This window comes from Paraburkholderia phytofirmans PsJN (assembly GCF_000020125.1).
In the GTDB taxonomy this organism is placed as follows: Bacteria; Pseudomonadota; Gammaproteobacteria; order Burkholderiales; family Burkholderiaceae; genus Paraburkholderia; species Paraburkholderia phytofirmans.
In genome coordinates, this window is sequence record NC_010679.1 from 1 (window position 1) to 110,215 (window position 110,215).

Sequence of the window (110,215 nt, forward strand, 5' to 3'; positions counted from 1 at the left end):
AGAATGATATCATTTTTACGAAGATATCATTTTAAAACTGATATCATTCGCCTGTAGTCGGAGGCGGGCCGTCCCGTGCTCAAACGTCAACTCAAAAAGGGATGCAATGAGGAAGCTACTTTTCGCGCTTTTGCTGGCACCGCTCGCCTGTAATGCCGAACTCGTCATCGAGGGCGGTGCGCCCACGCCAGCACAACCAGTTGCGGCGTCCACCGCCGCCGCAGCGCCGGCAGTTCCCCCAGCATCGCCGTCGCTGGCCGCCGTCGCTTCCCCGTCCATCCCCGCCGCTGCTGCGCCGGCCGTGCCGCACCTGGACATCAAGCCTGTGTGGCGTGTTGAGCTGGCCGACAGCACGTTCCAACGGTTGTTTGCCCGCTGGTCGACGCTGGCCGGTTGGACACTCGTATGGGATGTGCCGCAGGACATCCCCGTGATCGGCCAATACTCTTTCTCGGGCTCGTTCACCGATGCCGTGCTAACCGTCACGGACTCAACGGACGGAACCGACATGCCGGTTCATCCGTGCTTCTACAGCAATAGCCTCGTGCGGATCGTTCCAGTAAGTGTCGTCTGCAATCCTGACAATAACTAACCAAGGCCGGTCATGAAAGCTATCCGTCTTGCCCTGATTCCCGCCCTCGCAGCGGCTTCCCTCACCGGCTGTATCGACCCGCAACTTTCGAAAGGCATTCCAAAGGCCGCGAATGAACAGACCGACGCGGCCAAACAGTTGTCCGATCGCGTAGTCCAGCAAATCGACAACGCGCGTGAAGTGCGCCGCCGTAACGCGTTCGTGGATCATCCCTATCTCGCGGGAAAAAGCGTTGCACTATCGCCCACCGCGAACCTTCCGCTGGCTCTGCGCAAGGACGTGAAAACCGCCCTGATGTTTCCGGGCAAGCGCGTCAAGCTCGCCGTCGCGGCCGAACAGATCAATCTCGCGACCGGCATTAACGTCGTGATTTCGCCCGACGTCTATCTGCCGCAAGCAGCCCTGCTCCCGCGCGCGCAAAAGCTCGATGACGCAGGTAGCAGCGGTGCCGCCGCGCCGGGCGCAATCCCGTCTGCCGCTCCGGTCGGAGGCGGTCGCATTGCGGCCGGCCCTCTGCCCCCGCTCGATAGTGCTGTCGGCAGTGGTGGTGGTCTGGTCTCGGCCAGCTATACCGCTACGCCGTCCCTCGATACACCCGACGACGTGGATATCCAGCGGGACGAAATGCCGCTCTCTCAATCGCTCGACCTGATTTCAAGCCGGCTCGGCGTCAACTGGTCCTACGACTCGAAGAAGGGCGTCATCCGTATTTACCGGATGCAGACAAAAACCTGGGCATTGCCGGTCAAGCCGGGCTCTATGTCGTACAACACGCAGTTCGACACCAGTACGGCGCAGTCCAACAACCCGAACGCCCTGAACGGCGTCAACGAAAAGAACGCGAACAAGTCGGAAGCAACCAACGTCAACGAAATGACAGCGATGCTCAACGATATCCAGACGGTCATGACCCGCTCCGGCTCCGTGTCGGGCAACGTCGCGGATGGCACTATCACGCTCACCGACACCAAAGACGCTGTTGACCGCGCAGAGGGAATCATCAATTTCCATCGCGCACTGCTGAACAAGCTCGTTTCCTACCATATCCGCGTCGTGCAAATCACGCGCAGCAATGCAGGGCAGCTCGGCGTCGACTGGCAAGCGCTGCTGACGAAAGCACTAAACAACGTGCCGGGCTTCATCATTTCGAGCACGTCTCCCCTGACGTTGACCACGGCCGCCGCCGGTTCACTTACCACGAAAATCACTTCCGGCCAGTTCAGCGGAACGCAGGCTGTTGTCAATGCCATCGCGCAGCTTGGCTACACCGTGAGCACGGATGACATTCCGATGCAGGTACAGAATCGCCACTCCGGCTATTACGACAACGTAAACCAGTTCTCCTATGTTTCGCAGACGACGCCGGCCGCGTCCACTGTCGGCGGAACTGGCGGCACGCCGGGCATTACGACCTCGATGGACTCCGTTGGTCTGAAGTTCCTGATCTACGGAACCGTGACGGACGACAACAACATTTCGATTAGCGTCTCGATGGACAACTCGGCGCTGAACGGCCCTATCCAGACTTTCACATCGGGGCAAGGCGCGAATCAGCAGTCCGTTCAGGAAGTCGACAAGAACAAGTACGGTGCGTCGACCGATGGCATCGTGCGCAACGGCGGCATCATCGTTCTTGCCGCTCACGACCGCACTCAATTGCAGTCGCAGCGTAGCGCGCTCGGGTACAAGATTCCGATGCTTGCGGGGGGCTCCGTCAACGATAGCGACTCGCGTACCACTACGCTTTTCGTCATCAGCGCGTCGATCCGCGACATGGGTGCCGGCCAGTCCGATAACCGGGGACTCTGATCGTGAAGATTGTCGAGAAAAACGGCAAAAAACTGGTTTTCGGGCTTGAGTGGCGATTGCTGGTCAACAGCAATTCGCCGTCGTCGGCCGCGACCCAGCAGGCGCTCACGGCCAAGGCTCCCCTCATGTGGCACGACGGGAAAAGTCCGTTCGCCGGCTTGATGCCACCCGCAACAGGTAGTCGAACTCCAGGAAACGGAGCGGCCGTGTACGCGGCAGCAATCGCTTTCAAGCGCCTGCCTGGGCTTCCGTCAAACGCGCTGCTTGTACTGAAGACGCCGGACGACAGTTTCGCAATGGTCGGTATCAGCGGCGGCCGGCCGCGCCGGGGTTTCGATCATGACAAGCTCAGTGCCGATGAGGTTCGCCAATATTACGAGCAGTTCGGCAACCTCTGCGGCGACGAAGGTTTCGCCCTTGTAGGCGACGCTGACCTTCCGTTCACCGAGCGCATTACGGCCTTCACGCTCGATGAGTTGGCGACGCTTGCCGACTCGTCTTGCGTCCTGAAAGTACCTAGCAGGAAGGGTCTTTACAAAGCGCTCGCATACGTCGCAGTGACCGGCGTAGTCGCTGCTGTGTTTGTGCCGTGGTGGTTGCACGCTTTCTTTCCGAAGCCCGCTCAGGAGCAACAGAAAGACCCGGCCCAGCAATACCAGGAGTTCATCCAGAGCCGCGTCAACGATCCTATCGTCCCGGCACAGGATTACGTCAATTGGTATGGCTGGGTTCGGTCGCTGTCTCCGTCCTATGGCGGCTGGACGTTCCAGGCAGTCGATTGCTTGTTCCACAACAAGCAATCGATACCTACCGCCTCGTACATCCCGTGGGACGGCAAGACGCAATGCAAGCTCACCTATGCGCGCACCGCGCGCGCGGTCGCCACGAACGAATCTTTCATGAAAAGCATACCGGCCGACTGGCGTAGCAGGGCCGTCTATGACCCGACGAAAGATACGTATGTCGTTTCTCTTGAGCCGACGCTTTTCCGACCAATGCTGCTACGAACAATGCTGCACGACGCGGGGCTTGCTTCGGATCGGGACGTGCATTTCATGTCGCAGCTTCAGCGGGCCGGCGCACTGACCACGCCGACCGGGAACGGAGCCGGCGGGAACGTGACTATGGGAGCGCCTGCGGCCTTTCTGACGGCTCCGGGCATGGTCGGGGTAGTGCCATGCGGGCAACAGACATGGACTTGGGCAAGCTGGCACATCGCATCACAACTGCGCTACGCCGAGCTGCTTTCGACCTTCCCCGCGTACACGACCATCACTGCGGCTGCCGTGACTGTCGATCAATCGCCTGCGCCGGGCGAGACGCCGTTCAAGGTAGACCTGACCGGTGAAGTCATCACCCGTAATCAAGTTGTTGCTTGCCTTAAAAAGTGAGACGCGTAATGAAAACCCATTCCTTTGTGACTGCCACGCTGATTCTGTTCGGGACGCTGCCCGCCGTGCGCGCGGCAACACCGTCCTCTCCCCCCGGTCTCATGTCGCCCTCGCTCACGACGCCCGTCACGACGCCCGCCACGACTCCCGTCACTGCGCCTACTCCCGCAGCTCCGCGTGCGCAAGTCGACGTGCCGCACGTTACCAGCGTCAGTCAGGCGGCGTCGGTGCCAGCCGCCACCACAGCCACTAAAGCCACTGCGGCCACCGCATTGATGCCGCGTATCGCTACGGATGGACGGCCCACGCTCGGCGATTGGGAAGACCTCGCAAACCGACAGGCGTTCAAGGACCAGTCCGCCAAGCTCAACGGCGATAACGGTCAACAGACCCAGCAGCCGCTGCAAGCTGCCCTGCCGCCCCCGCCGCGCATGCAACAGTCGCAGGAAGCTGACGCGCCGAAGAAGCCCCGCCGCGCAAGTGATTCTTGCGGCGATGGCGATGCTGCCTGCTTCTATGCCGTGTATGGCATGCACGTCGACGGCGGCCCGGACAACTATCACGGCCTGTTGGCTATCGACGGGCTCGTGCAGGCTGTCTACAAGGGTAAGCGGTTCGTCACGTCGCACGGCCGCTACACCGTCAAAGAAATTTCGACGCACGAGCTTTCGTACATCGACCCGCACGGTCGCGTCCGCACTGTCCCCTTCTCCGGTGAGGCTGACGTACAGGCTGACCCGACCGAACTGAAGGCCGAGCAAAAGCCGGGGCTGGGCCAGCCGCCATTCTTCGGTTTCCAGCAAAGGTAAGTCGCCATGAAGCAACTGATCCAACGTTTGAAGCACCGCTTCGGCCAGCTTGGCCGCAAGGTTCCCGGTGCGCAACAGCCGGCACAGGTAGCGCCGATCACACTGCCGCAAAAGCAGTTTGATCGCGTCGTCGTGCGTTCATCTGACGTGCGTGAGGGCGAAATCTTCAATGGTGTTGTTGTTGCTCAAAGCGAAGTCATCGCCGTTAGCGACCTGCCCAAGTTCACGCGGACTCTTCAGAAAGAATTCGTGCTGCCAGAACACCTTGACCACATCTGTCCAATCCAGATAGCCGGCGAAGCCACGGACGGCAAGCGAACGTTCGCTGTCGTGGTCGTTGAGCACATGTTGAAGTCGGACATGATGGAGGCGGTCATCCAGGCACTCTCGCGCGAGTACCGGGCGGCGTCCCCTTGCGTGTATGTTGCGACGCAGAACGTCCTTTCGGAGCTGGCCCTTCGCTCGCGCGACCCGCAAGGCGTCAAGACGAACGAAACCGAGCGCGAGAGCACGCTCTGGAATCACTTCGTCAACTTCGTTATGTTCGCCGTCGAAAACGAAGTGTCCGACTTCCATATCCGCCTTCGAACTAGCCAGGAATATTCGCAAGTCAGCTTCCGTATGGACGGTAGCGTTGCGAGGCCACGACGTTTTCGTGTATTGACATCGCAGCTCTCGAACATCATGGGCTATCTGTACAGCTTCCACGGTAATTCGAATACGGCCAACTACTTTAGTCTGTCCTTGCCGCTTGAGTGTCAGCTTGAAGAGACTATAGCCGGGATGCGTATGTCCTTTCGCTGGGGGCAGTTGCCGGTCAGTGACGGACTGAAAATCGTGCTGCGGATGCAGCGGCTCGATGCGGAAGCAGCGTTCACGTCGCTCGGTCGCGAGAAAGGCGGTGCAGGTTTCACCGCACACCAGGTTCCCATTTGGGAGCGGAACCTGTACTCCGCAGGCGGCGCTATTGTCATGTCCGGCGTGGTCAACTCAGGTAAGAGTAAGACCGTCTACACGCTGGTTAGCATGCTGCCCGACGACGTGGAAATCAATACGGCTGAAGACCCTGTTGAAAATCCACTTCGTCACCCCGGCGCTAATCAGCACTCTACGGCGAGTCGTCTTGGCGAAGATTCCAACAAGGATACGTTCACTGCGTTCAAGCTCATGAACAAGCGGATGGACCCGGACGTGACGTGGATCGGCGAATTGCGTGACCGCAATACGGCGAGCGCCTTCCGCGATTCTGTGCTGTCCGGTCAGCGTGTCCTCACGACAATCCACGCTCCCAACGCCCTCATGATTCCCGAACGCCTGGTATCCGAGGAATTCGGGCTCACGCGTGAGCTTATATCGCTGCCGGAATTCCTGAAGCTGCTCGTCTATCAGGCGCTCGTGCCGAAGAACTGTGCGAAGTGCTCGCTCGATCCTACTGCACCAGAGACGGTGAAACTGCTGGACGACATCCTCTCTGCCGGAGCTGTGCATGACCCCGTAGTGACGCGGCTCGCTCGCAAGGCGAGGCGCATCGCCGACCCTGCAATGCTCCATCGCGTCGAACGCCTGTTCCACTTCGACGTGAAGAGCATGCGTGTGCGCAATCCTCTCGGTTGCCCCCATTGCGCTCGCGAAGGCGTGCCGGACCTCAACGGCCTGCGTGGTCGCCAACTCGTCGCGCAAATGGTTGAGCCGAACTACGACATGCTCGACACCATTCGCGCCGCAGACAACATCGGCCTTTACCGGCTCTATCGGAGCATGCGAATCGCTGGCTTCGATAGCGATAACTCGGACGGAAAGACCCCGATGGAAATCGCTATGTTCAACGTCACACAGGGCGAACTCTGCTTCTCAGAAGTCGAACGCCGCTTCCAGACAATCGACGCTTACGAACACCAGCTCAAGCAGATGGTGTCGCAGGCCGAACGATTCTCCGCTCCGCGCCACGTCAACGGTAGCAGTAACGGAGCAGCGGAAATACGCATGCCTTCTGCCGTTGAAGAAACGGCCGCAGCCATCCAGTGACCCATTGACGCGAGCAAGTCCATATGTTCAGCCTGATACCCCGCCTTATAGCCCCGTTCACCGATCCGCTGCATCGGCAAAAACGTGCTTTCAAGAAGGAGCGTGCGACTTTCTACAACGACTTGGCCGAGAGCATGCAGGCCGAGCCTGGCACGCGGATCACAACGTTCATCACTCGCTATGCAGAACGCTATCCGAAAGAGCCCGTTGGGAAGCTCGCCGGGCACTGGCTTAACGCTTTCCGCGAGGAAGGATCGTTTGCGGAAGCCGTGCGCGGCACCGTGCCGGACGACGATATCGGCACTATCGCCATTTCCGAGAAGGCGGGCGATTTGAAGGCCGGACTGTTCGCGCTCTCGGAAGTCATTGCCGGCCTCGACAAGACGAAAGAAGCCATGATGACCGTGTTCGCGTCCAGCATTCTCGTGTTCATAGTGTTGCAGTTCTACGTCGGCTTCTACTCGTTCTCGATCATTCCAAAAATCGAATCCGGCCTTCCTCACGATATGTCGATCTACGACGTAGGACCGGTCGCATCCTTCATGCACACACTCAGCTACAGCGTCCGTACTTTCTGGCCGCTATGGTTCGCCTCGATCTTTCTCTTCATCGGCCTTTCCATATGGGCCGTACCGAATTACATCGGCCCGTTTCGGCCGTGGCTGGATAGGCACATCCTGCACTTCCAGCTCTATCGGGAGTTTCGTGCGGCACAGTTCCTCACTTCGCTGTCGACCATCACACAGAACATCAACAACACTGTTCTGCCGGTTCCGCAGGCGTTGCAGCGCATGGAGGTTGAGGCTACGCCGTGGGTGCGTTGGCACATCAACCGCATTCTCGCCAACATGGAAAACAACACCGAGGGTAAGGGCGAGAACTTCGCGACCGGTATGGTCAGCAAGAAGATGGAGTACCGAATGATCGACATCGCGCAGTACGCCGACATGTCGGACATGCTTGACCAGGTGGGCAAGACGATCCTGAAACGAACTCCGAAGGAGATGGAGCAACGCGCACAAAGAATCCAGTTTATCTCTCGCGTCATCATGGTCGGAATCGTGTTCGCGATTTCCGCCGGTTTTTACTACCTGTCCTTTGAGTTTCAGGACGCCGTTACCCTCAATGCTTACATGCGCTAAGGAGAATTACGCCATGCAACACCGCATCAACGAAGCACAAACAGTCAACCACGAAGACATCGCTGCGAATGGTCAATCGCTCAGTCCCGCGCTGCGGCCGGCGAGTGCCTTTGATCGCAGTCTTTCGATCAACCATCCTTTGAAGCGCCGGCAGGCCGGCGCAACGACCGGCGAATATCTGTTCTGGTCGCTGCTGGCCGCCGCGGTTCTGATTATCTCTGTCGCAGCGTATCTGCGCGGTAACAGTCAGGGCAACGCACAAGCGCTTATCAAGGATTTCACGTCGATGTCGGCCGATGCCGGGCAGACGTTTCAGGGTAATTGGGCCAGCTTCACGACCGCCAACGCCGACCAGGCAGGTATCTTCAAGAACTACACGTCCTGGACGGACGGCGGCGGCGGCAACATCACGCTCGCAACTGGCGGCACTATGACCGTCGCGCCCGGCACGCTCGTTAGCGCCAACGACTCGGGGCAATACACGTTGACCGGCCAGGATCAGGCGACGTGCAAGAACTTTGTGACGGCTGTCCAGAAGGCGGCCGGGGCCGTCACCGTAAACGGCACGACCGTCAAAGCATACGGCGGCACGTTCAGCCCGCAACAAATGCAATGCACCGACACGAATAACACCATCGTCGTCACCCGTTCGTCGTAAACTGCGAACACCGGGGTATGGCAGGCATCGGTCCTCGATGCCTGCCTTTTGCTTTCACGAGGAGGGCCAATAATGTCGTTGATTATCGACGCAACGCTTGCGATGGCTATCGGAGCTATCGCGATTTCCCAGGCCGACATGCAGGCGGTTCGCACGGCGCAGGTCAACAACGCTGTTCAGACCGGCCAATATATGTACGGCCTTCAGCAAGCGGTCAACAAGTACGTCGCTGTGAATGGTGATGTCATTTCTGGCCGTACCACCGGTTCGCTGACCAATCCGACTGGCACTGCGATTACCATCGCGAATCCGACAGCGCCGACGCTCGCGGAATTGCAGACGAACGGCTTCCTGCCGGCAGGTTACACGACTACGAACCCGTCTCAACTGTCCTTTGCGGTCAATATCACGCCGACTAACTGCCCAGGCGTTGGTTGCCAGCTTCCGGCAACAATCACATCCAGTCAGTACAAGGTCAACGGCGCGGTTCGGAATGATCTTCTTTCATACGCAGTCACCGCAGCGGGACTCGACGGCGGCCAATCGCTCGCAGGTAGTCCGGGACAGTACACGTCCTACGGGCGCACCTGGACGATGCCGAATTCAACCAACGCAGCCGGACAACTGATGATGCGAGCCGGCATGCTCACAACTGGTTACGTCGACACCCTGCCCTACTACAAACTCGATGGGTCACGGGCGCTCACCGGGCAGATGAACGCCAATGGGCAAAATATCGCTAACGTCGGCACCATGACCGCTAACCTCGCACAAGCGAACACGGTCAACGCCGGCACGGCGAACGTGAGCGGCACTGCGACCATCAACGGCAATGCGAACGTCGGCGGCACGGTGTCAGCCAATCAGGTTGTCGCCAACTACGCGCAGTCCAACGGCAATGCCTACGTTGCCGGCACGACGACAACCGGTGCGGTGAATACCAACTCCGCGACGGTCAACGGCGACGAGTATGTGGCGGGAAACCACACGGTCAACGGCGTTCTTACAGCGCACAACCTCGTGCAGCTTCCGGCGCTCGCCTGGGCCGGCTACGGCTGTAGTGGCAACGGCGTTACGACCGATCCGAACGGCCAACTACTTTCTTGCCAATCCGGTGTGTGGACAGCGGCCGGATCAGTCAGCACTATCGCTGTCGATTCAGGTGGATGGCAGTCGTCGGCGATTGCAGCCTGTCCTGCCCCGTATACGCTGACGGGGGGAAGTTGTGACATGTATCGCGGCAGTGATGGTCGGGAAATTAGCCCCCGTACGTGCGCGCCGTCCGGCAACGCCTATTACTGCAATGAAGGGAACGGCGGCTCGTGCATCGCGCATGCCATTTGCGCGCAATAGTGCCCGTTAGAGACTGGAGCGTCGGTTTGCCAATCCGGTGTGTGGAAAGCGCCTGGAAACTACGGTGGTCAGTACGTGATTCGCCACTACTTGGGCAGTGCGACCGTGGTGGCCGGTTCAACAGGCTGTCAGTCGAACCCACTCACTGGAAATTGCTCCTGCCCGAGCGGATTTGGTGACTACGCGTACGATACGGGACAGTCCTACGCCAATAACGCGTGGGACTCGATGTACACCACGCATTTTTGCCTGCCATAGCTGGGCGTCGCCCTTGCCAATCCGGTGTGTGGACGGCAGCGGGGCAAACGTCCGCCGGCACGATGTGCGGGATGTCGGATTTTGGAGCGGGAAATGGTGTCGAGCAAAATTCGACTTTGTGCCAGGGATTCGATCCCTATTACAACGGGTGCCCGGCCGGATACTGGCGCGCGAACGTCGGCGCAATCTCTACGCACTGGCTGTACTCGTGCATCAAGTCGTAGGTCACTGGACCCCTGCTGGACTCGAACTGATGATCGCTGAGTCCAGCAGGATCGGATAGACTAAATCTTCATGCAGGCGGCCCAAACCTGTACTGATCCGCCGTTACATCGAGCGTACCAGCCGCCATCATTTCCCCAAAAGCTCGATTCCAAATTGCCGCCTTGGCAAGCACCACCGCCCGCTACGACTTGCTGACCGGCGGGGCAGTATGCCTCTGCGCTATTCGACGCTCCCAGCACGGTTGTGCCGCCAACGGTGATGGTTGGGGTAGGTGATTTCCACAGACCGGATTGACGAAGCGATCGCCGTCATCAGGCGCGATATTGAGCGCCAGAGTGGCGCGCTGACACGTCGTCTTGCCAGGAACCTGCCGCTGATACTGGGCGACCGTGTGCAGCTCCAGCAGGTACTCATCAACTTTATCATCAACGCTTTGCAGTCGATGGCGAGCGTCGACGGCAGGCGCGAACTCACTGTCCAGTCCCGCATGGACCCGGATGGCAACGTTGTAGTAGCAGTCAGGGACACGGGCACCGGCATCCAGGAAGCCAATCTTCCACAACTCTTCGAACCATTCTTTACGACACGCAGTTCCGGCATGGGAATGGGGCTGGCCATTTCCAGTTCTATTGTCGAGGCCCATCGTGGCGAAATCTGGGCCTCCAACAACCCTGAAGGTGGGGCGACGTTCTCGTTCAGCCTCCCGCCAGCGGTAAAGGAGGAGGTGGGGATGTGACGCGCGGCGACAGCGTGCGCATGGTTAGGTTCACCTATACATTCGTACGATGTCACCGAACGCCGTTGTGAAGTAATCTGCGAATCAGAAGAGACAGGCGGCATCGACCACACGTCATGCCGGGAGAGAATAGTCGAGGGGGCATTTTGCAAATTACGCCAATCGTTTCCATTGTCGACGACGATTCAGCCGTCCGTGTCGCGTTAGGCAGCCTTATCCGGTCGCTTGGCTGGCAGGTACGCATGTATGAATCGGCAGAGGCATTTCTTGCATCCGGACAGGTCGCCCAGACCTCCTGCCTGATTTCCGACATCCGCATGCCCGGAATGTCGGGTATTGAAATGCATGAGCGCCTTCGTGCCCAGGGACATGCCCCGGTCACCATCTTTATCAGTGCCTACCCGACGCCGGCATTGCAGGCAAAAGCCGCGAGTAACGGCGCACTTGTGCTGCTGCAGAAGCCTTACCAGGCCACGGCAATGACTCACTGGCTCTCGGTCGCTCTGGGCAATCCCTAGCGAATCAGCGAGGCCGTGCAGGCACCCTGCTCGTCGGCCGCTCGCCGCGCATCTTCAATGCCGCGGAGAAATAAAGCTTCAAAGACGACAGACGGTAAAAAGTTATACCCATCGAAATAGATGCACTGCGCGGTCTCGGGACAGGTCCAATCTGGATAAAAACTATGGGTCGGAAATCGGTGGATTTTAACAGTCCGACATTCACCCACAGCTCGACCTGATGATTAACGGTTCAATCGCAATTGCTTTTGCGGCAAGAAGCACGGATACTCGTTGTCGAGCTTGGCTAAGTGGCCCTGCTGGAACACGAATCCTTTGCTGAGAGCGCAAACTGCGGCACGGAGATAGAATGCGTGAACCGAAGTGGGCGAAGCACACGTCCCGTTTCCCGACGAAAGAATGGCAGAATCGCATCATCGTAGACACGCTGACTTGCTTTGTTTAGGGTAGTCTTGAAACAATCATATTATTAATCCATTCAGACCTAAGACCGGTTTGTTGAAAAATATTCAATCAATCCAATGAAGAGCGAAGACGAAAATTTACCGCATAGCGAATTTCGACTGAAAGATTGGCGCAACGCAAGATTCGTTTTTTTGGGAAATAAGCTGACCCTGGCACTCGCGGAGATGTACGAAGCAGAATTTGATCTCTCACAAACAGAGTGGAGAATTATTGCTGCCGTGGCTGAGCATGCCCCCATGTCCGCCAAGGATCTTGCTGAATTTATTGTTATTGATATTTTTTCGATTACTCGGGCCACATCCGCTTTGGTAAAAAGAGGGCTTTTGACCCGGCGGGTAAACCAGCAAGATCGGCGAAAGATTGAGTTAAGGCTTTCCGCACGAGGGCGCAAAGTTTATGACCAGATAGTGCCCGTAGCGCTCGCAGTTGAGCGGGCTGTGTTCAGTGTCTTGTCGAAGAACGAATCAAATCAACTCGACCATATTCTTTTAAAACTAGAGGAGCATATCGGCCAGTTGCTCACACCTGATCGCTCATGGAAGTCGTTTGTGGCTGATCCGAAGTCTTAACGGACACAGCGTGCCGATATTTTCAGTAACGGTGACTATTGGCATATATGTCCCCGAATCAGGCTACTGATGATATCAAGATGATTGCATTCAGCCCTATCTTTGGGATAGGGCATGCAGACCGCAGCGCTACATATCAAGTAAGTTGGCCCCCGCCGAGCCCATGAGGTGTTGCTGCGGCCTGCTGGTTTTCTGGCTTGCGACTACATGTCTAAAGTAATTTCTTCAGATGCACTCCAGGAGACGCATGTACACATGTATTTTTGTGACTTCTTTTCCTCTTCCGATAAAAACATGTCGCGATGAAGCGGCGCGCCACTCATAACCGACACTGCACATATGCCACACTCGCCACGCTTGCACCCGTAAAGCGGATCGAGCCCATTGCGCACCATTGCATCGACTATAGTTTCTGGCTGCTCTACCACAATGGTCTTATTTCTCTTTGCAAAATGTACGGTCAACTTTGGGTTGGGAGCGCCTCGAATACCACCAAAGTTTTCAGATCGCACTGTGCCGCGATTCCATTGCTGCCGCTCACAGATTCGGGAAATAGCCCGGATGAAGGGCTCCGGACCGCACACGTAAATACGTTGCGCGTCCACCGGGTCGCGTAGCAGATTCTCGAAATCGTAATAGCGCTGCATCTGTCCGTTATCCGCGTGACACTCGACCTCGGCGAAGGCACTTTGCTTCAACCGCTCGAGAAGCGGAGCATCTTCCATATCGCGTACACAATAAATAACACGATGCCTGATTTTCAATCTGGACAGTTGCGACGACAGCGAGTAAATCGGAGTAATGCCGATCCCGCCTGCTATGAGCAGGTGGCTGGTAGCGCTTGCGTCCAGTGAGAAACCGTTGACTGGCCTGCGCGCCTCCAATATTCCCCCCTCGGATACCGCGTCATGCAAATAGCGCGACCCGCCCCGCCCTGTCTCTTCCCGCTTGATCGCAATCTCAAACACCGAACGATCAGCTGGATTTCCAATCAGTGAATAGGCATTCCAGGCTTGCCGGCCATCGGGGAGTGTGACTTTGACCTCAATGTGTGCGCCCGCTTCATGCCGCGGAAGAATTCGACCATCCGTACTGCGCAGCCGCAATAGCTTCGTGTTGCAAGTCAACGAGACAACTTCGCTAACCGTAAGGTGCATCGTATCCGCGTCGACCTTGCTTTCGAATCCATTCATTGTTGATAGTGACATGTTCTTTCCTCTTTCAACTTGCCTGTTTTTCAGTTCTCGTTTGAATACCGATGGTCTCGAGTACCCCAGGAACATGGTCAAAATCTGTCGGATCTTCATGCAAGCCCGAATAGCTCTGCACCTTATATATATCGCCGCCCGCACTCGTGCGCGGCAACACGCCGTTCACCACTTCCCTGGCGGCGCGAAGCATGAGATTACGCATTGCCACAATCGAGGTGTCACTGGAGGCCAGGTGTTCGCGCGACCGATCCACAATAGGACCGCAACTTTCAGTTACCACCGCATCTTGCCCACGGACACCATGAATGCCTGTGAACGAAACCTCACGCTGGACGTTGCGGTCCAGCAGATAATCATTGCTCTTGTTCTCTACCGGTGTGGTCGTTCCTGGAATGACGCTACGATGGGCAACAACACCGTCTTTCCATAGGCCAAGTTCAGCGGCATCAGGTGGCCCATCTTTACGGTAGGTCACACATATCGACCAAAGGCTTTCATTGTCACGTGGAATCCACACGCGCCACACCCGTGAATTCTGATCGTCACTGGGTGCGATCATGGTGTAAAAAGGCATCAAGAACAGATCTACACGCCAGAAAAATGGTTGGTCATTCTTTACGTGACGGCGTGCCCCGCAAGCAAGGCCAAAGTCGGTTTCCAGAATTTTCCAGCGCGGCGCCTGGCCCTCCTGGAAATATGAGCCGAACAGAGATTCCTTCGGTACTTGAGGATTGTCCAGGCGACGATGCAAAAAGGCGACGTGCGCTTCGTCGACTTCTCCCTCAAGCGCTTGCAGGAAGTTGCAGTCTTGCTGCCAACGCGACATATGTCGATGCGATGCCGGATATTCCATCCACTCGAATCGCGGCAATTCAGGGGCAGGTGTTTCGCTGCCCATATATACCCACGCCAGGCCTGCAAATTCGCGTACTGGATAAGACTTGATCTTCATGCATTCCCGGATAGTGCTTGAGGCCGGCTCAGACGGCATATCCACACAACTTCCATTGACGTCAAATTTCCAGCCGTGATAGATGCACCGTATGCCATTTTCCTCATTGCGACCGTAAAACAGACTCGCGGCCCGATGCGGACAGAACTCGTCAATCATGCCCAGCTTGCCGTTACTGTCTCTGAACACAATCAAGTCTTCTCCCAGCAACTTGATACGCTGCGGTGGAGCGTCAGCCGCGGGGAGTTCGTGTTCGCAGAGAAATGGAATCCAATGGCTTCTGATCATCTCTCCCATCGGACTATCCGCGTCCGTATTCGTAAGCAATGCATTCTCTTGTTGTGTAATCACGGGAGTTACTCCTTACCTTGTTTGATGAGCCCACCATCGTGGGAGATCGGATTTGATATTCCGGCGTCGGCAGACCGCCGGGACTCGTTCGTTTGAATCAGTCGGGAGAACTTCATCCTCGATTTCTCCGGGTTGACCAGATAGAGGCCAATCAGTCCGGATAACACGAGCAGCGCTCCCAATAGCTCAAATCCATGCTCGAAACCCTTGGCAGGGTTGAGCGTGTCATTGATAACGAAACCCATTACTGCGGGGGCCACCAGGCCGGCCACGGTGCCGATCGAGTTGTGTATCCCGAGCAGCGCCCCGCGTTGTCGCACGGATACGATCTCGCCCAGCATCAGCGGACCCAGCCACCCAATGAACTGAATCATCGCGCTGCCAGCAGCAAGGCACGCGACCTTCGCTCCCGGGCTCGCGATTGAGCCAATACCCCAGAAGATTGCCCCAGCCATGACAATCGCACCGCTAGCCAGTGCGCCTCTTGCCATCCTGGATGACATACCATTGGCCAGCAGCTTTTCGGAAACCCACGACAGCGCAATCGCGACCGGAATCTGCGCCACCATGATCATCGAAAACAACCATCCCGCAGATGTCGCCGAATAGCCCAGGCCCATGCGCAGATAGGCTGGAATCCACGTGAAGCAAAGCGCCACCACAGCGAATGCAGCGAACCACAAAATGAAATTGCCGATGACCGTGGGGTCGGTCAACAGCGTTCCGTAAGGCACGACCTCTCGATCGTCCTGCTCCTGTGTTGCTCCCTTGACGTCGACCGTTCCTTCAGCACCCAGAAGCAACCACAGCACGACCCAGACGATGCCTATCACCCCAAGCGCGAGGAATGCCGAATGCCAACCGTAACGCACGATGAAGTACGTCAAGATCGGTCCGGCCAGCATCATGCCGGTAAAGGGTCCTTGAGCAATGATCGCGTTCGGAACACTACGCTCATGGTTATCGAACCATTTGTAGCAGGCATGTAACGCAACCGGATAGGCCGGCCCCTCCCCCACGCCAAGCAAGATCCGGCACGCAATCAACATGGGCAGGCTTACGTTGCCGATCATGGGAAATTGCACGATGGCCCACGTAGTGGCCAGAAAGGCCAGGATCCAGCGTGTCTTCACGCGATTGGCGACGAATCCGAATACGATCCCGGAAACGGAATACAACAGGAAGAAACTGCTGCCGATCAACCCAAACTGCCTGGGCGTCAGTGACATATCGTGCATGAGGGACACGGCAACTAATCCGATGACTGCTTTGTCGGCATAGTTAATGACCATGAACAGGAACAACAGGGCCACGACGATCCAGGCCCGCCATTTACCGTGAAATGAAAACATGTCTCCGCCTATTATTTATATGAATACGACAATTCAATCGCTCGAAATCACGTAGCTTTTTTATTATTTAGACCAATAGCCCAAGCGGTACGCTCTACCTCGTCAGGCTGCATTGCTAATAAAGCGAAATGCCAATTCCGTCGAACACCGACAGGCCACGGCGCGGCCCACGTATGGACCAAACTCACAAGCCATCAGACAAAATTTCGTTCTCTGAAAAGTTCCATCCCGTCTCGTTCCCAGCGCGAGCAACGAGCCGATTGATCAGCACCCGTCTCCAGGGCACGTGATCACCATCATATGAGCAAATTTCAATTATTGCAAATTGCAAATTGCAATTAATTGACGTCGATGGCGCGCTCGCGACATGGAGGCGACCCGCAGCACGGGCGTGGCGCCGCGCCGCCTGATCAGACCGGGTGCATCAATGAATAAGGAGGGAGGGCGCTACGCGCCCGACATGACGTATTCGCAAGCCTTTGCCGGACGCCCCTCGGGGTTAGGGGACAACTTTCCAGATAGAAGTTTGCGCTTGAAAAACCGGGCAGATCTGCACGGGTTGTGCCACTGAAAGTGATCGACCTACGCGCTCAATACCCGGTTCGCCGGAGTAATCGAATCAGGTTCAGGAAACCCGGCAGACTCGAATTTTGCTCATTCTTCCGGTACACGCAGTACACGCTGCTAGTGGGCTTCGGCTTGAGTGCTTTCACGAAGGCGACCCCCGGTAGATGAATACTCATAGCCGAAATTGGTACGAGTGCCAGACCAATCCCGGCGGAGACAAGGGTCAGACAGGCCATCAAATCTTCGGTTTCCTTGACAACATTGGGGGTAAAGCCTGCCTCTTCGCAAAACCGTAGCACCTCGTCTGCGAAGCTCGGTCGTGACATACCAGGGAAAACCACCATGGGTTCATCGCGCAATGCAGCGATTGGCAAGCTGCTTCGTCTGGCAAGCGGATGCGATGACGCAACGGCGAGGACGACCGGTTCGCGAACCACTTCTTCGCACTCGATGTCCGGTTCGTTGCGGTATTGCCTGGCGAAACCAATGTCGAGCCACCCGTCACGGAGTGTGAGCGTGAGCACGTAAATCGATGGGGCAATGAGCAACATAAATGATGTTCGAGGGACGAAGTAAAACGGGAGCGATGAAGCTCCCGTTGTCGTTTCAGAATGGCTCGTCAATGCTCTGGTGTGGCGGCTGTGTCGGACCGCGGTACCAGGGCTCGCGATAGCGGCGGATCTGGGTGGCGTAGGCGCGGCTGAACCACAGATAGAGGTCTTCGATGAAGAACTGCATCATGTAGGCTGCCTCGTCGGAGAGCTCGGGCAATGGCAAGCTCCGGGAGGCGTTGGGTTTGTGAGGTGATGCTTTACGGGACATGTCATCGGGCTCCGTTGGGTTGACGCGCTGGCGTGCGGCGCGAGGACTGTGTTGATGGTGCAAAGACCTCGAAGTACAGCTTCTCGTCGAGTTCGGACAGTTCCCGCTGCGCGGCGGTGGTGAGCAGTTCGTTGGCGAGCGTGGTGAGCACGCGGTAGTTGCCCAGCGCGTGTTCGCACAGCGTGTGGCGCAGCGGCGGTGTCATCAGCTGCGGGGCGCCGGCGCTGGCGAGCAGATGTTCGAGGCAGGCCAGCAGGTCGTCGGCCGAAGCCTTCTCGGTCCCCAGGCGGGAACGGATACGGCTGCCCAGTGGCAGCAGTTCGTCGCGCCGCAGCTTGTCGGTCAGGCGCGTGTCGCCGGCGAGCACCACGCACAGCAGGGGCTGCGAATCGAAGCGGGCGCTGGCCATGAGCCGCAGTTCGTTGAGCACGCCGGGACTCATTTCCTGCGCTTCGTCGATCAGCAGGATTGGGCGCCGGCGCGTGCTTTGCAGGTGCGACATCCACCGGTCGCGCAGCGACCTGAAGCCGCCCCAGCGGTTGTGCGGCCGGAGTTCCAGACCGAAGATGTCGCCCATCTCGCGATAGAAGTCGGCAAGGTTGCTCTGCGGATGATTGATCGAGACGACTGTCAGATCGGTCAGTCGCTCGAGCTTCTCGGCCAGCACGCGCATGACCACGCTCTTGCCGGTCCCCGGCTCGCCGTGGATCATCGCGAAGCCGCCTTCGCGCACGAGCGCGTTCTCGATGCGCCAGCAGAAGTTCTCGACGCGCGGCGGCACGTACAGCGCTTCGAGGGGAAGCTCCGGCGAGAACGGGTTCCACTTCAGGCCGTAGAGGGCTTGCAGACGCTGGCTCATGCCTCCTCCTGCCAGTTGGCGGGAATCCAGGCTGGCGGCAACCCGGTTGCGGCGTGGTCGGCCAGCATCTGGCGTAGCAGCGGCGCGATGCCGGGCGCACTGGCCGGTGGCGGCTCGACATTGACGGCATCGAGTCGCCTGCGCTGGCCATCAGCATTGGCGGCCTTGTCCAGCGGCCGCAGCGGGCACAGCACGGCGCCGCTGCCGGCGTCGACGAGATCGACGCCGCTCAGGTCCCAGCGCGCATAGCGCAGGTGCACGCGCTGCAGGTGCCGGTAGGCCGAGGGAATCTCGAAGCGCGTGCCGGCCAGACTCACGGTGCCATCCGAGCGCCGCTGGGCGCGCGTCACGTCGATACGGAATGCGGCGCGCAGCGCGTCACTCGACGGGCATTCGCGGCCCACATCGGGGCCGGCCAGATAGCGTTTGAGCGGCGTGCCACCGATCTCAGAATGATGCGCGTGGTGGTACTCGCGCTCGATCCACGCGTGGGTGGCCTGATTGAGCAGTTCGAGCGTGAGATTGGGCTCGCCTTCGAGCATGGCCATCACGCGCCCTTCGATGCGGGCCCAGAACGTTTCCTGCTTCGCGTTCTGGTACGGCGAATATGGCAAGGTCGTCTGGTGCAGCACGCCGAGCGCGAGCAAGCCGGCGGTCGTCTCCTCGGCAAGCATTGCTGCGCCGTTGTCGGTCATCAGTGCGCGAGGCCGGCCACGACGCTGGAGCGCCTGGGTGAGCCCATGGATCAGACTACGTGCGGTCTCATCGAGAAACCATTGCGCGTGACAGACGACGCGCGAACGGTCATCGAGCACGCACAGCAGCATCGGCGTGATCCACTGGCCATCATGCGTGAGCAGCTTGCGCGAGCCGTGATGGAAATCGAGATGCCAGAGCGCGTTGACGTGCTCGACCTCGAAGCTGCGGACCTCGAGCTTCTCGAGGCGATCGCGTGCGAGCATCGCGCCGGCGCTGGTATGACGCGGCTTGCGTTCACGGGACAGGCCCTGCGCACGCAGATAACGACGCACCGTCGTGTACGACGGCAGGTTCGCCGGGCCGAGCGTGACCTTGAGATTGTCGACGTGCAACTGGCAGGTCCAGCCGGGATGTTCCCGGTACTGCGCGCGAATCGCCTGTACCGCCTGAGGCGACAGGCTTGCGCCGGCGCCGCTGGGGCGCTTGCGGTCGCGCAGGCTCGCCACCGGATCGTGGGCCGCCTTGCGGGCCCGGTAGAACCACCGCTCAACGGTGGAGCGGCCGAACTGGACATCGTCGCCAGTGACGGGATGACGCCAGCGTTTGGCGGCCAGCGCGGTGATGAGTTCGCGCACCTGCCCGGGTTCAGGCGGTGCTGCCAGCAAGGGGCCCACAACCGCAAAGCGCAGGCGCGCCCAACGATCCCGCAGGGGTAAATCGTGAAGTTCAGTCATGCTCTCTCCAGGGATGCGGCGCACCGCGCCGCGATTCGGGGGAGAGGCGAGACTACCGGCGCAGTCCGAGGGGGGCGAGCGACAAGTTCTGCGGGCGGTTACCGTCCCTCACGCAGGGTGCTCACGGCGCTGCCGCTGGTGAGCGGTGAGAGCCAGCGCAGCAGGCATGGCAATGGCTCGGCAGGCTGCGTGGTAGCGAAGCGCTCGAGCAGGCTTGCCGGCACCTGTGCGGTCTCGACGGGCGGCACGAACGCCGCCCGTCCGAGCGCCCAGAACGGTGTGCCGACAAACCCGGTCATCCACCAGTGCCGCCATCGCGCGATCGTCGAGGGTGGCACGCCCAGCGCATCGAGCTGGCGCATTGCCGCGGCCGTACCGGCGCTCGCACGCGTGGCGCTGACGACAATCATGATTGCGGCGGTGTAGACGCGCCGGCCGAGAAAGCGCACCGAGAATGGCGTGGTACGACGGCGACAGTCGGCGCAGCAGAAGCTGTAGCGGAACTCGCAGTGGCAGCGGGCTTCGTATGAAATTCCGCGCGGCTTGCGCGGGTAGCGGGCGCTATGGAGTACGCCACCGCAGCGACAACGCTGCGCGCGGGTCTGTTCGGCGAAGTCCTGATCGATACGTAACAGCAGGTGATAGAAGTTGGGATCGCGGGCACTCACGTGGCACACTCTGGAAGTCTCGGTTCTTGGCAGACACGAGACTCTCCCTTGGGCGTCGTTTGTGCAAGATGCCTGAGGGAGACCCCCACCGCTACATCACGCAAGCTGCTCAAAACGCCCCGAATTCCCATCGATTTACGTGCTCACGCTCAGAATATGCACTTGCGTGATCAAGCCGAGCCCGGACTCACGCTGCCCGCCGACCGATGAGAGCGCCGCAATCCGCGCCGGCTGTGCCCGGGTCAGTGCCTCTTTCAACACCGCTACCGCAGCGTGCGCATTCGGATAACCCGGGGACGGCGCGAAGTTCGGCGCCACCATGACAAAGACACCCGCCGTACCGCTGAACGCTGCGGCAAGGGCGTCCGCGTCGTCGAACGACGCGATCGCCACTTCGGCGCCCCGCTTCGTCCATTCCGCCGCCTTGCTTTCGTCGCGTAAAACAGCGCGCACGGCATGCCCGGCTTTCAATAATGCGCGTGCCGCCGCGCCACCCACCTGCCCTGTCACACCGGTAATTGCATACATGCTGGTTGCTCCGAGAATACGGCCATCGCCGCGTTAAGCGACATTCTCGGCGCGGCGAAGTAATTTCACGAGAGCATGGATGTCATTAAATTAATGACCTTTAAGCATTTATAATTTTGACACGTTTATACCTCCGTATAAGCCGCTTACGCTAACGCGGCATCGGTATATCCCACCGTAGAGTAGATTCGCGCTTCGGCAAAACCTACTCTTGTCTCATTCCGGCAGAAGCAGCGAGCAGGTTGTTGCCCGGAACAAAGCGAGACCCGGCTATCGCGCAAACCCGGTTGCGGCAGGAGAACCCCATGACCCTCGAATTTCTAAGCCAGCAAGTCATTTTTGACAAGGCGGCCCAGCATCTTTTCCGGCAGCTCGGGGCATCGCTCCTGCCGCGCGGTGGCGGCGCATATCGCGGTTACTGCGGCGGGTGCCCTGTCGGCAATTTCATCAAGCCACGTGACTACCTGAGCGCAATGGAAGGGGTTCCCATTCGCTATATCAGCAAGCAGACGAATGAAGTGCCGGCCTATATGGATGTGGGTGTCGCCGCGCTGAGAAGAGCGCTATTGCGTGCGAAGATCAACGTCTACGACCCGCAGACGGTCAATCTGCTGAGCTGCCTGCAAAATGTACACGACGTCTTCGGCGTCGCGGAATGGGGCGACAGGCTGCAATCGATTGCGCGCGAATTCGGCCTCAACGCCGACATCCTGACGGAAACTGCATGAGGCGGCTATACCGATGAGGTCGGCGAGCGCCAGCGCTGGCGGATAAAGGCGACCTGCTGCGGGTCTCCTGCAGCGGTCAATCGGATAGAGCGACAACAGTCTGAAACCGGTTGATAAGTTCAGGCCTGGTTCACACCATTCACACTCGTTAGTGGTTCAGACAGAAGCACGCGCTCACCGCTTCGGCAGGCGACAAGCCTGTGTGGAAGTAAGCCTCCAATCGCCGGACAATCGCATCGTCGGGTTCCCAGGGTACATGAATGAGGCCATCTCCTACGGCTTTTTCATACACGGCATTTGCCCACGTACACAGGTCGAGTTCGCACGAAGACGACAGTGCTATCGAATCGGACTGGATGAACATGACAACCTCCACAACATCGAAAATGTACGTGGTCACATCACGCGGATGCGGATAACGGTCGCAGACAGATACGGTATGTCTTCGTTTTAACGATCGGGACAGGCTGTGGTCTTGTTCATCGCGACAAGCAGTGTCGCCACGACGGCAAGAAAGCCGGACATGTAGATAAGCACGATGGTCATCGGCTGCTCTCCTTCGGAAATGCCGCAATGGCACTGGCCACCACCGGCTGACAGTAAGGACCGCAATTGCAGGCACGGTCCTGTCAGGCGCATTGCGTTTGCGCATTGGCCTTGAAAACACTGTACAGATTCGGGGGACGAGAAACCATTCTACGAACGGTTCGAGCGCCAGCGCATTGGGATAGGGACGTTATACCCGCGTATAACTCGCGCCGGCGAACCGGCCGCGCGCTATGGCCCATCCAGCGCGAGATCGAGCAGGCGCTCGACAGTCCTGGCATCAACAGGCTTCTTGAGGAAAGGGGGGGCACCTCTGGCCCGGATTTGGGCCTCGAGGGCAGCAGTCGGGAATCCCGTGGTGAAAATGATCGGAATCGCGTACCCGAGAGCCAGCAGGCGGTCGTGCATTTCGATTCCCGACAGGCCCGGCATCCGTATATCCGAAATCAGACATGACGTCGCCTCGATTAAACCTGACTCCAGAAATTCCTCCGCCGAGGAAAACACGCGTACCTGCCTCCCCAGCGAACGAACCAGACTTGCGGTCGCCACCCGGACACCCTCATCGTCATCGACGATGGAAATGAATTGAGAAGACACAAGCGACGGGCCTCGGCAGACTGGAAGCGAAGCGTGCCAGACAGATCCGTATGGCATGCCACTCGAATTCATCGTAGATGGGAAATCTCCTTACGGAAATGATACGAATGTATAAGCGTTTCATGAGCGGCTTACCTTTCTGCAGGCACAATCGCTGAGCCTTCGACGAAGCACCTGTCCGCGAAGATTCATTCAATGATCTGACAATTCGCTCGAATGTTGCGTCACCTGCACGTTGCATTCCCCTGTTGAATGGAGCCCCAGCCGCATGAAGCGGGGCTCAATTAAAGTAACGCGTGATGATTCGCAAAGATTTACAATTAGATTACGCGACTGCCAAATGAAGTGCGGAACATCGGCAAATTGATGAACGCAAGACAAGGCGACATTGGGAGGCGGCAATCGCCGGGATTCGCCGGAATTCGCGAGATGTCCAGTTGACTACTAGACCGACCCGCCAAATGATGAACGAGTCCAAAGCAAGCGAAGGTTCCGTCGTCTACGTTGTCGACGACGACGATGGCGTCCGGCGGGCCCTTGACCTGCTTTTGCGTTCCGTAGGCCTGCGCGTCGAGACGTTCGGGTCCCCGGACGAATTTCTCCAGTCCCCTCACTCCGCTGGCCCAAGCTGCCTCATCCTCGACGTGCGGCTGCGTGGAAAAAGCGGCATGGCGTTTCATCAGGAAATCGTCAATAGTGGCATGCTCATTCCCGTCGTGTTCATGACCGGTCATGGCGACATCGAGATGGGCGTGAAGGCAATGAAGGCAGGCGCGCTCGATTTCCTGGCGAAACCGTTCAAAGACCAGGACATGCTCGACGCAGTGGCTCAGGCATTAGCGCAGGACAGCGGGCGGCTCGCCGCAGAAGCGGCTTTGACCGGTCTGCGCGCTTCATACGAGTGCCTTTCGCCGCGCGAGAAAGAGGTGATGGGCTTTGTCCTGTCCGGCCTGCTGAACAAGCAGATTGCCTCTGCGATGAACCTGAGTGAGATCACAGTCAAGGTCCACCGTGCACAGGTGATGCGAAAAATGAACGCACGCTCGATGCCGGACCTGGTCCGCAAGGCCGAGTCGCTGGGTATCAAACCCTGCATTCCCGACGGCCGTCATTGACGAGTACCGATCTTCCAGAAGCGTCATGGCGCTTGCCGCTCTGGTTGCCTCGTGCTTATACATTCGTATAGGCCGGGTACGCTAATGCGGCATTCGCATATCCAGACGCAGAGTAGACTCGCCCGCCCGCTAATCCTACCCTTCTCTTATCGCGACACGCTCGCGATCAATACGGTGCAAAGCTCGCGGTTTGGCCCGACCACATGGCACTTCCGGATGGCTGTCCGACCGGTTCGTTTCTCAACGTGTCCAAGGATCATCGTGTCACATGTTCTACGCAACTGGATTCACATCGGAAGCAATGCCTATACCGAGTACACGTTCGTGCCGTGGCTTGGCAGGAGTATCTATCGCCGCACGGTGGACTTCGCCACCATCTGCATGCAATAGCTGAGAGACGGAAACCGTCAACCAAAACGGCTGACGGAATGGAAAGTACCATATCGGCAGATTGCAATCGCTTCTGCGTCAAACTGCGAAGCGGCCAGTGCGAACCCAATCGACCAACGGCCGAAGACATCGCGATAACGAATCGAATAGGTAAACATGGCAACCTCTCTCTTCCTGAGTAGCGGGTCCATTCGCCATTGACAGCGACCGCGGCGCCCTTCGTCATGGACGTCAAAACGGTCATCTCTCTCCGGCCATTGCTGGCTACTCGCAGACTGCAAATCCCTTGCATTCCGTGGTCTTTTCGGTGAAGCACATCGCACAGCAGACAGCGGTAATATTCGGCCAAAGGCTCACGCGCTTCTGAACGTCCTCCTTCAACTCACCGCATTCATCGCAGCGATCCAATACACGGACCTGCAACGATCGTTTATGCCATTTCTCCAATGCGCTCATGTCATGACTCCGTGAGTTGATCTGCAACGGTGAACTCGTCGTACGCGTTGCTACCCGATAGGAACCCGGTTATGCAGCACGTTTGATATCGCGAACATCAAAATGAAAATGCCAGTCCATGAACTCAGGATAGGCTCGCGATTCCAGGAAAACTATCCTACGAATGGTCGCTGCAGTTCTACGTGAACATAATCCACTTATACATTCGGATACCTCGAATCATCCTGAACGCCAGTGTTCAAGTCCTGGCGAGAGCCGAAGACTAGCTGGCGCATTTCCCCGAACAGTCTGGAAACGAGCGTGATTAAAGCCACCAAGGGACTAGAATGAAAACTGGATAGAAAAAGAAGCCGGAAACATCCACTATTGTCGCGAGACCGCTGCAAGCGGCTACGCGGCGGCGCCAAAGGGAGATATTCTGTGCGCGCGACAGTTTCTTCACATGAAAGCAAGAGCTGGCGGTACCTCGCGACATTGTGGACTGGAGGCTGCATCGCGCTCGGAGCCGTTACCGCAGCCTGTGTCCTGTGGGACCAGGAACTGGGCACTGCCGGCTTCTGTCTTCTCGTTGTCGTTGTTCTTCTGTCGCTGCTGGACAACTTCATTTCATCCGCGCTTTTCTCGGTCATTGGCGCGATGCTCCTCGGGTATTTTTTCACGGAACCGGTCCATAGCATCCACGTTAGCAAACCCCGGGATTTATTCTCCCTGCTTGCCTTTCTCGTCACGTCGATCGCAATTACTACCTTTGTCAGGCGAATTCGTCGCGTGGAGAAAACGCAGCGCGCTCAGGCGCAGTTGCTGGAACTGACTCACGACATCATCATCGTACGCGATAAGGACGACGTGATTACGTACTGGAATCAGGCGGCGGAAATACTCTATGGATGGACCAAGGAAGAGGCGATTGGCGAGTTCATCGACGAACTTCTGAGTTCGGTGTTCCCCCTGCCCCGTGACCAGCTCCAGCGGATTTTTCATCGCGACGGTCAGTGGGAGGGCGAGCTGATTCACACGAGGCGGGATGGCACCAAAATAATCGTGACGAGCCGTTGGGCACTACAGCGCGACAGCGCGGGCAATCCCTTAGCCACACTTGAGACCAATAATGACATCACGCAGCGCAGGCACGCCGAGGACCTGCTGCGAAAGAGTCAGGCGCAATATTTCGCCGAAGCGCAGAAACTGAGCAGGACCGGAAGCTTTGGATGGAACATTTCGAGCGGCGAACTCTTCTGGTCCGACGAGACTTTTTCCATCTTCGAATACGACTTGGCCGTCGCGCCCAACATCGAGTTGGTCCGGCAGCGCGTATATCCAGACGATCTCCCCCTGTTCGACGAGAAGATTGCAAGGGCGCGTGGTTTCACTGTCGACTTTGACATCGAGCATCGTCTGCTTTTTCCTGATGGACGCATCAAGCACCTCCATGTGGTGGGCAGGTCAGCGAGCGGTCAGCCGGATAACCGGGCGTTCATCGGAGCGGTAATGGACGTGACCGGCGCGAAACAAACGGAGGAGCAGTTACGGCATACGCAAAGCGAACTTGAACGCGTAAGCCGGATAACGGCGCTGGGCGAGCTGAGTGCGTCAATTGCTCACGAAGTAGGACAGCCCCTCGCCGCCATCGTCACGAGCGGTGAAGCATGTCTGCGCTGGCTGCATCGCCAGCCACCGAACATGGAAGAAATAGAGGGTTGCGTGAGTCACATGACAGACCAGGGCAATCGCGCCGCAGCGATCGTGCAACGTGTGCGGGCACTCATGAAGGGGGCGCCGCCGGACCGGGCACCAATCGCAATCAACGACGTGATTGGCAAGGCGATCAATTCACACACGTCACCCAAAAATCAACGTCGGCATTACCGTTCCAAATCTGGCTCGTGGCATTCCAATCGTACTGCCCGTTTCCATTCGGGCCAGCAGCGGGCCATACGTGATTTATGCCGCCCTCCGGGTATCCAGAAGATCCCGCCACGAAGCAGAACGAGTGCCATCCCAAATCCGGCGATGTCGATTGGGACACGTCATACAAGGCGCTGATGCTCATCGGGGAACCGGCCGCCTTCCAGACACCGGATTGGCAACTAGAAGCACGCATAGACTATTTGGCCTCCGCTCTTGGAGTTGTATGCCTGGAAGTAGCGGTTCCCCGGCCCATTATCGGCGACAAGATTGACGCCCCATGTGCCATAGGCACTCGTTTCGCCGATAGTCGTATCCATCGGGAAACACCAGTTATACGGCCCTATGGTCCCGCTGTTACCGTTGGCTGTCGCGTAGACCTTCGGGTTGAACTGCGCCATCCCCGTCCACACACCGGATTGGCAAGGCGAACCCTACAAAGGGTCTATCAACAGTACATGCGTGCTGTCGCAATATTCGAGCGGTGGCGTTGGCAGCGGTGCCCTCTTCGATCCTTTCATGATGTTCACCAGCTCGCGCAACAGTACGTCACGCGCACGAGCGGCAACCTCGTCGGCATCACGCCCTTGCAGGCGCAGGTGCTCAAAGTCCATGAACTGAAGAACAAAGCCGTCTTCGGTTTTCGAGACGGCCGCCGGGTAAGGGACTACCGTTTGCGAAATGACGCGTCGCCCTTTGTTCAGCACTTTCTTGCCGTCTAGCTTCGCAACTAGGTTCGACGCTTTGAGGTGCGTATATCGCTTGAGCATCTGCATCGACTTATGACCGCTGATCGTCGCAACTTCCATCATGTCTAGCGTGCCTAGTTCGAAAAGCCGCGATATCGCCTCGTGCCGGAGGTCGTGGAAATGCAGGTCCATCATGCCGATACGTTGGAGCAGTGTTCGCCACGCGGACTTGAAGCCGGCCGACGTGTAGTTAAACACCGGGCCTTCTGTCTTGACGCCTAACCGGGTCAGCGCGTCGACGGCCCGCAAAGATAGGGGCACGTCGCGCTTCGTTCCATTCTTTGTCGCCGGCAGATGGGCTATCCGAACGCGCAGGTCGATGTTTTCCCACGTCAGGCCAAGGATTTCGCCCTGCCGCATCGCCGTCTCGATGGCGAGCACGACAACCGAGTAGAACTGTTCGTTGCGATGTTGCGATGCACCGCGAAGGATTCGCCTCTCTTCACCCCAGGTCAAACGCCGTTCCCGGCCGGGCGGAATCTTTGGCTTGCGAACTCGCATAACGGGGTTGTCGACGGCAACACCCCACTCGATACGAGCGATGTTGAACAGGTCACTCAACAGGGCAAGTTCGAGGCGAACTGTATTTGGTGAGACCGGCCGGTTAGTCGTTCTCGATATGGTCGCAAGCCTGATATCTCGGTAGTTCGCAATGTCTACTGTAGTGGCTTGGCTGATTGGGACTTTCCCAAGAAATGTCTTGCAGATGGTCGAGGCGCGGTATTTCTCCTGCTTGCAGCCTTTTTTGTTGACCGAAATGCGTTCGTTGTACTTCTTCAGCGCCTGACGGATGCTTAGTGATCCGCCCTCTTCATTCGAGTCTGTCAATTTTGAGCCACAACGTTGACGCCCAACTGGTTACTTCTTGGCACTCAGAAACGACTCAACGACGAAGATCATTTCTCCGATAGAGACGTTCAGTGCTTGGGCGAGTGAACACATTGTTTCGAGCGTGGGAGAGCGGTGCCCGCGTTCGAGCAGCGAGATATAGCTTCGGTCGAGGTTAGCCTCGTTAGCCAGGCTGTATTGCGACATGCCCCGTCTAGCTCGTAGGGAACGGAGCGCCTTTCCGAAGGCGTAGTTAGCTGGGCTGTTCAAATTCTCGGCCTATCTATATGGCCGGAATTTTCGCCTTGTTGACTATAGTCCGCAGCAGACTATTGTCCGAATATCTTAACAAAGGTGTGAATGCGCTCCACAAACAAGAAGGCCCGGACTTCTCCGGGCCATTCTCACTACTTGGGCGGCAACTGCCGAGGTTTATCAGCCTTGGAATTTGCCCCGGTTATTGGTCGTGATCTTCGCTTTGATCGTGTTCATGTTGGACGTATAGGTGGCGCACGTCGACGTATCCAGATAGTCCGATTGCCCGGTCGCGAGGGGGAACCGCGCGTAGAAGCTCGCGTGATCGCCGCTGTTGCACGCCACAACCGCATCCATCTGCTGCACGATGCTGGTTACGCCATCCTGCACCGAGATACCGCCGGTCATCGTTGCGACCGTAGGAGCCTGAGTCTCGTCAAACGTTCCCGCCGACCACTGTCCCACGTTGACAGGTTGGCCGTTCTGGTCCGTCACGTTGTCCTGCCCAGCGAGCGTTGTGGCAACCAGAATCCGCAGTGTCGTATGCGACGGCAGATCGTATTTCACGCCGTAGTATTCGAGGCCCGTCAGTGCATCCGAGTACGAATTCAGCGTGTCTTGCGTCGAGCCCGGCACGATGGACAGGTAATCGACACCCCCATGCGTCCGGTTGGTCGAATCGATCACGTCCGTTCCCGTCACGAGCTGAAGCGCGGCCGACGAAGCGGTTGCATATGCCTGCAAAAGCGTTTTGCCTTGCGAGGCGAGATACGAGATTCGCTGCGACGCATAGTGTGTGAGCGGAGTAATCACGAACGAATTGAGCGTCGTCGTGACATACGGCGCAACCAGTTCCATCGAAACGTTTTTCTGCGTCGAGCTGTCCGCTTCCGACGTGAACGTGCCGCCCGTAGCGACGAGCCGAATCATTCCCGTGGGGGCTTGCGTCAGCGTCATGGTGAACGCACCGCTCGCATCCGTCACGGCCGAGCCGATAGCAGTGCCGTTCGTGCCGTCCGCGTTGAGCGCGTAAGCCATGACCGTTGCCCCGGTCGTGGGGCCGCTCACCACTTGTCCAGAGATTTGCGCCGTGGCCGTTCCAGTGGCCGGCGAACCCGTGTACGGATCGGTAGCGTTCGCAGGCGTCACAGGGGTCGACGTGCCGCCGCTCCCCGTACCCGATTGCGTCTGCGAACTGCCGCCACCACCACCGCCGCCGCAGCCGGTCAAGATGGCCGCTGCCAGCGTAGCGGCCGTCAGCATGGACGCCGCCGAAATCAAGTTCCTCTTTTGCACTACGTTCTCCCGTGGTTTGTGATGACTCAACTATAGACGGTGTGAAATACGCTGTCAATCACAATGTCTATATTCCTTTGTGATCGACAATTTTTAGTGTCCGCTTCGTCATCGACACGTTTATGTCGAGACCCGGTTCGGCCGTCGCGATGGCTTTGACGGCATCGAGGAACGTCCCGGTAATCGGCTGGGTGCTCATGATGGTGTACGGCTGCGACGCCTGCCAAGCCGGCGTTTCCCAGCCCGCTTGTCGTGCCCATGAAATCAACGTCTCCTGTAACGATCCGCTCGCAGCAAAAGCCCACGTTTGCGGCACAGGAGCCGGCGGCGCACTCGGCGTCGATGGCGTTGACGCAACGATGGGCGCTGCCGCGCTCGCTACCGTTGTTGTCGCGGAAGACGCGGCAAGCGCCGCGCTGGCCGGCCCGCCCACGGCGGCCGTTTTGACTTTCGGTGCGGACACCGCTGCGGTTTTCACGCCCGCCGCACCTGCCCCGCCTTCGGCGGCATTACCGACAGGCGTCTTCGGTTGCACAAGGTGATGCTCGCTGTCCCACACGAGCCCGTCCCCTTGCGTCGCAATGATGTCGAAGACTGCGTTCAGTCTCGCGTTAGTTTGCCGATTGTTGGAATAGTGCTTGTACGGAACCGATGCTGACGCCGCTAGCGGGGCCGCCGCAGATTCGAATGCCGACGTTCCGCCGGATGTCTGCCCGTCTACAACTGGTTTCATCGGCGTATCGTCTTGCCCGTCATCCCATGACGCCTGTTGCGCGACCGCCGGCCCTGCTACGCAGAGCAGCCCCGTCACCATGCCCGCAGCACAACACACCGCCATCGCGAGCCGCGAAACTTTCAATCCCATACCCTTCCCCATCAACGACGCCGGCCAGGTTCGGCCGGGCATGAATCGACTGCGCGGCACGCATGCCGCACGCCCCGCCTTTACCTGGCATTCGCTCGTTCCTGATTGTTTGTGCATCACAGACGCGCCCCCTTTAGCGGCATAGCCGTAAGGGCTGTATTTTACCGCACGGATGCAGCATTTGCCGCGCCCATGCAACATTTTGGCGCTAGATTGATTGCTTGACGGTCAGGCCACGGTAGGCATCAGCTTCGCGTGGAGGAACGGGGCATCCCGTTCTCTCATAACGGCCGATTTGCGAGCGACTTAACCCCCAGCGTTCGGATAATTGTTGCTGGGTAAGTCCGGCCTTCTTGCGGAGTGCGGCGGCCTCTTCGCCGTACAGGACCGGATTTTCTTGTGTCGCCATTGCGCGTGCGGGGCACTAGATTGGGGGAAGCCAGATTGTACCGGTCCCAAACCGCGCCCGTCGATTGCCTACTCGTTCCGCGCTATTAGCTCTTCCGCGAGCCCCATTTCCAATGGAACACGCGCCCTTGAACTTCCGCGTCAGCCGGCAACACCAGGCATTCCAGAGTTCGGCCATTTACGGTAATGATCTGGTAGCGCCGACCGGTTCCGGTGCGTAGTTCGTCACCGCCCTCGGGTGCGGGACCAACCCATCCGGTCACTCTAAGCCTGACGCGATCCCACGCGGATTTCATGTCTCCCCGTCCTATCGTTGCCGTTGGTCATGGACGTTTTCCGTGGGCTACCTGCCATTGCGTCGACGGAAGGCCGTCACCATACACAGCGAAGCCGTCAAGCCGCCCCAACGGACGCCGAACCACATCGCCGCATCCGAACCCTTCGCGAGCAACGCGACAATCAGGATCGTCAGACCGACGACCGCAAAAACCAAACAGTCTTTCCAGCGCGGTAGACGTTCCATGCTCGGAGCAACCTTCATCGCCTTATCCATGTTTTCCGTCCCGTTCAGTGAGATTCATCGTTTCCGCCCCTTTTCCTCGGTTTCATGCTGTGTTTTAGAGCACGGCGAATGGCATCGGCGGCAAAGAGTGCTCGAGCATGAACAAACTGCCAAACACGAGAACCACGTACACGATTTTAAATGTCAAGCGCCAGTTGGCCTTGATTGCTTGCATAACGTGTCTCCCGTTACGTCGTGATCTTGCGCAATGCTGCCGAAAGCCAGAACGGTGACATCGCAGACAGGAAGAAAACAAGGCCGAGAAGCGGCGAGCGATGTGCAGCCAACATAGTGATTGACAAGCCCAAGAACAGGAGAGCGCAATAGCTCACATACGAGACCAGCGAAAGCGCTTTGTCGCGTTTTGCGTCGGCACACTTGCGTAGCGCTTCGATCTCTTCTTTCGCTACGTATAGGCTCAAAAACAGCGGTATCCCTACGCATGCAAACCACAGGGAAAATCGCAATGGCGTGTCAAGTGGACCGGAAATACCTGTAAGAGCTAACACGATCAACATACAGAAACCGGCCGAGCCGAGTGCGTGTTTTTCGATCAACGCTCCGGCCGTGCTTCGCTGCGCGTTTGCGCTCGCTGACATTTCCAGTTCTGTCGCACGAGAGGCTTGAGTATCCATCGCTGTTTTCCGTTGTTGCTTCGCTTCGATCAAAAGAGACTCAGAATACCGAGCTTGACCCCGTGCGCCGCCAGCGCCCCGGCTGATTCGCGTCCCAGCACGCTCGTTGCAGCGAAGATCACAAGCATTCCAATCGGAATCAAAACGGCAAGGGCCAGAAGGCACAGCATCTGCCCGAGTATATTTTGGCCGCGCGTATATCGCGACTTGGCACCATTCGGAAGAGTTTCACCTTCAGAGAGCCACACTGCAAGACTCGATTTTAAGGTCATCTTTCTCGCCTCAGACGAAATGACTGGCTATCACCACCACGACGGTAAAGATGCTGGCGTAGATGAGAGCGTTGACGAATGCAGCCGCCATTGCCTTCAGATGACCAGCGGAACCGTCTTTCCACTTATTAAGAACCATCTTGTTTCCGATTCAGATATTGTTCTCGCACGTCCCGACAGCGGGGACCGGGGAGGCCAGCGTTGCTATGAGCGTGTAGCCTGGATACTGTTGACCCACCGTGCGCGCAAAGCTCGCAACCGCTGCACTGTTGTTGTCGGCGGTGACGATGGCGTGGATCGGCTTAATAACGTCCGTCGTGCCGTCCTGCCGCAATACGCCCGAGACGATAAAGCGCGTCGGCTGGTGAACCTTCCACCCAATTTGCAAGCCCCGCAAGTTTGGCGCTGCCGAGACGGCAGTGCATAAGCTCGCCACGGATACAGCCGCAGCAACTAAGAGCGCCTTAATCATGAGTCTTTTCCGTCAAAAATCATTGAGCCAATATTAGGTTATCGGCATCGTATCCGTCGATCTTCAGTCTGCCTTTTTCCCATTGTCCGATTCGACCTTTCGCAGCGGGGTACGGAGAGCCGCGAGGACGGCCTGTTCCAAGGCAACAAGACCCGCCTTGTCGTACCGGCGGCGCAGCGACTCATAGAGCTGCCTTGCCGGTACAAGCGCTTTTTCCAGATCGCTCACCCGGCCCTCTTCTGTTTCCATTGCTCGGGTTCGCCGCTCGGCCTCCGCTGCGTCATGCACGCTTAACCAGTGAATCCGCATTGCCTCGTCGGGCCACCGGCCGGAATAGCGAAGGTGGTTTTTGTCGAGTCCGCGCGCTCCTGACTTCGAAAACTGCGCGCCGCGATAGATACCGCCCACATTTAGATCACGCGAGCGGCTGTACTGAAAAAGCATTTCGTCGCCCAGCTCGCCCACGTCCAGTACAACGCGGACTGAAACGAATCGCTCGCCCTTCGCATTCAGCCGGAGACCGGCATACACGAAGTCCATCGGGCTATATTCCTCGCTCGATCCAGCCGAAGTCTCGCCTGCGGACGGCTTCTGTTCTTCACTCATCAACACTTTCCTCCCAGCTCGCCTTTAACTCCGTCAGCACGGTAGGCTGAGCCGCGCAATAGGCGCAAATCCACCCGTACCGAGTGCGCTTCCAACCACTTTTACGCGCCTCGTTGCCAAGGCACCGCAGTGCATCCAGCACGCCGTCGTTTGTCTCTCGTGCCATCTCCATAGGCCCGTTGTTCTCGTGCGATTCGCATCGACCGCGCGATGGTCCCGCAGCAGACGGGTTGCTCCGGTTTTCGCAACGAAACTCAATCCAGACGCCCATGCCAGTCCCCGTTGGTTGATATGCCGTACTCGGCGTTTCATCGAGCCTTCTGGCTGGGTGTGCTTTCCTTACCCTGTTGATCGAAGTAGGACACAGCATTTCCCGTGTCGTTTCCCTTGTCCTGCTTCAACCGCTCTACCATTGCATCGGGGATCGTGATGCCAAACTGCTTTGCTTTGTCGAGAAAATATTGAAGGTCGGCATCCACCGAGCCGTCATCGTCCAGATTGCTGTAGAGCGGGTCGTTTCCGCCTTGCTCGATCACCATGAAGTGATACTGAAGCGGGCGATCCCAGCCCATCAGGACTGTAGTTTCGATGCCTTCGAGTTCCGTGACTAGCGTGCGTTGACTCATATTTGCTCCCGGTTGGTTTTGCTTCCCGTTGAATATAGACATGATGATATACGGCTGCTATCATTGTGTCAATGCCGGTGTTTCCCCGGCATAAAAACCACAACGGAGCAGAGAATGTCACTTATACAGACCATGACGGACGCCCTCAACGGGGCAATTGCCGCGCTCGCGGTTGAGCGCACGAAAGCATCCGGGCAAGACGAAAAACAGATCGGAACTGCAATCGACATCGCCCGTCACGCTGTCTTGCAAGCAGAGGATGCCGAACTGATTAGAAGGGTGAGTATTCAGCGGCGTTCAGGTCCACGGGGAAACTACTTTGTGGTCGAGGTCAGAACGCACGACCTTATTCTGACGTGCGATCTTGTGAACGAACGGCAACTGCGTCTCGCTCGTCGTCTAGCTAAAGATAACTGCGTCGAACTGGACTTCTGTGTAGACCTGTCCGAGCTTCCGCTTGCAACCGTGAGAGCCAGCGCATGAGAAAGCATCCTCACAAGGCCAGCCATCGCCAGCGCAGCTCGTCCGCGCTGATGCGGCTGGTCCTTAATCGGGCAGCGCCGTTGCCCGCGACCAACGCAACGACGGTCGGCATCGCCTGCTACCTTGCACTTGATGCGTTGAAGGACGGCCACGGCAACAACTCCAACATGAACCAACTGGCCTACTCGATCAACCTCGCTGCAGCTCTGGCCGAGCTGGGTGTTTGCACCGATGGTCATGACAGGATCGCTGCTGCGCAGGACGCACTGGTAGCTTCAAACGCAATCAGCCTCGACGCCGGCCGCTGGATCATATCCGACGACTGCTACCGCATGATCCGCGATGCGCTCGCGATCCATGACCGGCAAATGGAAATCGCCTCGCAGGGCGAAATCCAAGCGGCCCACAGAATGATTCAGGAACGGGTCAAAGCGGGGGACGTGACCCACGTTGACGTGCAGGCGCGATAACGCCGACAGGCGGGCGCAGGATGCACCCGCCGACCCTCTACACGTCACATCGGCCGCTGGCCCTTGAGCGCCGCCATAACCGCCAACGCGCTAGTCGATTTTCCGCTGCTGACCGGCCCCACGGTCATCGTATGCCCGGTCACGTTGCCAAGGTTCACGGCGAACGGGCGGGCCTCTGTCACCACCCAAGCCGGCTGTCCGGCCGCCACACACTCGGCCATCGTCGCGTACTGCCGTGCCGTCTTCACCGCCACGAAAGACAGGTCCGCCGGGAACTGCCAGGCGGTATTTTCGGTGTCATGGACTCGCGCGATAAATCGCTTTGCGTCGATCACGTCGGCAAAGGTTTCGGCTTCGCAATACAACACGCTGGCCTGCCGCGAGAAAACCAAGCCGCCGAAACAGGTGTCAAGAAACACGCCTCGCGATGCCGACACAATCAACGTTCTCACTGTTTGCCCCATTCGTTAGATTCTCATTGCGCGCCGCTGGCTCGCTTCTTTCTGCAACGACGCCGGGATCGCGCTCTTCGCCCACTCTGGCAGGTTCCGCGAACCGTACTTCAGTTGCCCGTTTTCCACCGAAAGCAAGAGCTGCCGTTTAAGCCCGCTGTTGTCGAGCACCAAGGCTCGGTCCACGAGCGGTAACGCTTCGCCAAGGTGAGCAAGACTAACGCTGAAGCGCCGAAATATATCCTCGGCAGGAACCGCATGTCCCCCTACCGCGACGCGCTGCGCGACCCGAGACGCCGATAGCTGGACATCATGCACACCGACGAACAGGAGATTGACCTTGTAACCCAGCGCAGAGGCGTGCTGCATCAGCTTCAGTTCCCGCTTTCCCGTCAGCGTCGTTTCGACAACAAAGCTCTTTCCTTTCGCAAGCAACGCCTGCTGTTCTGCGATTGCGATTCGTCCAGCTCGCAACATCGTCGCGCGCGATCCTTGATGGTTGGGATTGATCCGGTTGGCAATGTCGTCAGGGTTCACAACGGGGACGCGGCCGGCAAAGTGCTTGCCTGTTAGTGTTGTCTTGCCCGCGCCATTGGGGCCGGCGACGATCCAAAGCTGCGGCCTCTGCGCGTGTTCTGCCGTCACGATGCTCGCGCCTCGGAGACCACATGTTCGCCGTCGCGCTCCCACTTCACGTACTGACGCCGACCGTCAGGAAAGCGCTTTTCAATCAATCCTTCGGGCGTGTCCGGCATCCGGCAATACACCGGGTTCCCGGCGGCAAAATGTTGCTTCACCGCCGAGCCATCGTCGCGGGCGACATCGCCGGAAAAAACGGTCCAGAAATCCCGTTCCTGCTCAGGGGTCATCGTTTCGACGTTTTCGACGCCAAGTTTCATGTCTGTTACCTCACCTTTCGCTATGCAACCTTTTGACGACGCGCAATCGAGTACAGTACGCGCCGTTCCGCTTCTGCATTCGACGCATGCTGGAATTTGGCCCAATCACCGGCCTGCACCCCGTACTGCGGCCACAAATTGCCTGTAGGCCGTATCACGTCCACTACGCGCTTGCCATCGGCATACAGCAGCCCCCAGCCGCTCGGCAGGTCTTCCGCTTGGATGGCGCCCGCCGGGCACAGGTAGAAGCGGTAGACACCAAGCCCGCCGGCCACCCTATGCGGCTTGCGATGATCGACAAGAAAATCCGCCCGCGAAGCCTTCGCTTCGATCAGAGCCGAACAGTTCGAGCGGAACCCGATCACGTCAGCCTGCTCAGTAATCCCCGCCGCAACCAGTTCTGTCGCGACTACGCCGAACCCTTGCTGTTTCAGCCATCGCGCGCCAAGCGCGACCAGCATGTTATGGATGTCCCCAGCCATACTTTGCCTTAGCTAACAAGCTCCGGCCGCCACGCTCGAACGATATGTTCAAACTGGTTTTTGTAGCCGAGTGTATCCGGGTATGAGTTGCACCGGACGGCGAGCCCGAAGACAGTCACCACGTCCGCCGCGATTTCTTCATCGAGTCCCCAAGCGGTCGTGATGTCGAACCCGCCGCAGTTCGACGGGTTCCACCACGCCAGCAGAAAGTCTGCAACGCGGCGTGCCTGACCTGTCTCGCGCTGCGCATGGCCGATCAATCGTTCCAGTGCGGCCCGCTCACCCACCGTTATCTTTTCCATATTTGACTCCTATTTCCAGTACACCAGCGTGTCAGGCTTTACGAGCGCGTCGCCGCGCGAAAGATGAATCCAGCAGAGCCCCGTTCGGGCCTCTATCGCCTCAATCCTGCGGTCGTAGATCGGTATCGTCAGATACTCGCCCTGGTTGAACACGCCAGCGACGAGCAGATACGGCTCGTTTCCGGCGTCAATCTGGTCAGCGGCCACCTTTGCATCCGTGCAGTAGTCCAGTACGGTCGTCACGCGCGAGCTGATACGCGTGAGCCGTTCCTGTTTCACGTCGGCCATCCGTATCGCACCAGTGCGCGACGCGACAGACAGTGCCGTGTTGCGCCTTTCGATTCCCGAGCCGGCGTAGTTCCGCTTGCCCGATTCAACCCGCTGTCTTTGCGTCGGCATCGTATCCTCAGTTTCCTATCCGTTTTTGATCCGGCGAGAGACGCAGCGCAATTTCAAGCGTCGCTTCAAGGCGGATCACTCGTTCCGTCAGGTTTTCAATTTTTGTCTGCTGTTCCTTGACCGTTCCTGCGAGCGACACCACTTTGTCGTTCATCTTGATAACAGTCGTCAGAGCATCCCAAACCTTGTCCGTTACACCCATCAACGAGCCCCTTGGTTCATCGCGGCGATCCGCTTGTTCGATTCTTCGATGAACGAGAGCGCGTCATCGAGCGCCGCGTTAGCTTCCTGCGTTGAAGCGTTGACCCGCTCCACGAGTGCGAGAACCTCGCTGTCCTCGTCCGGGGGCGTGAACCGCTGCGCCGCTTCCCGCATCAGCTCGCTCACGTTCATGCCCAGCCGCCTCGCCCGGCTCCCGATTGCCTTCTTTTCCTGCGTCGTTACCTGCACGACGATTCGTGCCGTTGCTGTCGCCATTTTGCCACCCATTGACATGTACATGGTATGTACATTGTAGTCCAGTTTCGGGATACGTCAAACCGCTAATGGTTTCGGACCGGCCCCGCAGAATGCGGAAGCGCCCGGCCCGCAAGAGGCAGGGGCGCGGTGCTGTTATCCACGGGCCGCCGCAGGCGGGCGGTGGATAACAGCATCCTCATTCCACCGCAGAAACCACACACACATCCGCCGGTCATTGGTGTCATTCTAATATAGACGTTGCGAGCTACACAAGCTATCATAGTTTCACCAACAAAAAAGGAGCAGAGAGCTATGACAGAAGTTTTCGATGCCGGCGAATCAAACCAGTTTTTCGCGCCTGTTACATCGGACGTGTTTGATTCCCTTCTTGGGCAATACAACGCCACGCGGGCAAGGATCATCGAACTTGCGGAATTTGCAACCGGCAATCAGTACCGAAGTGCGATGAGCTGCTTTATCGAAGGCAACGCGGGGGACGAGCGGTTTCATCGTTCGTTGTACGTGGATAAGCTGTTTGGGGTCGATGGAGCGATTGCGGCCCTCAATGCAACGTACTGGTCCAAGGCACTCGCGCTGACCGACGTTCGCGAAATGATGCCGCAGGCCCGGCGCAATGAATGGGACAAATCCATCCGTGAGCGGACCACGCCGGATTTCACTGAAGACGCCGTGCGCCCCACCCTCATCGGTCTTTTGAACTCGCGACAGCAGTTCCTCGCCGAAAAGGTTGATGGAATCTTTCGTGGGCTGTCCGGCGAGCATGTAACGAACGCGCCGGAAGGCTTCGGCAAGCGAATGATTATCGCGCGCATACGCGATTGCTATGGCTACGTTACCGAAAGCCGGGCCGGTCTTATCCATGACCTACGGTGCGTGATTGCCCGGTTCATGGGTCGCGACGAGCCGCGCCGTTCAGTCACGTCCGAATTGCTGGACGAGTGCAACTACCAGACAGGAAAATGGGTCAGCGCAGACGGAGGCGCATTGCGAGTGCGGACGTACAAGAACGGCAACGGCCATATGGAGGTTCACCCTGATATGGCGTGGCGACTGAATATGATTCTTGCGCATCTTTACCCGGCCGCCATCCCGACCGAGTTTCGTCAAAAGCCTGCGCGACGCCCGAAGGAGTTTCCGGCCATCGTGCGCCCTCTGCCATTCGCCGTACTTGAAATCCTGTCGCGCTGCCTCTATCGTCGTCGGCACGCCAAAGGTAACGAGGTTTCGTTCGAAGCTGAAGACCTGAAGAGCCCGCATTTTGCGGAGACACGTCAGGCGCTCGAATCAGTGGGCGGGACGATGCGTGATGGAAATCGGTACTTCATGGACTTCGACTACCCGCCTGGACTCGTGCTGCGGGAAATCGTCGCTACGGGCTGTCTGCCGGATCGCGTGTCGTTCCAGTTTCACCAGACATCGGAAGCGCTCGCCAGCGACGCCGTAGATTGGGCGGATATTGCCGACACCGATTCCGTGCTGGAACCGAGTGCGGGTCAGGGCGCGATTGCTGCGCTGCTGCCGGCTAACCGGCTGCAATGCGTAGAGCTGTCGGCTCTGCACTGCGCTGTCCTGAAGGCGCGCGGGCTGAAGGTCGACCAGGCCGACTTCATCCAGTGGGCGACTGACGCCGCTGCTGCCGACCGCACGTTTAACGTGGTCGTGATGAACCCGCCATTCGCTGACGGGCGCGCACAACTGCACGTCGAGCACGCTTTCCGGTTACTCGCTCCTGGAGGCCGACTTGTCGCGGTCCTGCCCGCCTCGATGCGCAGCAAACAGTTCCTTCCGGGAGTGTCGGTTGAGTGGTCCCGTGTCTACAGTCAGGAGTTCAAAACCACCGATGTTTCTGTAACGCTGATGTATGTCAAACGGCCGGCCGCGAGTGCGGCGGTCACTGATATGCAGATCGAAAGTGCGGAACTCGTTTCTGTGCTCTGACGGGCGGGTATGCGCCGTGCCCCCGCGAAGTGCGGCGGGGCCACGGCGCACCGTATCAGGTGCGTCCCTTCCCTGCCGGCAACGCGATTACCGCTTTGAGTTTCGCCCGTTCGCTTTGAGCAGTGTCTTCGCTGCCCGCCATCACCAAGCCGCCCGCATCGGTCAATGCGGCGTTAAACAACGGAATGTATTGCCACCGGCTTATTTTGCCGCTGCCCGAGTCCATCGCGCTCGCGATAGCGCTCCGCGTCGGCTGCTGAAGATGCGGCCACGCTTCCCGCAATGTCGCATAGCTGGCCGGCTCGATTTCTGTTGAGGCATGGTAGCCGGCATACGCCGCCGTCAGCAACGGCATGCCAAGTGGCACTAGCAAGTAGTCGATAACGAAGCGGCCAACCTTCATTTCCTGATCCCCCCGAACTTGTCGCCATACGGATTCGTGTCGCTGATAAACGTGTGTCCACCGACCCACGAGAAGCCGCAACGAATTACCCACAGCCCATCCTTTTTTCCATAGATTTCCATCAGCTCGCCCTTGCACTGGTTTCGGTGCAGCTTGTCCAGCGTGGCCGTATCCGCCGCGCCTACGTCGCGAGCGAGCAGGCGTGGATAGCTTTGACCGTTGACGAGATACAACCGCTCTGCCGTGTTCATCAGCGAACCCACAAACAGTAGCGCACAACACGCTATCAACGCGTTCCCGGCGATTTGCCACGGCCGGCGGCCGGATCGCCGCGCATCGCTCGCGAGACCGAGCGCAACGAAAAACAGCCCGATATAAAACGGCGTGAGAAATCCGCTCCACGACCGGGACTCGATACCCGCCATCACGGCCAGCGAAAACCACAGACCAATGCCAATTTGAAAAATTGGTCCCTTCATTCCCTTCATGTGCTCTCCCCAATATGCGCCGTTCCCCGGTCAAAGGCGCATTATGCCTTCCCGCAATGGCAACTCCAATGCGCCTGCGCGCCGGCAGTGGTGTGCCTGGGCCCGTGGCCGTCGATGTCCTGATCCGGGATACGGGGGTCTCGCCCGCTAAGGCGGCCGAGAGGTCTACCGACCCGGCCCCCTACCGGATCACCCGGCAGTCCCCTGGACTGCCGGGCAGGGGACATCATCGACGGGTTCGAGACCTGTCTTACATCGACGGCCCCGTTTGGCTTTGCAGAAAGGAGGTCGGCCGGCCGCGCCGATACTGTAATTCATATAGTCTATCACGCGCCCTACCCTATCTAAACAATCAATCGCCTAATGTATAGACCGCTCGAATTACATCGCGTAGAATGACTCTAACAGTTAGGCATGAGGCGGCGGACATGAAAGGCATTGCGGTAGAGGGCTGGCATATCAAGGTGGAAGGCGCGGTCCAGCGCGCACAATCGCACGCCGATTCGTTCGGCCTGCCGCAAACCGTGTATCGCAACGAGGACACATGCGGATGGTCGAATACCAACCCGTTCGCGCCCGTGTTGAATCGAAGCGAGGTTCTTGTGACCGTGCTTCCCCTTCGTTACTTTTCGTAGATTGGCGAGAGAGGAAACCATGCCGGCAGGACGCGCGCGCAAGGGTGGAGAGGTTGGACGAAACGGTGAGTTCTACAAGGGCGGTTCGTTCCTGCCGAGTACGCAGCTTCCCAAGCGCGGCTCACGCGGGAAAGGAAACGTGGTTAAGCGGGTTCTCATCCGCCCCGGTGTTCTCGACGTGATTCCTGAGGGCACTACCGCCGTCTTCCCGAGAATCAGGGAGTTCGTGCAGATCGAAGACGGGCGAGCTGCGCAGCGTTTTCCCGATGAGCACGTTGCGATTCAGCATCACTTCGACAGTCCCGCCGAACTGCATCGCCTGATCGACCTGTACAACGCCGGAACCCTATTCGAGTGATATGGAGGCGGGAAATGCGTAGAGAAAATTTAACGATTATCGGCTGTAACGTCTTCCTTTCGGCCGGAGGTGAGCACGTCGGCCGTTTCAGCTCGCATAGCGCCGCCTACCACGCCACCCGCATGTGCGACGATCCGGGCTGGACGCCTCTCGGCGGCGTACCAATGGCGGCAGAGGACGCCCGCGAGTTCGAGCGGATGAAGACGCGGATTGAGATTGAGCCGGTATTCAAAGGGCATGACGCGGACGGTATGGCCGTCTACCAGCTCCGGCACGGCCTCTAACTGGTTTTGGGTCGCTCTCCCCGAGAGGCTTTCTCTGGAAGGCATAGAATCTCGATGCAGGGCGCGGCCGAGCAGTGCTCACAGCCCGGTTATGCCGGCGCAAACAACAATCGCCGATATTTCGGCCCAACGTGGAGTCAAGAAATGCCATTCATCGGAAGCGAGTACCGTCATCCCGACGAGGTAGGGACGGCGCAAGTCCAGCAAGAGACGCCGGGCGTGTGGGCGGTGGATTTCAGTGTCAACGAAACGGATGTTGAACTCTCTGTTTCCGGGATCAAGGCCGTTGACGCGGAGCATGCTGAACGCCTGGCCCGCGAGGTTCTGAATCCGCAGTTCACGTATCGCTGCACCGGCCTGGATCGGAAGCGCGACGACCGCGACTGAGCGGCAAGCCCACGGCGGCCGCATTAGAGAGGCTTTTGGTATGACATTCGACTATGCGCAGTCCGCCCGCCACGGAGGGGAAATGTTCAAGATTCAAAGTCGTCAAGTGAACGCGGCAGGCACGCGCCGCGAGTGGAAAGACTTGCGGCAAGCCACGCCGTTCCAAACCGAAGCCGCTGCGCAGGCGTACATTGAGCGTGTGTTTCTGGACGACCCACAGAGCGACTTGGACGCTGCGGACTTCCGTATTAGATCGACCGATTAACTGGTTTGTGCCGCCGCCCTCAAACGCCCCAGCAGCTCGCCGCGCTGGGGCGTTTTGCTATGTGCCGCCCGAGCTGGGCGACAACCGCATTCGCGCCGGCAGTGGTGTGCCTGGGCCCGTGGCCGTCGATGTCCTGATCCGGGATACGGGGGTCTCGCCCGCTAAGGCGGTCGAGAGGTCTACCGACCCGGCCCCTACCGGATCACCCGGCAGTCCCCCGGACTGCCGGGCAGGGGACATCATCGACGGGTTCGAGACCTGTCTTTCATCGACGGCCCCGTATGGCTTTGCAGAAAGGAGGTCGGCCGGCCGCGCCGATACTGTAATTCATATCGTCTATCACGCGCCCTACCTTATCTAAACAATCAATCACCCATAATATAGACGTTACGAGCTACGTAATGTAGAATGGTTTTCACGATAAGCGCACGGGAATGCTGAAAATGTCACGCAACACCGCTTACTTTGCACCGCTGGTTTGCCTTCCGACCGTCATTGTCGAGCCTGGCAACTACATCACCCGCTGCGGTGAAATTGTGTCGGTCAGCGTTGTGTCGTCGCGTCACGATTTCGGCTGCAAAGGCACGTATTCGAACGAGGTCCGCGAATCGTGGCACCGCACAGGCCGCCTCTTCGGCTCGCGCGAGACCGCAAACGACATCGTGCGAACCGCCTGACCCACCGCGTCAGGCTTGACATCCAATGACGAAGAGAGCAGCGATGAAATGGCAAATCGTTTTAACAGAGCTTGACTCGTGGACTCGCACAGTGACCTGCACTTACGACGACGAGGCAACAGCTTTGCGTGTTGCAGCAATGGCGAATGGCGGTGCGGCCCAAAGCGGGCAACGTCACTACTACGTCGTCGTTCCGGCGTAACTACCACGCCGCTACAGCGGTTAATCCCGACGGAGAACGACGATGGACATCTACCAAATCAGCAAAGCCGTAGCAGAGTTCCGCATCAATGTGGAAAACAGCATCACAATGGAAGAGCGCAAGCAATCGGTGCAATGGCTTGCAAACAAGATCGGTGTAGAAGCTGCAAACACGATTGCGGTGGAAGAGTTTGGCTTGAAGTCGGACTACTACCGCGCAGCCTAACAACACAGGCCCGCTACGGCGTGCGATGGCAAAGGGGAACGTTGATGGACAAAACTGAAAGCAGAATCGCTCGCCGCGTCGTGTCGGCGTTGCTGGCCGCAGGCTACGGTATCAGCATCGACGACGGCGAGGCCGAGACGCCTGTTCTTCACGAAGAACGCAAGATCATTCGCGAAATGAGCGCGACCTGTTCCGACCGCATCTATGTGTGGACTCGCGATAGCGTTGCGGATGCCGAGACTCGTCGCAATGGTTGGGTTCTGATGGTGTACGGCAACGGCATCGACGTGCTGACGGACTACACAACAAATCTCGAAGCGACGTTGAAGCCTGTCAACGACTGGATATACAGCGAGCTTGCGAAGTCAAAATAACCACCGCTCGCTATGGGCGGGCAATCACGAAAAGGAGGGACGATGAAGACTTGCTATTGGCGCGGCGACCTCGCGCGTTACACGGGCAAGACGATGACCCTACACGGCGGCCTGTTCTACGAAATCGAATTGCTCGAAGGCCACTTGAAAGGACAGATCAAGGTCACGCAGCGCGCGCCGACTTAACCACAATACCAACCTCGTCAGACGCCCCAGTAGCTCGCCGCGCTGGGGCGTTTTGCTTTCCGGCACGCGCGAGCTGGGCACGTCGGCCGGCGCGGCGCTCGCGCGCCGGCAGTGGTGTGCCTGGGCCCGTGGCCGTCGATGTCCTGATCCGGGATACGGGGGTCTCGCCCGCTAAGGCGGCCGAGAGGTCTACCGACCCGGCCCCCTACCGGATCACCCGGCAGTCCCCCGGACTGCCGGGCAGGGGACATCATCGACGGGTTCGAGACCTGTCTTACATCGACGGCCCCGTTTGGCTTTGCAGAAAGGAGGTCGGCCGGCCGCGCCGATACTGTAATTCATATCGTCTATCACGCGCCCTACCCTATCTAAACAATCAATCGCCTAACGTATAGACGCGATGAACTACTAGGAGTAGAATGGTTTTCATGGTGAACGGAGACGGGATCATGTCGGAATACAACGATGCCTACTATCCGAGTTGGCCGCGTTTCGTTAGCAAGGACGAGGCGGTGCGGTACGCAGAGAAGAATCACAAGCGGTTTGTGTACGAAGTTACCGCACCGTTGAGCACGTTCTATTTTGCTTGGAACGATCCGTCGTATGACCTCGATGTGGTTTATCAGGGCTGGTGAGGGATCAAGGCGCAGCATCAACGAAGCCGACCTTTCGGCCGCGTTGCAATCACATTTTTTGACGGAGGTTTCGATGAGTGCAATTTCGCTGAAGCAAATGGCAGAGGACAAGGAAAATCCTGCGGTCTCAAAGCTCACGGGTTTCTATGTGGACCCGCGCATTCTGGAGTTCGAGGAAGGTTTCAATCTCCGCATCGAGACGAAAGCGCTGCAAGCGTCGATTGATGCGCTCGAAATCGCCTACATCAATGGCGCGGTTTTCCCTCCCATTGACGTTAAGGTGGTGGACGGTCGTGTGATCCTGCGAGACGGCCATCGCAGAACGCGAGCGGTTTTGCAAGCCATCGCGAAGGGACACGATGCCCGCCGTATGGAGGCGCGCGAGTTCAAGGGCAACGATGCGGACAGCGTCCGTCACATGATGGGAACGGCGGACAGCCGGCAGCTTTCCACGCTGGAAAAAGGCATCGGCTATAAGCGTCTGCTGCGCATGGGCTGGACGAAGCAAGAAGTTTGCGCCGACCGGAACGTGTCGATTACTCACCTCGAACAAGCGCTGACGCTCGCGAACGCCAATTCGGACGTGCAGATACTCCTGGCGGATGAGCTGGTGTCGGTGAGCGCTGCGCTGGACGCGTTGCGCGAACACGGTGAAGACGCCGGCAAGGTGTTGCAGACGATGGTTGAGGATGCGCCTACGGAAGTCGCCGAAGACGGGCAGGAACGCCGCAAGAAGGTCACGAGGCGGGAGACCAACGCGGCCCGCAAGCCGGTAGTCAGTCGCGCACTTCCGCGCAAGCTGACCGACCGCTATGTAAGCAGTGTCGGCACACTGTTCGGCTCGATGACGGACGATTTCCGCGCCCGCATTGTGACGGCCACGGACGATGCGATGATTCCGGTCTCAGCTCGGCACCTGAAGGAGCTGCTTGCCGCTCACGCGGAGACCGTGGAGATTCGCGGTTCGGACACCAATGAAGGCGATCCGGTTCCCGATCCGCGTCAAGGCAACCTTTTGACCGCTTCGGCATGACGCCCTATTGCGCCGGCCGAAAGGTGTGACCGGCGCTCCCTTCAGCCTACGAGGGCTCTATGGTTCAGTTTGCAGAAATCATTCGCGCTGCGCGCCATCGCTATCTGGAAACGGGCGAAACGGCGGGCTATCAGGCTATCGGAGTCGGCATGTGCGAGGATGCTGCGCTCGATATTCTTGTGGGACTTGCGCCGGCCGACGAAGACGCGCAGACATGCCGCGACGATGATCCGTCATGGCTTGCCGGCCTATCCTTCGATTATGAACCGTTCGACAGTGATGCCTTGCTGTTTGGCGGCCCACGACTAAACTGACCGCATCATCCAGTCAAGCGAACAATCAAGGTGCAGCATGTCTTTATATCGGTGTGAGTCTTGCGGGTGCGTCGAGAATACGGCCACGGGCTTTTTTACGGCCGCGAAGACGAACGTTGGCCGGCCGACATACGCGGCAAGGCGTTGTGCTCTGCCTGCGGCCCTAGCACGGCACCGGATGGCACTGAAACTGGATATGGTAAGTGGCACGGCCTGTTTCCTCGTCGCAGCGCGAGCGGAATGCTGGTCGATCAAAACGGATGCCTCTGGCGGAAGGAAAGCAGTCTGCCAGCGTATGTGAGGATCGTTAGAACGGTGGAAGAGGATTGACATGAAACAACGCCGCGCAGCGCCCCGCAGCTAATCAGCTCCGGGGCTTTTTTATTTCCGCGTAATTCATACAGTCTATCGAAAGGCCGGGTAAATTAGAACGTTCAATCGCTACGATATAGACGCCGCGAATTACATCGGGTAAAATGTCTTTCATGATGATTTGAAACGAGGGCAGTACATCATGGAAAAAAAGAACTATCAGGTTGGCATCGACGTGAGCGTATATGACCCGGAAACGCTTTTTGTCGCCGCTCTTGACCACGCAATGCGGATCGACGGTCTCAGCAAAACCGCTGCGCTGGAAGAGCTGAAGCCGGGAGGCGAAATCGACCCGCGCGCCTGCCTCATTATGATCCTTGATCCGGGCTCTGTGCCTGGCTGCGGAATCAACGAATCGACCGCCCAGGAATACTGACTGCCATGAACGCCCCTACCCGCCCTCTCCCGCTGTCGTCGTTGTTGAATTTTATTCATCAGCACTTCACCGAAGCAGTCGCGCTGCCAAACGGCAAAATTCTTGCCCGTGAGGACTTCGCCGCACCCGCCGGCCTGCTCGAAGAGCAAGGCCATTACGGTCCCTACTGGACTGTGATCGAGCCCGAGCTTTCGGCCGTCCGCGACTGGCTCAACTACTGACTAGAGTCACCCAGCAACCAGTTTGGATTACACGATCCAGACTGGTTTATGTAATCCATAATCGTTCAGGGACATAGCATGCTGCAAGATCAACCGCTTCGCTTCAGAACGACAGCCTGGGAGCGCGCGAGGCGCACACGCTCGCCCAGCCGGCCGGATTTCGCTCGCTACCTTCGTCGGATCGCACGCCCAATGCAGATTTGCTATCAGCAACTCATGCAGGCGTACAACGGCGAGCCCGTTGGTGTCGAATGCCGAATGTTGGAGCGCGACGCTTGGGCCTTTGTTGTGCCTGAAATGTCGGGCTCGGAGCCGTGGCGAATCCAGCGATTTGATCTGGATGGGTTCGTTGGGCACGGGGCTTATGGCACTCTTGCCGAGGCAGTAGAGGGAATGTTGCAGGAGGGGTATCAAATCACCGATCCCGGCGCGCTCGACAGGGTAGCGGCATCAATCCGCTGGGCGGATGGCGTCAGGCGTGCGGCAATCATGCAGAAGCATCAGGAAGGGCTCATTACCTACGCTCAGATGATTGAGGAAATGACATCCGCCTCTTCGACCCTTTAGTCGGCACACGTTGCACGGACAACCGTTTGCTTTCTTCCACGCCCCAGCAGCTCGCCGCGACGGGGCGTTTTGCTATGGGCCGCGCGAGCTTGGGCCGCAACCGCTTGCACACGGCATCGCCGGGTTCGAGACCTGTCTTTCATCGACGGCCCCGTTTGGCTTTGCAGAAAAGAGGCCGGCCGCGCCGATACGGTAATTCATATCGTCTATTGCGCGCCCTACCCGATCTAAACAATCAATCACCTAACGTATAGACGGCACGAACTACGGCGCGTAGAATAGATGTCATGATGATCGAAAGGAGAAGCCGATGAAGACATCTACTGGTATGGCCCGAGCGCAGTTGCGGGAGTTGTTCAAGTCACGTCGCGTCATGGCGGCAGATCGGAAGAACCGTAACAATCCCCTTGGGCTCAGGGTGGCCGCGCTGAATGCTCAATACGAGTGCGACCAACGCATCAAGTGTGAGCTGGCTGCGGGTGCGCGGCATCGGGTTTCGTGCGAGGGGGTGCGAAGTGCATGAGTGGGATGAAGTAGCCGAGGCTATGTTGCCGAACTTCCTGCGCTGGATCGGCGAGCGCGGGAAGCTCCGCACGCCGGCCGCTGCGAGCGAATACGTGCGTGAGCAAATGCCAGACGAGGGCATGGTGCTGCGCGACAACGTTGCGGATTCGCTCTACCGGATTTCTGGCCGGATCAACCAGGACTAAACCAAGTGTTGCCGTGCGAGCATGGAAAGGGGTTGCAATGAGTGAAGCAGCGTGGGCGCTACTCTGTGCCCGTATCGACTTGGCCGTGTCGAAAAATGATGGTCACGTAGAGCGGGCCAAGGCGGCGATGGAATACGCGAAGGCGCTTGCGTCCAGGCTGTTGTCGCCCTCGGCCTACTCCTACTAACTATCCGCCGCTCTGAGTTTGAACGCCCCAGCAGCTTGCCGCGCTGGGGCGTTTTGCTATGGGGCTCGCGCACGGGCGAGCGGGCCGGATAGCCGGCGCGATGGCGTCACTTCGTGGCGGAGAAATGGGGATGCGGTTATCCACCGCCCGCCTGCGGCGGCCCGTGGATAACCGCACCGCGCCCCTGCCTCTTGCGGGCCGGGCGCTTCCCCATTTTGCGGCGGCCGGCAATCCGGCAAGCCCAGCTCGCGCGGATGCGCGAGATACCGTCAGCGGCCGGTTCCCGGCCGGAATGTGGTTTTACGGGCCGACGCTTGCGCGCCGGCAGTGGTGTGCCTGGGCCCGTGGCCGTCGATGTCCTGATCCGGGATACGGGGGTCTCGCCCGCTAAGGCGGCCGAGAGGTCTACCGACCCGGCCCCCTACCGGATCACCCGGCAGTCCCCCGGACTGCCGGGCAGGGGACATCATCGACGGGTTCGAGACCTGTCTTACATCGACGGCCCCGTTTGGCTTTGCAGGAAGGAGGTCGGCCGGCCGCGCCGATACTGTAATTCATATCGTCTATCACGCGCCCTACCCTATCTAAACAATCAATCGCCTAACGTATAGACAGAACGAATTACGAAGCGTACAATGGTTTTCATGGTGATCGGGAGTTGAGCGATGAAAAAGACGGGGCGTTTTCTGGTTGTAGGCGTGGACGATTCGCAGAATTTCTGCCAATGCTGCGGCCGAACCGGCCTGAAACGTGTCGCATGGATTCGCGATACGGAGACCGATGAAGTCAAGCACTTCGGCATGAATTGCGCAACGGCTCCCGCCAAGGCGTTCGGGGTCGCGCACGAAATTCGGCTGGCCCTTCGTGCGTTCGAGAACGCCCAGGCGATTCGTGCAGCTCGCGCGAGCCGCACCTACCGCGCAGCCGGCGGCGAATACACGAAGGTCGGCCCGACTCAATGGCAGGTTGCAGACCGCAACCTTTGGGCAAAGTGCTTTGCCGCCGCGTAACGGAAAAGGAGAACGACAGTGAACATCGTTGCTCGTGCTATGCAGCTCGATCTGTTGATTGAGACCAACGAGGTAATCATCACGGCTGAAGCGGGGGACGGAATCCGCCTCACGACCTACCGTGGCAAACACAACCGTAGTGCGATTCTGTCGTTTCTCGAATTCGCAGGAAGGAAGGCGCGCGCCATCGTCTATAGCCACGAAGAGAAGGCCGGCCCTGTCGGCATTGACATTGCATCGGGCGAATCGCTCGCATGGCTCGCCGCCGACAAGTGACAGGTATCAACATTATCAACCGATGGGAGGCGAAGTGAAAAACGTTTCGTTCAAAGTGGTTTCGAGACTGGCATCTTTTCCGGTCCACTACGCTGTAATGTACACCGCTTTTTTCGGCGCACTCGTGGGTTTCGTTGGCTGCGGATACGAAGCGTATATGCGTAACGAGCTTCTGATGTCGGGTGGTCCGGCCGCGCTTGATGCATACCTGAACGCACCCGTGAATGTTCAGGATAGCTTGCTCGCATTCATGTTTGCGTCAGTTTCAGGTCAGGTGCCTGCGTTTAACGCCGTCTGGATCGGCGTGTGTGCATGGATCATGTTTGCACTGGCACCGGCAGTCGGATTTGCGATTCTTGGTGCGCGGCTCGTGGTCGCTCGCTCGTTCTTCCTCGTTCGTGCTGAAGGGTGACGCTATGTGCAGCCGTACTCATGCTCTCAATGCCCGCGTGCAGTGGGCTCTTTACACAGTCGCGCTAGTTGCGGGCGATCAACTGGCGGCAGAATGCCGGCGCGTTGAGGCGAACTGGCACGCACAAAACAGCGGCGACGCATCGGCGCGAGCGAACGACAATTCGCTTCCCTGCCTGCTATCGGACGTGCCTGCGTTGGCCGAGGTCTGGCAACACGCGTATGCAGAGAAGATGGAGCAGATTTGCAGGCTTCGCACGCCGGACGGAATCCGGCAGTGGATCGCGGAAATCGCTGATGCCGCGAACAAGGGATGCGGTTTGGTGTACGAGCTTTTCGCGTCCAATTTTTCTGCGGCAGTGGACCGGAACATCGGGACCATCGAGCCGGAATATCGCGAACAGGCGATGCAGATTGCCCGTGAGCACGGTTACATGACGCCGGAAGAATCAGACGCAATGTGGGCCGAAATGCGATCCGATGGCTATTGCAGTCATGGCTTGGACGCGCAGACATGCCCGTGCGGTTGCTTTGAGCACGATGACGGCTACTATGACGAACCGATGCAGGACCTGGCGGAATTGGGTTACGGCGACGAATGATGCCGGATGACTGACGCCGGTCGAACGCCCCAGCAGCTTGCCGCGCTGGGGCGTTTTGCTATGGGGCTCGCGCACGGGCGAGCGGGCCGGATAGCCGGCGCGATGGCGTCACTTCGTGGCGGGGAAATGGGGATGCGGTTATCCACCGCCCGCCTGCGGCGGCCCGTGGATAACCGCACCGCGCCCCTGCCTCTTGCGGGCCGGGCGCTTCCCCATTTTGCGGCGGCCGGCAATCCGGCAAGCCCAGCTCGCGCGGATGCGCGAGATACCGTCAGCGGCCGGTTCCCGGCCGGAATGTGGTTTTACGGGCCGACGCTTGCGCGCCGGCAGTGGTGTGCCTGGGCCCGTGGCCGTCGATGTCCTGATCCGGGATACGGGGGTCTCGCCCGCTAAGGCGGCCGAGAGGTCTACCGACCCGGCCCCCTACCGGATCACCCGGCAGTCCCCCGGACTGCCGGGCAGGGGACATCATCGACGGGTTCGAGACCTGTCTTACATCGACGGCCCCGTTTGGCTTTGCAGGAAGGAGGTCGGCCGGCCGCGCCGATACTGTAATTCATATCGTCTATCACGCGCCCTACCCTATCTAAACAATCAATCGCCCAACGTATAGACAGAACGAATTACGAAGCGTACAATGGTTTTCATGGTGATCGGAAACGACGCCATAGGCAAACAGACCCTCACGGAGATAGAAAATGCGCCTTGCTTCCTCGTTCAGCCACACTGCCCCGGTTCTGCGTTCGAATACGCCCCTGTCTGACGACCAAATCATGGCCGTCGCACCGTCGATCTTCGCGACCGACAAGCACGAAAGCCGTTCGGATCGTTACACCTACATTCCGACGAGCACCGTCCTTAAAGGACTGCGCGAAAATGGTTTTCAGCCGTTCATGGTTGCGCAAACCCGCGTGCGTGACCAGGGCAAGAAGGAACACACAAAGCACCTGATTCGCCTGCGCCACGCGGATCAGGTTGTGGGCAAGACCGAAGCGAATGAAATTATTCTGCTGAACTCGCACGATGTATGCGCAAGCCAAGAGCGATTTCCCGATACTCTCAGGTTGCTTTAAAACGGCCATCAACACGAACACGGCACGAGGATCTCGGCGATGACGGCAAGACGAACCACCATCCGGCAACTGGCACTGACCGAGGTCGCTAACCGCGACACTCCAGGTGCGGCGGCGATCAGCATCACCATGCCCAAGGGCGGCACCATCTATCACACGGTCCCGCTCGCAGACCCCGACACCGGCAAGCGGCGCGACGCCCGTCCGCGGTGGATCGCAGGTAGCTTCCCTCTCTTTCCCGTTGTCCGGCTCGCGGACGGTGCGCCGTGGGCTGAGGCGAACCTCTGGCTCATCGATATGATGGAGTCGAAGTCCTCGCCCAACATGCTGACGTTCGCCAGCATCGCTGACGACCTGGTGGCATTCCGTCGTTACCTGGATGACGAAGGCGTCGACTGGCTGACGTTCCCCGCGAACAAGCGGCAACGCCCAACCTACCGCTACAGCGCCTCGATCAGGCTGGCCGTGCAGGCTGGCGAACTTTCTCCGGGTGTTGCCAGGCGCCGTATGGGCGCCGTGGTGCGCTTCTATCGCTGGCTCATGGCAGAAGCGGGCTTCAAGCCTGCGAACGCGCCGTGGGTCGAATCTGGCCGTTTCATCGAGTTCAGGGACCAGAAGGGCTTCAGCAGCACGATCGAGGTCAAGACCACCGACCTGTCGATCAGTGGCCGGCGCGCAGATGACCCGTGGGACGATCACATCCAGGACGGCGGTCGCCTGCGCCCGCTCCCCTCATCCGAGCAGTCGGTGCTGCTCGAATCGTTAGCCACTCTCGGCAATTCCGAGATGACGCTCGTTCATCTGTTCGCGCTGTTGACTGGCGCTCGCATCCAGACGGTACTGACCGTGCGTGCGAAACACGTAATGCGCAAGCCGGGCGAGTTTCACGGCGGCGACATACGTCTCGCCTGCGGGCCAGGTACAGGTATCGACACGAAGGGCGATGTCAAGGGCGTGTTGCACCTGCCGCGCGGTTTCTACGAGCGGCTCTACATCTATGTGCACAGCGATCGAGCTCGCAAGCGTCGCCAACTGGCAGACGGCGGCGATCACTTCGACCAGCCGCTCTTTCTAAGCCATCGCGGTGCGCCGCTCTACGAGGACCGCGGGTCGCGTGGCCCGCTCAGCACCGGCCCGCAGGTGCGCCGCCATGTCAAGACCGGGCAGGCCGTTCGCCAGTTCATCAGGGACGAACTGTTGCCCATGATGCGCGTGCAGCTCGGCAACCCCAGGTATGAGTTCAGCTACCACGACCTGCGAGCGACCTTTGGGCTCAATACGGTCGACGCGATGACAGCGAGCAAGACGAGCTACACGCGGGCGCTCGATCAGTTGCGACAGTTGATGTGGCACGTACAACCATCTACGACCGAGCGCTACCTCGCTTACCGCGAGAATCGTAAGCTGTTCGATGCTGTTCAGGATGGCTGGGGTGCGCACCTGTCGACGCTGGTCACACGCACCCTCGACACTGCGGTGACAGTATGAACCGCCTTTACGACGAAGTGCACATGCCGCTCGCGGAGGGCACAATGCTGCTGCACCCCGAGCGAGCGCTGCTCAAGTGGGAAGGCATGAGCAGCCGTTCCGATATCGGGCAGATCTGCTACCTGAGGCGTGACACGTCAAGCTCGCACCGCGCGCGACGAACTTTCGATATCCTGAGCTTCAGCATCGAACGCGTCAGGGTCGTACGCCTGCTGGTGACGCAGCTTTCCGGGCGTATGGCCCTTGGCGCGATGCGTCCGGCAACGATCTCGATAGCGCTGCGCGTCGTGCTTGATTTCGTCAATTGGGCCGACAGACAGGGCTTGCATCAGGTGCTTTGTGACGAGAAGGCTACGGCGGAGGCAGTTCATCGCTACTTCCGCGAGAAACGCGAACAGGTTTCGCTGGGCAATCTGAACCGCAATTCCGTCGGCCACGATCAGCGTAATCTGTTGTCGATGCTCCGTGAGTTTTTCGGAAACGACGACTTCTGCACCGACGCGAGGGTGCTGCGCCGCCAACTGGATGCCTCTGTGCCGACTGCTGTGCCTGACACCGAGGCACAAGCCGCCCTGCTCGCGTGGGCTGACGCGCTCTTCACCGGCATCAGCACCCTGGTGCTCGACTTCAAGTCGTACCCGGTGCGCGTAAGCACGGCGCGTGGCGAGAGTCTTTGCCTAGTTCCGCACAGACACCACCGTCGTGAAGACGACAACTTGCACGGCCACCTGCTTGGCTGGAACCTGGAGACCGGGGAGCTGCGCACGCGGGAAGAAATCGCGACGCACATGGCTGCGGCAGGCGCTAAAGATCCTCGTGCGCGTGCGTGGATGATCGCCTCGTTTGCGGCTAAACATCTTAGGGCTGCGAACGAGGATGCGCAATCAGCGATCCGTCGCTCGCACGCTTCAATGGCGACCCTTTGCTTCGCCGCGCTGTTCCTGGCCGAAACGGGCGTCAACCTCGCGCAACTGCTGGCCATGAAGTGGAGCCCGGAGCTTGTCGCGAGCCTGCAGGATACGTCAGTTGTACGTCAGACGTTTCGCGAGATCAAGTACCGTGCAGGCGGGAAGGGGGTGACGTTCACCGTCTCGCTGGGCTTCATGCCGAAGCTCAAGACGTATCTGGCGTTGCGAGAGTATCTGGTGCAGAACGCGGACTGCGACGCGTTGTTCATTCTAGCCGGGCATTACGCAAAGCGACGACGGCCAATGGGTCTCCCAACTCAATTTCTGGCTCAGCTTTACAGTCGACTCGATACGCTCGGGATCGTGCTACCGCGCATTACCGCACGTCAGTGGCGTGCGGCGAAGCAGGATTGGGCGGTGAGCAACCACGACCCTGTCGTCGCAGCCAGACTGATGGGCCACTCCTTGGCCACGGCGCTGCGCTCATACTCGAACGGCACAGACGCCGCGCACAAGGCCGAGATGGGCGCGTTCCTCGCTTCGGTCGAGAAGACCGTGCTGAAGCCCGGCAACGACCCGGCGGGCAGCATCAGGAGCGCGGTGGGCGTCTGCATCGAGTTCCACAAACCTGCGCCGATCGCAGCTTCAGTCACCGTACAGCCTGACTGCCGCTCGACCGAAGGATGTCTCTTCTGCGACCAGTACCGCGTGCACGCCGACGCCGCCGACATCCGCAAGCTGCTGGGCTGCCGTCACTGCGTCAGGCTCGTGAGCGGGCGTGCTGACTCGATCGAGCAGTACGACACATCGTTCGGCGCCGTGCTGCGGCGCGTTGACTTCCTGCTGGATGAGCTGCGCAAGCGCGACGCCGCGCTGGTCGATCAGATCGAGCACGACGTTGATATCGAAGGGAATCTGGACGCGTTCTGGTCGGCCAAGCTCGACCAGCTTTACGAACTGGGAGTGGCATGAACAACACGCTGATCACGCCGATCGCAGAGCGCCCCGACTGGTATCGGATCGAGGATGATACGGTCGTCACGCGCGACAAGGCTGGGAATGCCGTTTCGCTGTTTGGTGACGACGCCTGGGACATCGGCGCATACGCGATTGGGCCGCGCAGCACCGGCCTCCATTTTAGGGGCCACCTGCCTGACGGCGTGACCCGTGCTCTTTCAGAGGCGACCACGCGTCAGTGGAAGCAGATCATGTACTTTCTGATGCATGAAGCAACCGATATGGTACCGGCGTCCAGTACGCTTCAGGCTCGTTCGGTTTATCTGAGGGAATTCGCATTCTTTGCCGCCGAACGGCAGCTTACGCTCTACGAGGGGCTGTCCAATGTCCCCATTGTTCTGGACTATGTGGCACAAGCGGGGATGGAAAGGAAGGCCCAACGCCTTCATTCAATTCTGGTGCAGCTTCACCGTCTGGGCGTCGGGACCACCGGACTGTGTGTGCCGCTGGCCCAACTACATAAGCCTCTGCTCGATCGCTTCGCGCAACGCGCTGAATACGCACAATACCCTGTCATCCCGACGCGGATCTATCAGCACTTCCTGTCGACCTGTGAGCATGACCTCGGCGTCGCTGAGGACGTCGCTGACATCCTGTCGGATTACCTCGCACGCGTGTACGCCGGCGAGAATCCAGACGTCTCTGCAGCGGTCGCAACGAATGCTGTGCACTTCGGGTGCAAAGACTCCCCTTACGTCGTGTCGTCGCTTGTGGCGTCGATCCGCGCGCTATGCCAGCTTGTCATCCTGGCATTCACCGGCATGCGCGCGAGGGAAGCGGAGAACCTGCCGTACGACTGCCTGAGCGAGACCCGTCTGGATGGCGTGACGCACTACACCATCGAGGGCGTCACAACCAAGCTGTCGGGTGGTCGTCCCAGGCGCGCGCGCTGGGTGACCAGCCCGCTCGCCGCTCGTGCCGTCCGGCTTGCGCAGCGGCTGTCGGGCGAGGCTCACCGTGCGCACGGCGCACCGAGCTACGCCGAATCAACGGACGGGTCACACCTGCTGTTCTGCCGGATGGGTCTGCGTTATGGGTACGTGGCAAACCGTGGGGCGAGTACCCTGCATCTCGATGTCGAAGCGTTTCGTGAGCGCGTCTTCCCGACGATCACGGTCGAGGACATTGCCGAACTGAAGCGTGTCGACATGCACCGCGCGTGGGAAGACGAACCGAAGTACGCGCCCGGGCAGCAGTGGCCGTTCACGCGCCACCAGCTTCGCCGGACCCTGGCCCTCTACGCGCATCGGAGCGGACTCGTGACACTGCCGACGCTCAAGCGTCAGTTGCAGCACATCACGCAGGAAATGAGCATGTACTACGCCCGCGGCTCGGCGTTCGCGAAGGGCTTCATCGACATCGACAGGACCCACTTCGCGAAGGAATGGGTTGAGACACAGAGCCTGTCCGAATACCTTGCATACGCCCAGCAGGTGCTGTTCTCCGACGAGCGGCTGTTCGGCGGGCACGCAGCGTGGACGCAGAGCCGTGCCGTGCAGGCCTCGCCCGTGTCGGTTTATTCGCGCGACCAGACGGTGAGGATGTTCAGGAAGGGCGAGCTGGCGTACCGCGAGACGGTGCTGGGCGGCTGTGCCAGCATCGAACCGTGCAAGTCGACACCGCTCGACTGGATGCGTCTGGATTGTCTTGAGTCGAACTGCCGTAACCTCGTGGTCGTGCCGTCGAAGCTTCAGCGCGTGATCAAGGCGCAGCAGGTTACGGTCGGGAAGCTGCGCGCTGTCGACGATGCGAGCGTCGAATATCGTATCGAGGTCCGGACGCTGCAACGACTGCTTGATGCGCAGGAGAGACTGATCAAACCGGAGGTAACATGAGCGAAACGATGGCCGACTACTACGCCGCCCTTGAGCGGCTGAAGAAGCGCAAGGGTGCGCGTATCAACAACGACACTGTGGCGATCGAGGCTGGCCGCAAGAAGGGCTGCATCAAGAAGTCACGCCCGCAGTTCGCTGAACTGATCGAAGCGATCGACGCGGCCAACGCCGTAGCCGAGCGACCTAAGCTTGAACTGAACGATCGTCTGAACCGCGCGAAAGGCGACGCAAAGGATTTGCAGGCACAGCTTGACGAGTCGCTGGCCCGGGAGCTCGCACTACTGCGACAGGTATTCAGCCTGCGCAAAGAACTGGCCGCGCTGCGTGGCGGTAGCGTCCTGCCCTTGCATTCGAGCTAGATTGAGATGGACACTCCGACGGCCATTCTGTCCACTTTTACCATCCAATCAGATGGACACCTGGCCGACAGTTGACTCCGGTATTTTCAAGGCCACAGCGGATGTCCATTGTTTTTCTCTTGCGCGTAACGATGGGTCGAGCAGCTATCAGATGCTTGCGGGTCAGTTCCGCTTTATCTGCCTCAATGGCATGGTATGCGGCGACACCATGAGCGAAATCCGCATCCCGCACAAGGGCAACATTGTTGATAACGTCCTGCAAGGTGCGTTCGACGTGCTGGACGGCTTCGACCTCATCCGCGACGTGACCGAGGAAATGAAGGGCACGACGATGCGCACGGAAGAACAGGAGATTTTGGCCCGCGCCGCGCTGCAACTGAAGTATGAGCCGACCGCCGAAAAGCCCGCGCCGGTAACGGAAACCGATGTTTTGCAGGCTCGCCGCTTCGAGGACCGCAAGGACGATCTTTGGACGACCTTTAACCGCTTGCAAGAAAACCTCGTGCAGCGTGGCGGCCTGCGTGCCCGCACTGCATCGGGCCGCACGACCCGCACGCGGCCGGTTGAAGGCATCGACCAGAATATCAAGCTCAACCGCGCACTCTGGACGCTTGCCGAAGGAATGATGGCACTCAAGAAGGGCTGACAAGAGCGAGGTACGGGCCGGGAAACCGGCCCGGTCGGATCGGAGCTGGAAATGACGGGACAAGAACAGAAGGTTATCGACTCTCTCAGGGCCAAGGGATTCGCGGTCGTGCTCTGGACGCCGACCGAGCTGCACGGCCTTGACCCCAAACGGATAGAAAATATCGGTGTCGATTGCATGGGGCATGCGATCGCAGAGCTTGCGGACAACGTGACCGAGGACAATGCGCATGGATGCGAAGAACGCGCCTGAAGAAAGCGGCAGCGGCAGCGCATGGACGCCGAGCGGCGAATACTCATGGAACCATGCCGCCGGCTGGACGATTACGCGCTACAGCGTTCGTGGAGTGCGTACCTATCTGCTTTGGGACAAGGAAGGGAAGAAGTACGGCCCCTTCCTGAGTGCAAAAGATGCTCAGGCGGAATTTGATCGGCGGGCACCGGCCGCGACCATCGAGCCGGCCGCGAACGAAACCGCAAGCGAGGACAGCAATGACCAGTGAAGCGCCGACCCCCGAAGCCGTCGACAGTTTCCGCTCAAAGCTTCGTGCGGGGGATATGGTCGGCGCATTCTGGACAATCAAGCAATTGCGACCGGAAGACGCGGCAATGATGATGCTGCGGGCCGGCTTTGGCGTCGCATACGATCACAAGCGCAACATCAAGCACTTTTGGACCCGCACACAGGCGGACATTGTGGAAGCCTGCCGGCGGAATACGGACGGTTACGGCCTGCGTGGAAAGGATGTGTGACGCGGACAACCGGCCGCCCAGGAGCAACGCCCCAGCAGCTCGCCGCGCCGGGGCGTTTGCTATGGGGCTCGCGCACGGGCGAGCGGGCCGGATAGCCGGCGCGATGGCGTCACTTCGTGGCGGGGAAATGGGGATGCGGTTATCCACCGCCCGCCTGCGGCGGCCCGTGGATAACCGCACCGCGCCCCTGCCTCTTGCGGGCCGGGCGCTTCCCCATTTTGCGGCGGCCGGCAATCCGGCAAGCCCAGCTCGCGCGGATGCGCGAGATACCGTCAGCGGCCGGTTCCCGGCCGGAATGTGGTTTTACGGGCCGACGCTTGCGCGCCGGCAGTGGTGTGCCTGGGCCCGTGGCCGTCGATGTCCTGATCCGGGATACGGGGGTCTCGCCCGCTAAGGCGGCCGAGAGGTCTACCGACCCGGCCCCCTACCGGATCACCCGGCAGTCCCCCGGACTGCCGGGCAGGGGACATCATCGACGGGTTCGAGACCTGTCTTACATCGACGGCCCCGTTTGGCTTTGCAGGAAGGAGGTCGGCCGGCCGCGCCGATACTGTAATTCATATCGTCTATCACGCGCCCTACCCTATCTAAACAATCAATCGCCTAACGTATAGACAGAACGAATTACGAAGCGTACAATGGTTTTCATGGTGATCGAGATTGATCGCTGGGAAAATACCTGGAGCCAGATATGTCCGCTTACGTTGTTTCCGACCTGCACATCAACACTCTCGTTTCGTGGGCTGCGAAGCATGACGTTGTGCTGTACTCGCCCGAGCGTATCAGCATGAAGGCGGAACCCGAGCGCATCGCCGGGTTGCTTTACACGGCGAATGTTGAATCGGTCAACAGCCGTTATTCAGAGGATGAAATCTCCGATGACTTCCGGTTCGAGCGTGTGCGTACCTTGCCGGAACCGCTGACCATCATCAAGCTCTGTCACTGCATCGAATACCAGTCCAACGAGGTTTCCGACTACGAGAAGACCGTCGGCGCGGCCATCCTTCGGACAATCGAAAACGCGGCTATTCGTGCGCTTCCCGGATACGATGACGCCCCCTGGGGTATCTGACGCAACGGGCCGTGATGAACGCGGCCCACTATCAAGCGAGGTGCAGCTATGGCAACCATCAAGGTAGAAAGCATCGAGAGCGCTATTAATGTGTGGCGCGCGAAGTCGCCAGCGAGCGGCGACGAGCTTGCACTATGTCACCAGGCGCGCACGCTCGCGGACATCTACGCTCTGATGATTATTCGCCGTCTTTCCGAGATTGACTCGGAGAGTCTTACCACAGAGCAACAGGCCGCATACGACGCAGCATTTATCAGCTAACGAATCGGAGAACGCAACATGCAAATCGCCTGCAATGTCATTCACCAGACGATCCGAAGCCAGGACCGCAAGGGACGCGCGTACACCATGAACCTGACTCATTACGTCGAGTGTGGGACCGGTCGAATCGTCAGGACGCGAAGCCACCAGATCACGCCCGAGCGCATCGCCATGCAACGGGTTAAGCGTGATCCCGTGCAGCGGGTGAAGCGGGAAGCGGCACAATCGGCCCAGCCTTCCATGCGCGGTTTTGTACGTCGTGCGCTGGGGCAGTTCTTCGACGTTCGCAGCCTTTGAGTTTTCCTGAAATGAGTTAGGAATACATATAGACGTAATTAGCATTGTCTATCATGACAGGGTGACGTTTAGAACATTCAATCACCTATTCTATAGACCTAGCGAATTACGTTTGATATGATGTAGGTGTGGTGATCGAGGGATAACCGGGGGCAAAAAATGAGCAGCGCGAACGTTATCAGCATGGTTCAATACGCGAAAATCGGAGTCCCGTCGACGCGCGGCCAAGCCGCTTCGCCGGCCGCAGCTCAGGTTATTTCTCTCGCATCGCAAGCGCCCGCGTATGTTCAGGCCGGCTACAGCGAAGATGGCCCGGAGGACATCCAGTTCGTTCCCGGTAGTGAGCGCAGACCCGCGCATCTATCGCACGTTTTTCATCAGGCCGACCAGCTTCCGATGCTTGGCGCAACGCCGCTCGGCGATGCCGCATTGGAGGGGATTTACCGGCTGCTTTCCGGTCGCAAGACGAAGACCGCGCCGGCGCGGTCTATGGCCGACGTGTGGCGCGAGCAAGCCAAGTAAAGAGCGGCCAGCAGGCGGCCAACGAAATTTGACGGGGGATCGAATGAAAGCAGTTAAGAGCGCATTCGCATCGCGCTGGAACGATGTGTTTCTGTTTGCCGCCTATATCGGCTTTCTCGCATGGGTGAACAGTCTTCTACCGTTGCCATTCCGCGCGTGGTGAGGGCGATGAGACTCAGACTGGCATATGCAGCCGACCGAGCCGAAATGGCGGTCGCGTTCGGGACCGAGGCGGACGCGCATTACCGAATTTTCGACCGGTCGCGAGCTGTCAATTTGAGGCGCTACGCGCGCGGGTATCTGGCTGGACTGTTGGCCCGGAGGATGGACAAGACGTTTATCGACAACCAGTTTTCGCCCGTGGGCAAGCCGCCTGCGTGAAACAATTTACCGTGAGAGTCTGTTTTCGTTAATTCGCTGACAGATCAAGACCTTGGGGCCGATTATTCGGCCCTTTTTTTTGTTTGTTTCACGGCGTCGCAGTGCGGATCGCGGTCATTCAGTGCTGGCTGTACGTCGCCGATACTCTCGTGGGCAGTTTTGGCGCGACGGTGTATCAAATGATACGTAATCTGTAATCGAGCGCCGGCCGGGTTCCCGGCGGGTGCGGGTTCACTTCGTGGACGGAAATGGGGATGCAGTTATCCACCGCCCGCCTGCGGCGGCCCGTGGATAACTGCACCGCGCCCCTGCCTCTTGCGGGCCGGGCGCTTCCCCATTTTGCGCTGGCCGGGAACCCGGCCTCATTGGTGCGCGTTGGCGTTGATTGCAGCCTGGAGCTTGTCGCGTGTTTCCGTATCGAGCAAGGGAAACACGGCCTTGACGGCGCGGCCCACGCGAGCATCGTCCCGCGTCTGCTGCATCAGTACCGTGTTCACCGTCAACACCAGCCCGCCGCTCACCAGGCCGGCGATAAGCGCCGCACCAGCGAGCAGGCCGTAAGTGGTGCGACGCCTGCCCGGCTTTCCGGCCCCGTCCTTCGTTGGGGCCGGGATCGACGCCTTGACCTCATCGAGCTTGCGGGTCAGAGCGCGGACACTGCTCACCAGCGCATCAACCTGTTTGAACAGCTCGCTTACCTCGCCGAGAATGATGCGAAGGGCCGCTTCCCGGCGAGTATGCGGCCCCGCTTGCGGCCCCATGTCGCTCATTTTTTCGCCGCCTTGCCGAACAGAATGTCGCTCGCGCTCGCCAATGCCTCTTGAGCGGTAATCGCCAGATCGCGGTCGCCTTCCGCAATCACCGCTGCTTCGAGGGCGGCCACATCGCCAGCCTGTTTCGCTTCAGTCCGTTTCGCCTTCCAGTCCGTCCGGTCTTCGGCCAGCTCGCGAATGTTCTTATTCGTGACCAGATCGAAAACTTCGTTGAACGGGATGACAATGGCCGGCTCGAATGTAGCCTTACCCTTGCCAGTTGAAGCCGCATAATCGTGAATGAGCTGATACACGTAGCTCGGCGGAAGTTGCGATTCGCCGCCATCGTACATATTGAAAACGACGCGGATTTTATCGTTACTGAATCCGAGTTTTGACAGCCACTCGACCGTTTTCACCGTGTCTTTCTGTTGCTTCTCAGCCGGCACAGTCGGAACCACGATCATATCCAACTCGCGAACCGCCGATTTATACCGCGACAGTTCTTCCATGAACGCGATCACGTTCGACGCGCCAACGTCGATAATGACCTCATCGCTCATGAGAAGTTCGTTGAAAATATCCCGGAATTGCGACGCGGAAAACTCTTGTGCCTGCGCGCTTGTGATTTGCGTGGCAACGGACGCATTGTAATGCTCAACCGAAACCAGTTTTGCTTCCGGCCGACTAGCTTTCAGCCAGTTCGTCGCGAGCGTCGTTTTGCCAACATTACCACTCAGATTGATTACGGCGATTTTTGCGTGCTTCATGAATTATCCTCTTTTAAAGCGGCCCCTAGCTCGACGCTGGGCCAATTCCTCGACAGCTTTGTCCGCATCCGCGAGGGCGTTTCTGACTCCGAACACGGGGTCCAAACCGCTCAACGGTTCCCCGCTTGGTTCCTGTAATCCAGTCTCTTTACCTTCCTGATGTGCGCTCCCTTCCGGCTCGACCGAACCGGGGTTCTCTGGTTTCGATAAACCACGGTCGTCCGGTTTATCGAAACCAGACCTAGCACCACTCACCGTATTTCTTTCGTAACCCTTTCCGCTGTGTTCCTCTTCTGGTTTATGTAATCCAGTTTGCGCAGCCCGTTTCCTCACGCGGCGCAACGTCGTTTCGTACACGTCGAATGACATTGCGATTCCGGCATCGACCAGGATTTCGTGGATGCGTGCGTGTCTATGACCCAATGCCGAGGCACGATCAATGTGCTGTCTCAATCGCTCCAACAGCACGGCCTTCGAACGAAGGTTCTGCTGTTGCAGCTCGCCGGCCATCTCACGCAGAGAGGCCAATTCTTCCGGTTCGTTCATGCTATCCCGATCTTGTTCCGAACTTGGGCAGATCATACACCGATCTTATTCCGAACATCAAGAGGTTGAAAATGGGCGTTTCCGAACAATTGCCGATCAAAAACCGAACATTCACCGAACACTTTCCGATCATTTGCCCGTGGATTGGCCGATCCGCAGGCGTCAGCGGTCATCAAAAGCCCTCAAAAGCGGGTCGAATACGCCTCTTTGCAGGGTGCGATGGTCGTCCAAACGCCATCGTTCTAGCCTGCCGAGGCGGAAATTCAATCGTCCTAGAAGCCTCTACACCATACGCACCTCTTCGAGGTGCGGCGGAACCCTTGCTGCGCAAGGCTTCCGCCTTAAAACCGCCCTCCAGCTCTCGCCTCTTTTGTGGCACGGAATGCTGTTAAGATCATGAAATTCAACAAAAAAGGTGTGGCATGGGAACTTTAAATATTCGGCTGACGGTTGAGGAAGAGGCGGAAATTCGCCAAAGGATGGCTTTGGCTGGCGAACGGCAGATGGGTCCGCACATCAAGCGGGTCTACTTCGGCAACCTAAAAGCGCACGAAGGACCGATAGCAGACCTGAAGCGAACGGGTGAATTGTCCGTATACCTGTTAGGCGAGCTGGCGAAGAAAGCCGGCGTTCGAGCGCGGCCGGACAAACACGAAGACGAGCTTGATGAGAATGATTTGCATCTGCGGATCATGATCCTGCTCTACCTCATGGTGTACGAAAGCGTCGACTCCACGATGCGAGCTTGGGCGGATCGCTTTCTGAACAAAGAAGCTCTTGAAACCTTTTTGAAAGCAGGTGGTTGATATGGTGATGCGTCGTTACGATGACAGATACAAGCCGGCGGCCTTCTTCAGCGTCGTGCTGGCGACGTTCCTGGTCTGGTTCTGGTCTGTCCACCGACTATTCGTGTTGCCTCCGGCGATCTTTCTCGCCGCGTGGCGCGCGGCAAAAGTCACCCCCGACGTTCCGGCCATATGGGTGCCAACCGCTGTTGCGTTCTCGTATGGTCTGCTCGTAATGGGTGTTATTTTTGGCTACTTCAAAAGTGGTTTCGAAGGCGCTGATTATGTGATGTATCTGCGCGGCGCGAGAATGGTCGGGCATGCGCGCCTCAAAGATATGACGAGGAAATTCTTCTATAAGCATCTTCGTATTGCCGGCGTTCCTATTCCTGAGTGGCTTGAGGCATTACATTTTCGCGTTATCGGGTCGACCGGTGCCGGTAAATCGGTTGTGATATCAGATTATATCGAGTCGGCGCTCGCGCGACGCGAAAGAATGATCTGTATTGACCCTAATGGTCAGTTCATGGAGAAATTTTATCGCGAAGGCGATATTATTATTAATCCGTTTGAGGCGCGGACAAAATTTTGGGGAATATTCAATGAAATCAGAACGCCCTACGATGTAGCCTCTTATTCGATAAGTTTGATACCGAAAAGCCCAAGCACCGAGCAGGAAATTTGGAATGCAATGGCCCGGACGATTAGCAGTGAAGTAATGCTGAAACTCTGGCGGCTTGGCATTGGCGATACGGACCATCTGGTTTACTGGCTGACAATCGCGTCTAACGAGCAATTAATGGAAATGCTCGCCGACACTGCTGCGCGCGGTATGTTTCACGGCGCGGAGGAAACGATTGGTAGCGTTCGCGCGGTTCTGACACGCTATATCACTCCGCATAAATACCTTTCGGACATCGAGACCGTCGAAGGCTATTTCAGCCTGCGCGAATGGATCGACTCGAACGCCGAGGATCAGCCCAACGTCTGGATTATCTGGCGAGAGGACCAGCTTGCATCCCTGAAGCCGCTGATCTCATGCATGTTCGACGTTGCATGCAATGCCGCCCTCTCCAAGCCAATTACGGATGAAACCGTCGCGACCCATCTGGTTGTTGACGAGGTGGACTCGCTCGAAAAGCTCAACTACCTTGTGCCGGCCGCCACGAAGGGCCGAAAACACCGCCTGCATATTTGCGCGGGGATGCAGTCTGACGCCCAGCTCGACGGCACCAACGGCAAAGACGACGCCATGACCGTTCGAAACAGCCTGCGCACGACCGTCGCCCTTGGTATAGCCGAGGGTGATACCTATACCGCCGAACAACTGTCAAAGGGACTCGGTGAACATGAGGTAATTCGGCAGCGCACCACGGCTTCGGACACTGGCCGCGACTCGCATGGGCAGGAAGTAATCAAGGAACGCGTGGTCATTCCCTCGCAGATCACTGGATTGCCGAACCTCACCGGCTATCTGAAGCTCGCGGGAGACTGGCCCATCTGCAAGTTCACGATGCCCTACAAGAAACGCAAGGCCGTTACCGAGGCGTTCATCATGGCGCAGAACCGCTGGACGATGGATGCTGAAGCAGCCAACGAACAGGCGCGGATGGACTTCTCGCGCGCGAAGCGTGCCGCAACTGACGTAGACGCTAGGGACGTTGATGACGACGACTCCCCTAGCCCCGCCCTCGAATCCTCCCGGCCATAATAACGATGCTCACTTTTGATTTTGTCGGCAGCTCTGCTGAAGCAGCCAACTACTACGAAGAGACCGACGACTACTACACGAAGCCCGGTCATCGCGGCGAATGGGACGGTGAAGGTGCCAAAGCACTTGGCCTGGAAGGCGGCGTAGATCGACAGATATTCATGGACCTGCTTGACGGTCGCCTGCCGGACGGCCGACAGGCGCGTAAGTCGATGCCACACACGCAGAAAGATGGGAGCAAAAGTGCCCCGCGTCTTGGCATTGACTTCACATTCAACGCACCCAAGAGCGTGAGCATCGTCGCGCTCGTCAAGAATGACCGCCGCGTAATCGAAGCGCACGACGCGGCAGTAAAGGATGCCCTGGCGATGATGGAAAGCCGTGCGATCGCGCGGCAGAAGTACCGCGGCATTTCTTTTCGGGAGAAGACCGGCAAGCTGATCGTCGCGAAATTTCAGCATGACCTTTCCCGCGATCAAGACCCACACCTTCACACGCACGCAGTCACAATGAACCTCACGCAGCGTCGCGACGGCCGTTGGGTTGCGCTCGCTAACGAAGACATGCTGAAGTCCGTCAAAGTGGTCGGTGCGTACTATCGCGCCCAGCTCGCACAGTACCTCACGAACATGGGGTACGACATTCGAGCAACGCGAAATGGCTTCGAAATGGCTTCCGTACCAGATGAGGCAATCAAACTTTTCAGTCAGCGCAGCCGCACCATTGAAGAGGAACTGGCGAAGAGCGGGCTCACGCGAGAGACCGCAACGGGAGAGTTGAAGCAGAACATCACAAAAGACACCCGTGCGGAAAAAACCGATGCGAACCGTGCGGCGTTGCGGCAGGAATGGGCTAACGCACTTGCAGCGGCCGGAATTGACCTCGGCCCGATGATGGCTGACCATGAGGCCGCGCCTGTACCCGACACCAAATTCGTTACCGCCGAAGGTGACACGTATATCGTTCACCCGGACGGTACAACTACTCGCGATGAGCCCGACGCCGGACAAGGTGAACCGGACTCGCCGCAGTCGCAGCCAACGTCGCCCGAAGCAGAACAACCGGCCATACCGACGCCGGCAGCTCCCGACAACGATCACTTGGCGCAACTGGCCGTAACGGGATTTGCGACTGCCAAAGGGTCGACGTACACGGTGCATGAGGACGGCACCACGACGCGCGATAAGGCGGCCCGCGCCGATGTCGGCCACGAAGGCGACAGCGGCATCAAGCCACGCACAGATCGCACGGTGTATGTTGAGAACGATGCGTCGCGTCTGTCTGCCGCCGGCTTGAACGGCCTTGACGAACACGGTGCGCGCGTTGTCATCAAGGACGGCAAGGCAACCCTGCTTACGTGGAACGAGCGCGGGAACAGATGGGGAGCTTCGCCGTCCAGTCGAGACGTACCCGTGTTCGACAAGCCAGCGGTCGGACTGTACCCACTCGAATTGTGGAAACTTTCCGATGACGTTCCCGGTTATGAGGCGTACCGTGGGATGCACGCCGGCAACAAGATCACCGAACTGCGTCACGACGGCCCCGCGCCGGATCGCGTCGCACAGGACGATGAGAGTCCCGCGCAGCACGACGAAAGCGCCGATGCAGCGCGCGCCGATGCGCGGCCTGCCGACGTTAGCAAACCGGCACCTACGCAGCCGGCCGCGCTCGCACCAAAGCGAGCAGAGCACACGTTTTATGTGACAGAGCGCAATGCTGAAACCCTTGCCTATGTGCAGACGCGAGGCGAGGGCAAACGGATCGTTCGTATGGACGACGGCAAGTACGCCGTGGCTTATACCACTGGCAACAAGGCGGGCGAGGTTGATCCTCGTACTGTTGTTGACGCATCGACGCGGCCAGCAGCCGGTCTAGTTCCTGTCGAGTTGTGGGAAAACGGGGGGCGCGTTCGGTTCGGCTCGCGTATTGCATCCATCGAACAGCCGAAGCCGATCTACGGGCGCGAGAAGTCACCGGCACCCGGCGACATCAGGCTCTATCGAGGCGAAGGCGGAACACTCACAGGGTCCGTACCAGCCGGTAACTGGTGGACTACCAACCCCGCCAAAGCAGCCAGGTACGGCGACGTTTTCTACGTCGACTTGCCGCGCGAGTTTGTTGGAAACAATTTCGCCCAGGGACACAACGGAACGGACGAATATTTTTTTGCCGGCTCAGATGAGACATGGCGAACCAAGGTGCGTCCGCTAGGCGACTCGCATCCGATGCGACCGTCTTCGGCGACTGATGAGCAGCCGACCCAGCCAGCGGGACAAGAGCAGGAAACCAACTGGTTGAATGGAATTCAGCAGGCAGGGCAGCGCATTTTTGATGCGGTACGTGGGAAAGGGAAGGGCGATGCCGCCAACGAGCCCCCTACGCCCGAAAATGCCGAGTCGCCAATGACCCCGCAAGAGGTCGCGCGTAACGCTGTCGATTTTGCGATTGAGCACTTGTCCGAGCGGCAAGGCATTTTCACGAAGAGCGAGATACTTGAGCGCGCATATATGCGTTCGCTTGGCGCGACAGAGGAAGTCAACGACGAGCTGGCGAATGCGGTTGAAGACGGCCGTCTCGTTGCCGAACTGCCGCTGTTTCAGAGCGCAAAGTCTTTTTCGCGTGACGTACATCAACAGACGATTGACCCGCATTTCGACAAATTCCGGCATGACAACGACATCCACAAGCTCACGAAAGAATCGTGGGTGTCCCTTCTGGTAAACGTTGAAGGCTACTCCCCCGAGCGAGCACAGAGGACCGTCGAGGAATCAATCCGAAACGGCCGGCTTGTCGAGACCGAGCAACGTTTTACCACGCGTGAAATGAGGCAAACGGAATCCGAAATTCTCTGGATGGAGCGAACCGGACGCGGCACGGTTGAACCGCTTCGCACCGCTGAACAGGCAGAAGCAATGCTTGCGTCGACCGGACTGAATCCGGGGCAGAAAGAGGCGGCCCAACTGGTTCTCACGTCGCCCAACCGTTTCATCGGCATACAAGGTTATGCCGGCGTCGGCAAGAGTCATTTGATGAGTACCGTCGTTCAGGAAATCAAGATGGAGGCCGCGCAACAGGCCGAGACGTTAGGCTACAAAGTAGTGGGTCTTGCGCCTTATGGTTCTCAGAACAAGGCATTGCAAGAGTTGGGTATGGAATCGCAGACTTTGGCCTCATTCCTCGTGCGCGAACCTGATCCTGAACTTCTTGGGCCGAAAACCATCATCTTTCTCGATGAGGCCAGTGTTGTTTCCGCCCACCAGATGAAAGACCTTATGGCTCGCGTCGAACAGAGTGGGGCGCGGCTGGTCATGATCGGCGACCGTAAGCAGACGCAGGCCGTCGAAGCTGGCAAGCCATTCGAGCAGCTACAGGACGGCGGCATGGCTCTAGCCCACGTCACCGAGATTCAACGTCAGAAGGATGCTACCTTGAAGGCCGCAGTAGAAAAGGCGGCCAACAACAATATCGGCGGCTCGGTGAAGCTCCTGGAGAAAAACACCGTGCAACTGAAGAAAGAAAAAGCCCGGCATGGGCGGCTCGCCGATGACTACGTGAAGATGCCTGAAGAGCAGCGCGACGGCACTCTGATTGTTGTCGGCACAAACGAGACTCGCAGAAAAATCAACGAACTGGTAAGAGACAAGCTGAAGCTACCGGAAGGTGAATTGGTTCGCGCGCTTGAGTCCTACGATATGAGCAGGGCAGAGCACAAACAGGCGTCAAGTTATCAGCAAGGCGTCGTGTTGATTGCCGAACGGCCCGGCGAACATGGTCTTGACCGAGGTGTCCACTACACCGTCAGGTCAGCAGATGCGCGCGGCAATACGCTGACCGTTTCTGATGCGGCCGGCAACGTGCGCTCGCTCGATGCCACACATCTTAGCGGCGTATCCACTTACACCCTCACGGACATTCCCATCGTCAAGGGTGATTGGCTTCGTATCACACGCAACGACAATCGCCAGGGCGTGTTTAACGGCGAGCGACATCGCGTTCTTTCGGTTGACAAGGATTCCGTCGTGCTTGAGAACGGTGCGAAGCTCTCCCGTGCATCGGCGATTCACGCGCAGCACGGGTATGCGCAGACCGTTCACAGCGCGCAGGGGTTGACACGGCACGGTGTACTGATCGAGGCCGATACACGCAGCCTCACCAGTAACCGTGCCGTGTGGTATGTCGCAATCTCACGCGCGCAACATGCCCTGAAAATTTACACCGACGATGCCGGCGGCCTCGCCCGCGTCATGGCCCGCGAGCCAAAAAAGTATGCTGCGCTCGAACTTCGTGACGAGCGGCGAGAGAAGGTCATTTTCGACGCCTTGTCCGCATCCCGCACGTTGCAGCAGCAGAGCAGGGGGGCGGTGAAGAAGACGTTGCATGCCGATGCCACCAAACCTCGCGCGCGGCCAACGCACCAGGCGCGGCAGTCTCACCAGCGTTCCTCGCGACGCGGCCCAAAGCTCTAACCGTCGACCGATCTGTTACAAAAAGTTTCAGATTGGGCTTGAGGTTCGCCCGTACTTGGGGTAAATAGGGGTGTGCCTCACTTTTTACATATATTTAGGAAACTAGAATGCGTCGTTTAGTGAAACTGTTTGTAACTGCGATGGTTTATTTGGCCCTGTTTTCAGGGGCAGCGCAGGCGCAAGGCACGACATCGCCCTTATCGTTGCCAGCAAACGGCGATATCCAGCAGTCGGACTATCCATGCGCGCTTGTGCTCTGCGTGCTTAAACCGACTGACTCAAAGTGCGTGCCGGTCATCAACTGGCTTGAGCATAGCTTTATCGAGAAGGGCAAGCCGTGGCCGACATGCAATTTCGCCGGCTCGCCAGGATCATCGGCTTCCTATTCTGCGCAGCCCCACGTCGACTGTCCCTCCGGTTTCACGCCCGAGCAGGCCAACAGTGGTTACGGCTCTGTCTATACCGGCGTATGCCTGCGTCCCGTTCAGACGTGCGCGACCACGGGCGCGCGCGCATATACGCCAAGCGTCGCAGGCGCGGCCTGCTACACCTACACGTACTACGACGACAACGGCTATGCGCAAACCACATATTTCGAGTACATCATCCCGCCGACCGGCGTGACGAGCTACGCGATGAACGTCAATGTAGCGGCGACCTCAACAATGCCGGCCTACAAAAACACCTTCTTTTTCAACCTCAACGGTTCGACCGGCCAAGCCCTCGCCGCGTCGATCATCAATTCCAATGCCAATCCCAACTACTCCCCCTACTACAACAGCAGTGGTAGCCGCCATTGAGACGTGCATGCCCGGTGTAGATCGACGCCTATCCGCGTCACTGGTGCGGCAGGAGTCGAATTTCAACCCCTATGCAATCGGGCTAGATGGCAAAGAGGTGCTGTATCTACAGCCGCGTAGCTATCAAGAAGCTGTCCAGACTGCCGTTAACTTGATGCGTGAAGGTAAAGGGTTTTCTGTGGGGCTGTCTCAGATTCATATATCGAACGTTAGGCGCTACGGAATGACGTGGCAACAGGCGTTCGATCCGTGCTCGAACCTGATGGCCGGCGGAAGCATTCTGAAGGGGTTCTACTCGCAAGCCGTCAATAAAGGTTATCGGGGTCAAGACGCAGTTTTTGCCGCTTTACGCGGCTTCAATTCCGGCGACGTTGGTAACTCCATTAGCAACGGCTACGCGAGCAGCATCCTGCGTCGAGTATCGAACATGCCGGTTTCTGGCCCTGTCCCGATTCCGGTCGTGCCTGTCGGTACGGTAACGGTAACTCCCGTTACGGTCGATTCTGTCGCTCAGGGCTCCCCGGAAGCGGTGCTGCAACCAGTTTCGGTGCCTGCGAATGGCGGCGGCGAACCCGCTCCGCAAGCGCGTGCCGATATGTTTGCGGCGGCCAAGCCGTCAATGTTCGCAACGGCAACCCGCTCGATGTTCGCGGGCAAGTCAGCTTCCACGACAACACCCCCACCAACACAGGTCGTTGCCAGCACGGCAGGGCCGACGCCAGTCATGGCGGTCAGCGCAGAGCTTCGCGTTCAAACCCGCAGTACCAATGCGGGCGAGGATGACGACGGACCTGTACCCGTGAGGGTCGTGCAGCAATAACCGGGTGGCGAGTAGTGCAGACTACGCGCCACTATTTTTGCATCTTTGGTTCACTATATGACGTTGTTTAGTGTACTATGTCCTAACGTTTAGGCTCTAGGGGAGGGCTTTTGTGTGTGGTCTAATGGAGGGCTTTGCTCCCCCAAACCTTACCCACACAGGTACGACATGCGACTCCAAGACATTTCCGCGCTTGCCGGATCAATCACCCAGGTCACGTTCACGAGAAACGAGACCGAGCAATGGGAAGTCTCGATTTTTTTGGGAGGGGCCGCATCGCAAGAACACAAACTCACGAAGTTTCACCACCGCGACACTCCGCGCACCTGGGCGAGTCTTGATAAGGCTGTCGCCATGCTCGAACAGCAGCTCGGAGTGAAGTTTGAACTTACATCCTCACTTCAGAAAAAGGTTGCTCATGAACCACGAGAAAATCCGGGGGACGGTTAAGGCCGCAGCGTCCGCTATCGCAATCAAGGCTAAGACCTTCACCGTCGAAGCCCGCAAGAACGTCTCCTTCTCCCGCCTCTACATGACCGGCTGCATTGCCGGCTACGGTCTTCTGGTACTGGCCGATCCTGCCGCCGCTCAAGCGTCGCTGCGCGGTGCCACGGAATCCCTCTTCAATACTCTCTACGGCGTGGTCGGCGCGGCTGGCGGCGTTGCCACACTCGTTTCCCTAATCAACTGGAAGGCCGGCAATTTCCTCGGGGCACAAGACCCGAAGAAGACGACCATTCACGCGATTATGGGAACCGCTGGCGCGTTCGGCGTTGTTGGCATCATCCAGGCCATCAAGGCGGCTACCTCCGGCTCTGGCAGCAGCATCAGCGGCGTCTAGTCGTATGGAAAAAGACGAGCTGACTTCCAGCGTCGTCATCCGGGCCGGGCAACGTCCGGCCCTGATGCTCTACGTACCCCTGTCGCTTTTCATCATGGAGGCAATGGTCGGTCTCGTGCTGTTTCGCCTGATTGGTTATTGGGTTGCCATGCTGATTCCAATTCACTTCTATTTCGTGACGCGGACAGCCGAGGACTACCACTGGATGACCACGGTGAAAGCCGACATCTACCACTACTTCTTCTTCGTCAAGAACAAGGGGCTTCACGGCAAAGGGGTTATCACCTTCACGGCATCGCCGCCCAATGCACGTCAGAGGAACTATGACGGTCTACGATGAACTGATTGCGAAAGAGGAACCTGCTACCAAGTACATTCCGTACAGTAAGCAGATCACTCCCACGACTTGCACGACAGTCGAGCGGGACTTGACTCGTACCATCCGTTGCGATGGCGTTCCGTTCGAGACCATGAGCGATGAAGAACTCAACGGGTTCACTCGCTCGTGGTTCGCTGCGATCAACACGCTTGGGGCGAATAACAACCGCGTTGCGCTCTGGTCGCATGTGGTCCGTAGCAAATTGCGCTACGACCTTTCCGGCATCAAGTACGACAACTACTTTTCCCAACTGTTCGGCGATCAGATTGCCGAACGTGTCGGAAAGAAGACGTTTTTCCAGAACGAGCTGTTTCTGTCTCCCGTCTATAGGCCCGCGCCTGGACGCGCGGAGCGCATTGGTGCTGCGCTTGACAAGCAGGGCGGGAGCGACGTGCTTGCTGCGGCCCGAGACGAAATCGACCGCATTACCAACCAGCTCGTCCGCAGCCTGCGGCGCTACAACCCGTCCGTTCTCGGCGTTGAGGAATTCGACGGCGAGAAGCCCGCTATTTCGCATCTTCAGGCGTTCTACGGCCGCCTGCTCAATGCGGACGTTGGCCCTGTCCCGCTCGACAGCTATTCCGTTCGTTTTGCCATTCAGCGCAACGAACTGCATTTTGGCCGGGAAATTATCGAAATCGAGGGGCCGGTTTCATCGCGCTATGCCGGCGTAGTTGGTCTGAAGGCACCCTACGGCGCGGAGAATGCCAAGGTCAATATCTTTCACGGCCTGCTGCGTTTGCCGTATGAATTTGTCTTGAGCCAGTCGCTGACCTTTCTGCCGCTCAACAAGGCCGACAAGTTCCTTCAAACACAGATTTCTCAGTTTTCGAGTACCGACGCTAACTCGCTTCAGTTGAAAGAGCTTAAGGACGCGCGGGAGCGCCTGCAAGCCGGTAAGTTCGGCATGTGTGAGCACGAATTCATCCTCACCATCTACGGCGACTCCATCGAAGAAGTCAACGAAGGCATCAACGAAGTTATCGCCGTGTTCGAGGAAAAGAATCTCACGCTGATCCGCAAGAAGCGCGGCAAGCTCATCACGCAATACTTTGGCATGTTGCCGGGCAACTTTCTGACGGGCCGGCTGGATGCAATGCCCGTTAGCACCGACAATTTCGCGGCCTTTTTCCCGTTGCACAACTTTTTCACCGGCAACGCTGAAGGCAGCCAGTGGGGGAGTCCGATTGCCCTCATGGAGAGCACGAGTAACGGCCCGATCTTCATGAACTACCACGTCTCCCGTCGCCGGCTGCGGAATCAGGAAGTCAGGCTGGAATACACCCCCGAAGAAAACGAGGAAGACGAAGAGGACGAGCAGGCAGAGCAAGAGGGCATCATCACGCCCAAGCGCAAAGCGCACAAGAAAGAGTTGGGCAACTATCAGGTGATTGGTCCCAGCGGTTCAGGCAAGACGTTGACCAAGCTGATGCTTCGCACGCTCATGCGCAAGGTTCGTCCCGGAAAAGGCATGAAGCCTTTCAAGACGTTTGCATGGGATAAGGACTATGGCGAAGAAATTCTCGTCAATGCGCTCGGGGGCGTCTACTTCCGTTTGGAAGACGGAAAGCCCACCGGCCTCAATCCCTATGCGCTACAAAACAATGAGGTGAATTGCCAGTTCATCCATGAACTTTTCATGTGGTGCGCTTGCAAAGACCCCGCGTATCTGCGGACTGGCGACGACGACAAGATCCTCTCCGATGTCATTCAGGACGTATATAAGCTCCCTGAGCATCTGCGTCGCCCTGCGCGGATGATGGACACCTTGCCCGGCAGCAGCAGTGCCGTACAAGGGCCGGGTGGTGCGCGCATCGTCAGTCTCAAGGCTGCGCTTGTGCGCTGGGTTGAAGGCGGCCAATACTCGTGGGTGCTCGACAATTCGCGAGACCTCTTCGACCTTACGCGCGCTAACGACTTCGGTTTCGACATGACGAAGTTTCTGAACAACGACTTCGCGCGCACGCCGATCCAGTTGCTTATCAACCATAAGATCGACCTGTCGGTTGACGGAAATCCGTTCGTGCTCGATATCGCGGAAGCATGGAAAGCGCTCAAAGACCCATTCATGCAGGAGTTCATCGGCGACAAGGCCAAGACCGTCCGTAAGTTGCAGGGGATCATCGGTCTCGATACCCAAGACCCGACTGACCTCAGTACGTCGCCGATCCGTGGCACGCTGCTTCAGCAATTCCCCACGCAGATCATTCTTCCGAACGACCGCGCCAAGCGCGAGGATTACGTCGAAGGGCTCGGCCTGACTGATCGGGAATATTCGCTCGTGCGTGAAGGCATGCTGGACGAGCCCGGCAAGTTCCTCTTCAAGCAGGGTAACGACTCGGTAGTTGTTCGCAACGACCTTGGCGGCATGGACGACATGATCGCCGTTCTTTCGGCCAGTATCGACAACGTTCCGCTGGTTCGTGAGCTTATCGAAGCCCACGGGAACAAGCCTGAAATCTGGCTTCCGCAATTCTTCCGTCAGAGGGTTTAACCATGATGATCCGAAAACTGGTTGTTTCCACTTTTGCCGCGTTCTCTTTTTCGCTCGCCAACGCCCAGGGCGTGCCGGTTTACGACAACGCCGCGAACATCGCCCTGCTTCAGCAGGTTGTTTCGGCTGGGCAGCAGTTGGCTCAGTTGCAGCAGCAGTATCAGCAGCTTCAGCAGACGTTCAATGCGCTCAACGGCTTGCGGAACATTTCGAGCCTGTTGAGCAATCCCCTTTTGTCTCAGATGCTTCCGCCGGACCTTGCGTCGACAATCAATTCGCTGCGCAGCGGCAACGTGACCGGTTCCCTCGCGGGCATCAGCGGAAACCTACAGCAGCTCGCGCATCAGAATGCAAAGATCGACTGCCAGAACCAGTGGGGGCCGAATAGCCCGTCGTACTACTCGTGCGTCAACAAGTGGCAGCAGGCATCGTTCTCGTCTTACGTCGGCCAGCAGGGCTATGACCAGTCGGCGCAAAACATCGCGAACCTGCAACAGTTCCTCTCCGCAATTCAGACCTCGCCCGACCCGAAATCGTTGCAGGACTTGCAGGCGCGCATTTCGCTCGAACAGGTCAAACAGCAGAACGAGGCCATCAAGCTCAAGGGCATCGAAATGATGCAGCAGGCACAGGAAAAGATGGATCACCAGAACGCCGTGCAGTCGACGCAGCAGATGATGTTGACCGGGCAGGGGATTCGCTTCTGATCGCGTCATTGGCGCAAAACTGGTTTTCGCGGCGGGGCTGAACCGCGACACCGAAGCAAACGAAAAAAGGAATAGTCATGGACTCGACGGGCACCTTCACCGACCTCTTTGCAAACGTCAACGCCGCGTTGCAGGCGACGTTCACGTCAGCATCGACCGGTATGTCCAATTACGTCATCCCGCTCGGATGGGCGATGTTTGGCGTTTCAATTCTCGTCTGGTCGTTCATGGTGATGACGGGGCGTGTCGCGTCACCGGCCAACGAGTGGATGATGAAGGGCGCGGCAATTCTGCTGATTCTGTCGGCAGCCGGGGCGAACTATTCGACGTGGGTTTCGGGGCCGCTTTTCCAGCTCCCCAACGACCTTGCAAACGCGATTGGTAGTAGCGGCACGCCTGCCCAGGTGCTCGATATGCTGGAAACGCAGCTTAACCAGATGCTCGACGGCATCGCGTCCGCTGTCGTTAGCAGTTTCTCCAATCTGAATTTCGGCGGCGGCATCATCCTTTTCGCTGCGCTGGTGATCGTCAGCATCGCATGCGCGTTGCTTCTTATCGGCGCGGCGTTCAACGTGCTCTATGCGCAAATCGGACTCTCGCTCGTTCTGTCTGTCGGCCCGTTTTTCATTATCTGGATGATCTGGAAGCAGACCCAGCATTGGGCTTGGAGCTGGCTCAACACGGCGCTCTACTACGTGTTTCTCACGGTCCTGTCTGCAATGTTCATCCTGCTTTTCATCCAGATATGCACTCATTACATGAGCAGCCTGGAAAGCGCCGTCACAGCTCTTGGTCCGACCGTTCCGTCCGATTCTTCGTTTGCCTCCAAGCTCGCTTCACTGCTTGAGAAGCAAGTCAATCCGCAGGCACAGATCGCGGTGGCAACGTCGTATCTCAATATTTTCTCGATTTCTTTGCAGCTCGCATTTATCTGCCTGCCGATGTTCTTCATCGAAATCCAGTTGCCTACCATCGCCGCGAGCATGACGGGCGGACAGGGGGGCAGCGTCGGGTCCGGCTTCTACATGGTTATGCAGGCCGCCCGGACGGCCGCTGCGTTCAAGGGCGGCAAGTAATTGCACAGCAGTTGTAGTTTATAAAAAACGGAGCAGAGATATGAAATTCGTCGTAAGCGTTCTTCTCGTGTGCTGCATGGCTGCGGCACTGTCGGCATGCGGCACGACCGAGCCGCCGCCGCCTGAATGCAAGGGCACCCCTCGCGCAGTCAATCACCTTCCCGTGTCGGCCGCAGCACTTTCCTGCGAGGGCACCACGGCATGAAAACGTTGAAGAGCGCCAAGACCCTGACCGCCGAGGCGGCAGATTGGGATTCGCATAACGCCGAAAAAGCTGAAAAGCGGCTGAAGCTATTGAAGCTGTGGGCCATCAGTGCGACCGTCGTTGCGGTGGCGACAACAATCTCTGTCGCCCCGCTGATGCACTTCCAGCATCTGCAAGTGGCCGTCATGGTCTTCGACAAACTGACCCGCACGTACTACATGCAGAACGATGCAGTCCTCCATGACGACGATCCCGATTGGCAAATCCGTGCCGAGTCGGACCTTGCCCGCTATGTCAAGGCGCACGAGGGGTTCACGCGCGGCGAAGCGGATCAGAATTACAAGACGGTATGGCTCATGGACTCGCAGGATTTGCGCGCGTCGTGGGATCAATACTATCGTCCTGACCTTAATCCGAAGGGGTCTCCACTCTCCTTTATGCGGGCGTCCGACGCGTGGACGCTGAAGGACTATTCCTTCTCGTTCATCCCGAGCAGCGAGCCGGACATTCATGTTGCGCAGGTGCGATACACCTACGTCAAGAAAGTCGGCATGACACCGCCGACGCAACAGCGAATGGTATCGACGGTCTCCTTCAAGTACACGAAGGAAAACCTGCCCAACAACGTCGATGACCGCATGCTGAATCCGGTCGGTTTCATGGCAACGAACTACCATCGCGACGACGATGGTCCGATTCAACCGTATTCGGAAAGCGGCGCAGCGCCGACTTCCGCCTACCCGCCCGTGCAGACCGGAACGATGCCGGTACAGGGTGCGGGGTCGTATGCGCAAGCCCAACCGCAGTCGGGTCAGGGCTATCAGGCTACGGTGATGAACCGCCTGCGGCAGATTATGCCTGGCGGGAATCCGGCCAATGGGGGAGGCGCACGATGATGCGACGTTCCCTACGGTTCATCGCGCTCGCGGTGTGGGCCGTGTGCTCGGGCGCGCATGCACTCACCATTCCGGATTCTTCGCCGGAAGACGCTCATTTGCAGCATGCCCCCCTAACTGATGACATCGTAGCCATCCAGTCGGAAGTAGGCCGCATGACCGTCATCCGCTTCGGCAAGGGCGAAGTCGTGCAGAACTACGGGATGGGCGATGCCGATGCGTGGGCCGTTGTGTTTTCGGGTAACGAACTCGACTTCGTGCCGAAGGCGCAAGAGGCAGACACGAATCTGCGCGTCATCACGAACCGGCGCAGTTACTGGTTTTCTGTTGCGCTGAAAACCAACAGCTTCGTTACGCCCAGCCGCGATGATGATGCACAGCCGACGAGTCGCTACAAGAAGACGGCCGGGCGACCGAAGACCTACCTGCCTACGACGTGGCAGCTCAATATCGACTATCCGCCGGCAGAAGTCGCGAAGATCGCCGCCGAAGACCCTGCGGTGAAAGCGGCCAAGACGAAGCACGAAATCGTTTCGGCATTTGACCAGGCCAAGATGGAAGGCCGTCTTGACGCCGACTACGGTTACATCGGAGACGATGAATTGCTACCGACCGCCGCGTACAACAACGGCAAGCAGACTTTCATCGTGCTTCCTATCGGCACGGCGCTCCCAACCGTATATGAGAAAACACCAGATGGAACGGAGGTTCGAGTCGGAGCGCACATGGATCACGACATGATGGTGATTCACGACGTGGCACGCAAACTGGTTTTGCGCCGTGGCCGCCTTGTTGGCTGTCTGATCGACGGGCACTACAACCCAACCGGCCCCGACCTCAATACCGAAACTGTCTCGCCAGACGTGAAGCGCGTCCTGAACACGCCTGGAGGTGCACAACAATGAAGCTGCGCAAACAATCTCGCGGTGTCGCCAAGGACGACCGCCAAGGTCTGAATGAACGAGTGCGGCCGACGACAACCCCCGGCGAAAAACTGATTGCTTACGGCGCTGCTATTGGCGGCCTGCTCATCGTATTCGGTTCACTCGGCTACCGCTTCTGGTGGGTTCCGACGCACCAGGCCCCGGTCGCGACTACGGCCGCAACAACTCAGCAGGCGGCGAACGGCGGGCGTCCGGCGGGAATCTCTGCGCCTCAATTGAGTGTGCCCGACAACGTTTACGGGCAGACCGACGACGGCACCACGCCGAGCAACGGGCAACAGCCATATGGGGCAGGCTGGAACCCGAACGGCCCGAGCAACACGCCCGGTCTCATCACCGGCAACGGGCAGGGTAACGGCCAAGGTAACGCGCAAGACGCGGCAGCTCTCCAGCAGCAGCAACAGCAGCAGGCGTTGGCACAGCAACGTGCCCAGCAGGAACAACAGATCGAGGCGCGCAAGCTGTCCGGCAAGTTGGGTGATATGCCCAGCTCGCCCCCTGCTTCGGGGACTCCCGTCAGGGCCGCGCAGGGTGCTCCGGGCGCTCCGTCGCCCGTGGGTGTCGACGCCAACAAGGCGACCAAGGACTTCGCCGCTTCGCTGATTCCAACTGTCACACCGAAGACGCGAGCCGCGTATATCCCCAATCCGAGTCTCACCGTCAAGAAGGGAACGCCGATCCGTTGCACGCTCGATACTGCGATGAACTCGGATCAACCGTCGTTTCCGTCCTGCGTGGTTTCGCGGCCCGTGTACAGCATGGACGGTAACGTGATCCTGATCGACGCCGGCAGCACTGTAGATGGCGAAGTGACCAAAGGACCGGAGCGCGGAAAGAAGCGTCAAGCCGCGCTTTGGGGCCGACTCGTCATGCCCGATAACACAACCATCGAACTCGACTCGCCCGCTACCGACACTCTCGGCGCAGGCGGCATGACTGGTTCCATCAACAACCACTACTGCGAACGCTATTGCGGAGCATTCCTGTATTCGACCTTTGAAGACATCGAACAGGTTGGCGTATCACTTGCTGGCAAATCGAGCGGCAACGGCAACACGAATATCGTGCTTCCGCAAAACACCATGTCTACCGCCAACAGTGCGACGAACGAAATGCTCACGCAGGGCCGCGACATTCAGCCGACGTTCAGCAAAAATCAGGGGGACGAAATCACGATCACCGTTGGCCGCGATCTTGATTTTTCGACGGTCTATCACCTTGCACCCGTTACCGCGCGCAACACGGACAATCCATGAGCACCACACTTGACGAACAGGCGGACGCCGAGCAGATCGACGCAGAGGCTGAGAAGCCGCAACGGCCACTAACGATACGCGAACAGAAGTACCGGCAGGCCGAAGCCGAAGGCATGAACCCGGAGGCTCTGGAAGCTCTTGAGTTCCGCATGAAACTGCTTTATCCGTTCCTCGATGACGAAGACACGCAGGAAATCGTCGTCAACGAAGTGGGCGAGATATGGTCATGGAAGAAGGGCAAGTGGGTTGTCGACAAGGTTCCCGAACTGACCCTTGAGGTTCTTGACTCAATCGGTCGGAACCTTGCCAACTTTTCCCGCAAGACGTTTGATCGACACCACACGTCGTTGTCAGCCTTCATGCCAGTAACCGGCGAGCGGATCGAAATGACGCATCCGCCGACGTGCCCGGAGAATACCCGCTATCTCAACGTGCGGAAACATTCTGTCCACACGTTCCAGCATGAGTCACTGGTAAAGGCCGGCTACTACGAGAAGACTCGACACGAGTTTTCGAGCAGCGTGCCAAAGGAGCGTCGGGACGAGTTGTTCGAGCACCTGACCGACGAAGAGAAGGAGCTGTGGACGCTCATCACCACGGGCCGTTTTTCCGAGTTCATGGAAAAAGCGGTTGAGCATCACCAGAACATCGTGGCTTCGGGCGCGACCGGCAGCGGTAAGACTTCCTATCTTCGCTCGCTGTGCGAATTTATTGACCACGACGAACGAATTATCACGGCCGAAGACACTCCCGAAATGCCTTTGCCGAATCACCGGAACCGCAACAGCCTGTTCTACAAGAAGACTGACGACGGCGAAGGCGTTAATGCAAAGGACGTGCTTCACTCGGTGATGCGGAAGACGCCGAACCGCGTCCTGATGGCCGAGCTGCGAGGCGACGAGGCCATGTATTACCTGTCTGGTGTCCTCTCGTCAGGCCACCCAGGCGGCCTAACCACGACTCACGCTAACTCGCCGAAGGACGCTTTTTTCCGGCTCGCGCTACTCATCAAGCAGTCGGACGCGGGCCAAGGTCTCGAACTGCAAGATATTTTGATGTTGCTGCGACAAACTGTTAACGTAGTCGTGCAAGTCACGTTTAACCCGAAAGTGGGGCGTTACATTCCGGCGATTTACTACGACCCGATGTACCGCCTTTCGCTCCTTGACTAAACATGAAGGACACCGCAACTCTAGTAGCGTCTCTTCCGGTTGAGCAGGAAGAGCCGGATGTCGAATCGGCCTCTCACGACGAGTCCGGCAACTTCGACATTCGGGACACCATAGACCATCCGATGTTGCACTAATCGGAATCAACGGGAAACAAAATGGAAGCCCAATTTATTACGGTTTCACAGGGGGCCCGGCGCGTCGATGTGCCTGACGGAGAAGGCTACCTGAAGGCTATCGAAAGCGGCCCATCCAACGGTCTGCCGGAAGGCCGCTATAACCTTGCTGAAGCCATCGAAGCGGCACGGGACATCGGTCACGAATACCACGGCCACGTTTTGCATCAGGACGCGAAGCATCTGTTCCAGCTCGTCGGCAAAGAGGTCATCAAGCACGAACTGACCGAAATGGCCGCAGAGCAGATTCCCGAAATCGGGAAGGCGATTGCGGTCACGTACTCGGGAGCTGGCCCACACTTCGATCCACTCAGCATTGACGGCATCAATACGGCCGCCGAGCAGCCGCCGCACAAACAGGCAGAGGCAGAGCACGGTGCAGCCGCGATGAGCGATCCGAGGGATGAAGCGGAGCGTGAATACGACTACCTCATGAACGCCGCATTCGAGCGAACCCTTCACGACGAACTGCGGCCACGGAATGCGGAGCGTCGCGCCGAGTCGACAAACACTCGCCAAGCTGCGGCCGATAACGGTGCATCGCCGTCGCAGGCCCAGCAAGAACAGCAGCCGCAACAGCAGAGGCAACAGCAGGCGCAAGAGCAGCAACAACGGCAAGCCGAGCCGCAGGTAGCAGACACGACGCGAAACGAGGTGCGCGCTGATTTGATCGAGCTTTTCACTCACGATCCGCAGGGCATCGAGAAGTTTGTTGCTTCGGAAGCCGGCGACATGAAAGGCTTGCTGGCCGGCGCGAAGCTCCAAGAGATACAAGGCAAGATGGATCGCAACATCGAGTATGCGTTTGAGATGAAGTCCGTCCATCCCGACCTCTTCGGCAAGCTCGCCGATGACGCGCTGAAGACCAAAGTCGCTGCGCACGAGAAGTACGATGCACTCGCACAAAAACGGGACGCAGGGAAGGGCGGCAAGGAAACCGACGAGCAGGAGCGGGCGCAGGAACGCGAGCGCGGCAATCGCGCGGCAGTCGGTTCCGTTCGTACCTCTGTCGAGGCTCGCGTTCACGAGACCCGTGAGGTTCTTGCGCGGTCGGCAGGTCTCGCTCCGATGGTCGCAGTCAACGCCATGAAGAACAACAATAACGCGCAGAAGGCGAAGGGGCCGGACGATCAAGCGAAGACCAAGCGCGGCATGTCGATGTAGACAAAACAAGTTACGAGCAGTTGGTAAAGGCGCACGTCGGGAAACTGGCGTGCGCCTTCTTGTTTCAGGCTCACCCCGCATTGTCGTTGGCACGTCGTATTCTTCGTGTCTATCAACTAAATATAGACACATAGAATTACCTGTATTAATATCAACGTACAACATCACAACGGGAGCAGAGAATTGAAACACCATAACGACATGACCATTCATGCCGCATCGCAGGGTGCCACTGCGCACGCGCACATGCTCGCCACACCTCAACGTGCGCACGCACTGTCTGTCGGAACACTGATCGACGTGTCCGCTACGGCGCGACGAGCGATGTTTCGCGTGCCGGTTGCGCTTACTTCGGGAGCGTGGCTCGCGTGTGTCGATCAAGGGTCGGCCGACCTTCCAGCCGAGGAACGTTTGTGGTCCGTTCTCTTTGCTGCCTTCGGTGCGATTCGCAGGAAGAGCCGGCCGACCGACCGCGCAGGATTTGCGGTCGACGTGCGCCGCGACGGTCGTGACATCCCTATCCTACTGACGGCAATCGTGTCTTCGGGAGACGACGGGGAGCCGGTCATCACGATCCACCTGACGGCCGAGCTGTAACGTGCGCGCCCACATGCCCCGTTTTCTGTTCGCGTTCGCCATCGTTGCGGCCGGCGTAGCGCAGGCGCACGTTCCCATCAAGGAAAGTGCGCATCGAGCCGTTTACCAATATGCGCCCGTGTATGTCGTTGCGTTTCCCGTCTATATCGCGCCTCTGGCCGCCTCGCCGTGCCCCTTACCCTACGGCTGCGATTCGGTCGACCAGCCCTATACGCAGCCCATATACGCCTATCAGGAGCCCGTCGCGCAGTCCGCGGTGCCGGTGCCCGTCTACGTCCCCTTGCGCCGGTACGCAGTCGTGTCGGCCTACCCGCGCTAACCAGTTTTGGGCACAGGAGTCCATTGCATGAAAAAGCTCGTCCGTTTCGTCGTCGCCACGTTCGCGTGTGCGACTTCCTTTGCCGGCCCGGTGCAGGCTCAGGCATTGATCGGTGGACATCCGCCGGGCGTTTCCGGTCGGTACGCCCAGCCGGTGCCGGCCGGCGATTCGCGGCCTGAAATCGGTTTTTCGCCAGAAGGCAGCGCCTATCCCCTTGTCATGAGAGTTATCGACAGTGCGCACCGCTCGCTGCACGTCATGGCCTACGAAATGAAGGACGCCGGCATTGTGCGAGCACTCTCCGAGAAAGCAGCTCGTGGCGTCGACGTGGTGGTGCAAGTCGACTATCGAGAAAATATCGGCGACGGCAGCTCCGACTTCACGCGCAAACGACTCTCATCCCTCGCAGCATCCGGTGCCCGCGTATGCGTCATTTCAGCGTTCCCGATATTCCACAGCAACCGTAAACCGGGAGGGTGTTACATGGCCTTACGCGGCCCCGTCCCGGAGTTCGCGAGCGTAGACGGCGCCGTCGCGAGGCGGCATCCGAAGGGCCGACATGAACATGAAGATGTTTGCCATGCCGTCCGCGGAGTTGAGGTTCATGACTTCACGACCGTAACGGTGTTACTTGTGAAATGCGTCGATATTGACGCATTTCACATACGTCACGGGAACAAGACCTGATGAGAATCTTCTATACCAGCGATGAGTTTGCCTACAAGGGGTACGCGTGTCCGGGAATTCCATTCCTCTGTGAGGACGACATGGAATTCGTCCTGGAGGTCAACGACTACCTTCTCTGGATTGCGTTAGAGAACGCCAGCACGGGCAGTCCAGCGACGTGGAAGAGTCACGCCGAATCGCTCTACGATTTCTTTTCGTGGCTTCGGGTGAATCAACTGGCGTGGGATTCGAGGCCGCAGAAGGGACGGCAGGGCGAAGAGATCACCACGCTCGCAATTTACCGGAACTGGTCGCTTGATCTATCTGATCCGCGGACAGGCAGGCAACAGATCCAGGCGAGTACTGTCCGCAAGCGCCTGACGCACATCATGGCGTTCTATAAATGGGCGGCACGTCGCGGGCGAATCGATTTCATTCCGTGGGAAACGAGAGGTTATGTATTTGCCCCGCAAGTTCATCCTGACATGTATCGCCACGCCCGCGCCGGGCGTGTCGTAGAGAGAGACAATGTTCGCCCCACAGTGCGAAAGAAGCTCATTCCGCTGCTTACGGTCAACCAGTGCCGTGCCCTGTTAAAAGCATGTACGACAGGAACACTTCAACTGATGACGAAGCTGATGTTGCAAACCGGTCTGCGAAATGCGGAATGCAGGACATTTCCAAAGAAGTATGTTTTTGATCCGTCGCCAGCCGCACGGAACCGGCGAATTCCGATAAATCTTGATCCTGCGGACATGGAACTCAAGAACGGCAACGCTCGCCGTGTTTATGTCTCATGGCACCTTATGAAGGACCTGTTCGACTACCTTAATTTCGGCGAGGGGGCATCTCGTTCAAGAGCATTTTTCAACATCACCGGGCAGTTCTCGCCCGTTCTGTTTCTCAATCAGGGTGGTACCCGGTGGAGTGAGAAGGGGCTGAACAACGCGTACCGGAAGCTATGGGCGCCGCCGACATTGTCGTCGCCCGTGCTTGATTTCAGGGTGACGCCTCACATGCTGAGGCATACGTTTGCGACATGCGAACTGTTCGCCGAAAGCCAGCGCGTAAATCTCGGCCACGCACTGGCGTGGGTACGTGATCGTCTTGGCCATAGCTCGATCAGTACCACGACCCGCTATGTCCACTGTCTTGATCTGTTCGGGGAGACTGACCTGAACGAGTACCAGATTGAAATCGACGGTCTCCTTATTGGAGGTGAAGCATGAGACCTCGTAAGAATTACCAGATGGCGACGGCGACGCCAGAGGTGGTAATTGATATACATAGGGATGCACCCGTTCTTCCTGTGCAACTGGGGGCGCGGAACCTTGACTTTGAGCGTTGGCGATTGGTGGGCGGCAGGTTGACAGGAAAGGACGCCAGCGAGGTATCAGCTGTTGATGCAGGGCGACTGGAAATTGTCTGTGCGATGCGCGACGCGCTATCTCGTCTTGCGAAGACATTGTCACCCAACAGCATTCTGACAATACATCGTGGTGCAGTGCCACAGTGGTTCGCATTTCTCGACGAATTGGCTTTACAAGGACAGCCAATTGTGAAGATGAGCGACATCACGAAGGAACTGCTCGAAGCCTATGTGTCATGGCTACTGCGTAAGCCAGCAGAAACAGAGACGGGTGTCCTGTCGTACGCGGCTGCCCGTGCGATCTATTCGCAAACGAAGTCTGTCTTGTTGGAGTGCGTCTGTACCGGCATTCTGAGCCGTGATTGCCTTCCGGTAAATCCATTTCCGGGCAGCAATCGATCCAGTAGGGGGCATCAGTCATATTCCAAGGGCGAGATGAGTCGGCTTCTCGCTGCGCTTGCTGCAGATCTGGCAGCGATTCGTGCCGGAGCTTTTGATGAGGCCGAGAGCGACACGCTTTTGGTTTACCTCCTGTTGATCGCGGCACGAACTGGCCGTAACCCTGCCCCGCTTCTTGAATTGAGGCGTGATGCCCTTCAGCCGCATCCGCTGAAACCGGACAGTCATGCTCTGCTGACAACGTACAAACGTCGTGGAAACAACATTGCCGTACAGTCGTTCCGGCGCAGCAAAGAAATTGAAGACGTTGCAACTGTGCAGACAGATGTTGCTACCTTGTACCTTGAGATCCTCGCGTTGACGGAGCGTCATGTTCGAAACGTACCTTCGGCCGATCAGGCACGGCTGTGGTTATGTAGACGGCAGCCGAATGGCGGTTGGGGAGATAAGGTGGCTCCAATCGACGCGTCGATGTTGAAAGAGCTGATTGATCGCTTTATAGGGCGTCATAGCCTTTTGTCTGACGACGTGAATCCTCGAACCGGCGAACCGTTGCCACTGCGTGTGACGATCATGCGGCTCAGAAAGACATTCGCAACCCGGATATGGCGACTAACGGGAGGGGATCTGATCAGGGCTTCCACCGCCTTGGGAAATCAGCCCAGAATGACCGACTCGCATTATCTCGCGGTTACGCCGGAGATGGAACGCAACCACAAGTTCGTTGGGCTGTGCCTCGAAACACAACTTCGCGGTGCCAGTGAAGACCCTGAGGTCCTGTTGAAATTGGCGGACGAGATGCGGGTCCCAGTTGATGAAGTTCGGCGCGTCCTGTCCGGCAAACACAACACGGGCGTCGGGCGGTGCAGTTCGCCTTTCTATGGCAAATTTGCGCCCAAAACTGGAGAGCGGGTGTGCACATCATTCCTGCACTGCTTCCGGTGTCCCAATCAGGTGGTGATGGAAACCGACCTACATCGCCTGTTCAGCTTTTACTGGTTGCTCATCAAGGAGCGCAATCTTCTTGGGCGTAACCGTTGGCACAAGGTGTACGGCTGGGTGATACGCGAGATCGACAGGGTGATCTCCGGTCGCTTTCCTGCAGACATTGTCCTCGCGGCACGGACCAGCGCACAGCTGGACCCTCACCCGATGTGGCGCGAACGGTCGATCCTCGGAGGTGCGGGCAATGACTAACACAGCAAGACACCTGGTTGATATTCAATCAACCGCGGCTTCCGCTATTCCAGATCTTGTCATCTGTCAGCGCGGCGAGCTTGTGGTATCCCGCTTCGGGGATCCTTTGTGGGACCTGTCGCCGTACATCCACACGCGCAACACACGGGGCACGGCGATCCGCTTCGATGTCGAGTTTCACGACGGTTCGGTTCTGACGGACGATCGTCATGAATGCCTTCTGCATTCGGCAAGGTGGTTCCTGTATGAGCGCTGGCGCGTCAAGGGGCCACGTTCTGGCAGGAACATTTCCGCGAAGACCCTCTTTAACAACTGGAGTCAGCTGCGCCTGTTGCTCAAATGGATGGTCCGCAATGGCGTCCCCTCATTTGCCGAGATGTCACCGGAGCGCTGCATTTCGTATGCGAACGAGTCAAAAGAGGTGCTCAAAGACAGCTCTCGCAATATCAGCCTGCAGATCCTGACCACGTACTACGATCTTCGCGATCGCCTGATTGATCAATTGCCAGCATATCCGTGGGGAAATTCCTCTTCGTTTCTCCTTGTCAAGGGCAGGAAGCCGTCTCGCAGAAGGATTGTCGGTGACGCCATGACCGAGGTCGTTCCGGCGAGGTTGCTGCAAATCATCGTTCAGAGAGCACTTGAGTACGTCGAGAAGCACGCTGACACGTTGCTGGATGCACGGGATGAAATTATCCGGATTCGGGAGCTGGAGTACCGGAAGCTGGTTGAGGTGCATCGCACACGCTACCCGAATGGATTTGCGAGCATCTACAAGAGCGAGGATCAGTACCTGGCGATCCGCCTTGGACATCTTGCGGCACCACGATCGAGGGAAGTTGTTTGCCGACACGGATTCGATTCGCCGAACCATCTGAATGAGCAACTCCTTTACCTGCGTACAGCCTGTTACATCGTGTGTGCGGCATTCTCTGGCATGAGGGATTCCGAGCTGGCGTCGCTGGAAGTGGGCTGTTTCTCAAGTAGAGACGGGTTTGATGGAGAAATTTTCTGTTGGTTGACAGGCACGACTTACAAACTCGAACGGCACCCGCGACCAGCGGAATGGATGGTCCCGGGAGTGGTTGGTAAGGCAGTTGCGGTTGCTACGCGGTTGGGTGCGCCCTCTCGGAAAGCGGCCGACGCGATGATTGCCGATCTGGAAGTCGCGTTGGGTAGTCCGTCGTTGCTCGGTCCAGCTCATCGCGCGATGGTCAAGATGCTTCAGGAATGCAAGCGCCACCGAAACGCACTTCTGATCGTGGAAAAGGAAAAGGGAAAGAGCCGCTCATTTGGAGGAGCCACCGCAACGAACGCGTTACGTGCCTTTGCAAGTTTGGCGGGGGCAGTTGTGGCGCAGCAGGACATGGAGGGAGTTCGAGACCACGAGACGGTCGAGGTGGGAAAGCCATGGCCGCTTACGGCACACCAGTTCAGACGGACCTTTGCCGTATTTGTCGCCAGAAATCTCATGGGAGATGTGCGTTATCTCCGCGAGCATTTCAAGCACTGGTCCATCGACATGACGCTCTATTACTCGAGGCAGGAAGCCGGCGTCGAGTCGTCCGTTATTGATCAGATCATGTTCGAGCGGGACGAGCTGCAGGCGGCAATTCTGGAAAAATGGATCAGTTCCGAGCGACCGCTTTCGGGCGGTGGAGGGCAACGGATCGTTGCGTTTCGCGATCGGCAGGAAGTGAAGACCGTATCGAACATGCAGGACTTCTGCCGCAGACTCGGTGAGGACGTGTTCATACGCGGCACCGGTCATTCATGGTGTCTCGCAAGCGGTTCAGGCTGCGGCGGGCATGGTCTCTACGACGCGATGCGTTGTACGTCGTGCAGTGAAGGCGTTATTGACGACAGCCACATCCAGATTTGGCAGGGCATTCGCAATCAACAGATCGAAGTGTTGAACTGTTCGGACATCGGGATGGCGTCGCGTCAGCGCTGCATTGACCACCTTGAAGCCGCAGAGCGCGTCCTGATCGATCTGGGCGTGGCGATCGAACCGCATCTTGTAGCAGACCGTCACTCGTCCAGGGAATTGCTCTCGTGAAGAAAAGTGAAACAAGGCAGGCGTTAGAGATGGCGATCAAGCGAATCAGGCGTGGAGTTACGAAGGTCGTGCCGCCTGGTCAGCGAATGAGCATTGCCGCGGTAGCGAGGGAGGCCGGCGTCAGCAACGCCACGATCCACAATCGCCACCCGGATATTGCAGACATGGTGCGGCAACTCATTGGTGAAGTCGAGCCCGCGAAGATGGACATCGAACGCAATCGGCTCAAGGAGTGCCAGATGAAACTGGCGGAGCTGCGCAAAGAGCATGCGCAACTGAAGATCGATTTACAACGCTCCCAGTCAATCAATCTTCGCCTTCTCAAGGAAAACGAGCTGCTGCGGAAAAACTCGACCCACGAAGCGAACGTATTCGCGCTACGCAAATGAAAACATTGAACATCACTGCCAACGCTACCTTGCACGCGCGACATGCGAAACCGTCGGCTCAGCACGGCGCCGGGGGAATCGCCTGCTCCGCTACGCTACGCAGCCGATTCCCCCGGCGCAAGACCAAAGCCACCGTGGCAAGGGGCCTTCAACTAAGTAACACCGATCGGGTTACGGTTCACGACAAGGTGATGATCGCTGACGGCCGGGCCGTCGAGTTTGGGAGTTTCAACTACACTTATATTGGGTGAATGAATTTTGTGTCACGTTGTACTAAGCTTGGTGTCGAGTAGCCGGCTTTCTATGAAAGCCGAGTAGCCCCTGAAGAGGAAAAAATGTCGAAGGTCGGAGTGGGCGAATTGGCGGAATGGCGGGGTATGTCGGCGGAGGCGGCACTGATTGCGCTCGCGGATTATGCCAAGCGTGATCCAACTTTCGTCCCTCTTAAAGACAAGACCACCTCCCGATGGTACGCCGGCGCCGGTGGGCGAGATTTTGAGCTACTGGTCACCGGGCCGAAGTTCTTTGACACGAGGGCGAGCGTGGGTGGCGGTGGCGCGATTGACCTAGCGATGCATCTGCTCCGGATCGACTTTCGGAGTGCCGTTGAATATCTGCGGAGGTTGAAGGGGCAAGGGCGCCTGTAACGTTGTTTGCGAGATGCCCTGCTGTACGGTTGTCCATGGTTTCACGCTGGGACCGTCACTACTTATGTTGCTCGAGGCGACCGATGATCATCGTTACCGACCTGTCCAGAACACCTGAGTTGACCGACATGGCTGCGCGGTTGGGGATCGTCAATGGGCAACCGTTTTTGGTTGGGGAGGATGGTTCGTTTGATCGCGTGCTTAATACTTTTCTTCGTTCGCTGGTCGATCCTGCTTCGCCGCGTCCCAATACCTGGCGTACCTATGCCTATCACCTGGCACGTTTTCTGAAATGGCTCGCGCAACAGGAGATTGCCTGGCGTCAAGTGAATCGCGATGTTCTACGTGCGTATTACACCGCGCGGCGCTTTGTACAGACGAGGCCGATCTCTGCGCGTACCTGGAACAATGTGGCTGCGGCTCTGACCCGTTTCTATGCGTGGGCGGTTGTCGCTGGCGAAGTCCCAGCGACTCCCGTGTCATACCGCGAGATACGGGCTGGGCGTATCGCTGCCGTGCCCGGCATTCGGCCGCTTCGATCCTCTCTTACCGAGCACGTGTCGTCGATTCCGGTACGTTACGTTCCACTAAGAATCTACTTGTCAAAAGTTCGACCCGCATTCGGTGGCACTCGCACTGCTGAGCGCGATCGTGCGTTTGCGGATCTTTTATTGGCGACTGGCATGCGCGTGGCTGAGGCGAACAGTTTACTGCTTGCGGATCTGCCAGATCCCGACGCACCCGAATGTTGGGGCAAGAAAACCATACCGCTCACGCTCAAGCGGGGGACGAAAGGCGGCAAGGTAAGAGTCATTCGCATACCCATCCATGTTTTGCGCACGGTCTACCGGTATGTTGCCGAAGATAGGGAGAATGCGCTGGCCGATATTTCCATGAGCCAACGCCCTGCTGAACTGTGGGTAACCGAGACGGGGGCGCCAATGAAAACCGCCAGGTGGCACGACGTCTTCAGGAGAGCGTCGAAAACGTCGGGGAATCAGTGTACGCCCCACATGCTGCGTCACGCCTTTGCTATCCACCAACTCACGGCCATGATTCAGAGACTGATTTCCGATCCGACCTATCGCACCGATCCGCATCAGCCGTATCGCACGCTATTGAAAGATCCACTGCGGCAACTACAGCGCTTACTTGGACACGCCAGCCTTGCCTCCACATTCATTTACCTTGATTGTCTGGAGGAGGTTGACCGTATGATCGACGACAGTCTGGGAGACTGGACTGTTCCTCTACAGACGAGGGACGAACCGCGATGACCCAGATCTTGCCGTTGAAAGCACTCGACGATACGCCGTGGCTGGCCCAGGGTGTGCTCGACCTGCGCGCCCGTTTTCGTAAAATTATCGACCTGGTTGAGTACATTGATAGGCCATTTCTGGTCGACATGGTAGGCACGGCACTCTGGTACATGACCCAGGTCGATGGTTGTCTGAGCGCCTGGACTTCGGTCATATCGATACTTCGGACGTGGAGGCTCTTCTGCGAATTCGTGGATGCCGACGTCAAGGCAGGCTGGCAGGAACCGCAGACCATTCACGATCTGACGTCACATCATTTCGTGCGCTTCGCGGCCTTTTTGGTTTCGAGGTATCCGTCGCAGAGCACGCGATCTGCTTGCTTCTACCATCTGACCGGCTGCCTTCAGGTTCTGCAAGCCAACCGGTCTTCCATCTTCGCAGCGAATTTCGTTGTGCCGGTGTTTCCAGAGCGTCAGATCTCGGTACCCGGGGCGCGAAGAACGCCCTACACCGACGCGCAGATGTTCGAGATTGTCCGGATTTGTAGGCGCGAAATTGCCGCGGTGATCCATCGCCTACGCATCGGCAGGAAATTGGTTGTGATGGGCCAAGACCCTAGTGGGTATAAGCGGAACGCTTGGCGCTCCCAGGCGAACGTCCTTTGGTACGTGCGTCACGTTCTGCACGGAGCGCCTTTCCTATCCTCATGCGTCGACAAGTCCGCACACCCATCCCTCAGTTCGGCATTGCACAAGCACCGGGCGGGTTATCCATCGATGGACGGAACCTATGCCTACCTCTATCCGCACATCGAAGATCTGACCCCGTTCGTAATCTTGTTGCACGCACTGCTCGACGAGAACCACCAGTGCATCATGGATCTAAGACTCGGAGACATTGAACCGACTGAGAACACCCGCGTTTGCCGGATCCGATTCGTAAAGACGCGTCCGGCGCGAAAGGAATTCACGAAGCTTTACGGCAATACATCGATCTGGTCGCCGGGGCGCATCATTCACATGATCAAGCTGGTTACTGCTTCCCTACGGCAGTGGACGAGCGACCCCGAGCTCATAGATCGCCTGTGGGTGTATCTTGCCCGGCGCGGAGAACCAGTACGTGCGATCTCGGAAGGTGAAGCCACGCGGATGGTGTCCGAGTTTGGGAAAAGGCATGGCCTTCCAGATCTGCAGCTGTCTCGATTTCGCGTAACCAATCTTTCCCGAGCCTACCGTCTCACGGGCAACCTTGCGCTTATCAAGGACCGCGCCCGTCATGCGCAGATGCAGACAACCGTGCATTACCTGACGAATCCGGGAACGCGCGATCTGCACCATGCCAGCATCGAGACGGCTCAGAACGAGGCTTTGACCCTCTTGGCGGGGACGGTCGTCGCGTCCCGGAATGATGAGAGCGAAGCCGCGCTGATTGCGGATCATCTGCGCGTCGGGGCCGAAGCAGCGACTCGCATTGCCACCGGTGAGCAGGACGTCTTCATCGCTTCGTGCAGGGACTTCTACAACCGACCTGATGGCCCACCCAACACTCCTTGCGATCGCCCCTTCGCTTGCTTCACGTGCCGCAACGCGGTCTGGACCAGCAGCATCCTACCGCGGCTTATCCGTTTCCGGGAGTTCCTTGAGGAACAGCGCGCGTACCTTTCCAGCGACGAATGGCAGATCCGCTTCGGCTTTCCCTATCGGGTCATCACCGAAGCAATTCTCCCCGCGTTCAAGCCTGAGATCGTCTCGTTAGCCGAAGCGGCGGCGACTCTTGAATCGTTATACGTGCCGGCTGCGATGAGGGGGAACTAATGATGAAACGAACGGGCCGCGCTAGCCGCGACGTAATCGACGAGAACTTTACATCGAAGATTCCGTTGGAATCTGTGATTGCTGAAGGGGATGGAATTATCACTAGATTCGGCGATCTCAAGTGGGATCTAGCGCCCCTGATTTGCGCCACTCACATCCCGGCGAGCAACAAGATCGTGAGGTTCGACTTCGAAGTCACGCCTGGCCGGATGGCTAGCGAGGTTGGCGGGCAACGCCTGGTCCATACCATGAAGGAACTCGCGTATGCGCGTTTGTTGGTACCGCTGCCTGGTATGAGGCGACGTTCACCACAGACGGTAATCGTCGAGACGACACAAATCAGTCTCCTCGCCCGTTGGCTGGTGCGGCGTGGAATCACGCGTTTCTCCGAGACCACGGCGTCCTTACTGGAAGAGTTCCGGGATCACATGATGGCCAATCGTACGTGGGAAATCGGCGATAGAAAGAAAGGGAGAGCTACTCTGCAAATTGCGTTGACCCTTCGCGTCGTCCAGCGTCTGTGGGAATACCGGGACGCGCTCTCGGACACGTTGTCGTTCTATCCGTGGCAAGGCGTCAATCCCCGCATCGTCATCGGTTTCCAAAAGCACCGGGGCGAAGAGAACCGCACACCGGTGATCCCCGATGACGTTATGAAGGCGCTAGGAAAGCATGCTTTGCGCTACGTTGAGCATTTCTCGGCAGACATCATCGGGCTTCGCGCGATGCTCGAGAGCGCTCGGGCAGAACGTTTAGCTATGGGCTATAGCGAACGCCGCACTCAGAGTGACGTGGATGGCTGGATATTCCGCAAGTTTGTTAGATGCGTGCGCCTATCTACGGATCCCGAGACGACTTTGCCCTGGCGATCTCTGTGGGTACGATATTCTGACTTCAGGCACGAGGAACGCATGCTCATTGCTGCATGCTTCATCGTCGTCGCCTGGCTGAGCGGCATGCGCGTCTCTGAGATTCTGGCCATCCGGGACAAGCCGGTCTTTGCTGAGAAGTCACTGGACGGAAAACCGTTGTTGCGTGTCCATTCCAGACTGTTCAAAGGAGTCCCTGAGCCGCAAGGTAGATCGGAAAACTGGGTCATTGTGCCGCCTGTTGCACGCGCTTTGGAGACGATCGCAGCAGCGACAGACTACCAGCGCAACAGCCAAGACGATGTCGTGTTCCGGAATACGACCGGCGCACCGCTGAAGACGATCACCATTATCGAATACATCAATCTGTTCCGGGATCATGTCTCAGCTTTGTTCCCGTTCGCGCAGATCCCGCTCGGGGAGGACAGGAATCCTTGGTATTTCAATACGCGGCAATTCCGACGCACTCTGGCCAGGCATATTGCGCGGCAGCCGTTTGGTGTGATCGCCGGCATGCTCCAGTACAAGCACGTGCATATCGCCGTGTTCGAGGGCTATGCCGGTAGTGACAATCTCGATACCTGGAAGAAGCTCTTGGCACAAGAACGGCTGCTGGCTAACGCCGACTTTCTTGAGGAAGTTGCCCAGGATGTGATCGACGGCAACGTGACCGGGCCCAAGGGCGAACAGATGCTGCGTGAATTCCGCGGCGCTGCCGGTGATCGTCGCAAGGATGATATCGCCTACTACTTGCGGCACAAGGCAAAAAACTTCTATCCTGGCGCCATGAATTACTGCTTCTTTGAGCCGGAGACCGCCATGTGTCTGTCGGACGTCAAGAGCGATGCTCAGAAAACTCCGGTGCTGTCCTTCTGCCACCCTGACCGATGTGCAAATTCCTGTATCTCTGCCAGGCACAAGCCCGTGTGGGAAGCCGCGATCGCTGATGCTGAGGCCATGCGGAGCACTCCCAAACTGCGCTCCTTGCAACTCGTAGCCATTGACCAGGAAATTGTGCGCATGAAAAGCGCGATCGCCCATTTGCCGGACAGCCGCGATGAAGCGTAATTCGAAACAGGAGGCGGCGCTACGGCGTAAGTATGCCGCCAAGCGCGACGACACGCGCACGGCCTTCGAGCGGGCACTGTCCAAGATTGCTGAGGATCCACTGGCAGTCCTGACAGAAAAGTCCCTCTATGTGACTGCAGACCGCTCGCGTGCGACGTTGAATCGTTATCCCGACATAAAGGCTCGGCTGGCGGCACTGCGTGACGAGCGCCAGCGAACACTAGGCGATTCAGTACAGCGCGCGACATTGTCTGCAGAATCGGCGGCCACCGCCCGTCTCGTACGCGTCCAGGGCGAGCGCGATGCGATGGCGCAGCGCGTTGCCATCCTGTCGTTAGCGCTGCAGGACCTGGAGCGCCGGAACGCGTCCTTGGTCCGACTTCTTCGCAAGCATCGGATCGCGGTTCCGCTAGAACTGGTGGCTGGCAATAACCGCGATGGGAACATCTAATTGCCGGAATTTGGACATCGAGACAATGCGAGACAGTTTCGCATTGTGTTGGGCTTACGCGCGTTACTAGCGCAGGGGCTCATCAATGAGAAACGTCTTGACAACACAATACAACTACACGCGTTCAGCCAAAGAGCGCAATTCGGAGAACGCTGCGGTGTTCTGGAATAACCCGGAAATCGCGACCGCTTACGAGGGCCATTTTCAGAGCCGGCTTTCGTACTGTCAGTGGTATCACGGCTGAAAAAACAAAAATCACGAAGGAGCAGAGACCATGTTTCGACCCATTACCTTATCGGCCGGCATCGCGCTCGCCGCTACTCTGGCCGCGTGCTCGCCTCAGACCGGCACGCAACAAACCAGCGGTCAGCAGGGCGCGGCAGCGCAGCCGGCGTCTGTCGTTGCGTCGGCCGACAACAGCGAATTTCACCAGTATCAGATCACCTATGCCGCCGCTGAAAGGCAGGGGTACGGGTGCGATGCGGACGACGGGTGCGCCGCGCGAGCTGATGAAATGGTTGCCGAAGCGCGGCGTCACCTGATTGCCGCCGTGAACCAAGGCGACCATCGCGCCGCAGACTTCATTGCGACCAATGCCGTGTCGGCCACCGTCTGGCATGAGACGAGCGCGGGCATCATCAAGCGCGCGGACTCAATGCTGGGCAGTCACGACGGGAGCGCCGCTGTCTGGATGATGCTCGCCGGTTATCTAACCGCACACGGCGATTACGTCCCCCGAAACTACGACCGCGCGACGCTCTACTATGCGTCGGCATGGCTCGCAGGGGAGAACGACGCATCGGCAAGAGCCGCCAACATCTATTACGCATCAAACGACCTGGTGAACGCGTATCTCTGGTCCCTACGCTGCACGGATGGATGCAGCGGGCTCGATATGTCCCGCACGGACCTCGAATCGTCCTTGGACAGCCCGACCATCAAGCTCGTCCAGTCGAAGGCGTCTGATCGTTCAGTCTTGGGGCTTTGACCATGAAGCTACTCGTGACCCTCTTCATTGCGCTGTCGGTTATGTCCACGGCCGCCGAAGCTGGCCGGGGAGGCGGTTCATCCGGCAGCGGCGGCCGGTCTTCTTCTTTCAGCAGCAGCCGTTCCAGCAGCTCGTCCAGCCGTTCCGGCAGCTCGTCCGGTTACAGCCGCTCGGGGGCAGGCACATCGCGATCCTGGTATTCCGCCGGCAGCACGAGTCGCAATTCGGCATCCTCGCTTCGCTCCCGCTCGTCCGGTAGCAGTCTTGGCGGCCTTTCCGCACGCACAACCAGAACGGCGACCGGCACGTTCCGCGTCTCTGATTCCGGCACGCAGGTTCGGGTCAGTGTGCCGCAGGCCACCGCGAGCAGGATGTTCGCTGCGCGCGTGACTGGCAGCAGCGCAGCGGGCTTCCGCTCGCTTTCCTATGGGGTAGGGCAGGGCGCATCGCCCGCCTCGCCCGCGAAGCCCTCTGAACGGCTGCAAACCATCATCCGCGAGCGCGAGGTAAGCAATGGTCCGGGATGGTTCGGCACGGCTGCGCTCGTCTGGCTTCTCAGTCAACACGACCTGTCGGATAGCGACCGCTCCTGGATTTCATCGCAACTTTCCAGCGGCAACGATGGCGATGGTCAGGATGCAAGTGTCGATCGCATCACCAAAGCCCTTACTTTTACGTGGGACGGATTGCCCGAAGCGGTCAGGGTTGGTCAGCCCGTAAAGATAGCCGTCAGTGCCGTCGACGCGAAAGGGCATCACCAGGCGCTCGATTGTGCAGTCACGAACGGATCGGCCAGCACGACCCTGACGGAAAACGGCGTGGTCATGACCTGGACCCCAGCGACCGCCGGAACGGGATTCCTGCAATGTGACGGTCTGAGCGAAGGCGAGCGCCGCGCCGTGGCCGTCACCCTCTGACACAAAAACACTTCAAGGACACTTCATCGTGAATCCGATCAACACCTTCTTGTCCCTGCATTCGACTCAGGTTGAGACCGGCCTGATTATCATCGCTTTTGTCTATCTGATCGTCGCCGGACTCGCGTGGCGTAACGGCACGATCCGCGCAAGCTCGATGGCGTCGTGGTATGGCGTCCTGCTTGTCATTGCTGGGCTCAACCGCGTTCTGTTCGTCGCACACGGAATGGCCGGCGGCCTACTCTGGATCGTGATCGGCCTCGCCCTAATGGGTTACGTGGCTGTCCGCTACCGCCCTTCAACTCGCGGTGCAAGCCTCTGACCAGAAAAGGGTAAGGACAATGAACGACATAACCGCTTTTATCTGGACGTACAACCGGGAAGTTGCTGCGTGTCTGACTTTCGCCGCCGTCGCGTTCCTGTTCGCCGGCATCGTACTCTGGCGACACGGCATCACGAAGCCGTATGTGCTTGCGTCGATCTTCGGGTGGACGCTGGTTGCGATTTCTCTCATTCCGATTTTCACGGGGGCACGCGGCTGGGCATGGGTACTCGCCTCGTTAGCTTTCATCGTGGGGCTCGCGCTTGCTGGTCTCCAACAACTCGTGGCCGTTCGCAGGAGGGAGCGTGCAAGTAGAGCAGTTTGAGTCGTTCGCGTTGCCGGCGACTTTCCCCGCAGAGTGGATGCCGCCTGAAGGTGCCCGCTTCGTGCGAGATTGTGTCGCCGGCATGAGCAGGACCGCGTTGCTGCGGATCGCGAGAAGCCGGGGATTTCGGCCGACGTGGGAGCGCCTTGATGGGCACGGTCCCGGTCTCTACGGCATGTCGCTCACCATCGGCCGTTGCGTGGTTCCTCTCGTGGTCCGCATGCGAGCGATTCAACGGCCCGCATCATCGGTGCCCGACGACAGTCAGAAACCTCTTTTTCCCGTGAGTGAATCGTGACCGAGAACACGATCTTTCAGCAGCTCGCCGATACCGGCCTGTTCGGCGAAGCGAAGCAAACACCAGACGGCCTTGTCGGGTTCGAGCGCACGCCGCTCCTGCTTTCTCGTGCCGAAGAAACATACGCGCTGGCCGGGCGCGCAGCGTGGCTCGATCAGCCTGCCGGATGGTACGCAACCACGGTCAGCGACATCCCGGCGTTGTTCGCGTGGCTTCCCAAACTGCTTGCGCCGCGCTTCTGTCTCGCTTCGTCCGACGATCAATGCTGGCAGTGCCGGCGGCCGACTCGGGTGTTCGCCCTGTGTCTGCCTGCCGACTACCTCTTTCTCGGGATCGACGTGGATTCTGACGACGATGAGGAAGAGGACGACTATTCGGTTTCTGGCGAAGCGGACTTTGCGAACGTGCCTTTGATCGGATGGCATGCCGGCGAGTCAGGAACGTTTGTCGGCAATCTCGGGCGCACGAACAGCGGCGTGCGCCGCTTTCTCGAAGCGCACTGCCCGAACTATCGGCCAGACACCAGTAAGACGTTGCGCGGCCATTACTACATGAACCACTGTGACCATTGCGGGGCGAAGCTCGGCGACTATTTCTTGCATCAGCGGCCACGAGGGGCGTTCTTTCCTACAAGCGAGGACGAGGCTATGCGGATCACATTGCAGCCGGCCAACGAACTGCTGATCGCACAGGGCGAGTATTTCTTTCGCGACCCTGACTACATACCGTACAGCCATGTCCTGCCGGTCGGCGACCCGGCCGGGTAGTATCAACGCCGGCAGCGGCGCTTTCCGCCGCATAGATCAACGGCCGCAGGGCGGCCCAATTTACAGGTCAGCAATGGCGCAGAAGAAACCAACCGCGAAGGGCAGGCCGGCAACCGGCAAGGCGAAGACACCGACGCAGCGAACGAGTCAGATGGAGGCCGCGTTGGTCGCGGCGGGCGGCCGAATTCTCGGGCGTGTTCGACTGTCGCCACAGGCCGCAGACGCTCTTAGACGGTTGGCCGAGAAGTACGGCACCGACCGCGCCGGCATCGAGGCCGCGCTGATCGCTCACGCAAATACCGTTGCTATCAACGATAAATAAGTCTAAACTACTTATAGACCGAACAAATTACGGAACAAAATGACACGCGATCCTATCGAAGACCCTCAGGCACGGGGCGATTTGCACGTTGAGGATGCCGGGGAAGATGACGATTACGACGACTCGTATCTTTTCCCGATGCCCTCGCTGAAGGAGAAAACGTCCGAAGAGCTACGTGCATTCATCGCGGCGAACATGGCCGACGCGCATGACCAGACGGACGGCACGGACATGAATAGTGATGTTCGGATCGACCACGCGCAGGACGCCATCGAGCAGGCGCGTGACATTTTGATGAAGCGCGGGCACAGCTTTACTCAGGAAGACCGCGAACAGATGTCGTTTCTTAGCTGGCCTCTGACACCCGAGGAACAAGCCGAAAAGAATAGGCGCGACGCCATTGAGGCAGAACAGCAGAAAATCGCGTGGGCCAAGGCCGAAGTGCAGCGCAACGAAATGCGTGACATCGTTAGTGCGTTGATTCGTGGCGAAGAGCTGCCCGGCGTTGAGGTCGACCGACTCCAATTTAACATTGGCGATTCGAGTATTCGCGGGCACTTCAGCATATCCGGCGCGGAAGTTCTCGCGATGACTGAGAAACTTCGCACGATCACGGGGGATGAACCGAAACTCGCGTATTGCTGTTCGGCTCCCGGCATCAAGTTCGCCGACGACCCCGCTCCTGGATGGGGGCTGTACTTCTACCTTACCAAGCAGCCGGAACTATGGGCGCTACTCACTGAATGGATGCGTCGACCAGACTTCTACGTGCATGCGAGCGTTTGGGACTATCGCCCGGAGAAGACCGGCGGGGTATGGGTAACTGTCACCGATCTTTTCGAGCGGGCACCTGATCGGATTTCCGAACTATGGTCGACCGGACATCCGGGCGGCGTCGTGTCTGTTGCTCAGAACGACGTGACGCCTTTGCAAGCGTGTGATCGAGTTCCCGAGTTGCCAGAATTCGCAGAGACACCTGGCGACGTTGCGCTGCCCGACGAGCATCTTCATCAACTAGCCGGCCCGCCCCCCGAGCCACGGAAAACTGTGATGCGAACTTTCTCACTCTGCGCCGCTGTCGTCATGTTCTTGCTTGGATGGTACGGCCTTACCCATAAGACCCAGCCGGTTGCAGGCGCGGTCTGCAATCCTTCTTCGAGCATCCCAGCGGACAGCAACGGCCATGCTCTCGTTTGTACGGAAGGCATGTGGAAGAAATCCGACAAGCAGGGCGGCTAAATGGTGAGCGCAATGCACCCGCGATACACGGTCCTGAGCAGCGGTGTTGCGTCCAGCGCGGCCGACGCACTCACGAGGCTCGAAAGTAAGGTGAACGAGGCTCTTCAGGAAGGGGCAACTCTTTCTGGCGGCGTCAATGTTGTCTACGGCCTTGCAGGGAGAGTGTTCACCCGCTATGGGTATGAGGCGTTCCAGGCTGTGCTGATCGACCAACAGTAAGCGGGGTTCAACATGAAAAAATCTGTCGTTCGCTCGTATGTCGCAACAGCCGTGTCACTTCTATCGCTCGCCGTTGCGCTGTACTCGATGTGGCTTGTCGTCCCGTTCGTGGAAGGGGAGGCGCGGTCCCCGATATGGATGACGTGGAACCACTTTGCGCCGACCGATATGCGCGTCACCGGCTCGTTTTCTTCGGTCTCGACGCAATCGTTTTTTTGGCCGCTTTGGCAGAGCGTCATGTACTACGTCTACGGCATTGTCGGCTTTCTAGCCCAAGCCGGCCTGATTTCGATTGCTGGCCGCGCATGCGCGCGGACACTGGAAGTTGGGTTCCCGGAATTCATGCGGGAAGAACGGGAAGCCTACGAGCGCGAACGAGAACAGGCGGCAATTGAGGCGACCCGTGAGCGCAGGCGCGAACGCCGCCTTGCGCGCCTACGCGCTGCCGACCGAAGCGACTGCAACGGCGTGGGCATCGGCGTAGCTATCGGGCTACTCGTCGCCTGGCTCCTTTAATCCAGACAGAGCGGCGTTAGCAGAATTAACCAGTTTGATAAAGAAGAGGAACGAAGAAATGGCATCGAATAAACGAAGCTACGGCGACATCCAGCAACAGATTCAGCAGCTCCAACAGGAGGCAGAACAGCTCCGCGCCGAAGAGGCCGCAGGCGTGCTGGAAGACATCCGCGCGAAAGTCGCGACATATGGTTTTACTGAGCGCGATGTTTTTGGGCGCAAGCGCGCAACACAGAATGGTAAAAAGCCGCAGGCGGGCGTGCCCGGCGAAGCGAAATACCTCAATCCGAAGACCGGGCAAACATGGAGCGGACGCGGGCGTGCGCCTGCCTGGATTGTGAGCGCGAAAAATCGTGATCGTTTTCTGATCGCCAAATAACAATCAGATCAACACTCTTTACGGGGCGCAGCATGGGCCAGAATGAAGACGCAGGAAGACTGCCTGGCTGGACACTACTTGTCGGGCTCGTCGGTTGGGTCATCCCATTGATGATTCTCGCCGCATGTCAGGAGTTCGGCTTGCCGTGGGTGATCGGGATTCCGGTCGCGATTGCCGTTCTGGCCGGCTCGGTTCTGGCTGAACGAAAGATCGAGCGCAAGTATCTCGGCTCGCAGCAACGGTGAGGTCCGCATGAGCACTCAGTACATCCCGGTTTCGGACTTGCTCTCGGCCACGCGGCTTGACTTCCCTCAGTATCTCGATGCCGTGCAGTTCGACTACAAGGGAATTCGCTGTCACGTCTTCGGTGTCTTGCATGGCCTTACCGGCGGCACGAACAGGGGATATAAGGAGCTGGTCAATCGCACCATCGCGCAAGCTCCCGGACTTCGGCTGGGCGAAATGCGCTTTTCCTCGCTCTATAGCGGCCTGCATGGCGAGCTGGACGACTGGATGCAGATACCACTAGGCGACGCATTCTGGTTTTCCTTCGCCCTTCACATGACGCCGATCCGCATTGCGCAGCTCTTTCGCGCATTCATCCGCGAGCGGCTCGCGGCGAAGGATCGTTTCGGCCTTGCCGATGTCCGGCGGTTGCAGGACATCGGCGGGTCGGCCGCGTTCCATTCCATTGCGCCGGATGAACGTCGTCGCCTCGCGGGGTTCCCTGGCCCGGCACGGTATCTTCAGGAAAACATAGCCCGCCGGCAGGGTAGCGGGACGATGCTTGCCCCGGTGTTTCCCGACAAGGATTGGGAGTGGCTAACGCTCATCGAGCCGTTCGCGAACATCCCGCTTCGCAGCATCCACATGCTCGAATATGGTGTCGCGCTCGCAAGGGAGAACGGAGCCGCCGACGTATCCCTTTTCGTTGGCGAAATTCACAACAGCGACATGGCCTGGTACGCGCAAAACAACTTCTCCTATGCGAGCACGATGGTCGCAGCAGCGATTGCGGGTGCAATGGCTCACGCGCGCAATCCGCGTTCTCTCGATGTTCGTATTCATCGTGTCGTTTTCAATCTCGCGAATGCTGCGGGATCGCTGATCCCGACGTTCTTCTACCTTGGACTCGCATCGCTCGTCGCGCTGCGTGGCCTGCAACTGCTTTGAGGCGGTATGAGGCGTCAGCATGAGCAGAAACCAGATCCACGGTACGACCCAAAGCAGTTTCGCCGGCCTCGTACCGGGAATAACGCCCCGTCGCCGCGTAGCATGCCGCGCATCTTTGTCTTGCTCGCATGGGCGTGTGTAGTTGCGTTGCTTTACGGTGTTTTCACGATGGCCGGCCACGTCGGGATGAGCGGGTAAGACTGTAGCGGTACGTTAGTAAAGTGCGTTTCCAGAGAAGTTTGAATAATTTTTTTCGAGGGGTTCATATGAAAGTTCGAGTGATTGCAGCAGTGGTCGTCTGTGCCGCGCTTCTGTCGGCGTGTGGTTCAAAAAAAGAAGCGTCGGAAAGTAACTTTGCCGAGGTAATAAACGGCCACTTCAGTCACAGTTGTCTTCAGCTCGATCCGAGCAACATGTTTGGACCGCACAGCTACCCGGCCAGCGTTGCCCTGATCCAGCCCGGCATGCTCTTTACCAAGAAGGCGGCGGACGACCAAAATGCGCGCGTTACAGCACCATTTAATGCGCTGGTATCGGCCGGTCTACTCGCTGTGCTGGATGCGCCCGTGCCGGCGCAATTTGGACCCGCAGGAAGCAAGGTTCCGGGGAAGACGTACACGCTGACCGATGCCGGCGAAAAGGCGCTTGCAGACCAGCAGAACAAAAAGGGCACGGCATTCTGTGCAGGTCACTTCAAGGTGCAGTCCATCGTCCGGTTTACGCCGCCGGCCGACGCTCTCGGTCATACGATTTCTGAAGTGGTCTACACGTACAAGGCGGCCGACGTGCCAGCCTGGGCCGCGTCCAAGGACGTGACGGCCGCATTCCCGAACATGGCTGAGTTTCAATCGAAAGACCAGCAGGGCCGGGCTACGTTGGTCCTTGCAAACGATGGCTGGATCACGAGCGAAGATTTCTCGCGTCAGTGATTTTTCGACTTAGCGCAATACAGAAACCGTTTTAACCGCAGCAGCGTCCCCGCTGTGCGGCGTGTTGGCCGGCTCGTACTAGCGGCCCTTTTTGTTCAGTGTAAAAGTGAGGATCGGAGGCGGCATGTTGGCACGCCAACACTACAAGCGTTTGCGTTTCTATTGGCAGGGCCGCGCAAACGGCGGTGCCGGCATGACGGACGGGATTGACCTTGACCTGGCCGCACTCGGGTTAGTCGAGCGATTTGAGCGATTGGGGTCCGGCGTATGCTTCCGCATCACTCGTGCGGGGGAGCAGGAACTTGCGGCGGAAAAAGCCCGTGAGGTAGAGCGTCGTCGCCCGCACCACACCCTGGCGGGCCGAGTGGCCCAATGGCTTCGGGACCAAGGTAGAGTCACATGGGAGAACATCGAACTGTTGGTCGACCTTGAAACCGGCGGTAGACAGGCGATTCGACCCGACGTGTTCTCTATGGCGGCGACCTACGACGAAAAGCGCATCAATCCGTGTGTACACGAAGTGAAGGTAAGCCGCGCAGACTTTCTTGCGGACGTGGCTCGCCCACAGAAGCGAGCTGGTTACGCGAAAGTAGCGGAAGTGGTTTATTACGCTGCGCCTGCGGGCGTTATTGAGGCTGCGGAAGTGCCCACGGCGTGCGGGCTGGTAATTGAGTTGGAACCGGGGGAATTTGAAGTGATGAAGCGTCCGAAGAAACAACCGGTTGCGCTCACGACGCACCATTTTATGAATTTGATCCTCAAGCCTGGCACGCTTACAGCAGCGTGGTAGGAAACCATTTCGGCGCGCATGCGCCCCGCACGGCTCGGTAGCCGGAACCACAGGACCAAAGAGCAATGAATAAGACCAACGTACTGGCGCTCGCGCGCCGCGAAGCCGCTGCCTCGATCCAATGGCCGGAGAAAACGGCCCTGCTACTCAATCCCGACCCTGCTGTGCGCAAACGGCTCAAGAAGGCTGGGATTGTTTGCGGCGTTCTCGCGTTGCTGTTGTTGATTGGGAACGAACCGCACGGGCCGATTCAACATTGGGCTAAGTCGGTAGACAACCGAGAAATGCGACCGTCGATGGAATCTGCCATGAAGGCGGGGAGTCTTGCTGCGGGAACGTGGTTGGCGATGCACTACGCTGATGAATATCCCGGTCTGCTGCAAAAGGAGTCGGACGCGGGCGATCCATCCGCCATGTTTCTTGTAGGGCGCGCTCTGATGCAAGCCGACCATCCAGAACGCTATCTCAAGGTAGACCGCTCTTTGACTTCACAGCAGCTACACGCGAAGGGACTTGAACTGGTCCGCAAGGCTGCCGCGAGCGGCAGTCAGGAAGCGTTGATGTTTGTCCTCAACCACGGCGGCGTCTAACCATTGGAAAAAGGCGATGGCGAGTAAGTCGATTTACTTCGGCAAGCGTGCGACAGTCGATCAGATGACCGAAGCGCGGATGCTTTGCCGGCAAGACCCGGTTTTGACTGAAAAACTGGACAACCTCCTGAGTAAACGGCCAAACGAACGGATCATGTTCAAGTTCATCGACTACTTGCGCGATCCGAATCGCCATAAAGGTCGGTTTGCAGTTGGACTCAACACACGGAAAACAGACAGCCATGAATCAGAAAGAAAACGAATTGCTTGTCGCCACGCTTCGATTTAAGCCAGCGGCTGCACCGATGACGGCAGAAGTGAATATGACCGCTGAAGCCGTCGATTTTTTTGCCGCTGCCAGTACCGGCCATGCTGTCTGGACTTCGATTCCAGGCGCTCCTGTTGGCGATCTTTTGAAACGGCTCGGCAACTGATCGGGGAAACGATATGACAATGGCCTTGTACCACTATCTGCAAACGCTTCAGCCCAAAGTCGCGGTTATTGCGCTGCTCGTCTCGATACCGCTGGTCTTCGTGTCGTACTCCATTCACGAGGCGGCACACTGGTTAGCGGGACGGGCGTTCGGTGCCACGGGCTCGCTTACGTTTTTTCCGTTGCGCGGCAAATCGAGGTTGTGGATGGTGTCTATCATGGGGATGCGTTTCGATGACGCTGCGCGACGGCAAGTGTCACGGTCGCAAATCCGCATGATGGCGCTTGCCGGCCCTGCGTGGGACCTAATGTTTGGTGCCGCGTGCATGTGTTTCTACCACGATCTGACCGGCCCGGAAGTGCTCAGAGCCACTGTCGCCTGCGTAGGCGTTAGCGTGCTGTTTAGTTCGATTGCTTTGAATGTGGTGCCTCTCCCAATAGGAAACGACGGGTGGCGAGTATTGCATCCCGACTAACGCATCGGAAAAAGGAAGGCCACACGGAGAGCTGACGATGGCAAACGGGTCGGTTGCGTTAGGTGATGTAGCAATGCGAGCACGCCATATCGACGTGGCTTGTTCGAGGTGTGAGCGTAGAGGTCGATACCGGTTGGCGAGACTGGTGGAGTCCTTTGGTCCTGAGTTTCCGATGACCGACCTTGGAGCCGAGCTGGGGGACTGCCCGCGCAGGAACGCATCGAATGTTGGCGAGCGGTGCGACATTTATTTCCCCGGACTGCCGAAGATAATGAGCGGCAATGATCCAGAGCCTGACGCTGAAGAGCGGTAAACTGGCCGAAAGATAACGCAACGCCGGCAGAGTGCCAAAACTAGTGATTTTTGTAACACTGGTGCAGTGTTGCGCACCTTACTAAAAGTAGGCGGGGGAAAACCAATGACAGCATTGACAGATGCGGCGTTGCTCGCACTGACGAAGGTCGGTGTGGGCATCTTAATATTCGCGGTAGCTTACGTTCTCGTGTTCTTGGGCACACGAACGCGCATGGATAAGCGGTTTGCCGACTTGACCGCAACGGGCGTTGCCGCGCTCTGCTTCATAATCGCCATGTACGTCGGATTTGTGGGCCTCGGTACTTCATAAACGTGCTGCGCAACTCGCAATGCACCGGTATACCCGTCCTGTTGCTTCTTGGTACATACGGCGCAGTGTTGCGCCCGAACTATGAGAGGTTTTATGAGACGCAGTGACGCCTATAAAGTGGGCTACCGATGGGCCAATGACGGCGAGCCATACCAAGAGAACCCTTACCCTGCATCCTCTCAACAATGGTCAGATTGGCGTGACGGCTGGCGTGCTGCGAAAGCGGATCATGAGGAACGTAAGGCGCGTGAGCGCGCGAGTCTGGATGAGGACAAATGAAGCTACACATGATGAAATTTCCCGTCGCGGCTGCCGCTGTACTTGCCCTGGTGTCCGGTTCGGTACAGGCAGATGCGTTGGTTGATGGAACTGCATACGAGCAAGCGGTAAAGCAGGCGAACGCCGCCGCTGTCCAGATCAAACAACCAGAGAGGCCGCAATGGCTTGAGTCGGGACTGCGAATTGTGCGGGTTGGCGAAGACTGTTCTGCGCCGAAGAATCAGCTTGCATTCGCCACTGACGTGAACGGCAAGCTGATGGCCTGCGGTGGCCCGCATGACCAGTGGACCGACGCTGCACCTATTGTTCGCGTGATAGATCAAGCCTCATTTAGTTGCGGGGTCGGGATTCCAGGATTGTGCTGAGTGTTGCGCTCGGCCCAGCGACGAGTCTTGATCTACTGCGATGGAACGCCAGAAAGCGCAACACTCCCATACATACCAGTCCGGGTGATAACTTTTATTATGACAAATTGAGGATTCCGAACGATGAAAACGGCCGCTGCCGCCACTGCCATTTTGACCGTTGCGCTGTGTTATTCGTCCACCGCACAAGCTCAATGGGGTGTCACTTTTGATGCCCCCGGACCTTGCGCCCCAATCTCGCTGTCGCGGATGCCAGAGGCAATGAAAGCCAACATCATCAAGGAGTATTGTCAGCCGACGAGCGAGAGGCAACGACGCGGCCAAGAAGCCGTTCAGCGCGCAAGACTATGGGAAGTGAGCAACGCATTAGACCAGGTAGACCAGTTGCGCCGCACGTTGCCGGCCACCCCGTTCGACTAAGCTGACGACTATGACTCTTGGGAGCGTCGTTTTCGGTCTTGGCATTGCAGCAATCCTTGCAGGGAGCGGCTGGGAAACTATCCAACCTCTAATTTCGTCAAAAGGCGTGCCGGCGCGCGTCATAACGTGGAAGCTCGGCGGCGTTTGCGTAAGCGTTGTCGGGCTTGCATTACTTGTGTACGAACGGCTTTATCAGTGAGACAGCAGATGCCCGTGTCGGTGGAAGCACACTTCAAATTGCGGCGGCCGTGCGAAAACTGCCCGTTCCGAAAGCAAGGCGCAATCGAGCTTGCCCCCGGACGCCTCGCGGGCATCATTGACGGACTTGTGACCGACGATTGCAGCACATTTCACTGTCATAAGACCGTCCACAACGAGGGGACGGGCGGCGAATGGGATGACGAGGGCAACTACGTCGCGAGCGGGCAAGAGAGTATGTGTGCGGGGGCGATGGTCTACCTT

At 58.3% G+C, this 110,215-nt stretch carries 133 protein-coding genes and 2 pseudogenes (1 of these 135 cut by a window edge); 99 read left to right on the forward strand and 36 right to left on the reverse strand.

Annotated features, from left to right (window positions below):
- Positions 1-106 precede the first annotated feature (106 nt).
- The 11 genes from BPHYT_RS37775 to BPHYT_RS36835 all read left to right on the forward strand — a co-directional run bounded on the left by BPHYT_RS37775 (position 107) and on the right by BPHYT_RS36835 (position 12,550).
- The gene (locus BPHYT_RS37775) at positions 107-592 is read left to right on the forward strand and encodes a toxin co-regulated pilus biosynthesis Q family protein (protein WP_012430905.1); all 486 of its coding nucleotides are present in this window, start codon (positions 107-109) and stop codon (positions 590-592) included.
- A gap of 12 nt (positions 593-604) precedes the next feature.
- Positions 605-2,401 (forward strand): hypothetical protein, encoded by a 1,797-nt coding sequence (locus BPHYT_RS35840; protein ID WP_012430906.1) that lies wholly within the window; start codon positions 605-607, stop codon positions 2,399-2,401.
- A gap of 2 nt (positions 2,402-2,403) precedes the next feature.
- Positions 2,404-3,792: a hypothetical protein gene (locus tag BPHYT_RS35845; RefSeq protein WP_012430907.1), complete on the forward strand. Its 1,389-nt coding sequence runs from the start codon at positions 2,404-2,406 to the stop codon at positions 3,790-3,792.
- 8 nt (positions 3,793-3,800) lie between these two features.
- A complete protein-coding gene (locus BPHYT_RS35850) occupies positions 3,801-4,601 on the forward strand; it encodes a hypothetical protein (RefSeq protein WP_012430908.1) in 801 nt (266 codons plus the stop codon).
- A 6-nt stretch (positions 4,602-4,607) separates the two neighbouring features.
- The gene (locus BPHYT_RS35855) at positions 4,608-6,626 is read left to right on the forward strand and encodes an ATPase, T2SS/T4P/T4SS family (protein WP_012430909.1); all 2,019 of its coding nucleotides are present in this window, start codon (positions 4,608-4,610) and stop codon (positions 6,624-6,626) included.
- Between the two features lie 23 nt (positions 6,627-6,649).
- Positions 6,650-7,768 carry a type II secretion system F family protein gene (locus tag BPHYT_RS35860; RefSeq protein ID WP_012430910.1) on the forward strand — a complete coding sequence of 373 codons (1,119 nt, stop codon included), beginning with the start codon at positions 6,650-6,652 and terminating at the stop codon, positions 7,766-7,768.
- Positions 7,769-7,781: 13 nt separating this feature from the next.
- Positions 7,782-8,426, forward strand: coding sequence for a type 4 pilus major pilin (locus BPHYT_RS36830; RefSeq protein ID WP_012430911.1), 645 nt, complete (start codon positions 7,782-7,784; stop codon positions 8,424-8,426).
- Between the two features lie 72 nt (positions 8,427-8,498).
- Complete coding sequence (locus BPHYT_RS35870; RefSeq protein WP_012430912.1) at positions 8,499-9,779, forward strand: hypothetical protein; 1,281 nt, start codon at positions 8,499-8,501, stop codon at positions 9,777-9,779.
- A gap of 754 nt (positions 9,780-10,533) precedes the next feature.
- Positions 10,534-10,998 (forward strand): sensor histidine kinase, encoded by a 465-nt coding sequence (locus BPHYT_RS35875; protein WP_012430913.1) that lies wholly within the window; start codon positions 10,534-10,536, stop codon positions 10,996-10,998.
- Between the two features lie 116 nt (positions 10,999-11,114).
- Positions 11,115-11,516 carry a response regulator transcription factor gene (locus tag BPHYT_RS35880; RefSeq protein WP_012430914.1) on the forward strand — a complete coding sequence of 134 codons (402 nt, stop codon included), beginning with the start codon at positions 11,115-11,117 and terminating at the stop codon, positions 11,514-11,516.
- A 521-nt stretch (positions 11,517-12,037) separates the two neighbouring features.
- Positions 12,038-12,550 (forward strand): MarR family winged helix-turn-helix transcriptional regulator, encoded by a 513-nt coding sequence (locus BPHYT_RS36835; protein ID WP_012430915.1) that lies wholly within the window; start codon positions 12,038-12,040, stop codon positions 12,548-12,550.
- 203 nt (positions 12,551-12,753) lie between these two features.
- Here BPHYT_RS36835 and BPHYT_RS35890 read toward each other — a convergent pair whose 3' ends face one another.
- The 9 genes from BPHYT_RS35890 to BPHYT_RS35930 all read right to left on the reverse strand — a co-directional run bounded on the left by BPHYT_RS35890 (position 12,754) and on the right by BPHYT_RS35930 (position 21,293).
- Positions 12,754-13,758: a PDR/VanB family oxidoreductase gene (locus tag BPHYT_RS35890; RefSeq protein ID WP_012430916.1), complete on the reverse strand. Its 1,005-nt coding sequence runs from the start codon at positions 13,756-13,758 to the stop codon at positions 12,754-12,756.
- Between the two features lie 13 nt (positions 13,759-13,771).
- The gene (locus tag BPHYT_RS35895) at positions 13,772-15,064 is read right to left on the reverse strand and encodes a Rieske 2Fe-2S domain-containing protein (protein ID WP_012430917.1); all 1,293 of its coding nucleotides are present in this window, start codon (positions 15,062-15,064) and stop codon (positions 13,772-13,774) included.
- Between the two features lie 5 nt (positions 15,065-15,069).
- Entirely contained in the window at positions 15,070-16,416 is a 1,347-nt protein-coding gene (locus BPHYT_RS35900) for an MFS transporter (RefSeq protein WP_012430918.1), read from the reverse strand.
- Between the two features lie 590 nt (positions 16,417-17,006).
- On the reverse strand, positions 17,007-17,534 hold the full coding sequence (locus tag BPHYT_RS35905; RefSeq protein ID WP_012430919.1) for a LysR substrate-binding domain-containing protein: 528 nt from the start codon (positions 17,532-17,534) through the stop codon (positions 17,007-17,009).
- 55 nt (positions 17,535-17,589) lie between these two features.
- Positions 17,590-17,805, reverse strand: a complete 216-nt coding sequence (locus BPHYT_RS35910) for a hypothetical protein (RefSeq protein ID WP_012250658.1) — start codon at positions 17,803-17,805, stop codon at positions 17,590-17,592.
- Position 17,806: 1 nt separating this feature from the next.
- Positions 17,807-18,664: an ExeA family protein gene (locus BPHYT_RS35915; protein WP_012427050.1), complete on the reverse strand. Its 858-nt coding sequence runs from the start codon at positions 18,662-18,664 to the stop codon at positions 17,807-17,809.
- On the reverse strand, positions 18,661-20,097 hold the full coding sequence (locus tag BPHYT_RS35920; protein WP_012250652.1) for a helix-turn-helix domain-containing protein: 1,437 nt from the start codon (positions 20,095-20,097) through the stop codon (positions 18,661-18,663). The genes BPHYT_RS35915 and BPHYT_RS35920 overlap by 4 nt, the downstream gene beginning before the upstream one ends.
- Positions 20,098-20,195: 98 nt before the next feature.
- A complete protein-coding gene (locus BPHYT_RS35925; RefSeq protein WP_007176046.1) occupies positions 20,196-20,765 on the reverse strand; it encodes a hypothetical protein in 570 nt (189 codons plus the stop codon).
- A 135-nt stretch (positions 20,766-20,900) separates the two neighbouring features.
- On the reverse strand, positions 20,901-21,293 hold the full coding sequence (locus BPHYT_RS35930; RefSeq protein WP_012430920.1) for an NAD(P)H-binding protein: 393 nt from the start codon (positions 21,291-21,293) through the stop codon (positions 20,901-20,903).
- Positions 21,294-21,598: 305 nt separating this feature from the next.
- On the opposite strand from BPHYT_RS35930, the gene BPHYT_RS35935 reads away from it, so the two are divergent.
- Positions 21,599-22,021, forward strand: coding sequence for a hypothetical protein (locus tag BPHYT_RS35935; RefSeq protein WP_012430921.1), 423 nt, complete (start codon positions 21,599-21,601; stop codon positions 22,019-22,021).
- A gap of 777 nt (positions 22,022-22,798) precedes the next feature.
- On the opposite strand, the gene BPHYT_RS35945 is transcribed toward BPHYT_RS35935, so the two are convergent.
- The gene (locus BPHYT_RS35945; protein ID WP_012430924.1) at positions 22,799-23,167 is read right to left on the reverse strand and encodes a response regulator; all 369 of its coding nucleotides are present in this window, start codon (positions 23,165-23,167) and stop codon (positions 22,799-22,801) included.
- Between the two features lie 461 nt (positions 23,168-23,628).
- On the opposite strand from BPHYT_RS35945, the gene BPHYT_RS35950 reads away from it, so the two are divergent.
- Both BPHYT_RS35950 and BPHYT_RS39530 read left to right on the forward strand, forming a co-directional pair.
- A complete protein-coding gene (locus BPHYT_RS35950) occupies positions 23,629-24,282 on the forward strand; it encodes a response regulator transcription factor (protein ID WP_012430925.1) in 654 nt (217 codons plus the stop codon).
- 261 nt (positions 24,283-24,543) lie between these two features.
- Positions 24,544-24,672 (forward strand): hypothetical protein, encoded by a 129-nt coding sequence (locus BPHYT_RS39530; protein WP_274378481.1) that lies wholly within the window; start codon positions 24,544-24,546, stop codon positions 24,670-24,672.
- Between the two features lie 17 nt (positions 24,673-24,689).
- On the opposite strand, the gene BPHYT_RS38895 is transcribed toward BPHYT_RS39530, so the two are convergent.
- Complete coding sequence (locus BPHYT_RS38895; protein ID WP_167315804.1) at positions 24,690-24,830, reverse strand: hypothetical protein; 141 nt, start codon at positions 24,828-24,830, stop codon at positions 24,690-24,692.
- 718 nt (positions 24,831-25,548) lie between these two features.
- On the opposite strand from BPHYT_RS38895, the gene BPHYT_RS35960 reads away from it, so the two are divergent.
- On the forward strand, positions 25,549-27,171 hold the full coding sequence (locus tag BPHYT_RS35960; RefSeq protein WP_012430929.1) for a PAS domain S-box protein: 1,623 nt from the start codon (positions 25,549-25,551) through the stop codon (positions 27,169-27,171).
- A gap of 296 nt (positions 27,172-27,467) precedes the next feature.
- Here the strand turns inward: BPHYT_RS35960 and BPHYT_RS35970 are convergent, their stop codons facing one another.
- From BPHYT_RS35970 to BPHYT_RS36020, 12 genes are all read right to left on the reverse strand, one after another.
- Complete coding sequence (locus tag BPHYT_RS35970; protein ID WP_012430931.1) at positions 27,468-28,610, reverse strand: site-specific integrase; 1,143 nt, start codon at positions 28,608-28,610, stop codon at positions 27,468-27,470.
- Positions 28,611-28,640: 30 nt separating this feature from the next.
- Complete coding sequence (locus BPHYT_RS35975; RefSeq protein ID WP_012430932.1) at positions 28,641-28,880, reverse strand: helix-turn-helix domain-containing protein; 240 nt, start codon at positions 28,878-28,880, stop codon at positions 28,641-28,643.
- Between the two features lie 165 nt (positions 28,881-29,045).
- Complete coding sequence (locus BPHYT_RS35980) at positions 29,046-30,161, reverse strand: hypothetical protein (protein ID WP_012430933.1); 1,116 nt, start codon at positions 30,159-30,161, stop codon at positions 29,046-29,048.
- A gap of 67 nt (positions 30,162-30,228) precedes the next feature.
- Entirely contained in the window at positions 30,229-31,227 is a 999-nt protein-coding gene (locus BPHYT_RS35985) for a TcpQ domain-containing protein (protein WP_148225221.1), read from the reverse strand.
- Between the two features lie 7 nt (positions 31,228-31,234).
- Positions 31,235-31,435, reverse strand: a complete 201-nt coding sequence (locus BPHYT_RS37790) for a helix-turn-helix domain-containing protein (protein WP_012430935.1) — start codon at positions 31,433-31,435, stop codon at positions 31,235-31,237.
- Between the two features lie 342 nt (positions 31,436-31,777).
- The gene (locus BPHYT_RS35990) at positions 31,778-31,987 is read right to left on the reverse strand and encodes a hypothetical protein (protein WP_012430937.1); all 210 of its coding nucleotides are present in this window, start codon (positions 31,985-31,987) and stop codon (positions 31,778-31,780) included.
- A 197-nt stretch (positions 31,988-32,184) separates the two neighbouring features.
- Positions 32,185-32,631, reverse strand: a complete 447-nt coding sequence (locus BPHYT_RS37800) for a hypothetical protein (protein WP_148225222.1) — start codon at positions 32,629-32,631, stop codon at positions 32,185-32,187.
- A gap of 29 nt (positions 32,632-32,660) precedes the next feature.
- On the reverse strand, positions 32,661-32,903 hold the full coding sequence (locus BPHYT_RS36000) for a hypothetical protein (protein ID WP_012430940.1): 243 nt from the start codon (positions 32,901-32,903) through the stop codon (positions 32,661-32,663).
- A 10-nt stretch (positions 32,904-32,913) separates the two neighbouring features.
- Positions 32,914-33,042 (reverse strand): hypothetical protein, encoded by a 129-nt coding sequence (locus tag BPHYT_RS39535; RefSeq protein WP_012430941.1) that lies wholly within the window; start codon positions 33,040-33,042, stop codon positions 32,914-32,916.
- 12 nt (positions 33,043-33,054) lie between these two features.
- Positions 33,055-33,375: a hypothetical protein gene (locus BPHYT_RS36005; RefSeq protein WP_012430942.1), complete on the reverse strand. Its 321-nt coding sequence runs from the start codon at positions 33,373-33,375 to the stop codon at positions 33,055-33,057.
- Between the two features lie 63 nt (positions 33,376-33,438).
- Complete coding sequence (locus BPHYT_RS36010; protein ID WP_012430943.1) at positions 33,439-33,981, reverse strand: hypothetical protein; 543 nt, start codon at positions 33,979-33,981, stop codon at positions 33,439-33,441.
- Positions 33,982-34,289: 308 nt separating this feature from the next.
- On the reverse strand, positions 34,290-34,607 hold the full coding sequence (locus BPHYT_RS36020) for a hypothetical protein (RefSeq protein WP_012430945.1): 318 nt from the start codon (positions 34,605-34,607) through the stop codon (positions 34,290-34,292).
- Between the two features lie 114 nt (positions 34,608-34,721).
- Here BPHYT_RS36020 and BPHYT_RS36025 point away from each other — a divergent pair, with 114 nt between their 5' ends.
- Positions 34,722-35,090, forward strand: a complete 369-nt coding sequence (locus tag BPHYT_RS36025) for a hypothetical protein (RefSeq protein ID WP_012430946.1) — start codon at positions 34,722-34,724, stop codon at positions 35,088-35,090.
- Complete coding sequence (locus BPHYT_RS36030) at positions 35,087-35,560, forward strand: hypothetical protein (RefSeq protein WP_012430947.1); 474 nt, start codon at positions 35,087-35,089, stop codon at positions 35,558-35,560. Before BPHYT_RS36025 ends, BPHYT_RS36030 begins: the two co-directional genes overlap by 4 nt.
- A gap of 44 nt (positions 35,561-35,604) precedes the next feature.
- Here the strand turns inward: BPHYT_RS36030 and BPHYT_RS36035 are convergent, their stop codons facing one another.
- The 8 genes from BPHYT_RS36035 to BPHYT_RS36070 all read right to left on the reverse strand — a co-directional run bounded on the left by BPHYT_RS36035 (position 35,605) and on the right by BPHYT_RS36070 (position 38,571).
- Positions 35,605-36,024 (reverse strand): hypothetical protein, encoded by a 420-nt coding sequence (locus BPHYT_RS36035; RefSeq protein WP_012430948.1) that lies wholly within the window; start codon positions 36,022-36,024, stop codon positions 35,605-35,607.
- A gap of 3 nt (positions 36,025-36,027) precedes the next feature.
- On the reverse strand, positions 36,028-36,657 hold the full coding sequence (locus BPHYT_RS36040; RefSeq protein ID WP_012430949.1) for a zeta toxin family protein: 630 nt from the start codon (positions 36,655-36,657) through the stop codon (positions 36,028-36,030).
- The gene (locus tag BPHYT_RS36045) at positions 36,654-36,911 is read right to left on the reverse strand and encodes a hypothetical protein (RefSeq protein WP_012430950.1); all 258 of its coding nucleotides are present in this window, start codon (positions 36,909-36,911) and stop codon (positions 36,654-36,656) included. Before BPHYT_RS36045 ends, BPHYT_RS36040 begins: the two co-directional genes overlap by 4 nt.
- Before the next feature lie 20 nt (positions 36,912-36,931).
- Positions 36,932-37,372, reverse strand: a complete 441-nt coding sequence (locus BPHYT_RS36050) for a hypothetical protein (protein WP_238535810.1) — start codon at positions 37,370-37,372, stop codon at positions 36,932-36,934.
- A gap of 29 nt (positions 37,373-37,401) precedes the next feature.
- Positions 37,402-37,695 carry a DUF7673 family protein gene (locus BPHYT_RS36055; protein WP_012430952.1) on the reverse strand — a complete coding sequence of 98 codons (294 nt, stop codon included), beginning with the start codon at positions 37,693-37,695 and terminating at the stop codon, positions 37,402-37,404.
- 9 nt (positions 37,696-37,704) lie between these two features.
- Complete coding sequence (locus BPHYT_RS36060) at positions 37,705-37,983, reverse strand: hypothetical protein (protein WP_148225223.1); 279 nt, start codon at positions 37,981-37,983, stop codon at positions 37,705-37,707.
- A gap of 118 nt (positions 37,984-38,101) precedes the next feature.
- Positions 38,102-38,296, reverse strand: coding sequence for a hypothetical protein (locus BPHYT_RS36065; RefSeq protein WP_012430954.1), 195 nt, complete (start codon positions 38,294-38,296; stop codon positions 38,102-38,104).
- Positions 38,296-38,571, reverse strand: coding sequence for a plasmid mobilization protein (locus BPHYT_RS36070; RefSeq protein WP_012430955.1), 276 nt, complete (start codon positions 38,569-38,571; stop codon positions 38,296-38,298). The genes BPHYT_RS36065 and BPHYT_RS36070 overlap by 1 nt, the downstream gene beginning before the upstream one ends.
- Before the next feature lie 294 nt (positions 38,572-38,865).
- On the opposite strand from BPHYT_RS36070, the gene BPHYT_RS36075 reads away from it, so the two are divergent.
- The gene (locus BPHYT_RS36075) at positions 38,866-40,512 is read left to right on the forward strand and encodes a DUF4942 domain-containing protein (RefSeq protein ID WP_012430956.1); all 1,647 of its coding nucleotides are present in this window, start codon (positions 38,866-38,868) and stop codon (positions 40,510-40,512) included.
- A gap of 55 nt (positions 40,513-40,567) precedes the next feature.
- On the opposite strand, the gene BPHYT_RS36080 is transcribed toward BPHYT_RS36075, so the two are convergent.
- A complete protein-coding gene (locus BPHYT_RS36080) occupies positions 40,568-40,915 on the reverse strand; it encodes a hypothetical protein (protein WP_012430957.1) in 348 nt (115 codons plus the stop codon).
- Positions 40,912-41,403, reverse strand: a complete 492-nt coding sequence (locus tag BPHYT_RS36085; RefSeq protein ID WP_012430958.1) for a hypothetical protein — start codon at positions 41,401-41,403, stop codon at positions 40,912-40,914. The genes BPHYT_RS36080 and BPHYT_RS36085 overlap by 4 nt, the downstream gene beginning before the upstream one ends.
- A gap of 428 nt (positions 41,404-41,831) precedes the next feature.
- On the opposite strand from BPHYT_RS36085, the gene BPHYT_RS36090 reads away from it, so the two are divergent.
- The 33 genes and pseudogenes from BPHYT_RS36090 (at position 41,832) to BPHYT_RS36250 (ending at position 61,940) form a co-directional block, all read left to right on the forward strand.
- On the forward strand, positions 41,832-42,038 hold the full coding sequence (locus BPHYT_RS36090; protein ID WP_012430959.1) for a hypothetical protein: 207 nt from the start codon (positions 41,832-41,834) through the stop codon (positions 42,036-42,038).
- Between the two features lie 19 nt (positions 42,039-42,057).
- Entirely contained in the window at positions 42,058-42,396 is a 339-nt protein-coding gene (locus BPHYT_RS36840) for a hypothetical protein (RefSeq protein WP_012430960.1), read from the forward strand.
- A 14-nt stretch (positions 42,397-42,410) separates the two neighbouring features.
- Positions 42,411-42,680: a hypothetical protein gene (locus tag BPHYT_RS36100; RefSeq protein ID WP_012430961.1), complete on the forward strand. Its 270-nt coding sequence runs from the start codon at positions 42,411-42,413 to the stop codon at positions 42,678-42,680.
- Positions 42,681-42,824: 144 nt separating this feature from the next.
- A complete protein-coding gene (locus BPHYT_RS36105; protein ID WP_148225225.1) occupies positions 42,825-43,067 on the forward strand; it encodes a hypothetical protein in 243 nt (80 codons plus the stop codon).
- A 40-nt stretch (positions 43,068-43,107) separates the two neighbouring features.
- On the forward strand, positions 43,108-43,332 hold the full coding sequence (locus tag BPHYT_RS36110; protein ID WP_012430963.1) for a hypothetical protein: 225 nt from the start codon (positions 43,108-43,110) through the stop codon (positions 43,330-43,332).
- Between the two features lie 443 nt (positions 43,333-43,775).
- A complete protein-coding gene (locus tag BPHYT_RS36120; protein ID WP_012430964.1) occupies positions 43,776-44,009 on the forward strand; it encodes a hypothetical protein in 234 nt (77 codons plus the stop codon).
- Positions 44,010-44,253: 244 nt separating this feature from the next.
- Positions 44,254-44,436: a hypothetical protein gene (locus BPHYT_RS36125; RefSeq protein ID WP_012430965.1), complete on the forward strand. Its 183-nt coding sequence runs from the start codon at positions 44,254-44,256 to the stop codon at positions 44,434-44,436.
- Positions 44,437-44,480: 44 nt separating this feature from the next.
- On the forward strand, positions 44,481-44,810 hold the full coding sequence (locus BPHYT_RS36130; protein WP_012430966.1) for a hypothetical protein: 330 nt from the start codon (positions 44,481-44,483) through the stop codon (positions 44,808-44,810).
- A gap of 42 nt (positions 44,811-44,852) precedes the next feature.
- Positions 44,853-44,996 (forward strand): hypothetical protein, encoded by a 144-nt coding sequence (locus tag BPHYT_RS38900; RefSeq protein ID WP_012430967.1) that lies wholly within the window; start codon positions 44,853-44,855, stop codon positions 44,994-44,996.
- A 449-nt stretch (positions 44,997-45,445) separates the two neighbouring features.
- Positions 45,446-45,631 (forward strand): hypothetical protein, encoded by a 186-nt coding sequence (locus BPHYT_RS36135; RefSeq protein WP_148225226.1) that lies wholly within the window; start codon positions 45,446-45,448, stop codon positions 45,629-45,631.
- A complete protein-coding gene (locus BPHYT_RS36845) occupies positions 45,600-46,664 on the forward strand; it encodes a hypothetical protein (RefSeq protein ID WP_148225227.1) in 1,065 nt (354 codons plus the stop codon). Before BPHYT_RS36135 ends, BPHYT_RS36845 begins: the two co-directional genes overlap by 32 nt.
- A 59-nt stretch (positions 46,665-46,723) precedes the next feature.
- Positions 46,724-46,978: a hypothetical protein gene (locus BPHYT_RS36145; protein WP_012430970.1), complete on the forward strand. Its 255-nt coding sequence runs from the start codon at positions 46,724-46,726 to the stop codon at positions 46,976-46,978.
- Positions 46,979-47,492: 514 nt separating this feature from the next.
- Positions 47,493-47,726: a hypothetical protein gene (locus BPHYT_RS36150; RefSeq protein ID WP_012430971.1), complete on the forward strand. Its 234-nt coding sequence runs from the start codon at positions 47,493-47,495 to the stop codon at positions 47,724-47,726.
- A 5-nt stretch (positions 47,727-47,731) separates the two neighbouring features.
- Positions 47,732-47,947, forward strand: a complete 216-nt coding sequence (locus tag BPHYT_RS36155; RefSeq protein ID WP_012430972.1) for a hypothetical protein — start codon at positions 47,732-47,734, stop codon at positions 47,945-47,947.
- 78 nt (positions 47,948-48,025) lie between these two features.
- Positions 48,026-48,514 carry a hypothetical protein gene (locus tag BPHYT_RS36160; protein WP_012430973.1) on the forward strand — a complete coding sequence of 163 codons (489 nt, stop codon included), beginning with the start codon at positions 48,026-48,028 and terminating at the stop codon, positions 48,512-48,514.
- Positions 48,515-49,059: 545 nt separating this feature from the next.
- Complete coding sequence (locus BPHYT_RS38905; RefSeq protein WP_167315805.1) at positions 49,060-49,224, forward strand: hypothetical protein; 165 nt, start codon at positions 49,060-49,062, stop codon at positions 49,222-49,224.
- A gap of 852 nt (positions 49,225-50,076) precedes the next feature.
- Positions 50,077-50,421 (forward strand): hypothetical protein, encoded by a 345-nt coding sequence (locus BPHYT_RS36170; protein ID WP_012430977.1) that lies wholly within the window; start codon positions 50,077-50,079, stop codon positions 50,419-50,421.
- An 18-nt stretch (positions 50,422-50,439) separates the two neighbouring features.
- A complete protein-coding gene (locus tag BPHYT_RS36175) occupies positions 50,440-50,697 on the forward strand; it encodes a hypothetical protein (RefSeq protein ID WP_012430978.1) in 258 nt (85 codons plus the stop codon).
- 34 nt (positions 50,698-50,731) lie between these two features.
- Positions 50,732-51,109, forward strand: coding sequence for a hypothetical protein (locus BPHYT_RS36180; protein ID WP_012430979.1), 378 nt, complete (start codon positions 50,732-50,734; stop codon positions 51,107-51,109).
- Between the two features lie 4 nt (positions 51,110-51,113).
- Positions 51,114-51,710 carry a hypothetical protein gene (locus BPHYT_RS37815; RefSeq protein ID WP_012430980.1) on the forward strand — a complete coding sequence of 199 codons (597 nt, stop codon included), beginning with the start codon at positions 51,114-51,116 and terminating at the stop codon, positions 51,708-51,710.
- Positions 51,711-52,408: 698 nt separating this feature from the next.
- Positions 52,409-52,780 (forward strand): annotated as a pseudogene (locus BPHYT_RS36190) (DUF932 domain-containing protein); the annotation flags it as partial.
- A 42-nt stretch (positions 52,781-52,822) separates the two neighbouring features.
- Positions 52,823-54,271 (forward strand): site-specific integrase, encoded by a 1,449-nt coding sequence (locus BPHYT_RS36195; RefSeq protein WP_012428288.1) that lies wholly within the window; start codon positions 52,823-52,825, stop codon positions 54,269-54,271.
- A gap of 44 nt (positions 54,272-54,315) precedes the next feature.
- Positions 54,316-56,151, forward strand: a complete 1,836-nt coding sequence (locus BPHYT_RS39395; RefSeq protein WP_238535612.1) for an integrase — start codon at positions 54,316-54,318, stop codon at positions 56,149-56,151.
- A complete protein-coding gene (locus BPHYT_RS36205) occupies positions 56,148-58,031 on the forward strand; it encodes an integrase (RefSeq protein WP_012428290.1) in 1,884 nt (627 codons plus the stop codon). The genes BPHYT_RS39395 and BPHYT_RS36205 overlap by 4 nt, the downstream gene beginning before the upstream one ends.
- Positions 58,028-58,390 (forward strand): hypothetical protein, encoded by a 363-nt coding sequence (locus BPHYT_RS36210; protein ID WP_012428291.1) that lies wholly within the window; start codon positions 58,028-58,030, stop codon positions 58,388-58,390. Before BPHYT_RS36205 ends, BPHYT_RS36210 begins: the two co-directional genes overlap by 4 nt.
- Positions 58,391-58,508: 118 nt before the next feature.
- Positions 58,509-59,036 (forward strand): annotated as a pseudogene (locus tag BPHYT_RS36215) (DUF932 domain-containing protein); the annotation flags it as partial.
- A 51-nt stretch (positions 59,037-59,087) separates the two neighbouring features.
- Positions 59,088-59,288 carry a hypothetical protein gene (locus BPHYT_RS36220; protein ID WP_012430983.1) on the forward strand — a complete coding sequence of 67 codons (201 nt, stop codon included), beginning with the start codon at positions 59,088-59,090 and terminating at the stop codon, positions 59,286-59,288.
- A complete protein-coding gene (locus BPHYT_RS36225; RefSeq protein WP_012430984.1) occupies positions 59,266-59,538 on the forward strand; it encodes a hypothetical protein in 273 nt (90 codons plus the stop codon). Before BPHYT_RS36220 ends, BPHYT_RS36225 begins: the two co-directional genes overlap by 23 nt.
- Positions 59,528-59,788 carry a hypothetical protein gene (locus BPHYT_RS36230; protein WP_012430985.1) on the forward strand — a complete coding sequence of 87 codons (261 nt, stop codon included), beginning with the start codon at positions 59,528-59,530 and terminating at the stop codon, positions 59,786-59,788. Before BPHYT_RS36225 ends, BPHYT_RS36230 begins: the two co-directional genes overlap by 11 nt.
- A gap of 691 nt (positions 59,789-60,479) precedes the next feature.
- Positions 60,480-60,860: a hypothetical protein gene (locus BPHYT_RS36235; protein WP_012430986.1), complete on the forward strand. Its 381-nt coding sequence runs from the start codon at positions 60,480-60,482 to the stop codon at positions 60,858-60,860.
- Between the two features lie 48 nt (positions 60,861-60,908).
- Positions 60,909-61,121 (forward strand): DUF3717 domain-containing protein, encoded by a 213-nt coding sequence (locus BPHYT_RS36240; RefSeq protein WP_012430987.1) that lies wholly within the window; start codon positions 60,909-60,911, stop codon positions 61,119-61,121.
- 18 nt (positions 61,122-61,139) lie between these two features.
- A complete protein-coding gene (locus BPHYT_RS36245; RefSeq protein WP_012430988.1) occupies positions 61,140-61,418 on the forward strand; it encodes a hypothetical protein in 279 nt (92 codons plus the stop codon).
- 159 nt (positions 61,419-61,577) lie between these two features.
- Positions 61,578-61,940, forward strand: a complete 363-nt coding sequence (locus BPHYT_RS36250) for a hypothetical protein (RefSeq protein ID WP_012430989.1) — start codon at positions 61,578-61,580, stop codon at positions 61,938-61,940.
- 743 nt (positions 61,941-62,683) lie between these two features.
- Here BPHYT_RS36250 and BPHYT_RS36260 read toward each other — a convergent pair.
- From BPHYT_RS36260 to BPHYT_RS38505, 3 genes are read right to left on the reverse strand one after another with little or no spacing between them, the layout of a single operon-like run.
- Complete coding sequence (locus BPHYT_RS36260; RefSeq protein ID WP_012430991.1) at positions 62,684-63,091, reverse strand: hypothetical protein; 408 nt, start codon at positions 63,089-63,091, stop codon at positions 62,684-62,686.
- Entirely contained in the window at positions 63,088-63,843 is a 756-nt protein-coding gene (locus BPHYT_RS36855) for a hypothetical protein (RefSeq protein WP_012430992.1), read from the reverse strand. Before BPHYT_RS36855 ends, BPHYT_RS36260 begins: the two co-directional genes overlap by 4 nt.
- A gap of 3 nt (positions 63,844-63,846) precedes the next feature.
- A complete protein-coding gene (locus BPHYT_RS38505; RefSeq protein ID WP_148225228.1) occupies positions 63,847-64,389 on the reverse strand; it encodes a hypothetical protein in 543 nt (180 codons plus the stop codon).
- 422 nt (positions 64,390-64,811) lie between these two features.
- On the opposite strand from BPHYT_RS38505, the gene BPHYT_RS36275 reads away from it, so the two are divergent.
- The 48 genes from BPHYT_RS36275 to BPHYT_RS36515 form a co-directional block, all read left to right on the forward strand.
- Positions 64,812-65,195 (forward strand): hypothetical protein, encoded by a 384-nt coding sequence (locus tag BPHYT_RS36275; RefSeq protein ID WP_012430994.1) that lies wholly within the window; start codon positions 64,812-64,814, stop codon positions 65,193-65,195.
- A 1-nt stretch (position 65,196) separates the two neighbouring features.
- Positions 65,197-66,885, forward strand: coding sequence for a type IV secretion system DNA-binding domain-containing protein (locus BPHYT_RS36280; protein ID WP_012430995.1), 1,689 nt, complete (start codon positions 65,197-65,199; stop codon positions 66,883-66,885).
- A gap of 5 nt (positions 66,886-66,890) precedes the next feature.
- Positions 66,891-71,351, forward strand: a complete 4,461-nt coding sequence (gene mobF / locus BPHYT_RS36860; protein ID WP_012430996.1) for a MobF family relaxase — start codon at positions 66,891-66,893, stop codon at positions 71,349-71,351.
- A gap of 107 nt (positions 71,352-71,458) precedes the next feature.
- A complete protein-coding gene (locus BPHYT_RS36290) occupies positions 71,459-72,151 on the forward strand; it encodes a hypothetical protein (RefSeq protein ID WP_012430997.1) in 693 nt (230 codons plus the stop codon).
- 7 nt (positions 72,152-72,158) lie between these two features.
- The gene (locus tag BPHYT_RS36865; protein WP_012430998.1) at positions 72,159-72,971 is read left to right on the forward strand and encodes a transglycosylase SLT domain-containing protein; all 813 of its coding nucleotides are present in this window, start codon (positions 72,159-72,161) and stop codon (positions 72,969-72,971) included.
- A gap of 168 nt (positions 72,972-73,139) precedes the next feature.
- Complete coding sequence (locus tag BPHYT_RS36300; RefSeq protein ID WP_041760058.1) at positions 73,140-73,421, forward strand: hypothetical protein; 282 nt, start codon at positions 73,140-73,142, stop codon at positions 73,419-73,421.
- Positions 73,390-73,812 (forward strand): hypothetical protein, encoded by a 423-nt coding sequence (locus BPHYT_RS36305; protein ID WP_012430999.1) that lies wholly within the window; start codon positions 73,390-73,392, stop codon positions 73,810-73,812. The genes BPHYT_RS36300 and BPHYT_RS36305 overlap by 32 nt, the downstream gene beginning before the upstream one ends.
- Positions 73,813-73,816: 4 nt before the next feature.
- Positions 73,817-74,152 carry a VirB3 family type IV secretion system protein gene (locus BPHYT_RS36310; RefSeq protein ID WP_012431000.1) on the forward strand — a complete coding sequence of 112 codons (336 nt, stop codon included), beginning with the start codon at positions 73,817-73,819 and terminating at the stop codon, positions 74,150-74,152.
- Complete coding sequence (locus BPHYT_RS36315; RefSeq protein ID WP_012431001.1) at positions 74,136-76,685, forward strand: VirB4 family type IV secretion/conjugal transfer ATPase; 2,550 nt, start codon at positions 74,136-74,138, stop codon at positions 76,683-76,685. The genes BPHYT_RS36310 and BPHYT_RS36315 overlap by 17 nt, the downstream gene beginning before the upstream one ends.
- A gap of 2 nt (positions 76,686-76,687) precedes the next feature.
- Positions 76,688-77,392 (forward strand): type IV secretion system protein, encoded by a 705-nt coding sequence (locus BPHYT_RS36320; protein WP_012431002.1) that lies wholly within the window; start codon positions 76,688-76,690, stop codon positions 77,390-77,392.
- 77 nt (positions 77,393-77,469) lie between these two features.
- Positions 77,470-78,468, forward strand: a complete 999-nt coding sequence (locus tag BPHYT_RS36325; RefSeq protein WP_012431003.1) for a type IV secretion system protein — start codon at positions 77,470-77,472, stop codon at positions 78,466-78,468.
- Between the two features lie 201 nt (positions 78,469-78,669).
- Positions 78,670-79,569, forward strand: coding sequence for a type IV secretion system protein (locus BPHYT_RS36330; protein ID WP_012431004.1), 900 nt, complete (start codon positions 78,670-78,672; stop codon positions 79,567-79,569).
- Positions 79,566-80,474 (forward strand): TrbG/VirB9 family P-type conjugative transfer protein, encoded by a 909-nt coding sequence (locus tag BPHYT_RS36335; protein ID WP_012431005.1) that lies wholly within the window; start codon positions 79,566-79,568, stop codon positions 80,472-80,474. Before BPHYT_RS36330 ends, BPHYT_RS36335 begins: the two co-directional genes overlap by 4 nt.
- Entirely contained in the window at positions 80,471-81,769 is a 1,299-nt protein-coding gene (locus BPHYT_RS36870; protein WP_012431006.1) for a TrbI/VirB10 family protein, read from the forward strand. The genes BPHYT_RS36335 and BPHYT_RS36870 overlap by 4 nt, the downstream gene beginning before the upstream one ends.
- The gene (virB11, locus tag BPHYT_RS36345) at positions 81,766-82,941 is read left to right on the forward strand and encodes a P-type DNA transfer ATPase VirB11 (RefSeq protein ID WP_012431007.1); all 1,176 of its coding nucleotides are present in this window, start codon (positions 81,766-81,768) and stop codon (positions 82,939-82,941) included. The genes BPHYT_RS36870 and virB11 overlap by 4 nt, the downstream gene beginning before the upstream one ends.
- A gap of 155 nt (positions 82,942-83,096) precedes the next feature.
- A complete protein-coding gene (locus BPHYT_RS36350; protein ID WP_012431008.1) occupies positions 83,097-84,278 on the forward strand; it encodes a KfrB domain-containing protein in 1,182 nt (393 codons plus the stop codon).
- Between the two features lie 183 nt (positions 84,279-84,461).
- Positions 84,462-84,875, forward strand: a complete 414-nt coding sequence (locus BPHYT_RS36355) for a DUF6573 family protein (protein WP_148225232.1) — start codon at positions 84,462-84,464, stop codon at positions 84,873-84,875.
- 13 nt (positions 84,876-84,888) lie between these two features.
- The gene (locus BPHYT_RS36360) at positions 84,889-85,194 is read left to right on the forward strand and encodes a hypothetical protein (RefSeq protein ID WP_012431010.1); all 306 of its coding nucleotides are present in this window, start codon (positions 84,889-84,891) and stop codon (positions 85,192-85,194) included.
- A 27-nt stretch (positions 85,195-85,221) separates the two neighbouring features.
- On the forward strand, positions 85,222-85,881 hold the full coding sequence (locus BPHYT_RS36875; RefSeq protein WP_012431011.1) for a phospholipase D-like domain-containing protein: 660 nt from the start codon (positions 85,222-85,224) through the stop codon (positions 85,879-85,881).
- Positions 85,881-87,089: a tyrosine-type recombinase/integrase gene (locus tag BPHYT_RS36370; RefSeq protein ID WP_012431012.1), complete on the forward strand. Its 1,209-nt coding sequence runs from the start codon at positions 85,881-85,883 to the stop codon at positions 87,087-87,089. The genes BPHYT_RS36875 and BPHYT_RS36370 overlap by 1 nt, the downstream gene beginning before the upstream one ends.
- The gene (locus BPHYT_RS36375) at positions 87,086-88,825 is read left to right on the forward strand and encodes a hypothetical protein (protein WP_012431013.1); all 1,740 of its coding nucleotides are present in this window, start codon (positions 87,086-87,088) and stop codon (positions 88,823-88,825) included. Before BPHYT_RS36370 ends, BPHYT_RS36375 begins: the two co-directional genes overlap by 4 nt.
- On the forward strand, positions 88,818-90,884 hold the full coding sequence (locus BPHYT_RS36380; RefSeq protein ID WP_012431014.1) for a site-specific integrase: 2,067 nt from the start codon (positions 88,818-88,820) through the stop codon (positions 90,882-90,884). The genes BPHYT_RS36375 and BPHYT_RS36380 overlap by 8 nt, the downstream gene beginning before the upstream one ends.
- Positions 90,881-91,273 (forward strand): TetR family transcriptional regulator, encoded by a 393-nt coding sequence (locus BPHYT_RS36385; protein ID WP_012431015.1) that lies wholly within the window; start codon positions 90,881-90,883, stop codon positions 91,271-91,273. The genes BPHYT_RS36380 and BPHYT_RS36385 overlap by 4 nt, the downstream gene beginning before the upstream one ends.
- Positions 91,274-91,608: 335 nt before the next feature.
- Entirely contained in the window at positions 91,609-91,920 is a 312-nt protein-coding gene (locus BPHYT_RS36395) for a hypothetical protein (protein ID WP_012431017.1), read from the forward strand.
- A gap of 83 nt (positions 91,921-92,003) precedes the next feature.
- Positions 92,004-93,197 carry a tyrosine-type recombinase/integrase gene (locus BPHYT_RS37825; protein WP_012431018.1) on the forward strand — a complete coding sequence of 398 codons (1,194 nt, stop codon included), beginning with the start codon at positions 92,004-92,006 and terminating at the stop codon, positions 93,195-93,197.
- Positions 93,194-94,993 carry a site-specific integrase gene (locus BPHYT_RS36405; RefSeq protein WP_012431019.1) on the forward strand — a complete coding sequence of 600 codons (1,800 nt, stop codon included), beginning with the start codon at positions 93,194-93,196 and terminating at the stop codon, positions 94,991-94,993. The genes BPHYT_RS37825 and BPHYT_RS36405 overlap by 4 nt, the downstream gene beginning before the upstream one ends.
- Complete coding sequence (locus BPHYT_RS36410; protein WP_012431020.1) at positions 94,993-96,930, forward strand: hypothetical protein; 1,938 nt, start codon at positions 94,993-94,995, stop codon at positions 96,928-96,930. Before BPHYT_RS36405 ends, BPHYT_RS36410 begins: the two co-directional genes overlap by 1 nt.
- Positions 96,920-97,381: a hypothetical protein gene (locus BPHYT_RS36415; protein WP_012431021.1), complete on the forward strand. Its 462-nt coding sequence runs from the start codon at positions 96,920-96,922 to the stop codon at positions 97,379-97,381. Before BPHYT_RS36410 ends, BPHYT_RS36415 begins: the two co-directional genes overlap by 11 nt.
- A 97-nt stretch (positions 97,382-97,478) precedes the next feature.
- A complete protein-coding gene (locus BPHYT_RS37830; protein ID WP_148225234.1) occupies positions 97,479-97,625 on the forward strand; it encodes a phospholipase D-like domain-containing protein in 147 nt (48 codons plus the stop codon).
- 30 nt (positions 97,626-97,655) lie between these two features.
- The gene (locus BPHYT_RS36420; protein WP_012431023.1) at positions 97,656-98,369 is read left to right on the forward strand and encodes a hypothetical protein; all 714 of its coding nucleotides are present in this window, start codon (positions 97,656-97,658) and stop codon (positions 98,367-98,369) included.
- A gap of 2 nt (positions 98,370-98,371) precedes the next feature.
- On the forward strand, positions 98,372-99,286 hold the full coding sequence (locus tag BPHYT_RS38510; RefSeq protein WP_148225235.1) for a hypothetical protein: 915 nt from the start codon (positions 98,372-98,374) through the stop codon (positions 99,284-99,286).
- Positions 99,287-99,314: 28 nt separating this feature from the next.
- On the forward strand, positions 99,315-99,608 hold the full coding sequence (locus BPHYT_RS36430; protein ID WP_012431025.1) for a hypothetical protein: 294 nt from the start codon (positions 99,315-99,317) through the stop codon (positions 99,606-99,608).
- A 19-nt stretch (positions 99,609-99,627) separates the two neighbouring features.
- The gene (locus BPHYT_RS36435; protein ID WP_012431026.1) at positions 99,628-99,933 is read left to right on the forward strand and encodes a hypothetical protein; all 306 of its coding nucleotides are present in this window, start codon (positions 99,628-99,630) and stop codon (positions 99,931-99,933) included.
- Between the two features lie 294 nt (positions 99,934-100,227).
- Positions 100,228-100,998 (forward strand): hypothetical protein, encoded by a 771-nt coding sequence (locus tag BPHYT_RS36880; protein WP_012431028.1) that lies wholly within the window; start codon positions 100,228-100,230, stop codon positions 100,996-100,998.
- Positions 100,999-101,071: 73 nt separating this feature from the next.
- On the forward strand, positions 101,072-101,320 hold the full coding sequence (locus BPHYT_RS36445) for a hypothetical protein (RefSeq protein WP_012431029.1): 249 nt from the start codon (positions 101,072-101,074) through the stop codon (positions 101,318-101,320).
- Between the two features lie 39 nt (positions 101,321-101,359).
- Positions 101,360-102,559 carry a hypothetical protein gene (locus tag BPHYT_RS36450; protein WP_012431030.1) on the forward strand — a complete coding sequence of 400 codons (1,200 nt, stop codon included), beginning with the start codon at positions 101,360-101,362 and terminating at the stop codon, positions 102,557-102,559.
- Between the two features lie 231 nt (positions 102,560-102,790).
- Positions 102,791-103,294, forward strand: coding sequence for a hypothetical protein (locus BPHYT_RS36460; protein ID WP_012431032.1), 504 nt, complete (start codon positions 102,791-102,793; stop codon positions 103,292-103,294).
- Between the two features lie 58 nt (positions 103,295-103,352).
- Positions 103,353-103,673 (forward strand): H-NS histone family protein, encoded by a 321-nt coding sequence (locus BPHYT_RS36465; protein WP_012431033.1) that lies wholly within the window; start codon positions 103,353-103,355, stop codon positions 103,671-103,673.
- A 32-nt stretch (positions 103,674-103,705) separates the two neighbouring features.
- Positions 103,706-103,918: a hypothetical protein gene (locus BPHYT_RS37840; protein WP_012431034.1), complete on the forward strand. Its 213-nt coding sequence runs from the start codon at positions 103,706-103,708 to the stop codon at positions 103,916-103,918.
- A gap of 37 nt (positions 103,919-103,955) precedes the next feature.
- Entirely contained in the window at positions 103,956-104,846 is an 891-nt protein-coding gene (locus tag BPHYT_RS36470; RefSeq protein WP_238535808.1) for a hypothetical protein, read from the forward strand.
- Positions 104,847-105,112: 266 nt separating this feature from the next.
- Positions 105,113-105,775, forward strand: coding sequence for a hypothetical protein (locus tag BPHYT_RS36475; protein WP_012431036.1), 663 nt, complete (start codon positions 105,113-105,115; stop codon positions 105,773-105,775).
- Positions 105,776-105,899: 124 nt separating this feature from the next.
- Positions 105,900-106,565 carry a hypothetical protein gene (locus BPHYT_RS36480; protein WP_012431037.1) on the forward strand — a complete coding sequence of 222 codons (666 nt, stop codon included), beginning with the start codon at positions 105,900-105,902 and terminating at the stop codon, positions 106,563-106,565.
- A 65-nt stretch (positions 106,566-106,630) separates the two neighbouring features.
- On the forward strand, positions 106,631-107,155 hold the full coding sequence (locus BPHYT_RS36485; RefSeq protein ID WP_012431038.1) for a hypothetical protein: 525 nt from the start codon (positions 106,631-106,633) through the stop codon (positions 107,153-107,155).
- A 242-nt stretch (positions 107,156-107,397) separates the two neighbouring features.
- On the forward strand, positions 107,398-107,589 hold the full coding sequence (locus BPHYT_RS38515) for a hypothetical protein (protein ID WP_041760067.1): 192 nt from the start codon (positions 107,398-107,400) through the stop codon (positions 107,587-107,589).
- Positions 107,590-107,608: 19 nt separating this feature from the next.
- Positions 107,609-108,064, forward strand: coding sequence for a peptidase (locus tag BPHYT_RS36495; protein ID WP_148225236.1), 456 nt, complete (start codon positions 107,609-107,611; stop codon positions 108,062-108,064).
- Positions 108,065-108,976: 912 nt separating this feature from the next.
- Entirely contained in the window at positions 108,977-109,333 is a 357-nt protein-coding gene (locus tag BPHYT_RS36505) for a hypothetical protein (protein WP_148225237.1), read from the forward strand.
- 123 nt (positions 109,334-109,456) lie between these two features.
- Positions 109,457-109,753, forward strand: coding sequence for a hypothetical protein (locus BPHYT_RS36510; RefSeq protein ID WP_012431044.1), 297 nt, complete (start codon positions 109,457-109,459; stop codon positions 109,751-109,753).
- A gap of 207 nt (positions 109,754-109,960) precedes the next feature.
- A protein-coding gene (locus tag BPHYT_RS36515; protein ID WP_012431045.1) for a hypothetical protein crosses the window boundary here: on the forward strand, positions 109,961-110,215 show its 5' portion. It continues 120 nt past the right edge of the window; only the first 255 of its 375 coding nucleotides appear in the window; its start codon is at positions 109,961-109,963; its stop codon lies beyond the right edge, outside the window.

Bases quoted from the DNA above. Each gene is read 5' to 3' on its own strand.
- BPHYT_RS36065 (WP_012430954.1), bottom strand. From the start codon at position 38,296: ATGGGTGTAACGGACAAGGTTTGGGATGCTCTGACGACTGTTATCAAG.
- BPHYT_RS36145 (WP_012430970.1), top strand. From the start codon at position 46,724: ATGGTTCAGTTTGCAGAAATCATTCGCGCTGCGCGCCATCGCTATCTG.
- BPHYT_RS36260 (WP_012430991.1), bottom strand. From the start codon at position 63,091: ATGAGCGACATGGGGCCGCAAGCGGGGCCGCATACTCGCCGGGAAGCG.
- BPHYT_RS36460 (WP_012431032.1), top strand. From the start codon at position 102,791: ATGAAAAAATCTGTCGTTCGCTCGTATGTCGCAACAGCCGTGTCACTT.
- BPHYT_RS36310 (WP_012431000.1), top strand. From the start codon at position 73,817: ATGGAAAAAGACGAGCTGACTTCCAGCGTCGTCATCCGGGCCGGGCAA.
- BPHYT_RS36210 (WP_012428291.1), top strand. From the start codon at position 58,028: ATGAGCGAAACGATGGCCGACTACTACGCCGCCCTTGAGCGGCTGAAG.
- BPHYT_RS36505 (WP_148225237.1), top strand. From the start codon at position 108,977: ATGATGAAATTTCCCGTCGCGGCTGCCGCTGTACTTGCCCTGGTGTCC.
- BPHYT_RS36395 (WP_012431017.1), top strand. From the start codon at position 91,609: ATGTCGAAGGTCGGAGTGGGCGAATTGGCGGAATGGCGGGGTATGTCG.
- BPHYT_RS39395 (WP_238535612.1), top strand. From the start codon at position 54,316: ATGCTGCTGCACCCCGAGCGAGCGCTGCTCAAGTGGGAAGGCATGAGC.
- BPHYT_RS36220 (WP_012430983.1), top strand. From the start codon at position 59,088: ATGACGGGACAAGAACAGAAGGTTATCGACTCTCTCAGGGCCAAGGGA.
- BPHYT_RS36280 (WP_012430995.1), top strand. From the start codon at position 65,197: ATGGTGATGCGTCGTTACGATGACAGATACAAGCCGGCGGCCTTCTTC.
- BPHYT_RS35920 (WP_012250652.1), bottom strand. From the start codon at position 20,097: ATGACTGAACTTCACGATTTACCCCTGCGGGATCGTTGGGCGCGCCTG.
- BPHYT_RS36320 (WP_012431002.1), top strand. From the start codon at position 76,688: ATGATGATCCGAAAACTGGTTGTTTCCACTTTTGCCGCGTTCTCTTTT.
- BPHYT_RS36325 (WP_012431003.1), top strand. From the start codon at position 77,470: ATGGACTCGACGGGCACCTTCACCGACCTCTTTGCAAACGTCAACGCC.
- BPHYT_RS36485 (WP_012431038.1), top strand. From the start codon at position 106,631: ATGAATAAGACCAACGTACTGGCGCTCGCGCGCCGCGAAGCCGCTGCC.
- BPHYT_RS36315 (WP_012431001.1), top strand. From the start codon at position 74,136: ATGACGGTCTACGATGAACTGATTGCGAAAGAGGAACCTGCTACCAAG.
- mobF (WP_012430996.1), top strand. From the start codon at position 66,891: ATGCTCACTTTTGATTTTGTCGGCAGCTCTGCTGAAGCAGCCAACTAC.
- BPHYT_RS37825 (WP_012431018.1), top strand. From the start codon at position 92,004: ATGATCATCGTTACCGACCTGTCCAGAACACCTGAGTTGACCGACATG.
- BPHYT_RS36275 (WP_012430994.1), top strand. From the start codon at position 64,812: ATGGGAACTTTAAATATTCGGCTGACGGTTGAGGAAGAGGCGGAAATT.
- BPHYT_RS36060 (WP_148225223.1), bottom strand. From the start codon at position 37,983: ATGGCCGACGTGAAACAGGAACGGCTCACGCGTATCAGCTCGCGCGTG.
- BPHYT_RS36465 (WP_012431033.1), top strand. From the start codon at position 103,353: ATGGCATCGAATAAACGAAGCTACGGCGACATCCAGCAACAGATTCAG.
- BPHYT_RS37840 (WP_012431034.1), top strand. From the start codon at position 103,706: ATGGGCCAGAATGAAGACGCAGGAAGACTGCCTGGCTGGACACTACTT.
- BPHYT_RS36375 (WP_012431013.1), top strand. From the start codon at position 87,086: ATGAGACCTCGTAAGAATTACCAGATGGCGACGGCGACGCCAGAGGTG.
- BPHYT_RS36120 (WP_012430964.1), top strand. From the start codon at position 43,776: ATGTCACGCAACACCGCTTACTTTGCACCGCTGGTTTGCCTTCCGACC.
- BPHYT_RS36450 (WP_012431030.1), top strand. From the start codon at position 101,360: ATGACACGCGATCCTATCGAAGACCCTCAGGCACGGGGCGATTTGCAC.
- BPHYT_RS36510 (WP_012431044.1), top strand. From the start codon at position 109,457: ATGAAAACGGCCGCTGCCGCCACTGCCATTTTGACCGTTGCGCTGTGT.
- virB11 (WP_012431007.1), top strand. From the start codon at position 81,766: ATGAGCACCACACTTGACGAACAGGCGGACGCCGAGCAGATCGACGCA.
- BPHYT_RS36835 (WP_012430915.1), top strand. From the start codon at position 12,038: ATGAAGAGCGAAGACGAAAATTTACCGCATAGCGAATTTCGACTGAAA.
- BPHYT_RS36420 (WP_012431023.1), top strand. From the start codon at position 97,656: ATGTTTCGACCCATTACCTTATCGGCCGGCATCGCGCTCGCCGCTACT.
- BPHYT_RS36035 (WP_012430948.1), bottom strand. From the start codon at position 36,024: ATGGGGCAAACAGTGAGAACGTTGATTGTGTCGGCATCGCGAGGCGTG.
- BPHYT_RS38905 (WP_167315805.1), top strand. From the start codon at position 49,060: ATGTTGCCGAACTTCCTGCGCTGGATCGGCGAGCGCGGGAAGCTCCGC.
- BPHYT_RS35855 (WP_012430909.1), top strand. From the start codon at position 4,608: ATGAAGCAACTGATCCAACGTTTGAAGCACCGCTTCGGCCAGCTTGGC.
- BPHYT_RS35900 (WP_012430918.1), bottom strand. From the start codon at position 16,416: ATGTTTTCATTTCACGGTAAATGGCGGGCCTGGATCGTCGTGGCCCTG.
- BPHYT_RS36495 (WP_148225236.1), top strand. From the start codon at position 107,609: ATGGCCTTGTACCACTATCTGCAAACGCTTCAGCCCAAAGTCGCGGTT.
- BPHYT_RS36225 (WP_012430984.1), top strand. From the start codon at position 59,266: ATGGATGCGAAGAACGCGCCTGAAGAAAGCGGCAGCGGCAGCGCATGG.
- BPHYT_RS36125 (WP_012430965.1), top strand. From the start codon at position 44,254: ATGGACATCTACCAAATCAGCAAAGCCGTAGCAGAGTTCCGCATCAAT.
- BPHYT_RS38510 (WP_148225235.1), top strand. From the start codon at position 98,372: ATGAAGCTACTCGTGACCCTCTTCATTGCGCTGTCGGTTATGTCCACG.
- BPHYT_RS36090 (WP_012430959.1), top strand. From the start codon at position 41,832: ATGAAAGGCATTGCGGTAGAGGGCTGGCATATCAAGGTGGAAGGCGCG.
- BPHYT_RS36110 (WP_012430963.1), top strand. From the start codon at position 43,108: ATGACATTCGACTATGCGCAGTCCGCCCGCCACGGAGGGGAAATGTTC.
- BPHYT_RS37815 (WP_012430980.1), top strand. From the start codon at position 51,114: ATGTGCAGCCGTACTCATGCTCTCAATGCCCGCGTGCAGTGGGCTCTT.
- BPHYT_RS38900 (WP_012430967.1), top strand. From the start codon at position 44,853: ATGAAGACTTGCTATTGGCGCGGCGACCTCGCGCGTTACACGGGCAAG.
- BPHYT_RS36130 (WP_012430966.1), top strand. From the start codon at position 44,481: ATGGACAAAACTGAAAGCAGAATCGCTCGCCGCGTCGTGTCGGCGTTG.
- BPHYT_RS36150 (WP_012430971.1), top strand. From the start codon at position 47,493: ATGGAAAAAAAGAACTATCAGGTTGGCATCGACGTGAGCGTATATGAC.
- BPHYT_RS36380 (WP_012431014.1), top strand. From the start codon at position 88,818: ATGACTAACACAGCAAGACACCTGGTTGATATTCAATCAACCGCGGCT.
- BPHYT_RS36085 (WP_012430958.1), bottom strand. From the start codon at position 41,403: ATGAAGGGAATGAAGGGACCAATTTTTCAAATTGGCATTGGTCTGTGG.
- BPHYT_RS36080 (WP_012430957.1), bottom strand. From the start codon at position 40,915: ATGAAGGTTGGCCGCTTCGTTATCGACTACTTGCTAGTGCCACTTGGC.
- BPHYT_RS36245 (WP_012430988.1), top strand. From the start codon at position 61,140: ATGCAAATCGCCTGCAATGTCATTCACCAGACGATCCGAAGCCAGGAC.
- BPHYT_RS36075 (WP_012430956.1), top strand. From the start codon at position 38,866: ATGACAGAAGTTTTCGATGCCGGCGAATCAAACCAGTTTTTCGCGCCT.
- BPHYT_RS35905 (WP_012430919.1), bottom strand. From the start codon at position 17,534: ATGTTGCTCATTGCCCCATCGATTTACGTGCTCACGCTCACACTCCGT.
- BPHYT_RS36480 (WP_012431037.1), top strand. From the start codon at position 105,900: ATGTTGGCACGCCAACACTACAAGCGTTTGCGTTTCTATTGGCAGGGC.
- BPHYT_RS36445 (WP_012431029.1), top strand. From the start codon at position 101,072: ATGGCGCAGAAGAAACCAACCGCGAAGGGCAGGCCGGCAACCGGCAAG.
- BPHYT_RS36105 (WP_148225225.1), top strand. From the start codon at position 42,825: ATGCCATTCATCGGAAGCGAGTACCGTCATCCCGACGAGGTAGGGACG.
- BPHYT_RS36045 (WP_012430950.1), bottom strand. From the start codon at position 36,911: ATGAAACTTGGCGTCGAAAACGTCGAAACGATGACCCCTGAGCAGGAA.
- BPHYT_RS36030 (WP_012430947.1), top strand. From the start codon at position 35,087: ATGAGAAAGCATCCTCACAAGGCCAGCCATCGCCAGCGCAGCTCGTCC.
- BPHYT_RS38515 (WP_041760067.1), top strand. From the start codon at position 107,398: ATGAATCAGAAAGAAAACGAATTGCTTGTCGCCACGCTTCGATTTAAG.
- BPHYT_RS36865 (WP_012430998.1), top strand. From the start codon at position 72,159: ATGCCCGGTGTAGATCGACGCCTATCCGCGTCACTGGTGCGGCAGGAG.
- BPHYT_RS36230 (WP_012430985.1), top strand. From the start codon at position 59,528: ATGACCAGTGAAGCGCCGACCCCCGAAGCCGTCGACAGTTTCCGCTCA.
- BPHYT_RS36840 (WP_012430960.1), top strand. From the start codon at position 42,058: ATGCCGGCAGGACGCGCGCGCAAGGGTGGAGAGGTTGGACGAAACGGT.
- BPHYT_RS37800 (WP_148225222.1), bottom strand. From the start codon at position 32,631: ATGGATACTCAAGCCTCTCGTGCGACAGAACTGGAAATGTCAGCGAGC.
- BPHYT_RS36410 (WP_012431020.1), top strand. From the start codon at position 94,993: ATGATGAAACGAACGGGCCGCGCTAGCCGCGACGTAATCGACGAGAAC.
- BPHYT_RS36235 (WP_012430986.1), top strand. From the start codon at position 60,480: ATGTCCGCTTACGTTGTTTCCGACCTGCACATCAACACTCTCGTTTCG.
- BPHYT_RS36025 (WP_012430946.1), top strand. From the start codon at position 34,722: ATGTCACTTATACAGACCATGACGGACGCCCTCAACGGGGCAATTGCC.
- BPHYT_RS39535 (WP_012430941.1), bottom strand. From the start codon at position 33,042: ATGGTTCTTAATAAGTGGAAAGACGGTTCCGCTGGTCATCTGAAGGCA.
- BPHYT_RS36290 (WP_012430997.1), top strand. From the start codon at position 71,459: ATGCGTCGTTTAGTGAAACTGTTTGTAACTGCGATGGTTTATTTGGCC.
- BPHYT_RS36010 (WP_012430943.1), bottom strand. From the start codon at position 33,981: ATGAGTGAAGAACAGAAGCCGTCCGCAGGCGAGACTTCGGCTGGATCG.
- BPHYT_RS35860 (WP_012430910.1), top strand. From the start codon at position 6,650: ATGTTCAGCCTGATACCCCGCCTTATAGCCCCGTTCACCGATCCGCTG.
- BPHYT_RS35935 (WP_012430921.1), top strand. From the start codon at position 21,599: ATGACCCTCGAATTTCTAAGCCAGCAAGTCATTTTTGACAAGGCGGCC.
- BPHYT_RS36005 (WP_012430942.1), bottom strand. From the start codon at position 33,375: ATGATTAAGGCGCTCTTAGTTGCTGCGGCTGTATCCGTGGCGAGCTTA.
- BPHYT_RS36335 (WP_012431005.1), top strand. From the start codon at position 79,566: ATGATGCGACGTTCCCTACGGTTCATCGCGCTCGCGGTGTGGGCCGTG.
- BPHYT_RS36360 (WP_012431010.1), top strand. From the start codon at position 84,889: ATGCCCCGTTTTCTGTTCGCGTTCGCCATCGTTGCGGCCGGCGTAGCG.
- BPHYT_RS36870 (WP_012431006.1), top strand. From the start codon at position 80,471: ATGAAGCTGCGCAAACAATCTCGCGGTGTCGCCAAGGACGACCGCCAA.
- BPHYT_RS36350 (WP_012431008.1), top strand. From the start codon at position 83,097: ATGGAAGCCCAATTTATTACGGTTTCACAGGGGGCCCGGCGCGTCGAT.
- BPHYT_RS36405 (WP_012431019.1), top strand. From the start codon at position 93,194: ATGACCCAGATCTTGCCGTTGAAAGCACTCGACGATACGCCGTGGCTG.
- BPHYT_RS37775 (WP_012430905.1), top strand. From the start codon at position 107: ATGAGGAAGCTACTTTTCGCGCTTTTGCTGGCACCGCTCGCCTGTAAT.
- BPHYT_RS35915 (WP_012427050.1), bottom strand. From the start codon at position 18,664: ATGAGCCAGCGTCTGCAAGCCCTCTACGGCCTGAAGTGGAACCCGTTC.
- BPHYT_RS36475 (WP_012431036.1), top strand. From the start codon at position 105,113: ATGAAAGTTCGAGTGATTGCAGCAGTGGTCGTCTGTGCCGCGCTTCTG.
- BPHYT_RS35985 (WP_148225221.1), bottom strand. From the start codon at position 31,227: ATGTTGCATGGGCGCGGCAAATGCTGCATCCGTGCGGTAAAATACAGC.
- BPHYT_RS36050 (WP_238535810.1), bottom strand. From the start codon at position 37,372: ATGCTGGTCGCGCTTGGCGCGCGATGGCTGAAACAGCAAGGGTTCGGC.
- BPHYT_RS36195 (WP_012428288.1), top strand. From the start codon at position 52,823: ATGACGGCAAGACGAACCACCATCCGGCAACTGGCACTGACCGAGGTC.
- BPHYT_RS36370 (WP_012431012.1), top strand. From the start codon at position 85,881: ATGAGAATCTTCTATACCAGCGATGAGTTTGCCTACAAGGGGTACGCG.
- BPHYT_RS35910 (WP_012250658.1), bottom strand. From the start codon at position 17,805: ATGTCCCGTAAAGCATCACCTCACAAACCCAACGCCTCCCGGAGCTTG.
- BPHYT_RS36435 (WP_012431026.1), top strand. From the start codon at position 99,628: ATGAACGACATAACCGCTTTTATCTGGACGTACAACCGGGAAGTTGCT.
- BPHYT_RS36000 (WP_012430940.1), bottom strand. From the start codon at position 32,903: ATGACCTTAAAATCGAGTCTTGCAGTGTGGCTCTCTGAAGGTGAAACT.
- BPHYT_RS36855 (WP_012430992.1), bottom strand. From the start codon at position 63,843: ATGAAGCACGCAAAAATCGCCGTAATCAATCTGAGTGGTAATGTTGGC.
- BPHYT_RS36305 (WP_012430999.1), top strand. From the start codon at position 73,390: ATGAACCACGAGAAAATCCGGGGGACGGTTAAGGCCGCAGCGTCCGCT.
- BPHYT_RS36240 (WP_012430987.1), top strand. From the start codon at position 60,909: ATGGCAACCATCAAGGTAGAAAGCATCGAGAGCGCTATTAATGTGTGG.
- BPHYT_RS36845 (WP_148225227.1), top strand. From the start codon at position 45,600: ATGACCTCGATGTGGTTTATCAGGGCTGGTGAGGGATCAAGGCGCAGC.
- BPHYT_RS35850 (WP_012430908.1), top strand. From the start codon at position 3,801: ATGAAAACCCATTCCTTTGTGACTGCCACGCTGATTCTGTTCGGGACG.
- BPHYT_RS38895 (WP_167315804.1), bottom strand. From the start codon at position 24,830: ATGTTTACCTATTCGATTCGTTATCGCGATGTCTTCGGCCGTTGGTCG.
- BPHYT_RS36205 (WP_012428290.1), top strand. From the start codon at position 56,148: ATGAACAACACGCTGATCACGCCGATCGCAGAGCGCCCCGACTGGTAT.
- BPHYT_RS35930 (WP_012430920.1), bottom strand. From the start codon at position 21,293: ATGTATGCAATTACCGGTGTGACAGGGCAGGTGGGTGGCGCGGCGGCA.
- BPHYT_RS35880 (WP_012430914.1), top strand. From the start codon at position 11,115: ATGCCGGGAGAGAATAGTCGAGGGGGCATTTTGCAAATTACGCCAATC.
- BPHYT_RS36070 (WP_012430955.1), bottom strand. From the start codon at position 38,571: ATGGCGACAGCAACGGCACGAATCGTCGTGCAGGTAACGACGCAGGAA.
- BPHYT_RS36170 (WP_012430977.1), top strand. From the start codon at position 50,077: ATGAAAAAGACGGGGCGTTTTCTGGTTGTAGGCGTGGACGATTCGCAG.
- BPHYT_RS36830 (WP_012430911.1), top strand. From the start codon at position 7,782: ATGCAACACCGCATCAACGAAGCACAAACAGTCAACCACGAAGACATC.
- BPHYT_RS36250 (WP_012430989.1), top strand. From the start codon at position 61,578: ATGAGCAGCGCGAACGTTATCAGCATGGTTCAATACGCGAAAATCGGA.
- BPHYT_RS36160 (WP_012430973.1), top strand. From the start codon at position 48,026: ATGCTGCAAGATCAACCGCTTCGCTTCAGAACGACAGCCTGGGAGCGC.
- BPHYT_RS35990 (WP_012430937.1), bottom strand. From the start codon at position 31,987: ATGGATAAGGCGATGAAGGTTGCTCCGAGCATGGAACGTCTACCGCGC.
- BPHYT_RS35870 (WP_012430912.1), top strand. From the start codon at position 8,499: ATGTCGTTGATTATCGACGCAACGCTTGCGATGGCTATCGGAGCTATC.
- BPHYT_RS35890 (WP_012430916.1), bottom strand. From the start codon at position 13,758: ATGTCACTATCAACAATGAATGGATTCGAAAGCAAGGTCGACGCGGAT.
- BPHYT_RS35950 (WP_012430925.1), top strand. From the start codon at position 23,629: ATGATGAACGAGTCCAAAGCAAGCGAAGGTTCCGTCGTCTACGTTGTC.
- BPHYT_RS36875 (WP_012431011.1), top strand. From the start codon at position 85,222: ATGAAAAAGCTCGTCCGTTTCGTCGTCGCCACGTTCGCGTGTGCGACT.
- BPHYT_RS38505 (WP_148225228.1), bottom strand. From the start codon at position 64,389: ATGAACGAACCGGAAGAATTGGCCTCTCTGCGTGAGATGGCCGGCGAG.
- BPHYT_RS37790 (WP_012430935.1), bottom strand. From the start codon at position 31,435: ATGGCGACACAAGAAAATCCGGTCCTGTACGGCGAAGAGGCCGCCGCA.
- BPHYT_RS36135 (WP_148225226.1), top strand. From the start codon at position 45,446: ATGTCGGAATACAACGATGCCTACTATCCGAGTTGGCCGCGTTTCGTT.
- BPHYT_RS36330 (WP_012431004.1), top strand. From the start codon at position 78,670: ATGAAAACGTTGAAGAGCGCCAAGACCCTGACCGCCGAGGCGGCAGAT.
- BPHYT_RS35840 (WP_012430906.1), top strand. From the start codon at position 605: ATGAAAGCTATCCGTCTTGCCCTGATTCCCGCCCTCGCAGCGGCTTCC.
- BPHYT_RS36415 (WP_012431021.1), top strand. From the start codon at position 96,920: ATGAAGCGTAATTCGAAACAGGAGGCGGCGCTACGGCGTAAGTATGCC.
- BPHYT_RS36020 (WP_012430945.1), bottom strand. From the start codon at position 34,607: ATGAGTCAACGCACGCTAGTCACGGAACTCGAAGGCATCGAAACTACA.
- BPHYT_RS36055 (WP_012430952.1), bottom strand. From the start codon at position 37,695: ATGGAAAAGATAACGGTGGGTGAGCGGGCCGCACTGGAACGATTGATC.
- BPHYT_RS36100 (WP_012430961.1), top strand. From the start codon at position 42,411: ATGCGTAGAGAAAATTTAACGATTATCGGCTGTAACGTCTTCCTTTCG.
- BPHYT_RS36300 (WP_041760058.1), top strand. From the start codon at position 73,140: ATGCGACTCCAAGACATTTCCGCGCTTGCCGGATCAATCACCCAGGTC.
- BPHYT_RS36155 (WP_012430972.1), top strand. From the start codon at position 47,732: ATGAACGCCCCTACCCGCCCTCTCCCGCTGTCGTCGTTGTTGAATTTT.